The organism is Streptomyces sp. NPDC048434 (assembly GCF_043200375.1).
Classification (GTDB): Bacteria; Actinomycetota; Actinomycetes; order Streptomycetales; family Streptomycetaceae; genus Streptomyces.
On the sequence record NZ_JBICXQ010000012.1, the window covers coordinates 114,675 to 227,856 of the forward strand.

General features: G+C 71.0%; 102 protein-coding genes, 1 pseudogene and 1 riboswitch (2 of these 104 only partly in view). Of the genes and pseudogenes, 58 read left to right on the forward strand and 45 right to left on the reverse strand.

Translation table 11 applies throughout. The features are described 5' to 3' along the window. The 3 genes from ACGFWI_RS16375 to ACGFWI_RS16385 all read right to left on the reverse strand — a co-directional run. Positions 1-170 carry the 5' end (the start) of an MFS transporter gene (locus tag ACGFWI_RS16375; protein WP_393906618.1) on the reverse strand. Its footprint begins 1,102 nt before the window's first position, so 170 of the gene's 1,272 nt are visible here — the first part of the coding sequence; it begins with the start codon at positions 168-170; the stop codon falls past the left edge of the window. A 385-nt stretch (positions 171-555) separates the two neighbouring features. Further along, positions 556-1,107: a hypothetical protein gene (locus ACGFWI_RS16380; protein ID WP_393906619.1), complete on the reverse strand. Its 552-nt coding sequence runs from the start codon at positions 1,105-1,107 to the stop codon at positions 556-558. 259 nt (positions 1,108-1,366) lie between these two features. Continuing rightward, positions 1,367-1,621: a hypothetical protein gene (locus tag ACGFWI_RS16385; RefSeq protein WP_393906620.1), complete on the reverse strand. Its 255-nt coding sequence runs from the start codon at positions 1,619-1,621 to the stop codon at positions 1,367-1,369. A 260-nt stretch (positions 1,622-1,881) separates the two neighbouring features. Between ACGFWI_RS16385 and ACGFWI_RS16390 the strand changes: the two genes are divergently transcribed. Beyond that, a complete protein-coding gene (locus ACGFWI_RS16390) occupies positions 1,882-3,042 on the forward strand; it encodes a trypsin-like serine peptidase (protein WP_393906621.1) in 1,161 nt (386 codons plus the stop codon). Positions 3,043-3,296: 254 nt separating this feature from the next. Here ACGFWI_RS16390 and ACGFWI_RS16395 read toward each other — a convergent pair whose 3' ends face one another. Next, positions 3,297-3,740, reverse strand: coding sequence for a MarR family winged helix-turn-helix transcriptional regulator (locus ACGFWI_RS16395; RefSeq protein ID WP_393906622.1), 444 nt, complete (start codon positions 3,738-3,740; stop codon positions 3,297-3,299). A gap of 89 nt (positions 3,741-3,829) precedes the next feature. On the opposite strand from ACGFWI_RS16395, the gene ACGFWI_RS16400 reads away from it, so the two are divergent. Further along, positions 3,830-4,222, forward strand: coding sequence for a nuclear transport factor 2 family protein (locus tag ACGFWI_RS16400; RefSeq protein ID WP_393906623.1), 393 nt, complete (start codon positions 3,830-3,832; stop codon positions 4,220-4,222). A 164-nt stretch (positions 4,223-4,386) separates the two neighbouring features. Here ACGFWI_RS16400 and ACGFWI_RS16405 read toward each other — a convergent pair whose 3' ends face one another. After that, entirely contained in the window at positions 4,387-5,814 is a 1,428-nt protein-coding gene (locus ACGFWI_RS16405; RefSeq protein WP_393906624.1) for a PLP-dependent aminotransferase family protein, read from the reverse strand. Positions 5,815-5,860: 46 nt separating this feature from the next. On the opposite strand from ACGFWI_RS16405, the gene ACGFWI_RS16410 reads away from it, so the two are divergent. Beyond that, a complete protein-coding gene (locus tag ACGFWI_RS16410; RefSeq protein ID WP_393906625.1) occupies positions 5,861-6,427 on the forward strand; it encodes a carboxymuconolactone decarboxylase family protein in 567 nt (188 codons plus the stop codon). Between the two features lie 42 nt (positions 6,428-6,469). On the opposite strand, the gene ACGFWI_RS16415 is transcribed toward ACGFWI_RS16410, so the two are convergent. Further along, the gene (locus tag ACGFWI_RS16415; protein ID WP_393906717.1) at positions 6,470-7,201 is read right to left on the reverse strand and encodes an isocitrate lyase/phosphoenolpyruvate mutase family protein; all 732 of its coding nucleotides are present in this window, start codon (positions 7,199-7,201) and stop codon (positions 6,470-6,472) included. Positions 7,202-7,218: 17 nt separating this feature from the next. After that, positions 7,219-7,728: a carboxymuconolactone decarboxylase family protein gene (locus tag ACGFWI_RS16420; protein WP_393906626.1), complete on the reverse strand. Its 510-nt coding sequence runs from the start codon at positions 7,726-7,728 to the stop codon at positions 7,219-7,221. A gap of 47 nt (positions 7,729-7,775) precedes the next feature. Between ACGFWI_RS16420 and ACGFWI_RS16425 the strand changes: the two genes are divergently transcribed. From ACGFWI_RS16425 to ACGFWI_RS16440, 4 genes are all read left to right on the forward strand, one after another. Beyond that, positions 7,776-9,188: a PLP-dependent aminotransferase family protein gene (locus ACGFWI_RS16425; protein ID WP_393906627.1), complete on the forward strand. Its 1,413-nt coding sequence runs from the start codon at positions 7,776-7,778 to the stop codon at positions 9,186-9,188. Between the two features lie 644 nt (positions 9,189-9,832). Then, positions 9,833-16,714, forward strand: coding sequence for an Ig-like domain repeat protein (locus ACGFWI_RS16430; protein WP_393906628.1), 6,882 nt, complete (start codon positions 9,833-9,835; stop codon positions 16,712-16,714). A 191-nt stretch (positions 16,715-16,905) separates the two neighbouring features. After that, entirely contained in the window at positions 16,906-17,313 is a 408-nt protein-coding gene (locus ACGFWI_RS16435; RefSeq protein ID WP_393906629.1) for a hypothetical protein, read from the forward strand. Positions 17,314-17,330: 17 nt separating this feature from the next. Further along, a complete protein-coding gene (locus ACGFWI_RS16440) occupies positions 17,331-18,521 on the forward strand; it encodes a glutathionylspermidine synthase family protein (RefSeq protein WP_393906630.1) in 1,191 nt (396 codons plus the stop codon). Between the two features lie 109 nt (positions 18,522-18,630). On the opposite strand, the gene rocD is transcribed toward ACGFWI_RS16440, so the two are convergent. Next, a complete protein-coding gene (gene rocD, locus ACGFWI_RS16445; protein WP_393906631.1) occupies positions 18,631-19,866 on the reverse strand; it encodes an ornithine--oxo-acid transaminase in 1,236 nt (411 codons plus the stop codon). A 103-nt stretch (positions 19,867-19,969) separates the two neighbouring features. Next, a riboswitch (ZMP/ZTP riboswitch) is annotated at positions 19,970-20,061 on the forward strand. A 42-nt stretch (positions 20,062-20,103) separates the two neighbouring features. On the opposite strand from rocD, the gene glyA reads away from it, so the two are divergent. Continuing rightward, on the forward strand, positions 20,104-21,375 hold the full coding sequence (gene glyA, locus ACGFWI_RS16450) for a serine hydroxymethyltransferase (protein WP_393906632.1): 1,272 nt from the start codon (positions 20,104-20,106) through the stop codon (positions 21,373-21,375). A gap of 242 nt (positions 21,376-21,617) precedes the next feature. Here the strand turns inward: glyA and ACGFWI_RS16455 are convergent, their stop codons facing one another. Then, positions 21,618-22,895, reverse strand: coding sequence for a cytochrome P450 (locus ACGFWI_RS16455; RefSeq protein WP_393906633.1), 1,278 nt, complete (start codon positions 22,893-22,895; stop codon positions 21,618-21,620). A gap of 349 nt (positions 22,896-23,244) precedes the next feature. Here ACGFWI_RS16455 and trpS point away from each other — a divergent pair, with 349 nt between their 5' ends. The 3 genes from trpS to ACGFWI_RS16470 all read left to right on the forward strand — a co-directional run bounded on the left by trpS (position 23,245) and on the right by ACGFWI_RS16470 (position 26,306). Beyond that, on the forward strand, positions 23,245-24,255 hold the full coding sequence (gene trpS, locus ACGFWI_RS16460) for a tryptophan--tRNA ligase (protein ID WP_393906718.1): 1,011 nt from the start codon (positions 23,245-23,247) through the stop codon (positions 24,253-24,255). Positions 24,256-24,459: 204 nt separating this feature from the next. Beyond that, the gene (locus tag ACGFWI_RS16465; protein ID WP_393906634.1) at positions 24,460-25,044 is read left to right on the forward strand and encodes a 2'-5' RNA ligase family protein; all 585 of its coding nucleotides are present in this window, start codon (positions 24,460-24,462) and stop codon (positions 25,042-25,044) included. Positions 25,045-25,334: 290 nt separating this feature from the next. Further along, complete coding sequence (locus tag ACGFWI_RS16470; protein ID WP_393906635.1) at positions 25,335-26,306, forward strand: YihY/virulence factor BrkB family protein; 972 nt, start codon at positions 25,335-25,337, stop codon at positions 26,304-26,306. A gap of 245 nt (positions 26,307-26,551) precedes the next feature. Here the strand turns inward: ACGFWI_RS16470 and ACGFWI_RS16475 are convergent, their stop codons facing one another. Next, positions 26,552-27,976, reverse strand: a complete 1,425-nt coding sequence (locus ACGFWI_RS16475; RefSeq protein WP_393906719.1) for a D-alanyl-D-alanine carboxypeptidase family protein — start codon at positions 27,974-27,976, stop codon at positions 26,552-26,554. Positions 27,977-27,986: 10 nt separating this feature from the next. Here ACGFWI_RS16475 and ACGFWI_RS16480 point away from each other — a divergent pair, with 10 nt between their 5' ends. The 7 genes from ACGFWI_RS16480 to ACGFWI_RS16510 all read left to right on the forward strand — a co-directional run bounded on the left by ACGFWI_RS16480 (position 27,987) and on the right by ACGFWI_RS16510 (position 34,740). After that, positions 27,987-28,277 (forward strand): SCO4848 family membrane protein, encoded by a 291-nt coding sequence (locus ACGFWI_RS16480; protein ID WP_393906636.1) that lies wholly within the window; start codon positions 27,987-27,989, stop codon positions 28,275-28,277. Positions 28,278-28,299: 22 nt separating this feature from the next. Continuing rightward, positions 28,300-29,577, forward strand: a complete 1,278-nt coding sequence (locus ACGFWI_RS16485) for a metallophosphoesterase (RefSeq protein ID WP_393906637.1) — start codon at positions 28,300-28,302, stop codon at positions 29,575-29,577. 212 nt (positions 29,578-29,789) lie between these two features. Continuing rightward, positions 29,790-30,101, forward strand: a complete 312-nt coding sequence (locus tag ACGFWI_RS16490) for a hypothetical protein (protein ID WP_393906638.1) — start codon at positions 29,790-29,792, stop codon at positions 30,099-30,101. Between the two features lie 56 nt (positions 30,102-30,157). Continuing rightward, positions 30,158-31,573: a hypothetical protein gene (locus ACGFWI_RS16495; protein WP_393906639.1), complete on the forward strand. Its 1,416-nt coding sequence runs from the start codon at positions 30,158-30,160 to the stop codon at positions 31,571-31,573. 115 nt (positions 31,574-31,688) lie between these two features. Next, positions 31,689-32,882, forward strand: a complete 1,194-nt coding sequence (locus ACGFWI_RS16500) for a S8 family serine peptidase (RefSeq protein ID WP_393906640.1) — start codon at positions 31,689-31,691, stop codon at positions 32,880-32,882. Between the two features lie 78 nt (positions 32,883-32,960). Beyond that, positions 32,961-33,467 (forward strand): FBP domain-containing protein, encoded by a 507-nt coding sequence (locus ACGFWI_RS16505; RefSeq protein ID WP_393906641.1) that lies wholly within the window; start codon positions 32,961-32,963, stop codon positions 33,465-33,467. Positions 33,468-33,882: 415 nt separating this feature from the next. After that, positions 33,883-34,740, forward strand: a complete 858-nt coding sequence (locus tag ACGFWI_RS16510; protein ID WP_393906642.1) for a hypothetical protein — start codon at positions 33,883-33,885, stop codon at positions 34,738-34,740. On the opposite strand, the gene ACGFWI_RS16515 is transcribed toward ACGFWI_RS16510, so the two are convergent. The 5 genes from ACGFWI_RS16515 to ACGFWI_RS16535 form a co-directional block, all read right to left on the reverse strand. Further along, the gene (locus ACGFWI_RS16515; RefSeq protein ID WP_393906643.1) at positions 34,724-35,497 is read right to left on the reverse strand and encodes a succinate dehydrogenase iron-sulfur subunit; all 774 of its coding nucleotides are present in this window, start codon (positions 35,495-35,497) and stop codon (positions 34,724-34,726) included. The two genes, ACGFWI_RS16510 and ACGFWI_RS16515, sit on opposite strands and share 17 nt — an antisense overlap. Continuing rightward, on the reverse strand, positions 35,497-37,251 hold the full coding sequence (sdhA, locus tag ACGFWI_RS16520) for a succinate dehydrogenase flavoprotein subunit (protein ID WP_393906644.1): 1,755 nt from the start codon (positions 37,249-37,251) through the stop codon (positions 35,497-35,499). The genes ACGFWI_RS16515 and sdhA overlap by 1 nt, the downstream gene beginning before the upstream one ends. A gap of 20 nt (positions 37,252-37,271) precedes the next feature. Next, a complete protein-coding gene (locus tag ACGFWI_RS16525) occupies positions 37,272-37,760 on the reverse strand; it encodes a succinate dehydrogenase hydrophobic membrane anchor subunit (protein WP_393906645.1) in 489 nt (162 codons plus the stop codon). A 6-nt stretch (positions 37,761-37,766) separates the two neighbouring features. Continuing rightward, positions 37,767-38,147 (reverse strand): succinate dehydrogenase, cytochrome b556 subunit, encoded by a 381-nt coding sequence (gene sdhC / locus ACGFWI_RS16530; protein WP_393906646.1) that lies wholly within the window; start codon positions 38,145-38,147, stop codon positions 37,767-37,769. A 203-nt stretch (positions 38,148-38,350) separates the two neighbouring features. After that, positions 38,351-39,085 carry a 2-oxo-4-hydroxy-4-carboxy-5-ureidoimidazoline decarboxylase gene (locus tag ACGFWI_RS16535; protein WP_393906647.1) on the reverse strand — a complete coding sequence of 245 codons (735 nt, stop codon included), beginning with the start codon at positions 39,083-39,085 and terminating at the stop codon, positions 38,351-38,353. Positions 39,086-39,279: 194 nt separating this feature from the next. Between ACGFWI_RS16535 and ACGFWI_RS16540 the strand changes: the two genes are divergently transcribed. From ACGFWI_RS16540 to ACGFWI_RS16550, 3 genes are all read left to right on the forward strand, one after another. After that, positions 39,280-40,992, forward strand: a complete 1,713-nt coding sequence (locus tag ACGFWI_RS16540; RefSeq protein ID WP_393906648.1) for a glycoside hydrolase family 20 protein — start codon at positions 39,280-39,282, stop codon at positions 40,990-40,992. A gap of 610 nt (positions 40,993-41,602) precedes the next feature. Continuing rightward, a complete protein-coding gene (locus tag ACGFWI_RS16545) occupies positions 41,603-42,406 on the forward strand; it encodes an RNA polymerase sigma factor (RefSeq protein WP_393906649.1) in 804 nt (267 codons plus the stop codon). Further along, positions 42,406-43,449, forward strand: coding sequence for a hypothetical protein (locus tag ACGFWI_RS16550; RefSeq protein WP_393906650.1), 1,044 nt, complete (start codon positions 42,406-42,408; stop codon positions 43,447-43,449). The genes ACGFWI_RS16545 and ACGFWI_RS16550 overlap by 1 nt, the downstream gene beginning before the upstream one ends. A 358-nt stretch (positions 43,450-43,807) precedes the next feature. Here ACGFWI_RS16550 and ACGFWI_RS16555 read toward each other — a convergent pair whose 3' ends face one another. Then, positions 43,808-44,647 carry a L,D-transpeptidase family protein gene (locus tag ACGFWI_RS16555; RefSeq protein WP_393906651.1) on the reverse strand — a complete coding sequence of 280 codons (840 nt, stop codon included), beginning with the start codon at positions 44,645-44,647 and terminating at the stop codon, positions 43,808-43,810. 170 nt (positions 44,648-44,817) lie between these two features. On the opposite strand from ACGFWI_RS16555, the gene ACGFWI_RS16560 reads away from it, so the two are divergent. Genes ACGFWI_RS16560 through ACGFWI_RS16570 form a run of 3 tightly spaced genes read left to right on the forward strand, consistent with a single transcriptional unit; the run spans position 44,818 to position 47,119 of the window. Continuing rightward, positions 44,818-46,416, forward strand: coding sequence for a methylmalonyl-CoA mutase (locus ACGFWI_RS16560; protein WP_393906652.1), 1,599 nt, complete (start codon positions 44,818-44,820; stop codon positions 46,414-46,416). A gap of 59 nt (positions 46,417-46,475) precedes the next feature. Continuing rightward, the gene (locus tag ACGFWI_RS16565; RefSeq protein ID WP_393906653.1) at positions 46,476-46,892 is read left to right on the forward strand and encodes a hypothetical protein; all 417 of its coding nucleotides are present in this window, start codon (positions 46,476-46,478) and stop codon (positions 46,890-46,892) included. 14 nt (positions 46,893-46,906) lie between these two features. Further along, positions 46,907-47,119: a hypothetical protein gene (locus ACGFWI_RS16570; RefSeq protein WP_393906654.1), complete on the forward strand. Its 213-nt coding sequence runs from the start codon at positions 46,907-46,909 to the stop codon at positions 47,117-47,119. A gap of 51 nt (positions 47,120-47,170) precedes the next feature. Here the strand turns inward: ACGFWI_RS16570 and ACGFWI_RS16575 are convergent, their stop codons facing one another. Then, the gene (locus ACGFWI_RS16575) at positions 47,171-47,872 is read right to left on the reverse strand and encodes a FadR/GntR family transcriptional regulator (protein ID WP_393906655.1); all 702 of its coding nucleotides are present in this window, start codon (positions 47,870-47,872) and stop codon (positions 47,171-47,173) included. A gap of 131 nt (positions 47,873-48,003) precedes the next feature. Between ACGFWI_RS16575 and ACGFWI_RS16580 the strand changes: the two genes are divergently transcribed. Both ACGFWI_RS16580 and ACGFWI_RS16585 read left to right on the forward strand, forming a co-directional pair. Beyond that, positions 48,004-48,522 (forward strand): gluconokinase, encoded by a 519-nt coding sequence (locus ACGFWI_RS16580; protein ID WP_393906656.1) that lies wholly within the window; start codon positions 48,004-48,006, stop codon positions 48,520-48,522. A 63-nt stretch (positions 48,523-48,585) separates the two neighbouring features. Then, entirely contained in the window at positions 48,586-49,983 is a 1,398-nt protein-coding gene (locus ACGFWI_RS16585) for a gluconate:H+ symporter (RefSeq protein ID WP_393906657.1), read from the forward strand. Positions 49,984-50,032: 49 nt separating this feature from the next. Here the strand turns inward: ACGFWI_RS16585 and ACGFWI_RS16590 are convergent, their stop codons facing one another. Next, positions 50,033-51,019 carry a DMT family transporter gene (locus tag ACGFWI_RS16590; RefSeq protein WP_393906658.1) on the reverse strand — a complete coding sequence of 329 codons (987 nt, stop codon included), beginning with the start codon at positions 51,017-51,019 and terminating at the stop codon, positions 50,033-50,035. A 69-nt stretch (positions 51,020-51,088) separates the two neighbouring features. On the opposite strand from ACGFWI_RS16590, the gene ACGFWI_RS16595 reads away from it, so the two are divergent. Beyond that, a complete protein-coding gene (locus ACGFWI_RS16595) occupies positions 51,089-51,685 on the forward strand; it encodes a TetR/AcrR family transcriptional regulator (protein ID WP_393906659.1) in 597 nt (198 codons plus the stop codon). A gap of 49 nt (positions 51,686-51,734) precedes the next feature. Here the strand turns inward: ACGFWI_RS16595 and ACGFWI_RS16600 are convergent, their stop codons facing one another. Then, positions 51,735-53,306 (reverse strand): FAD-dependent monooxygenase, encoded by a 1,572-nt coding sequence (locus ACGFWI_RS16600; protein WP_393906660.1) that lies wholly within the window; start codon positions 53,304-53,306, stop codon positions 51,735-51,737. 38 nt (positions 53,307-53,344) lie between these two features. Here ACGFWI_RS16600 and ACGFWI_RS16605 point away from each other — a divergent pair, with 38 nt between their 5' ends. Further along, positions 53,345-54,022 carry a TetR/AcrR family transcriptional regulator C-terminal domain-containing protein gene (locus tag ACGFWI_RS16605; protein WP_393906661.1) on the forward strand — a complete coding sequence of 226 codons (678 nt, stop codon included), beginning with the start codon at positions 53,345-53,347 and terminating at the stop codon, positions 54,020-54,022. Here ACGFWI_RS16605 and ACGFWI_RS16610 read toward each other — a convergent pair whose 3' ends face one another. The 3 genes from ACGFWI_RS16610 to ACGFWI_RS16620 are packed head-to-tail and all read right to left on the reverse strand — an operon-like array spanning position 54,023 to position 57,506. Then, positions 54,023-55,177 carry an acyltransferase family protein gene (locus ACGFWI_RS16610; protein ID WP_393906662.1) on the reverse strand — a complete coding sequence of 385 codons (1,155 nt, stop codon included), beginning with the start codon at positions 55,175-55,177 and terminating at the stop codon, positions 54,023-54,025. It abuts the gene before it with no gap. Further along, the gene (locus tag ACGFWI_RS16615) at positions 55,174-56,529 is read right to left on the reverse strand and encodes an alpha-2,8-polysialyltransferase family protein (protein WP_393906663.1); all 1,356 of its coding nucleotides are present in this window, start codon (positions 56,527-56,529) and stop codon (positions 55,174-55,176) included. Before ACGFWI_RS16615 ends, ACGFWI_RS16610 begins: the two co-directional genes overlap by 4 nt. Continuing rightward, positions 56,529-57,506, reverse strand: a complete 978-nt coding sequence (locus ACGFWI_RS16620; protein WP_393906664.1) for a glycosyltransferase family 2 protein — start codon at positions 57,504-57,506, stop codon at positions 56,529-56,531. Before ACGFWI_RS16620 ends, ACGFWI_RS16615 begins: the two co-directional genes overlap by 1 nt. 187 nt (positions 57,507-57,693) lie before the next feature. On the opposite strand from ACGFWI_RS16620, the gene ACGFWI_RS16625 reads away from it, so the two are divergent. From ACGFWI_RS16625 to ACGFWI_RS16670, 10 genes are all read left to right on the forward strand, one after another. Continuing rightward, positions 57,694-59,028 (forward strand): DUF6716 putative glycosyltransferase, encoded by a 1,335-nt coding sequence (locus tag ACGFWI_RS16625; protein ID WP_393906665.1) that lies wholly within the window; start codon positions 57,694-57,696, stop codon positions 59,026-59,028. Between the two features lie 56 nt (positions 59,029-59,084). After that, on the forward strand, positions 59,085-60,377 hold the full coding sequence (locus tag ACGFWI_RS16630) for a cytidylyltransferase domain-containing protein (RefSeq protein ID WP_393906666.1): 1,293 nt from the start codon (positions 59,085-59,087) through the stop codon (positions 60,375-60,377). Positions 60,378-60,447: 70 nt separating this feature from the next. Further along, positions 60,448-61,377 carry an N-acetylneuraminate synthase family protein gene (locus ACGFWI_RS16635; protein ID WP_393906667.1) on the forward strand — a complete coding sequence of 310 codons (930 nt, stop codon included), beginning with the start codon at positions 60,448-60,450 and terminating at the stop codon, positions 61,375-61,377. A gap of 28 nt (positions 61,378-61,405) precedes the next feature. Next, entirely contained in the window at positions 61,406-62,620 is a 1,215-nt protein-coding gene (locus ACGFWI_RS16640; RefSeq protein WP_393906668.1) for a hypothetical protein, read from the forward strand. A gap of 139 nt (positions 62,621-62,759) precedes the next feature. Further along, positions 62,760-64,028 carry an amidohydrolase gene (locus ACGFWI_RS16645; protein ID WP_393906669.1) on the forward strand — a complete coding sequence of 423 codons (1,269 nt, stop codon included), beginning with the start codon at positions 62,760-62,762 and terminating at the stop codon, positions 64,026-64,028. Between the two features lie 141 nt (positions 64,029-64,169). Continuing rightward, on the forward strand, positions 64,170-65,207 hold the full coding sequence (locus ACGFWI_RS16650) for a BMP family protein (RefSeq protein WP_030981298.1): 1,038 nt from the start codon (positions 64,170-64,172) through the stop codon (positions 65,205-65,207). Positions 65,208-65,367: 160 nt separating this feature from the next. Next, positions 65,368-67,047 carry an ABC transporter ATP-binding protein gene (locus tag ACGFWI_RS16655; protein ID WP_393906670.1) on the forward strand — a complete coding sequence of 560 codons (1,680 nt, stop codon included), beginning with the start codon at positions 65,368-65,370 and terminating at the stop codon, positions 67,045-67,047. Further along, complete coding sequence (locus tag ACGFWI_RS16660; protein WP_355782582.1) at positions 67,044-68,159, forward strand: ABC transporter permease; 1,116 nt, start codon at positions 67,044-67,046, stop codon at positions 68,157-68,159. The genes ACGFWI_RS16655 and ACGFWI_RS16660 overlap by 4 nt, the downstream gene beginning before the upstream one ends. Continuing rightward, entirely contained in the window at positions 68,156-69,448 is a 1,293-nt protein-coding gene (locus ACGFWI_RS16665; RefSeq protein ID WP_030981301.1) for an ABC transporter permease, read from the forward strand. The genes ACGFWI_RS16660 and ACGFWI_RS16665 overlap by 4 nt, the downstream gene beginning before the upstream one ends. Beyond that, complete coding sequence (locus tag ACGFWI_RS16670; protein WP_393906671.1) at positions 69,445-69,840, forward strand: cytidine deaminase; 396 nt, start codon at positions 69,445-69,447, stop codon at positions 69,838-69,840. The genes ACGFWI_RS16665 and ACGFWI_RS16670 overlap by 4 nt, the downstream gene beginning before the upstream one ends. Before the next feature lie 34 nt (positions 69,841-69,874). Here ACGFWI_RS16670 and ACGFWI_RS16675 read toward each other — a convergent pair. Further along, positions 69,875-70,243, reverse strand: a pseudogene (locus ACGFWI_RS16675) (GNAT family N-acetyltransferase); the annotation flags it as partial. 108 nt (positions 70,244-70,351) lie between these two features. Between ACGFWI_RS16675 and cutA the strand changes: the two are divergent. Then, positions 70,352-70,675: a divalent-cation tolerance protein CutA gene (gene cutA / locus ACGFWI_RS16680; RefSeq protein WP_393906672.1), complete on the forward strand. Its 324-nt coding sequence runs from the start codon at positions 70,352-70,354 to the stop codon at positions 70,673-70,675. A gap of 118 nt (positions 70,676-70,793) precedes the next feature. Here cutA and ACGFWI_RS16685 read toward each other — a convergent pair whose 3' ends face one another. Together ACGFWI_RS16685 and ACGFWI_RS16690 are read right to left on the reverse strand one after the other, a co-directional pair. Continuing rightward, a complete protein-coding gene (locus tag ACGFWI_RS16685; RefSeq protein ID WP_393906673.1) occupies positions 70,794-71,348 on the reverse strand; it encodes a GNAT family N-acetyltransferase in 555 nt (184 codons plus the stop codon). Beyond that, on the reverse strand, positions 71,345-72,607 hold the full coding sequence (locus tag ACGFWI_RS16690; protein ID WP_393906674.1) for a hypothetical protein: 1,263 nt from the start codon (positions 72,605-72,607) through the stop codon (positions 71,345-71,347). Before ACGFWI_RS16690 ends, ACGFWI_RS16685 begins: the two co-directional genes overlap by 4 nt. 282 nt (positions 72,608-72,889) lie before the next feature. Here ACGFWI_RS16690 and ACGFWI_RS16695 point away from each other — a divergent pair, with 282 nt between their 5' ends. The 6 genes from ACGFWI_RS16695 to ACGFWI_RS16720 all read left to right on the forward strand — a co-directional run bounded on the left by ACGFWI_RS16695 (position 72,890) and on the right by ACGFWI_RS16720 (position 77,663). Then, positions 72,890-73,204 carry a hypothetical protein gene (locus tag ACGFWI_RS16695; RefSeq protein ID WP_393906675.1) on the forward strand — a complete coding sequence of 105 codons (315 nt, stop codon included), beginning with the start codon at positions 72,890-72,892 and terminating at the stop codon, positions 73,202-73,204. Then, entirely contained in the window at positions 73,204-73,581 is a 378-nt protein-coding gene (locus ACGFWI_RS16700) for a hypothetical protein (RefSeq protein ID WP_393906676.1), read from the forward strand. The genes ACGFWI_RS16695 and ACGFWI_RS16700 overlap by 1 nt, the downstream gene beginning before the upstream one ends. Before the next feature lie 197 nt (positions 73,582-73,778). Then, on the forward strand, positions 73,779-74,114 hold the full coding sequence (locus ACGFWI_RS16705) for a hypothetical protein (RefSeq protein WP_393906677.1): 336 nt from the start codon (positions 73,779-73,781) through the stop codon (positions 74,112-74,114). Next, positions 74,114-75,085: an ATP-grasp ribosomal peptide maturase gene (gene tgmB / locus ACGFWI_RS16710; RefSeq protein WP_393906678.1), complete on the forward strand. Its 972-nt coding sequence runs from the start codon at positions 74,114-74,116 to the stop codon at positions 75,083-75,085. Before ACGFWI_RS16705 ends, tgmB begins: the two co-directional genes overlap by 1 nt. Beyond that, complete coding sequence (locus ACGFWI_RS16715; RefSeq protein ID WP_393906679.1) at positions 75,082-76,257, forward strand: protein-L-isoaspartate(D-aspartate) O-methyltransferase; 1,176 nt, start codon at positions 75,082-75,084, stop codon at positions 76,255-76,257. The genes tgmB and ACGFWI_RS16715 overlap by 4 nt, the downstream gene beginning before the upstream one ends. 128 nt (positions 76,258-76,385) lie before the next feature. Continuing rightward, complete coding sequence (locus tag ACGFWI_RS16720; protein WP_393906680.1) at positions 76,386-77,663, forward strand: thymidine phosphorylase; 1,278 nt, start codon at positions 76,386-76,388, stop codon at positions 77,661-77,663. Between the two features lie 82 nt (positions 77,664-77,745). Here the strand turns inward: ACGFWI_RS16720 and ACGFWI_RS16725 are convergent, their stop codons facing one another. Continuing rightward, complete coding sequence (locus ACGFWI_RS16725) at positions 77,746-79,062, reverse strand: MFS transporter (RefSeq protein WP_393906681.1); 1,317 nt, start codon at positions 79,060-79,062, stop codon at positions 77,746-77,748. A 95-nt stretch (positions 79,063-79,157) separates the two neighbouring features. On the opposite strand from ACGFWI_RS16725, the gene ACGFWI_RS16730 reads away from it, so the two are divergent. After that, on the forward strand, positions 79,158-80,153 hold the full coding sequence (locus ACGFWI_RS16730) for a LysR substrate-binding domain-containing protein (RefSeq protein WP_393906682.1): 996 nt from the start codon (positions 79,158-79,160) through the stop codon (positions 80,151-80,153). Between the two features lie 70 nt (positions 80,154-80,223). Here ACGFWI_RS16730 and ACGFWI_RS16735 read toward each other — a convergent pair whose 3' ends face one another. Beyond that, positions 80,224-81,042, reverse strand: coding sequence for an alpha/beta hydrolase (locus ACGFWI_RS16735; protein WP_393906683.1), 819 nt, complete (start codon positions 81,040-81,042; stop codon positions 80,224-80,226). Positions 81,043-81,145: 103 nt separating this feature from the next. Here ACGFWI_RS16735 and ACGFWI_RS16740 point away from each other — a divergent pair, with 103 nt between their 5' ends. Then, complete coding sequence (locus tag ACGFWI_RS16740; protein WP_393906684.1) at positions 81,146-82,306, forward strand: adenosine deaminase; 1,161 nt, start codon at positions 81,146-81,148, stop codon at positions 82,304-82,306. Positions 82,307-82,448: 142 nt separating this feature from the next. Further along, the gene (locus tag ACGFWI_RS16745) at positions 82,449-82,718 is read left to right on the forward strand and encodes a hypothetical protein (protein ID WP_393906685.1); all 270 of its coding nucleotides are present in this window, start codon (positions 82,449-82,451) and stop codon (positions 82,716-82,718) included. Positions 82,719-82,888: 170 nt separating this feature from the next. Here ACGFWI_RS16745 and ACGFWI_RS16750 read toward each other — a convergent pair whose 3' ends face one another. From ACGFWI_RS16750 to afsQ1, 5 genes are all read right to left on the reverse strand, one after another. Continuing rightward, positions 82,889-83,098, reverse strand: coding sequence for a PspC domain-containing protein (locus tag ACGFWI_RS16750; RefSeq protein ID WP_393906686.1), 210 nt, complete (start codon positions 83,096-83,098; stop codon positions 82,889-82,891). A 45-nt stretch (positions 83,099-83,143) separates the two neighbouring features. Beyond that, positions 83,144-83,659: a VanZ family protein gene (locus ACGFWI_RS16755; protein WP_393906720.1), complete on the reverse strand. Its 516-nt coding sequence runs from the start codon at positions 83,657-83,659 to the stop codon at positions 83,144-83,146. 130 nt (positions 83,660-83,789) lie between these two features. Beyond that, positions 83,790-84,410, reverse strand: a complete 621-nt coding sequence (locus ACGFWI_RS16760) for a hypothetical protein (protein WP_393906687.1) — start codon at positions 84,408-84,410, stop codon at positions 83,790-83,792. Next, positions 84,407-86,185, reverse strand: a complete 1,779-nt coding sequence (locus tag ACGFWI_RS16765) for an ATP-binding protein (protein ID WP_393906688.1) — start codon at positions 86,183-86,185, stop codon at positions 84,407-84,409. Before ACGFWI_RS16765 ends, ACGFWI_RS16760 begins: the two co-directional genes overlap by 4 nt. Then, entirely contained in the window at positions 86,182-86,859 is a 678-nt protein-coding gene (gene afsQ1 / locus ACGFWI_RS16770) for a two-component system response regulator AfsQ1 (protein WP_026169550.1), read from the reverse strand. The genes ACGFWI_RS16765 and afsQ1 overlap by 4 nt, the downstream gene beginning before the upstream one ends. A 225-nt stretch (positions 86,860-87,084) precedes the next feature. Here afsQ1 and ACGFWI_RS16775 point away from each other — a divergent pair, with 225 nt between their 5' ends. Further along, entirely contained in the window at positions 87,085-87,873 is a 789-nt protein-coding gene (locus ACGFWI_RS16775) for a SigE family RNA polymerase sigma factor (protein WP_393906689.1), read from the forward strand. 208 nt (positions 87,874-88,081) lie between these two features. Here ACGFWI_RS16775 and ACGFWI_RS16780 read toward each other — a convergent pair whose 3' ends face one another. Next, positions 88,082-88,768, reverse strand: coding sequence for an ATP-binding protein (locus ACGFWI_RS16780; protein WP_393906690.1), 687 nt, complete (start codon positions 88,766-88,768; stop codon positions 88,082-88,084). 156 nt (positions 88,769-88,924) lie between these two features. Between ACGFWI_RS16780 and ACGFWI_RS16785 the strand changes: the two genes are divergently transcribed. Then, complete coding sequence (locus ACGFWI_RS16785; protein WP_393906691.1) at positions 88,925-89,326, forward strand: hypothetical protein; 402 nt, start codon at positions 88,925-88,927, stop codon at positions 89,324-89,326. Positions 89,327-89,401: 75 nt separating this feature from the next. Here ACGFWI_RS16785 and ACGFWI_RS16790 read toward each other — a convergent pair whose 3' ends face one another. From ACGFWI_RS16790 to deoC, 7 genes are all read right to left on the reverse strand, one after another. Beyond that, positions 89,402-90,097, reverse strand: coding sequence for a hypothetical protein (locus ACGFWI_RS16790; protein ID WP_393906692.1), 696 nt, complete (start codon positions 90,095-90,097; stop codon positions 89,402-89,404). A 4-nt stretch (positions 90,098-90,101) separates the two neighbouring features. Continuing rightward, a complete protein-coding gene (locus tag ACGFWI_RS16795) occupies positions 90,102-90,773 on the reverse strand; it encodes a hypothetical protein (RefSeq protein WP_393906693.1) in 672 nt (223 codons plus the stop codon). Positions 90,774-90,805: 32 nt separating this feature from the next. After that, positions 90,806-91,501, reverse strand: coding sequence for a WXG100 family type VII secretion target (locus ACGFWI_RS16800; protein ID WP_393906694.1), 696 nt, complete (start codon positions 91,499-91,501; stop codon positions 90,806-90,808). Positions 91,502-91,605: 104 nt separating this feature from the next. Further along, a complete protein-coding gene (locus ACGFWI_RS16805) occupies positions 91,606-91,827 on the reverse strand; it encodes a hypothetical protein (RefSeq protein ID WP_393906695.1) in 222 nt (73 codons plus the stop codon). Positions 91,828-91,970: 143 nt separating this feature from the next. After that, positions 91,971-92,837: an aldehyde dehydrogenase family protein gene (locus ACGFWI_RS16810; RefSeq protein WP_393906696.1), complete on the reverse strand. Its 867-nt coding sequence runs from the start codon at positions 92,835-92,837 to the stop codon at positions 91,971-91,973. After that, positions 92,837-94,288: an aldehyde dehydrogenase family protein gene (locus ACGFWI_RS16815; RefSeq protein WP_393906697.1), complete on the reverse strand. Its 1,452-nt coding sequence runs from the start codon at positions 94,286-94,288 to the stop codon at positions 92,837-92,839. Before ACGFWI_RS16815 ends, ACGFWI_RS16810 begins: the two co-directional genes overlap by 1 nt. Positions 94,289-94,295: 7 nt before the next feature. Next, positions 94,296-95,291, reverse strand: a complete 996-nt coding sequence (gene deoC / locus ACGFWI_RS16820; protein WP_393906721.1) for a deoxyribose-phosphate aldolase — start codon at positions 95,289-95,291, stop codon at positions 94,296-94,298. A 224-nt stretch (positions 95,292-95,515) separates the two neighbouring features. Between deoC and ACGFWI_RS16825 the strand changes: the two genes are divergently transcribed. Then, entirely contained in the window at positions 95,516-96,139 is a 624-nt protein-coding gene (locus ACGFWI_RS16825) for a PH domain-containing protein (RefSeq protein WP_393906698.1), read from the forward strand. Between the two features lie 141 nt (positions 96,140-96,280). Here the strand turns inward: ACGFWI_RS16825 and ACGFWI_RS16830 are convergent, their stop codons facing one another. From ACGFWI_RS16830 to ACGFWI_RS16840, 3 genes are all read right to left on the reverse strand, one after another. Further along, positions 96,281-97,972 carry a phospho-sugar mutase gene (locus ACGFWI_RS16830; protein WP_393906699.1) on the reverse strand — a complete coding sequence of 564 codons (1,692 nt, stop codon included), beginning with the start codon at positions 97,970-97,972 and terminating at the stop codon, positions 96,281-96,283. Between the two features lie 272 nt (positions 97,973-98,244). Next, complete coding sequence (locus tag ACGFWI_RS16835) at positions 98,245-99,066, reverse strand: purine-nucleoside phosphorylase (RefSeq protein ID WP_393906700.1); 822 nt, start codon at positions 99,064-99,066, stop codon at positions 98,245-98,247. 145 nt (positions 99,067-99,211) lie between these two features. Then, the gene (locus ACGFWI_RS16840; RefSeq protein ID WP_393906701.1) at positions 99,212-99,649 is read right to left on the reverse strand and encodes a gamma-glutamylcyclotransferase; all 438 of its coding nucleotides are present in this window, start codon (positions 99,647-99,649) and stop codon (positions 99,212-99,214) included. Between the two features lie 140 nt (positions 99,650-99,789). Here ACGFWI_RS16840 and ACGFWI_RS16845 point away from each other — a divergent pair, with 140 nt between their 5' ends. Continuing rightward, a complete protein-coding gene (locus ACGFWI_RS16845; protein WP_393906702.1) occupies positions 99,790-101,235 on the forward strand; it encodes an NAD(P)H-quinone dehydrogenase in 1,446 nt (481 codons plus the stop codon). Between the two features lie 339 nt (positions 101,236-101,574). Then, positions 101,575-102,525 (forward strand): DeoR/GlpR family DNA-binding transcription regulator, encoded by a 951-nt coding sequence (locus ACGFWI_RS16850; protein ID WP_393906722.1) that lies wholly within the window; start codon positions 101,575-101,577, stop codon positions 102,523-102,525. Positions 102,526-102,677: 152 nt separating this feature from the next. On the opposite strand, the gene ACGFWI_RS16855 is transcribed toward ACGFWI_RS16850, so the two are convergent. Continuing rightward, positions 102,678-103,319 carry a TetR/AcrR family transcriptional regulator gene (locus tag ACGFWI_RS16855; RefSeq protein ID WP_393906703.1) on the reverse strand — a complete coding sequence of 214 codons (642 nt, stop codon included), beginning with the start codon at positions 103,317-103,319 and terminating at the stop codon, positions 102,678-102,680. A gap of 351 nt (positions 103,320-103,670) precedes the next feature. Here ACGFWI_RS16855 and ACGFWI_RS16860 point away from each other — a divergent pair, with 351 nt between their 5' ends. Further along, positions 103,671-104,855 (forward strand): alpha/beta hydrolase, encoded by a 1,185-nt coding sequence (locus tag ACGFWI_RS16860; RefSeq protein WP_393906704.1) that lies wholly within the window; start codon positions 103,671-103,673, stop codon positions 104,853-104,855. A gap of 77 nt (positions 104,856-104,932) precedes the next feature. Here the strand turns inward: ACGFWI_RS16860 and ACGFWI_RS16865 are convergent, their stop codons facing one another. Next, positions 104,933-106,702, reverse strand: coding sequence for an acetyl/propionyl/methylcrotonyl-CoA carboxylase subunit alpha (locus ACGFWI_RS16865; RefSeq protein ID WP_393906705.1), 1,770 nt, complete (start codon positions 106,700-106,702; stop codon positions 104,933-104,935). A 512-nt stretch (positions 106,703-107,214) separates the two neighbouring features. Here ACGFWI_RS16865 and ACGFWI_RS16870 point away from each other — a divergent pair. The 4 genes from ACGFWI_RS16870 to ACGFWI_RS16885 all read left to right on the forward strand — a co-directional run. Then, the gene (locus tag ACGFWI_RS16870) at positions 107,215-107,688 is read left to right on the forward strand and encodes a hypothetical protein (RefSeq protein WP_393906706.1); all 474 of its coding nucleotides are present in this window, start codon (positions 107,215-107,217) and stop codon (positions 107,686-107,688) included. Between the two features lie 129 nt (positions 107,689-107,817). Continuing rightward, positions 107,818-108,801 (forward strand): serine/threonine protein kinase, encoded by a 984-nt coding sequence (locus ACGFWI_RS16875; RefSeq protein ID WP_393906707.1) that lies wholly within the window; start codon positions 107,818-107,820, stop codon positions 108,799-108,801. Positions 108,802-108,809: 8 nt separating this feature from the next. After that, positions 108,810-111,029, forward strand: coding sequence for a PQQ-binding-like beta-propeller repeat protein (locus ACGFWI_RS16880; protein WP_393906708.1), 2,220 nt, complete (start codon positions 108,810-108,812; stop codon positions 111,027-111,029). Between the two features lie 55 nt (positions 111,030-111,084). Then, a protein-coding gene (locus ACGFWI_RS16885) for a protein kinase (protein ID WP_393906709.1) crosses the window boundary here: on the forward strand, positions 111,085-113,182 show its 5' portion. Its footprint extends 17 nt past the window's final position; 2,098 of the gene's 2,115 nt are visible here — the first part of the coding sequence; the start codon lies at positions 111,085-111,087; its stop codon lies beyond the right edge, outside the window.

Genomic DNA, 113,182 nt, shown 5'->3' on the forward strand with positions numbered 1-113,182 from the left:
ACCGCCAGGCTCACGGCGGACAGGACGGACACCTGCGCCGTGCTGCTGTGCAGCACCATGACGGCGGTGAGCGGGAACGCATCGAACGCGAGCCAGGTCCCGGCCGCGCTGGCGGCGTAGGCCGCCCACAACCATCCGAACTCCCGGCCCAGCGCTTGCCTGTATCTCATTCCCTGGCTCCGGCCTGCTCGATGCGAACGCCCCTGGTTGACCGAGGAAATCTCACCACAGCCGAGAGGAAGGAAGGCGGCGGGAGAAGAGTTCTGCGGGAGGCGAGGTCCGGACGGGAGGACAGGAGCGGGCCATGCGCGAAGTGCGGTGTGGCGCCTCTACGGGCTGCCACACCGCCTCGCGGTTCTGAAGGGGGCTCGGGCGCCTGGTTTCCGGGGCTCGCGGCAATTCTCCCTGCGCCCTCAGGTCGAGCCGCCTGAGGGCGAGGCTGCGCGCGGTCCGGCCGGCTCTCCTCCGGGCGACCGCGGTGAGACGGGCGAGGTCAGCGTCGCCGCGGCATCCTGCGGCGGCAGCCGCCACCCTGTCCGCCTCCGGTGGGCACGCTCAGGAGACGGACACCATGTTCCACGTCAGTTCCATCTGGTGACCGTGGCGCCAGCCCCGGGTGTGAACGGGCTCGTTGGTCCTCGGGGCGTCGCTGCCCGACTCCTTGGCGTCGACGTTCTGCCCGCTGTCCAGGAACGACTGGAGGGCGTTCGCGCCCCACCCTTCCCGGCCGCCCAAGGAGAATGCCTGCTGGTTCGGCGTGGGGAACGTCAGGTTTTCCATGACGACCGGTCCCTCGTTGCCTCCCTCATACGCCATGACCTTGTTCTTCGCGGCGTTGTAGAGCATGAAGTGCCCGTTGTCCCCGATCTGGATCCACTGGCAGTACGGGTTGCCGTACGTGATTTTCTGGAGCCAGACGGAGTCGTCGTTGGGGCCGGCACAGAGAATGCGGTCGGACCACAGTCCATTGGCGATCAGGACCGCACCGGACGCATTCGCGGGTTTGGCGACAGCGGAGGTGCCGGGCAGGACGGTGAGGCAGGCGGCCGTCATACCGGCTACCGCCGCGATCTTCGCTGCCCGGGACATACGTCTGAAGCGTGCCATGGAGGAGCTCCTTCACTGTCGGGCCCGCCGGAGCCGGCAGGTCCGGTGATCCTGCTGGGCGGCGGGAGACCTGACCAGAACCCGAGGAAATTTCCGGACAACGCCCGCCCGGCGCCTGCATCCCCTCACCACCCGCCACCCGGGGTGCCTCACGGAAAATCTGCCTGACCATCGCCCTTGGAAGCGCCGATCCCCTCAGGTCTCGCGGCCCCACAACCCCGCCACCGCCCAAAAGAATTGACCGAAATTCACAGGACCCTCACGTATGTGAAGATCCCCAGGCCTTCCGGCGCAGCCGGTAGCCGAGTTCGGCTTCGTCGGCGCGTCCCGGGGCGGTCGGCCGGAGTGCGAACCAGCCGATGAACTCCCCGATGGCCGCCACTTCCGCCGCCCGGACGCCGAGCGCGGTGGCGGGGTCTCCGGGGCGGCGGCCGGGCTCCCTGAGGAATTCCGGCAGGGTCCGTTCCAGGGCCTCCGCCCGCGGCACCGGCCGTCCGGTGTCGATGAAGTGCATGACCTCGGGTCGCCGTGCAGCGTGACGAGCAACTCCGCGTCGTCCGGGGCGAAGTGGCGCAGTACGAGCCGCTCCGTCCGGACCAGGATCGACGAGGGTGGCATCGCGTACGTCCCGTCCTGCCGTCCGTCAGGATGCCGGGCCCTGGTTGCCCGGCGGTCTTGGCGTGACGGCATAGTAGAGCGCAGTCCGATGAGGGACATGACAATTACGGCGCGCCGCTCGCGCGGCGTCGCCACGTATCAGGGGGACTCCGCGCCATGCCATCCATCCGCCGCTCCACCGCCGCTGCCGCGGCACTGATCGCGCTGCTCGCGGGCACCGTCACCGCCTGCGGCCCCAGTGACGACAAGGCCGCCGCTTCGGGTGCCACCGACCAGAAGGGCCAGGACGGCGGGGGGCTCAAGATCCCCAAGGGCATGCCGACCAGCCTGGACGACCTGAAGAAGTGGAAGGACGGCGGCTGGCAGAACTGGGACAAGTGGGCCCGCAAGGCTTCGGATTTCGCCAACCCGGTCATCAAGGACCACTGGAAGACGGACCGGCTGGCCAAGACGAAGACCTCGCCGGAGATCGGGGTGAAGGCCACCGGCGCCGGAAGCGAGTTCGACGCCACGGACCCCGAGCCGCGGCCGATCAACGCCGAGCAGGTCGCCCGCCCGTACCACCAGCACATGGCGCCGGTCGGGAAGATCTTCTTCGACAGTCCGAAGGGCTCGATGGTCTGCTCCGGCACGATCGTCGAGGACCCCGCGCACCCGGGCAAGTCCAACCTGGTGTGGACCGCGGGCCACTGTGTGCACTCCGGCAAGCGGGGCGGCTGGATGCGCAACATCGTCTTCGTGCCGTCCTACAACGACAACGGCGTGCCGATGAACCAGGTCAGTGGCACGCCCTCCCAGCAGGTCACCCCGTACGGCCGGTTCTGGGCCGACTGGATCACCACGTCTGGTGAGTGGATCAACATGGGCAGCGAGGACACCGGAAACGGCGGCTCCGCTTATGACTTCGCGGTGCTGCACGTGAAGCCGGAGAACGGCAGCGGTAAGTCGCTTCAGGAGACCGTGGGCACCGCGGCCCGGGTCGCGTTCGACACCCCCTCCGCCGACCGCATCGCCTCGCTGGACGCCTTCGGCTATCCGGCGGCGGCGCCGTTCGACGGTGCGCGCATGATGAACTGCCCCGCCCGCCCCGGCCGCCTCGTCATGCAGCAGGGCACGCCCGCCATGAACCGCATCGGCTGCACCATGACCGGCGGCACCTCCGGTGGCGGCTGGTTCGTCAACCACGGCGGCAAGCTGACGCTGGTGTCCAACACCTCGATCAGCTCCAACGCCCACACCTGGCTGGCCGGCCCGCACCTGGGCCCGGAGGCTCAGCGGGTCTTCAACAACATCAGCCAGAAGTTCGCGAACCGGTAGGCAGGATCGCGGATCCCGGCCAAGGCACGGGCACGTACGCGAGGAAGTCGACCCACGCCCCCGGCTTGCAGGTGAGCCGGGGGCGTCGCGGTTCCTGGCTCGCACCGGCGGAAGCACCGCAGCTGCCGGGGCCGCCTTCTGGCTACAGCCCAGTTCGGCGGCGAGCACCGGCATCGGCACAGCGCCGGCATCGGCACAGCACCGGCACAGCGCCGCCGACCGTCATAGGACGTCCTGGGCTGGTCCTGCCTCCGCTAGGTGAACGGGCCCTCGACGATGAAGCGGCGCAGGTGGTGGGCGAACCGCTCTGCCTCACCCGGCGGCCACGAGGACATGCTCGCCATGATGTGGGCAGCCAGACGTGCCCGCAGCTCTTCCACCGCGGACTGGCCCTGTTCGGTGAGAACGAGCAGATGTGCGCGCCGGTCGGTGGGGTCCGCCTCACGACGGATGAGGCCGGCGTCCTCCAGCCGTGAGGCACGGCGGGTGACGCCGGAGCGATCGAGTCCGACGTCCGGAGCCAGGTCGGCCGCGCTGCGGGGTCCGGTCCGGGCCAGGGCGCTGAGCACCGGGTACGTCAGTTCGTCCAGCGCCTCCCCCATGCCCTCGGTGAGCCGCTTGTGCAGCCGCGTGCGAGTCGTGCGCCTGAGCAGGATGCCCAGCGCCTCTGCGATCTCATGTCCCACTTCGTTCTCCACACCTCAAGAATAGCGTGCGCTGCGCACGCGTTTGCTGCTACGGTAAGGGAGATGCGTGCGGCGCGCACGCACTGTCGAAGGGGAATCCCATGACTCGTACCGGTATAGAGGCCGCCCTGAACGACCTGCTCTTCAACCGCGACATCACGGTGCAGGAGGCCGCCGACCGTCACTTCACCCCGGAGTACCGCCAGCGCACGGACGGGCAGTGGGCCGACCGCGCCGGGTTCGTTGAGCACATCACCCACTTGCGCACCGTCGTCGCCGGCGGCCATGTCCAGGTGCACGAAGAGCTGTGCGCCGGCGGCAAGTACGCGGACCGGCACACCGCCCACATCACGAAGACGGACGACTCGACCGTGCGCACGGAGGTCTACGTGTTCGCCGACCTCGCGCCCGACGGCCGATTCAGCCGCATCGAGGAGACCACCCTGATGCTCCAGGGCACCGATGCCGACCGCAACATCGGCAGCGCCCGCTAAGATCCGGCCCGCCACAACTGGTCTGCGGGAGCCTGGAGTTCCAGCGGAAGTCGTCACGCGAGGAGCCGTCCGTCTCCCCGCACATGCACACATCCCGTGCGGACCCGAACTCCTGCCATGGCCTCGGGCGCGCACTCCCTCCCACAGCGACACTCGCCGGCCCCTCAAGCCCTCGGCGGCAGCGCCCGGCACAGCACCTCCAGGGCGCCGGGGTAGGCGCTGTCGGTGGGTGTCGCATAGCCGATGACCAGGCCGTGGCGCGGTGGCATGGTCGCGGCGGGGTGGCGGTAGTCGGAGAGGCCGTCGAGGGCCAGGCCCTGCCATCGGGCGGCGCGCAGGGCGGTGTGTTCGTCCGACTCGGTGGAGCCGTCGGGGAGTTGGAGGACGGCGTGCAGTCCGGCGGCGATGCCGGTGACGGTGAGGTGCGGGGCATGGGCGGTCACCGCGTCGATCAGCTGGTCGCGGCGTCGGCGGTAGCGCTGGCGCATACGGCGGATGTGCCGGTCGTAGGCGCCGTGGGTGAGGAACTCGGCGAGGGTGAGCTGGTCGGTGACGCTCGCCCAGGCCTCACGTTCGCCCTTGGCCTCCAGTACGGCGTCGACGAGACGGTCGGGGAGCGCCATCCAGCCCAGGCGCACCGCGGGGGACAGGCTCTTGCTGACCGAGCCGATGTGGAGGACGCGCTCCGGATCCAGGCCCTGGAGGGCGCCGACCGGCTTGCGGTCGTAGCGGAACTCGCCGTCGTAGTCGTCCTCCAGAAGGTAATTCCCGGTGGTTCTCGCCCAGTTGATGGCGGCCGCACGGCGGTCGGGGTGCAGCGGTACGCCGGTGGGGAACTGGTGGGCGGGGGTGAGGAGGGCCGCGCCCAGGTCATCGAGGTGGGCCAACTGCCCGGTGTCGGCGCCGTGTTCGTCGATGGCGAGGGGGTGGGTGGGGGTGCCGGCCGTGGTCAGGAGCCGGCGGTGGAAGGGGAGGCCGTACGACTCGACGGCGAGGGGGCCGGGGAGCACGGCGGGCAGGAGCAGCCGCAGGGCGTGGGCGAAGCCGGAGCAGATGACGATGCGTTCGGGGTCGGTGCGTACGCCGCGGGTGCGGGCCAGGTAGTCGGTGAGGGCGCGGCGCAGTTCGGGGCGGCCGCGGGGGTCGCCGGGGCCGAAGGCGTCGTTCGGGGCGGCGGTCAGTGCGCGGCGGGCGGCGGCGAGCCAGGCGGTGCGCGGGAAGGAGGCGGCGTCCGGCCGGCCCTGGAGGAGGTTGTGTGCGGGGCGGCTCGCCGGGGTGCGGTGGGCCGGGGCACGGGTGGGCGTCAGCGGCGTTGCGCGCTGGGCGACGCGAGTGCCGGAGCCCTGGCGGGCGCTGAGCCAGCCCTCGGCGACCAGTTCGGCGTAGGCGTCGGCGACGGTGTTACGGGCGATGCCGAGGTCGGCGGCGAGCGAGCGGTAGGGCGGCAGGCGGGTGCCGGGGGCCAGGCGGCCGGACCGTACGGCGTCGCGCAGTGCGCGGATGAGGACGGCGCGGCGGCTGCCGGGGCCGGTCAGCTCCAGATGCAGATCGGCGCCCAGGCTCTCGGCAAGATTGACCCATGATTCCGGCATGGGAATGCACCTTATAGCGGGTCGCCTGAGCTTCTAGATTCCACGTATGACGAATGAAACGCAGATGAGCGAAGCGGGCGCGGGGAACAAGGCGGCGGACCCGGTGACGGGAGCGAGCCCGGCGAACGAAGCGGTCAACGGGGCGGGGAACGAAGCGGTCGTGCGCAGCCCCCGGGTGAACTTCGCCCGGGCCGCCCCGAAGGCCTTCAAGGCTCTGATCGGATTCGATGCCGCTGCCCGCGAGGGGCTGGACCCGGCCCTGGTCGAGCTGGTCCAGATCCGCTCCTCGCAGCTCAACAAGTGCGCGTACTGCCTCCATATGCACACCTCCGATGCCCGTAAGGCGGGCGAGAGCGCGGAGCGGCTGCACATGGTGGCCGTCTGGGAGGAGGCGGCGCACTTCTTCACCGCGAAGGAGCGGGCGGCGCTGGCGCTCACCGAGGCCGTGACGCTGGTCGCCCGAGGCGGTGTGCCGGATGAGGTCTACGAGCGTGCCGCCCGCCACTTCGACGAGGCGGAGCTGGCCCGGCTGCTGGCGCTGATCTTCACGATCAATACGTGGAACCGGATCGCCATCAGCACGGGGAAGGTGCCGGGGACCGACGAGCGGTAGGGGCACGGCGGGCCCGGCACGCGCGCGCCGGGCCCCGGGCCGTCAGCCGCCCGCCGCCAGCTCCTCCCGCAGCCGCTCCGCCATCCCCGTCAGCGCCGCCATTGCCTGGTGCTGGAGGCCGGGGCCGAAGGTGATCCGGGCCGCGCCGAGGGCGCCGAGCTCGCGCGGGGCGGGTCCGTCCGGTGTCACCACGGCATTGAGGGGGAGGCCGATACCGGCGGCGAGGTCGGCGAGCAGTGGCGGTGGGGCGAGGATCGGATAGACGCAGTCGGCGCCCGCCGCCGCGTACAGCCGGCCCCGTCGGACCGTCTCCTGCGTGTCCTGGACGCCGTGGAGATAGGTATCGATCCGGGCGTTGATCACCAGTGCATCGCCCGCCTCGGCCCGTACCCGGGCCAGCCAGTCCGCCTGTTCCTGCGGGTCCCGCAGGGCGCCGGTGGCGTGATCGGTGTCCTCCAGGTTGCAGCCCACCGCACCGGCCTCCGCGAGGCGGCCCACCAACTCCTTTGCGGACAGCCCGTATCCGGCCTCCACGTCGGCCGAGACCGGGATGTCCACGGACCGCACGATGCGGGCGACGGCCGCGAACATCTCGTCGGCCGGCGTCTGTCCGTCCTCGTATCCGAGGGAGGCCGCGATGCCCGCGCTCGGGGTGGCGAGCGCCGGGAAACCGGCGTCCGCGAACACCCGGGCGCTGGCCGCGTCCCATGGACCGGGAAGAACCAGGGGCAGCTGGGGCCCGTGGTGCAGGGCGCGCAGGGCCGTGGCAGCCACGGGGCGGTCGGTGGCGGTCATGCCTGGCCCGGAGCCATGCGGGTGGACACGCCGAAGCGGTTCCAGGCGTTGATGGTGGTGATCAGCGCGATCAGCTGGGCCAGTTCGGCCTGGCCGAAGTGGGCGGCGGCGACGTCGTAGGCGGCGTCGGGAACGAAGCCCTCGGTGAGCAGGGTGACCGCTTCGGTGAGGGCGAGGGCGGCCTGCTCCCTGGGGGAGTAGAAGTCGGTGGCCTCCTCCCAGGCGTTGAGGAGGTAGATGCGCTGCTCGGTCTCGCCGGCCGCGCGGGCGTCCTTGATGTGCATATCGATGCAGAAGGCGCAGTGGTTGAGCTGCGAGGCACGGATCTTCACCAGCTCGACCAGCGTCGGGTCGAGGCCCTTCTTCGCCGCCACATCCAGCGCGATCATGGCCTTGTAGACGTCCGGCGCAAGCTTGGCCCACTGCAGACGGGGGCCGTGCCGGTGCGCCGGTGCCGCTGCCCCGGGCGCCGCCGTCTGTGTCGTGTGTGTCGTCTGTGTCGTCATGCCTACGACGCTACGGCGGCAATGGCGCAGCTGTATGGTCCACTTTCATGGAGAATTCCTGGGCCACTTTCGGCCGTGATCTGCACCTGGATCTCACCGGCCCCGGCGGGCCGCGCGCCGCGCTGCTGCGGGCGCTGCGGGACGCCGTACGGTCCGGGCGGCTGGCCCCCGGCACCCGTCTGCCCTCCTCCCGCTCGCTCGCCGTCGACCTCGGCATCGCCCGTAACACCGTCGCCGACGCCTACGCCGAACTGGTCGCCGAGGGCTGGCTCAGCGCCCGCCAGGGCTCCGGCACCCGCGTCGCCGAGAGGGCGCTGCCGCGTGCCACGCCCACCGCCCGGCGCGCCCCCGGCCCGGCCGGCCGCGCCGACCGGCCGCGCTTCGACCTCACCCCGGGCAGCCCCGATGTCTCCGCCTTCCCGCGCACCGCCTGGCTGGCCGCCGCCCGCCGCGCGCTGACCGCCGCCCCCAGTGAGGCCTTCGGCTACCACACCTCCCACGGGCGCCCCGAACTGCGCACCGTCCTCGCCGACTACCTCGCCCGCGCCCGTGGCGTACGCGCCGACCCCGACCGCATCGTCGTCTGCACCGGCTTCATGCAGGGTCTGGCCCTGCTCGGCCGCGCTCTGGGCGCCGGACGGCTGGCCGTCGAGTCGTACGGCCTGGACTTCCACCGCGCCGTCATCACCCGCGCGGGCCTGCGCACCGTGCCGCTCCTCGTCGATGAACGCGGCGCCCGCACCGAGGAGCTGACCGGCCTCGACGATGTACGCGCGGCCCTCCTCACCCCCGCCCACCAGTTCCCCACCGGCGTACCGCTGCACCCCGACCGCCGGGCCGCCGCCGTCAACTGGGCACGCGCCGGCGGGGGATTCATCCTGGAGGACGACTACGACGGCGAGTTCCGCTACGACCGCCAGCCGGTCGGCGCCCTCCAGGGGCTGGACCCCGACCACGTCGTCTACCTGGGCACCGCGAGCAAGAGCCTCGCCCCCGCGCTGCGGCTGGCCTGGATGGTGCTGCCGGACCGTCTGGTCGATCCGGTGCTGGCCCTCAAGAGCACCGGCGAATGGCAGTCCGGGGCGCTGGACCAGCTCACCCTCGCCGAGTTCCTGTCCTCGGGCGCCTACGACCGCCATCTGCGCGGGATGCGGCTGCGCTACCGACGCCGGCGCGATCAGTTGGTGGCCGCCCTGGCCGACCACGCACCCCACGTCCGGGTCTCCGGCATCGCCGCCGGCCTGCACGCCGTATTGGAACTCCCGCCCGGCACCGAACAGTCCATCCTCCAGGCCGCCCGCTGGCAGGGCCTCGCCCTGGAGGGACTGAGCCGCTTCCACGACCCGACCGCCCCGCCGGCCTCTCGCGACGCACTGGTAGTGGCCTACGGCACCCCGCCCGACCACTCCTTCGCCGGCGCGCTGGACGCCTTGCTCAGGGCGCTGCCGCCGGGGGAGTAGGCGGGGAAGGAGACGGAGGTGCGGGAATTCCGAGGGTGCGGGAATTCCGGATCACAACTCCCGCACGAACGACACCCGGTCGAGCCCCGGCCCGTCGGTCGGCGTAGACGGCGGACGGGAACGGGCGACGGCGGAAAATCCCCCCTCGGTACGCAGGCTCCCTTGCGATCCGCTCGGTATAAGTCCTCATCATTCCACTCTCGTCATCACTCTCCCTCGCACCCCCAACTCCCTTGAGAGGAAGGGCAATTGCGGGAAGTTGAGTTACCCGCCGCCGGCCCTCGGGCGCTCGAAGTGGATTGCAGTAGCAAACGAAGTCTCATGCCGTGGATTCTGCCACCGGAGCGCGCCTCGTCGTCAACTGCGCTGTTATGCAACGGCGTTGAGGGTGGTGCGAAGGAAGCTCACGGTGATGTCCCGTACTGACCGCACGTCACCAGTGCCGACGCTCGTCACGTCTGCGCCCCGCGGCGCGCGCCGCGAGGCGCCGTGCAAGCCGCTGCGCGCTGCGCCATTCAGGGTAAATGCGGGGAGCGACTATGGCGTGGCGGCCTGATCGGCGCGCCTACTGATGCTATCGACCGGCGGGTTGCCTACCTGGCGGGAGGACATCGGTATGCAGATGCGAATCTCCGTCGGCTTTCATGACCGATTTCCTTCCCCAGGTTGATGCCCACTTCCCGCAGAAGCTCAAGGTCCACGGGGAGCTGAACGGCCCGCCACCATCACCGCATCCGGAGGGCCATCACATGGCACCCACCTTTACTTTGGCGTCCGCGACGCCAAATCCGGCAGTCTTCGGACAGACGGTCACCTTGACCGCCACTGTCATCCCACTCGGGCTGGGAACACCCACCGGCACCGTCACCTTCGTCATCGCCGGCGGGCCCACCGTGACGGGCATCCTCGTAGGCGGCACCGCGACCGCCACCGTCAGCAATATCAACGTGGGCTTTCACACCATCACCGCGACCTACAACGGCAGCCCCCAGTTCTCGTCGTCCTCCGGCCTGGCCTCCGTGACGGTGAACAAGGCATCGACGACCACGGCGGTCACGTCATCGCCGGACCCGTCGACCTTCGGGCAGCTGGTCTCCATCACCGCCACCGTCGCGCCGGTCGCGCCGGGTGCGGGTACCCCGACCGGCACGGTCACCTTCGTCATCGCCGGCGGGCCCACCCTGACGGGCACGCTCTCGGGCGGTACGGCGACCGTCACCACGAGCACCCTCAGCGTCGGTACACATGCCATCACCGCGACCTACAACGGCAATACCAACTTCAATGCGTCCGTCGGCACCGACACCCAGACCGTGCAGCCGAGTCTGCTGCCGACGACCACCACGGTGACCTCGTCGCCCGACCCGTCGGTGTTCGGGCAGTCCGTCACCTTCACGGCCACCGTCGCCCCCGTCCCACCCGGCATGGGTACGCCGACCGGCACGGTGACCTTCGTCATCTCCGGCGGCCCCACGCTGACGGCGACGCTCTCGGGCGGAACGGCGAGCGTCAGCACCAGCGGCCTGAGCGTGGGCCCCCACACCGTCACGGCGACCTACAGCGGCAGTGGCAGCTTCGCGGCGTCGAGCGGCACGGACACCCAGACCGTCAACAAGGCGTCCACGACGACCACGGTGACCTCGTCTCCCGACCCGTCGGTGTTCGGGCAGTCGGTGACGTTCACGGCGACGGTGGCTCCGGTGTCGCCGGGTGCGGGTACGCCGACGGGCACGGTCACTTTCGTGATCAGTGGTGGTCCGACGCTGACCGGCACCCTTTCCGGGGGCACGGTGAGCGTGAGCACGAGCTCTCTTTCTCCCGGTTCGCACACGGTCACCGCGACCTACGGCGGTGACGGCAACTTCAACACCTCCAGCGGCACGGACACCCAGACCGTCAACAAGGCGTCCACGACGACCACGGTGACGTCGTCTCCCGACCCGTCGGTGTTCGGGCAGTCGGTGACGTTCACGGCGACGGTGGCTCCGGTGTCGCCGGGTGCGGGTACGCCGACGGGCACGGTCACTTTCGTGATCAGTGGTGGTCCGACGCTGACCGGCACCCTTTCCGGGGGCACGGTGAGCGTGAGCACGAGCTCTCTTTCTCCCGGTTCGCACACGGTCACCGCGACCTACAGCGGCGACGGCAACTTCAACACCTCCAGCGGCACGGACACCCAGACGGTGAACCAGGCGTCGACGACCACGGTGGTCAGTTCGTCGCCGGACCCGTCGGTCTTCGGGCAGTCGGTGACCTTTACGGCGACGGTGGCTCCCGTTTCGCCGGGTGCGGGTACGCCGACGGGCACGGTCACCTTCGTGATCAGCGGTGGTCCCACACTGACCGGCACCCTTTCCGGAGGTACGGCGAGCGTCAGCACCAGTGCGCTTTCCGCCGGTTCGCACACGGTCACGGCAACGTACGGCGGTGACGCGAACTTCACCGGCTCCAGCGGCACGGACACCCAGACCGTCAACCAGGCCTCCACGACCACCACGGTCACGTCCTTCCCCGACCCTTCCGTGACGGGGCAAACGGTCAACTTCACTGCCTTTGTGGGCCCGGTGTTCCCCGGCGGCGGCGTGCCGACCGGAACCGTCACCTTCGTCATCACCAACGGGGTCACGACCGTGACCCTCAGCGACACCCTCGACGGCGCCGGCGTCGCCACCGTCAGCACCAACGGGCTGGTCACGGCGGGCGTTTACACCGTCACCGCGACCTACGGCGGCGACGCGAACTTCACCGGCTCCAGTGACACCGACACCCAGACCGTGGGCCTGGCGGCGACCACCACCACGGTCACCTCGTCTCCTGACCCGTCCGTGACGGGGCAGCCCGTGACCTTCACCGCCACGGTGGCTGCGGTCCCACCGGGCGTGGGTACGCCGACCGGGACGGTCACCTTCGTGATCACCGGTGGCCCGACGCTGACCGGCACCCTCTCCGGAGGCACCGTAAGCGTGACCACCAGCGCACTGGGCGCCGGTACGCACGCGGTCACGGCGACCTACAGCGGTGACGGCAACTTCACCGGCTCGGTCGGTACGGACACCCAGACGGTGAATCAGGCGTCGACGACCACCGTGGTCTCGTCGTCGCCCGACCCGTCGGTCTTCGGTCAGCCGGTGACGTTCACGGCCACGGTGGCTCCGGTGCCGCCGGGTGCGGGGACGCCGACGGGCACGGTCACCTTTGTCATCACGGGCGGCCCCACGTTGACCGGCACCCTTTCCGGGGGTACGGCGAGTGTCACGACGAGCGTCTTGAGCGTCGGCACTCACCCGGTCACGGCGACGTACAGCGGTGACGCCAACTTCACCACCTCCAGCGGTACGGACACACAAACGGTGGCCCAGGCCGCGACGACCACCACGGTCTCCTCGTCTCCTGACCCGTCGGTGGTGGGGCAGCCGGTGACCTTCAGTGCGACGGTCGCACCGGTCTCACCGGGTGCGGGTACGCCGACCGGCACGGTCACGTTCTTGGTCACGAACGGGGTCACCACCGTGACTCTCACCGGCACGCTCAGTGGCGGCACGACCAGCGTGACCACGAGCGGGCTGGTGACCGCGGGCGCGTACACCGTCACGGCGACCTACAGCGGTGACGGCAGCTTCACCGGCTCGGTCGGTACGGACACCCAGACGGTGAATCCGGCGTCGACGACCACCACTGTCTCGTCGTCGCCCGACCCGTCGGTCTTCGGCCAGCCGGTGACGTTCACCGCCACGGTGGCTCCGGTGCCGCCGGGTGCGGGGACGCCGACGGGGTCGGTCACGTTCGTGATCACCGGTGGCCCCACGCTGACCGCGCCACTCTCGGGCGGTACGGCGAGCGTCACCACCAGCACATTGAGCGTCGGCAGCCACACGGTCACGGCGACCTACAGCGGTGACGCCAACTTCACCACCTCCAGCGGTACGGACACCCAGACGGTCAACCTGGCGTCGACGACCACGACGGTCTCCTCGTCGCCGGATCCGTCAGTGGTGGGGCAGCCGGTGACGTTCACGGCGACGGTCGCACCGGTTTCGCCGGGTGCGGGTACGCCGACCGGGACGGTCACGTTCGTGGCGACCAACGGGGTCACCACGGTGACGCTGACCGGCACGCTCGGCGGTGGCACGACCAGCGTGACCACCAGCGGGTTGGTGACCGCGGGCTCCTACACCGTCACGGCGACCTACAGCGGCGACGGCAGCTTCACGGGTTCCGTCGGTACGGACACGCAGACGGTGGCGCAGGCGTCGACGACCACTACGGTCTCGTCGTCTCCTGACCCGTCTGTGGTGGGGCAGCCGGTGACCTTCACGGCGACGGTGGCTCCGGTTTCGCCGGGTGCGGGTACGCCGACGGGCACGGTCGCGTTCCTGGCGACCGACGGCGTTACGACGGTGACTCTCATCGGGACGCTCAGCGGTGGCACCACGAGCGTGACCACGAGTGGGCTGGTGACCGCCGGCTCCTACACCGTCACGGCGACCTACAGCGGTGACGCCAACTTCACCACCTCCATCGGTACGGACACGCAGACGGTGGCTCAGGCCGCGACGACCACTACGGTCTCGTCGTCTCCCGACCCGTCGGTGGTCGGGCAGCCGGTGACCTTCACAGCCACCGTGGCTCCGGTTTCGCCGGGTGCGGGTACGCCGACCGGGACGGTCACGTTCCTGGCGACCGACGGCGTGACGACGGTGACTCTCACCGGGACGCTCAGCGGTGGCACCACCAGCGTGACCACGAGCGGGCTGGTGACCGCCGGCTCCTACACCGTCACCGCCACCTACAGCGGTGACGCCAACTTCACCAGTTCCACTGGGAATGACACCCAGACGGTGAATCAGGCGTCGACGACCACTACGGTCTCGTCGTCTCCCGACCCGTCCGTGGTGGGGCAGCCGGTGACCTTCACTGCGACGGTCGCGCCGGTCTCGCCAGGGGCAGGTACTCCCACGGGCACGGTCACCTTCCTGGCCACCAACGGCGTTACCACGGTGACTCTCACCGGGACGCTCAGCGGTGGCACCACCAGCGTGACCACCGGCGGGCTGGTCACCCCCGGGTCGTACACCGTTACCGCGACCTACAGCGGTGACCTCAACTTCATCACCTCCAGCGGTACGGACACCCAGACGGTGGCCCAGGCGGCAACGACCACTACGGTCTCCTCGTCGCCTGACCCGTCGGTGGTGGGGCAGCCGGTGACCTTCAGTGCGACGGTCGCACCGGTCTCACCGGGTGCGGGGACGCCGACCGGCACGGTCACGTTCTTGGTCACGAACGGGGTCACCACCGTGACTCTCACCGGCACGCTCAGTGGCGGCACGACCAGCGTGACCACGAGCGGGTTGGTGACCGCGGGCGTGTACACCGTCACGGCGACCTACAGCGGCGACGGCAGCTTCACCACCTCCATCGGTACGGACACGCAGACGGTGGCTCAGGCGTCGACGACCACTACGGTCTCCTCGTCTCCCGACCCGTCTGTGGTGGGGCAGCCGGTGACGTTCACGGCCACCGTGGCTCCGGTTTCGCCGGGTGCGGGTACGCCGACGGGTACGGTCGCGTTCTTGGCGACCGATGGGGTCACCACGGTGACGCTGACCGGCACGCTCAGCGGCGGCACCACCAGTGTGAGCACCAGTGGGCTGGCGACCGCCGGCCTCTACACCGTCACGGCGACCTACAGCGGTGACGCCAACTTCACCACCTCCAGCGGTACGGACACCCAGACGGTGGCCCAGGCCGCGACGACCACTACGGTCTCCTCGTCCCCCGACCCCTCGGTGGTCGGGCAGTCGGTGACCTTCACGGCCACGGTCGCTCCGGTTTCCCCGGGTGCGGGCACACCGACGGGCACGGTCGCGTTCCTGGCGACCGACGGCGTGACGACGGTGACGCTGACCGGCACGCTCAGCGGTGGCACTACCAGCGTGAGCACCAGTGGGCTGGCGACCGCGGGCCTCTACACCGTCACCGCGACCTACAGCGGTGACGCCAACTTCACCACCTCCAACGGGACCGACACTCAGACCGTCAACCAAGCGTCGACGACCACCGCGGTCTCGACATCTCCCGACCCGTCGGTGGTCGGGCAGCCGGTGTCCTTCACCGCCACCGTGGCTCCGGTTTCGCCGGGTGCGGGCACGCCGACGGGCACGGTCGCGTTCGTGGCCACCGATGGCGTCACCACGGTGACTCTCAGCGGGACGCTCAGCGGTGGTACGACCAGCGTGAGCACCAGTGGGTTGGTGACCGCCGGCCTTTACACCGTCACGGCGACGTACAGCGGTGACGCCAACTTCACCACCTCCAACGGGACCGACACTCAGACCGTCAACCAAGCGTCGACGACCACCGCGGTCTCGACAACTCCCGACCCGTCTGTGGTGGGGCAGTCGGTGACCTTCAGTGCGACGGTCGCGCCGGTCTCGCCAGGGGCAGGTACGCCGACGGGCACGGTCGCGTTCGTGGCCACCGATGGCGTCACCACGGTGACTCTCAGCGGGACGCTCAGCGGTGGTACGACCAGTGTGAGCACCAGTGGGCTGGCGACCGCCGGCCTCTACACCGTCACCGCGACCTACAGCGGTGACGCCAACTTCACCACCTCCAGCGGCTCCGACACCCAGACGGTGAATCCGGCGTCGACCACCACCACGGTCTCCTCGTCCCCCGACCCGTCCGTGGCAGGGCAGTTGGTGACCTTCACCGCCGTCGTCGCGCCGGTCTCGCCGGGGGCAGGTACCCCGACCGGAACGGTCACGTTCGTGATCACCGGTGGCCCAACGCTGACCGGCACCCTTTCCGGGGGGACGGCCACCGCGTCGACCACCGCGCTGGGCGCCGGAAGCTTCCCTGTCACGGCGACCTACAGCGGTGACGGGAACTTCGCCGCCTCCAGTGGAAGCGACACCCAGACTGTGGCCCAGGCGGCGACGACCACCACGGTCTCCTCGTCTCCCGACCCGACGGTGTTCGGGCAGACGGTGACTCTCACCGCCACGGTGACACCGGTCTCACCCGGCGCCGGCACGGTGACCGGCACGGTCGTCTTCGTCATCGACGGCGGTGGGGGCGGCACGCTGACCGGCACCGTCTCCGGGGGCGTCGCCACCGTCACCACCAGCACACTCGACGCAGGGACCCACAACATCACCGCGACCTACGGCGGTGACGCCAACTTCACCACCTCCAGCGGCACCGACACCCAGACCGTCAACCTGGCATCCACGACCACCACGGCCACCTCGTTCCCCGACCCGTCCGTCTCCGGCAACACCGTCGCGATCCTCGCGTTCGTGTCGGCCGTGGCTCCGGGCAGCGGCGTCCCGACCGGGACGGTCAACTTCACCATCACCGACGGGGTCACCACCATCAACCTCACCGGGACGCTCGACGGTTCCGGTGTCGCCGCGGTCAGCACGCCGCTGACCACCGGCAACTACCTCATCACGGCGATCTACGCCGGTGACACCAACTTCACCGGCTCCAGCGACACCGACACCCAGACCGTCGTGTAACCCGACGTCCCTTCTCCCGTACAGCGCAACGGCGTCGGGTCGCCCCCGTGAGGGCGGCCCGGCGTCGCGCTGTGTCCCGGTGCCCGTGCGGAGCGCGGCACGGGAAGCGGACGCCACCTCATTGCGCCGGGCCGGCGGGTGCCGTTTACGCTGGCTCCGCTCCAACAAATGTTCACGGGGGAAGGCAAGGCATGGCAGAGAAAGCACGCCGGCGGCTGCGGTCGAGCACGGTGATCCTGGGCGGTATGGGGGCGCTGGCCGCCGCGTTGACGTCCTGCGGCTCCGAGCCCGACAAGCGCTGTGTGGACCGCAACAGCTACGACACCCTCCAGGGCTACCGCATCGTCGACTCCAAGAACTGCTCCACAGGCGGCAGTTCGTCCTCCGGAAGCAGCAGCTCCGACTCCGGCGGATACGGCAAGACCGGCCGTGGTGGCGGGCTCGGCAAGAAGCCCGTCGACGGCCAGTGGTACTACGACCCGGACAACGCCGGCGGCAAGTACGCCGACGAGGGCACCTTCAGCAAGACCACGGCCGTCAACCGCGGTGGCTTCGGCTGCTCCGGATCGGGCGGCCGGCACGGCTCCTACGGCGGCTGAGCGGACCCGGAATCGGTATGGAACGCCACACCATCGAGCCCCGCCCCGGCTGGCAGCAGACCGTCGAGGCGCAGGGCCTGATCTATCCGCTGACCCGCTACCCGGACGATTCGCTGCGCCCGTACTGGGACGAGAGCGCGTACTACGCGTTCTCCCTCCCCGAGGTCGAGGCCCTGGAGGAGGTCGTCGAGGAGCTGCACGGCATGTGTCTGGCCGCGGCCGCGCACATCGTCGAGCACGGCCGCTTCGCCGACCTCGGCATCGAGGACCCGCGGCTGGCTCGCCTGGTCGCCGAGTCCTGGCGCCGGCGCGAGGAACTTCCCTCCCTCTACGGGCGGTTCGATCTGCACTACGACGGCAGCGGACCGGCCAAGATGCTGGAGTACAACGCCGATACGCCGACCTCGCTGGTCGAGGCGGCCAGTCCGCAGTGGTTCTGGATGGAGGAGCGCTTCCCCGGTGCCGACCAGTGGAACTCGCTGCACGAGCGGCTGGTGGCGGCCTGGAAGCGGCAGGCGCCGCTGCTGCCGCCGGGCGCGGCGGTGCACTTCGCGCACTCGGCGGGCGATGAGCTCGGCGAGGATCTGATGACCGTCGCCTACCTGGAGGAGACGGCGCAGCAGGCGGGCCTGGAGACGGTCGCCGTCTCGATGGAGGACATCGGCTGGGACCGGCTGTCGGGCCGCTTCGTCGACCAGCGGCTGCGCTTCCTGCGGGCCTGCTTCAAGCTCTACCCGTGGGAGTGGCTGGCCACCGACGACTTCGGCCCGTTCGTCCTGGACACCCTCGACAACGGCGGCGGTACGGGCTCGACCCTCTGGATCGAGCCCGCCTGGAAGATGCTGCTCTCCAACAAGGCGCTGCTGGCGGTCCTTTGGGAGCTGTATCCGGGGCATCCGAATCTGCTGCCCGCCTACCTCGACGGGCCGCGCGAGCTGGCGCACACCCGTGGCTATGTCGCCAAGCCGCTGCTCGGCCGGGAGGGGGCCGGTGTCACGCTGCACGAGCCGGGCGCCGAACCGGTGCTGCGAGGGCCCGAAGACCCGTGCTGCTACCAGGAGTTGGCCCCACTGCCGGACTTCGACGGCAATCGGGTCGTGCTCGGTGCCTGGGTCGTCGAGGACGAGTCGGCGGGGCTCGGCATCCGGGAGTCGGCGGGGCCGGTCACCGATGAGTACGCCCGCTTTCTGCCGCATGTGATCCGCTGAGCGGCGGGCGCCGCGTCCGCCGGGGCGGGGGCGCGGCGGGCGGCCGTCGGGGCTGCTCGCCCACCGGCCGCCCGCTGCCCGCCCGAGACCCCCGCGTCCCGCGCCCTTCCTATCCGCCCGCTCCCAGCACGCCCCGCAGCCGGCCGAGCCCCCAGTCCAGGTCCTCCTTGCTGATCACCAGCGGCGGCGCGAGCCGGATGGTGGCGCCGTGGGTGTCCTTGACCAGCACCCCGCGCGTCATCAGCCGCTCGGAGATCTCCCGGCCGGTGCCGCGTGACGGGTTGATGTCCACACCGGCCCACAGTCCACGGCCGCGCACCGCGTCCACCGCGCCGCTGGCCGCCAGCTGCGCCAGCTCGCTGTGCAGATGCTCACCGAGCTCCGTGGCCCGCTGCTGGAACTCACCGGTCCGCAGCATCGCCAGCACCTCCAGCGCCACCGCGCAGGCGAGCGGGTTCCCGCCGAAGGTCGAGCCGTGCTCGCCCGGCGCGTACACGCCGAGCACCTCACGGGAGGACACCACCGCCGACACCGGCACCACACCCCCGCCCAGCGCCTTGCCCAGCACATACATGTCGGGGACCACGTCCTCGTGCTCACAGGCGAAGGTCCGGCCGGTGCGGCCCAGCCCCGACTGGATCTCATCGGCGATGAACAGCACGTTCCGGCTGCGGGTCAGCTCCCGTACGCCTGCCAGATAGCCCGGCGGCGGTACCAGCACGCCCGCCTCGCCCTGGATCGGCTCCAGCAGCACCGCGACCGTGTGGTCGTCGACGGCCGCCGTCAGCGCGGCCAGATCGCCGTAGGGGACGATCTCGAAGCCGGGGGTGTACGGGCCGAAGTCTGCGCGTGCCTCGGGGTCGGTGGAGAAGGAGACGATGGTGGTCGTCCGGCCGTGGAAGTTGTGGTCCGCGACGATGATCTTCGCCTTGCCGTCCGGGACGCCCTTGACCCGGTAACCCCACTTGCGGGCCGTCTTCACCGCCGTCTCGACCGCCTCCGCGCCGGTGTTCATCGGCAGCACCAGCTCCATCCCGCACAGCTCGGCCAGCTGCGTACAGAAGTCGGCGAACCGGTCGTGGTGGAAGGCGCGCGAGGTGAGGGTGACCCGCTCCAGCTGGGCCTTGGCCGCGTCGAGCAGCCGGCGGTTGCCGTGCCCGAAGTTCAGCGCGGAGTACCCGGCGAGCATGTCCAGGTAGCGCCGGCCCTCCACATCCGTCACCCAGGCACCCTCGGCGGTGGCCACGACGACGGGCAGCGGGTGGTAGTTGTGCGCGCTGTGGGCTTCGGCGGCGGCGATGCTGCGTTCCGTGGACGTCACCGGTGACTCCGTTCGGTAGACCATTGGGGCGCGGGCGCTGCCGCGTCCCCCTCCATTGTTGCGCTCGCCCAGTGCCGTGGGCCTGCGAAGATCCGCCGCACAGGGAGCGGGTTGTCCTAGACTCTGCGGTGCGCACCGCGACTGGCGTACGGGGAAGCAACCTCGAGGAAGCGGTGTGCGGCAACCATCACGAGGTGCCGCCCCGCCTGGGCACCCCGGGACCACGACCGGCAACACCGATCGACCGCCCCGGAGGACGCCATGACACTTCCCCTTTCGCATCCCGCGCTGAGCGCCGCCGACCCCGAACTGGCCGCGATGGTCGGCGCCGAGGAGCAGCTCCAGGCCGACACGCTGCGACTGATCCCCAGCGAGAACTACGTCTCCGCCGCCGTCCTGGAAGCCACCGGCACCGTCCTGCAGAACAAGTACAGCGAGGGGTACGCGGGCCGTCGCTACTACGAAGGCCAGCAGAACATCGACCGTGTCGAGACGCTGGCCGTCGAGCGGGCCAAGGCCGTCTTCGGCGTGGAACACGCCAACGTCCAGCCGTACTCCGGCTCGCCGGCCAACCTCGCCGCCTACCTCGCCTTCGCCGAGCCCGGTGACACCGTGCTGGGCATGGCGCTGCCGATGGGCGGCCACCTCACGCACGGCTGGGGTGTCTCGGCGACCGGTACGTGGTTCCGCGGGGTGCAGTACGGCGTCCGTGCGGACAGCGCGCTGATCGACTTCGACGAGGTGCGCGACCTCGCCCGCAAGGAACGCCCGAAGATCATCTTCTGTGGTGGTACCGCCGTCCCGCGCACCATCGACTTCGCCGCGTTCGGTGAGATCGCCCGTGAGGTGGACGCCGTACTCGTCGCCGATATCGCCCATATCGCGGGCCTGATCGCGGGCGGCGCCCACCCGTCGCCGGTGCCGCATGCCGACGTCATCTCCACCACCACCCACAAGACCCTGCGCGGCCCGCGCGGCGCCATGCTGATGTCCCGGGCGAGCCACGCCAAGGCCGTCGACAAGGCAGTCTTCCCCGGTCTGCAGGGCGGTCCGCACAACCACACCACCGCCGCCATCGCGGTCGCCCTGCACGAGGCGGCCGCCCCGTCCTTCCGTGACTACGCGCACGCGGTCGTCGCCAACGCCAGGGCGCTCGCCGAGGCGCTGCTGGCCCGCGGCTACGACCTGGTCTCCGGCGGCACCGACAACCACCTGGTGCTGATCGACCTCACCTCGAAGGGCGTGCCGGGCAAGATCGCCGCGAAGGCGCTGGACCGGGCCGGCATCGTCGTCAACTACAACACCGTCCCCTTCGACCCGCGGAAGCCCTTCGACCCCTCCGGCATCCGCATCGGCACCCCGTCCCTCACCTCCCGCGGGCTGGGTACGGACCGGATGCCGCTGGTCGCCGAGTGGATCGACCGCAGCGTCCAGGCCGCGGCCAAGGGCGACGAGGAGGCGCTGGCGGTGATCCGCGGCGAGGTCGCGGAGCTGATGGCCGGCTACCCGGCGCCGGGGCTGCCGACGGACTGACGTCCGCGGCACCTCGGCTCCCGCTTTCCCGGGGGCCTGGCTCACCGTGTGGCGGGGACCTGTCCGACGGGACCGTGGCGGGCTCGCACCGTCGGACAGGCCTCGGCCCGTGGGGCAGGAACCGGCCCATGCGGCAGGTCCGGCCCGTGCGGCAGGCCCCGGCCAATGCGGCAGGCCCGGCCCGTGCGGCAGGCCCGGCCCGTGCGGCAGGCCCGGCCCATGGGGCAGGCCCCGGCCCATGATCAGCCGGTGAGCCGGACCGGCAGGACGTGGGTGCTGTTGCCGATGAAGCTCGGGTGCGGCGGCAGCTCCGCGTCCGGGACGGCGAGGTCCAGCGCCGGATAGCGGGTGAACAGTGCCTCCAGGGCGACGGTCGCCTCCAGCCGGGCCAGCGGCGCCCCCAGGCAGTAGTGCGGCCCGTGGCCGAAGGAGAGGTGCCGGGCGGCGGGCCGCCGGGTGACCTCGAACCGGTCCGCGTCGGGGCCGTAGGCGTCCGGGTCCTGGCCGGCCGCGGAGTAGGAGGCCAGCATCGGTGTGCCGCGGGGGACGACCGTGCCGCCGATCTCCAGGTCCCGCACCGGATAGCGGAACGGGAAGTGGGCGACCGGGCTGTCGTAGCGCAGCGTCTCCTCGACCACGTCGTCCCAGGTGGCCCGCCCGGTCAGCACCAGCTCCAGCTGCCCGCGGTCGGTGCACAGGGCCCGGACCGCGTTGGTGATCAGATTGAGCGTGGTCTCGTGCCCGGCGATGATCATCAGCAGCAGGGTGCCGACCAGCTCCCGGGCGCTGAGCCGGTCGCCGTCCTCCTCCTGGGCGGCGAGCAGCGCACTGGTCAGATCGTCGCCCGGGTCCGCCCGCCGGGCCTCGGCGACCTGGGTGAGGACGGCGATGATCTCGCGGTTGGCGGCCTGCGCCTCGTCCGCGGTGCCGGTCGTGCTCACGATCAGGTTCGACAGCTCGTGCAGCCGGTCGCGCAACGCGGCGTCCACACCCAGCAGTTCACAGATCACACTCATCGGCAGGGGATAGGCGAAGTGCCGGCGCAGATCCACCGTGCCATCGGCCGCGGCGGCCCGGGGCAGCCCGTCCAGCAGCCCGGCCGTCAGCTCCGCCACCCGGGGCCGCAGCTCCGCCACCCGCCGCGCGGTGAACGCCTTGGTCACCAGGCCGCGCAGCCGCCGGTGATCGGCCCCGTCCGCCGTGGTCATACCGTCGACGGTGGCGAACGTGGTCAGCGGCCAGCCAGGCGGCACGGTGCCGTCGCGCAGGGCGGCGAAGTGGCAGGCGTTCTTGGCGACTTCGGGGTGTGCGAGGACCTCGCGCAGCACCTCGTGCCGGGTGACGGCGACCGCGGGCACCTCCCCGGGCAGCAGGACGGGGACCACCGCCCCGGCCTCCCGCAGCAGCGCATCGGCCGCGGCCCGGCCGGCGCCGCCGGGGGCGAGCGGGTGCGGCGGCCCATCGGAGCGTGCGGGGCAGGCGGCGCCGGTCGGGGGCGCGGGACGGCGGGCGTCGGTCATCGGCGGTCCTCACAGATCGGGGGCGGAGATCCGGGGCGGTGCACGGGCCCATCAGCGCGGCCCACGGCTTCGGCCGCCCGCACGGTCGGGCCGCGGCCGGCACCCGACCACTGCCTGGTCATCACGGAGCCACTGGGGGCCACGATTCCAGCTCCCGGCCGCCCCGAACAGGCCGCCGTCCGGCCCCGCGGCGGCCGTTGGCGCGACCCGCCCGCGGGCGGAACGCCGCTGTCTCCACCGTCTGCTGCCACCATGCGCCGGGGGCGCTTGCGGACCTGAGACAATCGATGGCATGGCTCTCGATCGCCCGCCCGTCGCCCACCACCACCCTCAGGGGAATGGCTCCGCCATGCAGCGTCCTCCGCGTGTGCTCTCCGGCATTCAGCCCACCGCCGGCTCCTTCCACCTCGGCAATTACCTTGGTGCGGTGCGCCAGTGGGTGGCGCTCCAGGAGTCCCACGACGCCTTCTACATGGTGGTCGACCTGCATGCGATCACCGTCCCGCAGGACCCGGCGGAGCTGCGCCGCAACACCCGGATCGCGGCCGCCCAGCTGCTGGCCGCCGGCCTCGACCCGGAGCGCTGCACACTCTTCGTCCAGAGCCATGTGCCCGAGCACGCCCAGCTCGGCTGGGTGATGAACTGCCTCACCGGCTTCGGCGAGGCGTCGCGGATGACGCAGTTCAAGGACAAGGCCGCCAAGCAGGGCGCCGACCGCACCTCCGTCGGCCTGTTCACGTACCCGATCCTGCAGATCGCCGACATCCTGCTCTACCAGGCCCACCAGGTCCCGGTCGGCGAGGACCAGCGCCAGCACATCGAGCTGACCCGCGACCTCGCCGAGCGCTTCAACGGCCGCTACGGCGAGACGTTCACGATCCCGGCGCCGTACATCCTCAAGGAGACGGCCAAGATCTACGACCTCCAGGACCCGTCGGCCAAGATGAGCAAGTCGGCCGCCAGCGCCAAGGGCCTGATCAACCTCCTCGACGAGCCGAAGGTCTCCGCGAAGAAGGTCAAGAGCGCGGTCACGGACACCGACACCGTGATCCGCTACGACGCCGAGAACAAGCCCGGTGTCTCCAACCTCCTCACCATCTACTCCACCCTCACCGGCACCACGATCCCGGAGCTGGAGCAGAAGTACGAGGGCAAGATGTACGGCGCTCTCAAGACGGATCTCGCCGACGTGATGGTCGAATTCGTCACACCGTTCCGGGACCGTACACAGGAATATCTGGACGACCCCGAGACGCTGGACTCGATCCTGGCCAAGGGTGCGGAGAAGGCTCGTGCGGTGGCCGCCGAGACCCTCGCCACCACCTATGACCGGCTCGGATTGCTGCCGGCCAAGCACTGACGGGACCGTCGGCGCACGGCCGGGAGCGTCCGTACGGCGGGCCGCGCCCGGCCGCGCGGGCCGCACAGAGCCCGGGGCCCTCACCCGTGAGGGTTCATCTGCCCGCTCACAAGTCGACCGAGGACGCTCCCCGCGAAGGGCGCGCACCCGGCACACTAAGAGGGTGCGCGAGCGCGCCGCACACACATCAGGAGGGAGAACGCAGTGGGGACCGTAACGCTGGGCGTTTCGATCGCGGTCCCGGAGCCATACGGCAGCTTCCTCCAGAGGACGCGCGAGGGCTTCGGGGATCCCGCTGCATTCGGCATCCCCACGCACATCACCCTCCTCCCGCCGACGGAGGTCCACGCCGACGCGCTGCCCGGCATCGAACGCCACCTCGCCGAGGTCGCGGCCGGCTGCCGCCCCTTCCCGCTGCGCCTGGAAGGCACCGGGACCTTCCGGCCGCTCTCCCCGGTCGTCTACGTCAAGGTCACCGAGGGCGTGACGGGCTGCACCGCCCTCCAGGCCCGGATCCGCGCCGCCTCCGGCCCCTGCGCCCGCGAGCTGCAGTTCCCGTACCACCCGCATGTGACCGTCGCCCACGGCATCGACGAAGAGGCCATGGACCGCGCCCAGACCGGGCTCAGGGACTTCTGCGCGACCTGGACGATCGGCGGCTTCGCGCTCTACGAGCAGGGCCCGGACGCGGTGTGGCGGCTGGAGCGGGAGTACCCCTTCGGGCCGCAGACGGCCGGCGTTCCGCGCCAGGCCGCCGATCTCTCCAGGCCGCCGGCGCCGTCCTGCTGACCGCCGCGGCCCGCCCGCGGAGCGGCAGCCAGGGGCGCACCGCCCGTGGCACCCGCCGCGGCGCCGCCCCCCTCCGGCGCGGGGCGTCCCGGTACCCGGGCCGCCGGTAGCCCCACCGCGAGCGAGGCGTGTCCTTCGAGCGCCCGGGGGCCACGGCGCGATCCGGGCTGATCCGAAAGACACACCCCGGCGTTCCGGATCTTCCCGGACAGCGGCCTGACATCCTGCACGGACCGGCGGGCAAAAGGGCACGAGGGCAACGAACGCCTTCGACCGTACGAGGGGACGCCATGGACTGGTTGAGCAAACTGCCGGTGATCGGCCCGGCCGCCGGCCGGCTGATGACCACGCACCTCTGGCGTGCCTACGAGCGGATGCTCCGGGTGCACTGGACCAGGCTCGCCGCCGCGATCACCTTCACCAGCTTCGTCGCGCTCTTCCCGCTGCTCACCGTCGCCGCCGCGATCGGTGCCGCGCTGCTGAGCGACAGCCGGCTGCACACGCTGGAGGGCAAGATCGCCGAGCAGCTCCCCGGCCTCTCGGGACAGCTCGACATCGCCGCACTCGTCGACCACGCCGGCACCATCGGCCTGGTCGCCGGTGCCGCGCTGCTGCTCACCGGCATCGGCTGGGTCGAGTCGCTGCGCGACTGTCTGCGCGCCGTATGGGAGAAGGACAACGAGAAGACCAACTTCTTCCTCGGCAAGCTCCGGGACGGCGTCCTGCTGCTCGGGGTCGGCGGCGTCGCCGTGCTCTCCCTCGCCTGCTCGACCTTCGCGTCCGCCGCGGTCGGCAAGGTGGCCGATGCGATCGGCCTTCCGGAGGGCGGCATCGGCAGCATCCTGCTCTCGGCCGCCGGTTTCGTCATCGCCGTTCTGGCGGACTTCCTGCTGCTCGCCTACATACTGACCAGGCTCCCCGGCGTCCATCCGCCGCGCCGCGCCGTCGTGATCGCCGGCCTCCTCGGCGCGATCGGCTTCGAACTGCTGAAGCTGCTGCTCAGCGGCTATCTCCAGGGCGTCGCCTCGCGCAGCATGTACGGCGCCTTCGGCACCCCGGTCGCGCTGCTGCTGTGGATCAACTTCACCGCGAAGCTGCTGGTGTACTGCGCTTCCTGGACGGCCACGGAGGGGGAGGAGCGCGCGGAGGACGAGGAGCGCAAGGTGCCGGGCGGACCGGAGCGGCCGGAGGGGCGGGAGGCACCGGCCGGGCCGGAGGCACCGGGCGGGCCGGAGGAGCGGGAGCGGCCCCGGGCGGCCTGACGCCATCCGCCCTCGCGCCGCCCGCGGTCACCCGTCCTCTGCCCTCTGCCCTTCGCCCTCTGCCTGCCGCTCGCCGCTCACTGCACCCGCACCTGCGGCCCCGGCCCGGCGTCCGGCTCGGCACCGGCTCGGCACCGGCTCGGCACCGTCTCAGACGTGTGCCTCAACTCCGGCTCGGCCGGGCGCACTTCCGGGCCGGCTCCGGCTGCTTCGGGGCTGCCCTGCGGTCACTTCCGGCCCTGCAGTCACTTACGGGACTGACGGCCCCGCAGCAGCTCCGGCAGCGGCCGCCGCCGGTGCACGGCGAACGCCACGACGCCCAGCAGCGCCAGCACGCCGCCGCCGATGCCCACCGCGGTCCAGGCGCCGCCCGCGCCGCTGGAGCTGTTCAGCGCGGCCTGGGTGCTCTCGTGCGCGCCCTTGCCCTTGCCCTTGGCGCTCACGGCGCCGGTGCCGTCGTCCTCGCTCTTGGGGCCGACGAGCCGGCCGACCGGTTCCGCCTTGTCGGCCGCCGCGAAGCCCCAGTCGAGCAGCTTGGCGGCCTCCCGGTAGGCCTCGTTGTGCTCCTTTTTCTGCGGGTTCATGACCGTGACGAGGAGCTTGCGGTCGCCGCGCTGGGCGACGCCGGTGAAGGTCGACCCCGCGTTCGTGGTGGAGCCGTTCTTCACTCCCGCGATACCCGGGTACGGCTTCATGTCGTAATCGCCGCTGAGCAGCCGGTTGGTGTTCTGGATGCCGAACGTCGCCCGCTTGCCCCCCTTGCCCTTGTCGCCGGGGAACTGCGCACTGGCCGTCGAGCAGTACTCGCGGAAGTCGGCGTTCTGCAGTCCCGACCGGGCGAACAGGCTCAGGTCGTACGCGCTGGAGACCTGGCCCGGCGCGTCATAGCCGTCCGGGGTCACCACATGGGTGTCGTTGGCGTTCAGTTCCTTCGCATGCCGCTGCATCTGCGTGACGGTGGCCGCCGTCCCGCCGTTCATCGCCGAGAGGGTGTGCACCGCGTCGTTGCCGGACCGCAGGAAGACACCCAGCCACAGGTCATGGACCGTATAGCTCAGGTTCTCCTTTATCCCGACGAGGCTGCTGCCCGCGCCCATGCCCGCCAGGTCGGCGGGCTTGACCGTGTGCTTCTGGTCCTTGGGGAACTTCGGCAGCACGGTGTCGGCGAACAGCATCTTCAGGGTGCTGGCGGGCGCGAGCCGCCAGTGCGGGTTCTTGGCGGCCAGCACCTTGCCGGACCGGGCGTCGGACACGATCCACGAGCGGGCCGTCAGCGCGTCCGGGCCCGGCAGCTTCGGGGCCCCGGGCGTCTGGGCCACCTGGACGCCGGGCGTGCCCAGCCGGTCCCCGCCGATCTGCGACATCTTCGTCGGCGGCGCGGGAGCCTTGGGATCGGCGTGTGCGGTGCCGGCCAGCAGCGGGGCGGCCAGCAGTCCGGAGGCGGCCAGTGCGGCGACGGTGCGCAGGGGAAAGCCGTTGCGCGCCGCGCGGCCGGCGCTGCCGGTCGCGGCCGAGGCAGCCGATGCGGTCGAGGAGGTCGGATCGGTGGAAGCCGTGGAAGCACAGAAGGTCGTCGGCACGTCGGTGAACGTACCCGTCTTTGCCCCGGACGCCGACAGCACCCCACGGAAGAGTGCCCCTGCCGACCGCCGGATGGAGCCGCTGCCCATACTGGGACACATGAAGCTCTCTCGCCCCGTGTCCTGGTTCCTGCTCGCCTTCGGGGTGTGGAGCTGGTTCATCTGGATCACTTTCGTCAAAAACCTCTGCAAGGACGGGAGCGGTCTCGCCTTCGACGCTGCGGGTGACCCGACTGCCTACTTCTGGGTCCATCTGCTGCTCGCGGTGGCTTCCTTTCTCTTGGGGACGGCGATTGGCGTGATCGGGTTCCGCGGCGTGCGGGCCCTGCGCCGCGAGGCCCCTCAGGGCACGTCCGACCAGCCCACCGCCCCCTCCTCGTCCGCCTCCTGACCCACGGCCACGGGGACACGCCGTGATCTTCGCCCTGATCGTGGTCCCGGTCCTCGGACTGTTCTTCGGCGTGCACCGCTACCTGTGGTGCCGGCTCGTCCGCGACACCACGACACCGGGCAGCCGGCCGCGCCGTGCGGGCACCGCCGCCGCCTTCGTCCTCCCCCTGACGGCCCTCGCCGCCCCGCTGGCCGGCCGCGCCGGCGCCCCCTTCCCCCTCCAGCAGGCACTGGCCTGGCCCGGCTATCTCTGGCTGGCATTGGTGCTCTATCTCACACTGGCGCTGCTGGTGGGGGAGGTGGTCCGGGCGGTGGGGCTATGGGCACTCCGCGGCCGCGAGCCGGACGGAGCGACGCCGCCGGCCGCCGCCGTCCCGGCTCCCGCCCCGTCCCCCGACCCGCCCCGCGCCCCGTCCCCCTCCGCGGCGCCCACGCTCCTCCCGCCCCGCACCCCCGCCCTGCCGCCGCTCGCCGTTCCGCCCCGCCGCCTCTTCCTCGCCCGTGCGGTCGCCGCCGGTGCCTCCCTCGCCGCCACCGCCGCCGTCGGCTACGGCACCGCGACCACCCTCCGCGGACCGGTCGTGAAGCGCGTCACCATCCCCCTGGCCAAACTGCCGCGCGCCGCCCACGGCTTCCGGATCGCCGTCGTCAGCGATATCCACCTGGGCCCGATCCTGGGCCGCGCCCACACCAGGCGGATCGTCGAGACCATCAACCGCACCCAGCCCGACCTGGTGGCCATCGTCGGCGACCTGGTCGACGGCAGCGTCGCCGACCTGGCCCCGGCCACCGAACCGCTGCGCGGCCTGCGCTCCCGGCACGGCGCCTTCTTCGTCACCGGCAACCACGAGTACTACTCGGGCGCGGCCCCCTGGGTCGACCACGTACGGGAGTTGGGTATCCACCCGCTGGAGAACGCCCGCACCGAACTCCCCGGCTTCGACCTCGCCGGCGTCAACGACGTCACGGGCCAGACCGAACACGCGGGCCCGGACTACGACCTGGCCCTGGGCGGCCGGGACCCGTCCCGCGCCGTCGTCCTGATGGCCCACCAGCCGGTCACCATCCACGACACCGTGCGGTTCGGCGTGGACCTCCAGCTCTCCGGCCACACCCACGGCGGCCAGATGTGGCCCTTCACCTACGTCGTCGCCGCCACCAACCCCACCGTCGCCGGCCTGAAGCGCTACGGCGACACCCAGCTCTATGTCACCCGCGGCGCGGGCACCTGGGGACCGCCGGTACGGCTGGGGGCACCGCCGGACATCACGGTGGTCGAACTCGCTGCACTGCGTGCGTGATCGATATCCGGCGAGCCTGCGCCGCGAAGATAACAACCCCCCTACAAAGTGCGGAGCCATCCTGCGTTAAATCGGACAGATCATGACTTTCGATCTTGCAACAACAGGGCTCAACTCCCTAGTATTTATTGACTTTACGTTGCCCTTACCGTTCCGGCTTCACGGCGCGGCGCGAGGGCGAGCGGGGTGTACGGAAACGGGGAGAGCGGGACATGAGCGAGCGGTTCAAGGTCGATCTCGACGAACTGGACAGCGTCGTGCGTCAGCTCAGGCATCTTCGGGCCGATATGGATGAACCCAGCCAGAAGGTGAAATACAGCACGACGATTCCGAAATCGGCATTCGGGCAAAATTTTCTTGAGGCGACCGATCTGGCCGGAGCTCATGACGACATGCAGACGTACATGTCGGACGTCATCAACGCGCTCCAGGGCCTCATCCACAAGTTCGGTGAGAAGACGGAAGCCAGCCGGGGCGCGTACGAGGACCAGGAGCACCACACCAAGAACTCGATGAATGGCTGAGCAAGCCGCGGTGGTGTACATGCGAGTGAGGGCGATGGATATGAAGGGGGGCCTGCATGGCTGACGCCAAGCAGGAATACGACAGCGCCAAGACGATGGAGCGGCAGCAGCAGGCGGCGGAGCGGGACGAGCGACTCAAGTCGTTCAAGGGGCACCGCCCCGTCCCCACCTCTCCATCGGACTTCCATCACCACGGTCTCAACGACCTCCGGGCGATGATCGAGAACGCCCATCCCGAGGGGATCGAGACGTCCGGTCACCACTGGCGTGCCTCCGCCGACCGGCTCGCGGGCGAGGACGGCCACGGTGGCATCCGTAAGTCCTTCATGGACGCCGTGGACCACGCAACGGCGCACTGGGAGGGCTCGGCCGCCAGGGCATTCCGCAAGGAAGCCCTCAAGGTCCTGGAGAAGATCGACCGGACGTACGGCCATGCCCGGGTCGTCGAACGGGTCCTGATCGGCAGCCGTGCCCTGGGCCCGGAGGCTGGTGTCGCCCACAACCTTCGCGAGGCCAAGAAGGCCATGTCGAAGATCAAGAACCCGGGCGTCGTGGACCGGGCGACGGACGAGAGCGGCGACGACAGCCAGTTCAAACGGGACATGGCAAACCCCAAGATGGACGCCCGTATGGCGCTGGAGCTCAACCGCGACAGCCTCTCCCTGACCAAGGAGCGCCAGGTCGAGGCGGTCATTGTGATGGACGAGCTGGCGCACCACTACGACGGCCAGGCCAAGGTCCTCAAGGAGGGCGTCGACCCCGGTGGGCCCTCCGGTGACTGGCCCAAGCATCCCGCCACCAGTTCGTCGCCGCCCCCGGTCAACATGCCCGACGTCGGCGGCAGCCACCCGCACCTGTCGTCGACGCCGCACACGCCCAACGGCGCGGGCGGCCATGCCGTCCCGCCGGGCTTCGACGGCCCCAAGGTCGCCCGGCCCGACCTGCCGGTGACCACCGGGCTCGACAGCGTGCAGGGCGGCACCCTCGCCCCGCCGTCGGGTGGCGGTGCCATCAACGGCGGGATGACCGGCGGCAGTCACGGCGTGTCCGGCGGTTCCGGCGGCTTCCCCGGCGGGGCCATCCCGCCCGGTGTCATCGGTATGCCGGGCGGCATGGGCTCCGGCGGGGGACGCGGCGCGGGCGGTGCCGGCGGTATGCGCGGCGGCATGCCGGGCGCCGGCATGGGCGGCAAGGCGGGCGCCGCGGGCGCGGCCGGCCGCAGCGGTCCGCAGGCACGTACCCGCGGCGGGATGGCCGGTAAGCCGGGCGGCCCGGCGGGCGGCGCCAAGCAGGGCGGCTCGGGGCTGCACCGCAGCCGTGGCGGCAAGCAGGCAGGCATGGCGGGCGCCGCCGGAGCCAAGGGCAAGGGCAAGGAGAAGGAGCGCACCACCGGGCAGCGTCCCGACTACCTCGTCGAGGACGAGGAGACCTGGACCCCGCAACGTAATGTTGCCCCTCGCGTCATCGAGTGAGCTGGCGATAACGTCGCCTGCGGCCCCTTGAGGCATGGCCCCGCACCCGGGTGTGCGGGGCTTTTCCTCAGACGGAACAATGCCGCCCGGACAGCACAGCAAGAAGGAGCGAAGGATGAGGGTCACCCGAACACTGCGCGCGACGGTGGGTGCGGCGCTGACCGGAGCGCTGCTGCTGGCCGCGGGCGGGACCGCCTCCGCGGATCAAGTACGCAAGGATCTGTGGCCGTTGGAGGCATTCGGGGCCCAGCAGCTCTGGAAAGAGGCCACCGGTAAGGGCGTGACGGTCGCCGTACTCGACAGCGGATTCCGTAAGACTCATCAAGATCTGGCGGGACAGTTCGTCGGTGGCGCGAATTTCGCGAATACGGCGGCAGGTGACGGGTCCGACGATCTCGGCCCTCATGAGGATATCCGTGACCATGGCACCGCCATGGCCGGGATCATCGCCGGCCACGGGCACGGCCCCGGCAGCTCCGAGGGCGTCAAGGGGCTGGCACCCGGCGCCAAAATCATGCCGCTTCCGCAATACAAGAACGGTGCGGCAGCGACTCGTTACGCGGCGGATCACGGCGCCGACGTCATCAACATGTCGTACACCGAAACCACCCCGTCCGCCGACACCTGCCCCGCCATCCACTATGCGGTGGAAAAGGGCGTGGTCGTGGTGGCCGGCGTCGGTAACGACGGCCTCCCCAAGAAGAGCTACCCGGCCGCCTGCCCCGGCGTCATCGGCGTGGGGTCGGTGGACGAGTACGGCGAGGCGGACGACGACAACAACTCCAACTCCACCCTCGATCTGCTCGCCCCGGGTGTGAAGATCCCCGTCGCCATGGGCAAGAGCGACGCGGACTACCGCACGGCGGACGGCAGCTCGGCCGCCACCGCCTACGTCTCCGCTGCCGCCGCCCTCCTCAAGCAGAAGTTCCCGGACCTCACCCCGGGCCAGATCGCCAACCGTCTGGTGAAGACCGCCGGCCTGGCACAGCCCGAGAAGGACAAGCACCTCAAGCTCCCGCACACCCACTACGGCTACGGCTACATCCAGCCCGGCCCCGCCCTCCGCCGCACCATCGCGGCCGGCCCCGCCGAGGGGCCCCTGCCGATGCCCCAGGGCAAGGCACCCCAGAAGACGGTCCGCCCCGGCGCCGACAAGGGCTACGACCCCAACCCGCCCATGGGCGGCAAGCAAGCGGTCATGCTGTACGGCGGTATCGGACTCGGCGTGGTCGTCATCGCCGGCATCATCATCGCCGTCGTGGTCGCCGTCCGCCGCCGCAACAACCCCCGCAACCAGGCCTGGGGCTGAGCCGGGACCGCCGCTGCCCGCCCCGGCGGGGAGAAATTCGGAAGACGTGGCCCCGGGGCGCTGTTAGCTTCCCAAACCATGGACCCCGTAGGTGAAAAAGCAATACGTGCCTCCTTCGTCAATTGCTCGAAGGGCGAGGCGAGCAGACTCCATCTGCCCGTGGGGCTGGCCGAACTCCCTTGGGGCGAGCTGGACTTCTTGGGGTGGCGTGATCCGGGGGCGCCGGACCGGAGTTATCTGGTCGCGCCGCGGGGCGATGGGATCGTCGGGGTGACGTTGCGGGTGCCGCAGGGCGTGCGACGGAGCTTCACGAAGACGACGGTCTGCTCGGTCTGTGTGACCGGGCATCCGGGATCCGGCGTCAGCCTGCTCGCCGCGCGCCGCGCCGGGCCGCTGGGGCGGCAGGGGAACACCGTCGGGACGTATCTGTGTGCCGACCTCGCCTGCTCCCTCTACGTCCGCGGGCGCAAGCGGTCCCAGCTCGCCGGGCGGCACGAGGAGACGCTGCCGCTGGAGGAGCGGGTCGCACGCACCGTACGGAACCTGGATGTCTTTCTGGACAAGGTGCTTGAGGGCGAGCGGTAGCGGACCGGAGGGGAGCAGGAGGGGGAGCGGGGGCATCCGCTCCCCCTCCTTCCTTTGCGGCCGCGGGTTCTCCGGAAGGTCGTCGCCGGGGGGCGAATACCGACGGCCTCCGTGCCTTGGCGCCCTGGGGGCAGGGTGGACCCGGGCTGACGCCCTGTGCGCCCTCCTGTGGCTTCGTCGGGCGGCAGACGGCCCAACTTGAGGGCGTGGCAGTTGATTTGACGCGACGTCGAGCCGACTTGGGGGTATCCGCGCAGGTCATGCGGGAGCCGCCGGGCGGAGGGCGAGGCACTGGCGGCGAGGGCGCTGCGGCCAGCTGAAGGGGTGGGGGAAATCTCCGGGCAGAGAGCCGGATGCTACCCGCCGGTTCTGCTTGCCACCATCCACCCGTCGGACAGATCCTCGTGTCCACGCCGTGAGGGGAGCGGCGCAGAAGCAGGGGGTCGATGTGCTGCGAGTGCACTTCACCGCGCAGGATCTGGCGCGTACGCGAGTGGCCGACGGGGCCGACCCGCTCTGGGAGACGGTGCTGAGCCTGCACAGTCTGCGGGAGAACGGGACCGATCCGGCGCTGGCGGCCTGGCGGCAGCACGCCGTGCGGAACGGGCCGGGGCCGTTGCGGACGCTGTTCGCGCTGGTCCCGCTCTACGGGTACTTCCCGGACTTCCTCACGCCGTCCGCGTCCCAGTACGGGGTCGAGTCCGGTCTGGAGGCCGTGATGAGCACCCCGCGGCAGCGGCTGCGGACCGAGCTGACGCGGCTGTCGGGGCACCGGGCGCTGCCGGGATGGGCGCGCGGTATCGGCGAGGGCGAGCCGGCCGCACTGCGCCGGCTCGCGCGCAGCCTGCGGACGTATCACCATTTGGCGGTGGCGCCGGCCTGGCCGCGGATCGCCCAACGGGTCGGTGCGGACCGGGAGTTGCGCAAGCATGCGCTGGGGCAGTCCGGGATGGAGGCGATGCTGCGGACGTTCGGGGCGCCGATGCGCTGGCGGCCGCCGGTGCTGGAGGTCGGCTATCCGGTGGAGCGGGAGCTGCACCTGCAGGGACGCGGCCTGGTCTTCGTCCCCTCGTACTTCTGCTGTGACCACCCGCTGACGCTGGTGGACGAAGCGCTGCCGCCGGTGCTCGTGTACCCGGCGCGGGACACGGCGGGCGATGCCGAAGGGCCCCGCCTCCGTGGACATGGAGGCGAGGCCCTTCGGGACGTACCGGCTCTGCTCGGCGGCCGGGTCGGAACCCGGATCGCCGCCGGCCTCAGAAGCGCCGGGTGATCAGTGCCCGCTTGACTTCCTGGATGGCCTTGGTGACCTCGATACCGCGCGGGCAGGCGTCCGTGCAGTTGAAGGTCGTCCGGCAGCGCCAGACGCCGTCCTTGTCGTTGAGGATTTCGAGCCGCTGCTCGCCGCCCTCGTCGCGCGAGTCGAAGATGAAGCGGTGCGCATTGACGATCGCCGCCGGGCCGAAGTACTGGCCGTCGTTCCAGAACACCGGGCACGAGGACGTGCAGGCGGCGCACAGGATGCACTTGGTGGTGTCGTCGAAGCGCTCGCGGTCCTCGGCGGACTGGCGCCGCTCACGGGTCGGCTCGTTGCCGGTCGTGATGAGGAAGGGCATCACATCGCGGAACGCCTGGAAGAAGGGCTCCATGTCGACGACAAGGTCCTTCAGCACGGTCAGGCCCTTGATGGCCTCGACCGTGATCGGCTTCTCCGGGTTGATGTCCTTGATCAGCGTCTTGCAGGCGAGGCGGTTGCGGCCGTTGATGCGCATGGCGTCCGAGCCGCAAATGCCGTGGGCGCAGGAACGACGGAAGGTCAGCGTCCCGTCGAGCTCCCACTTGATCTTGTGGAGGGCGTCCAGGACGCGCTCCTTGGGGTCGATCTCCAGCTGGAAGTCCTCCCAGCTGGCGTCCTCCGAGACCTCCGGGTTGAACCGGCGGATCCGGAAGGTGACCGTGATCAGTTGCGAAGCGCCGTCCTCGGCCGCGTCCAGTGCCGCGGAGTGCTTGTCGAGAGTCGGGGTGCTCATCAGTACTTACGCTCCATCGGCTGGTAGCGGGTCTGCACGACCGGCTTGTAGTCGAGGCGGATCGACTCGGTGCCGTCTGCGCCCACCTCGCGGTACGCCATGGTGTGCCGCATGAAGTTGACGTCGTCGCGGTTGGGGAAGTCCTCGCGGTAGTGACCGCCGCGGGACTCCTTGCGGGCCAGCGCGGACACCGCCATGACCTCGGCCAGGTCGAGCAGGTTGCCCAGCTCGATGGCCTCCAGGAGGTCGGTGTTGAACCGCTTGCCCTTGTCCTGGACGGACACGTTCAGGTAGCGCTCGCGCAGCTCGCCGATCTTCTCGACCGCGGTCTTGATCGTCTGCTCGGTGCGGAACACCATCACATTGGCGTCCATGCACTCCTGCAGCTCCTTGCGGATCTCGGTGATCCGCTCGGTGCCGTTGGAGGTGCGCAGCCGCTCGACCTGGTCGATGACCTGCTGCGCCGGGTTCTCGGGGAGCTCGACGAAGTCGGCGCCCGCGGAGTACTCGGCGGCGGCGATGCCGGCCCGGCGCCCGAAGACATTGATGTCCAGGAGCGAGTTGGTGCCCAGGCGGTTGGCGCCGTGCACGGAGACACAGGCCACCTCACCGGCGGCGTACAGGCCCGGCACGACCGTGGTGTTGTCCGACAGGACCTCACCCTCGACGTTGGTCGGGATGCCGCCCATGGCGTAGTGCGCGGTCGGCTGGATCGGGATCGGGTCCGTGTAGGGCTCGATACCGAGGTAGGTCCGCGCGAACTCGGTGATGTCCGGGAGCTTGGCGTCCAGCTGCTCCGGCGGCAGGTGGGTGAGGTCCAGGTAGACGTGGTCGCCGTCCGGGCCGCAGCCGCGGCCCTCGCGGATCTCCGTGTAGATGGAGCGCGAGACGACATCACGCGAGGCCAGGTCCTTCATGACGGGCGCGTACTTCTCCATGAAGCGCTCGCCGTCCTTGTTGCGAAGGATGCCGCCCTCGCCGCGCGCACCCTCGGTGAGGAGGATGCCCATGCGCCAGATGCCCGTCGGGTGGAACTGGAAGAACTCCATGTCCTCCAGCGGCAGCCCGCGGCGGTAGGCCGCGGCCTGGCCGTCACCGGTCAGGGTGTGCGCGTTCGAGGTCACCTTGAAGAACTTGCCGGTGCCGCCGGACGCAAAGATGATCGACTTCGCCTGGAAGACGTGGATCTCGCCGGTGGCCAGCTCGTACGCGACGACGCCCGCGGACTTCTTGACGCCGTCGACGTCCTGGAGCAGCAGGTCGAGCACGTAGAACTCGTTGAAGAACTCCACGCCCTCCTTGACGCAGTTCTGGTACAGCGTCTGGAGGATCATGTGGCCGGTGCGGTCCGAGGCGTAGCAGGACCGGCGGACCGGGGCCTCACCGTGGTTACGGGAGTGACCGCCGAAGCGGCGCTGGTCGATCGTGCCGTCCGGCGTGCGGTTGAACGGCAGGCCCATCTTCTCAAGGTCGAGGACCGAGTCGATGGCCTCCTTCGCGAGGATCTCGGCGGCGTCCTGGTCGACCAGGTAGTCGCCACCCTTGATCGTGTCGAAGGTGTGCCACTCCCAGTTGTCTTCCTCGACGTTCGCGAGGGCGGCAGCCATACCGCCCTGGGCGGCGCCGGTGTGGGAGCGGGTCGGGTAGAGCTTCGTCAGGACCGCGGTGCGGCTGCGCTTGGTCGACTCGATGGCCGCACGCATGCCCGCGCCACCGGCGCCGACGATGACGGTGTCGTACTTGTGGATCTTCATGGTTCCAGTCAGCCCCGGCTTCAGGAGATGTTCGGGTCGAAGGTGAAGATCACCAGCGTGCCCAGAAGGACGGTGAACACCGTCGCGGTGTACAGCAGCATCTTCAGCCAGAAGCGGGTGTTGTCCCGCTGCGCGTAGTCGTTGATGACCGTGCGCAGGCCGTTGGCGCCGTGCAGCATGGCGAGCCAGAGCATCGCCAGGTCCCAGACCTGCCAGAACGGCGAGGCCCAGCGGCCGGCCACGAAAGCGAAGCCGATCTTGGAGACGCCGCCGTCGAGGACCAGCTGGATCAGCAGGTGACCCAGGACCAGGACGACCAGCACGATGCCGGACAGCCGCATGAACAGCCAGGCCTGCAGCTCGAAGTTGCCCCGGGACGCACGCCCGGTCTTCCTCGTGCGCTTGCGCGGCGGCTCGATGACCGGAGCCGGGTGGTCCACGTCGTAGAGCGGGACGTTGTCGGGCGCACCCGTCGCGGTGGCACCTGCGGAGGTGGTTTCAGCGGACATCTCGCGTCAGCTCCCGAACAGCGTGCGCAGGGTGTGCTGCAGCACGGGGTAGAAGGCACCGGCCATCAGCACGACCCAGACACCGACAACCGTCCACAGCATCTGCTTCTGGTACCTCGGGCCCTTCGACCAGAAGTCCACGGCGACGACCCGCAGGCCGTTGAGCGCGTGGAAGAGGATGGCGGCCACCAGGCCGTACTCCATCACGTTGACGATCGGCGTCTTGTATGTCGCAACGACGTTGTCGTAGGCCTCGGGGGAGACGCGTACGAGAGCGGTGTCGAGGACGTGTACGAACAGGAAGAAGAAGATGAGGACGCCGGTGACTCGATGAGCCACCCAGGACCACATGCCTTCCCGGCCGCGGTACAGCGTTCCAGCCGGCACGGAAAAACCCTCCGGGAGCGGGGATTGGGGCCAGCCGGCTTCTCTGTCGGTCGGGCCCGGCCGGGTACGGTCCACCGGCCCTGGCCATCGTAGCGACGTGTTGTCGGTTCGTTGCGCCGGGGTCCTTAGGTGTGATCAAACAGGCACCAACGGGCTATCACACAAGTACGAACCAGACTTTACCGGCCAAAGGCCCTGATCCGTTACTGTCCGGAGCTCACCAGCCGCGCCAGCCGTCCGCGGGCCAGCCGGCGCAGTTCGTCCGCGGCGACCGACCGCTCCTCGTCCGGTTCGTTGCCCAGCCGGGTGCGGATGCCGGACAGCACCTGGTCGAGCAGCTCGTCGTCGCGGTAGCCGTCCAGGCAGATCACGAAGACGTGGCGAAACCGCCGCTCGTACTCGGCGTGTGCCGCGCGCAGTGCGGTGTGGGCGGCGAGGGTGCCGGGCCCGCGGGCGCCGACCAGCGGCTGCGACGAGAGGGACTCCTCGGCGAGCGCCTCGTCCAGCTCGGCCGCGGTCAGGTCGTAACAGGCCTCGTCGGAGGCGGCGAGCAGGGACTCCGGATCCGGGTACGGACGGTGTGCGGCAACCCGCTCGGCCCAGCGTCGGCTGCCGCAGCAGCTCAGGAGCGCGGTCAGGGTGTCGTCCCGGGTGAGGGCGTTGAAACGGCCGAGCCCGATGTCCTCACGACGAGGGCGGGGCAGGGCGGTGCCGGGGGTCCGTGAAGGTATGCCGCACCACGGGGGCTGCGGATGACGCAGCGTCGTCGGCCGGGCGGCCGGGGTGTCACCGGACAGCGTGGGCTCCTCGGACGGATGCGAATGGATCGGTTCGACGGGTGCGGGACGGGCGACTGACGGAAGCTGGGGGAAGCGGACCGAAGCCGGGACGCAAAGGAAGCGGCGGCGGGTGTGACGGTGGTGCGTGTGACACGACACCCCGGCCGTGTCCGGTGGTTCCGGAGGGCCCTGTGAAGGGGTGCCGACCGGAAACGCCACGCTAACGACGCTTGTCGTTCGCTGTCCGATGGATGCACGAATTTCACCCGGATGGGAGAGCTTTCGTGCCTTCGGTGGACGACCGGCTCCGCGCACCTGGCAATGCCTTCGCCCCGAAAAGTGAGGATTGCACGATGTCGAATCCGATGCGGCCGCCCCGCGCCCCGCGGCCCTCGGCCTCCCTGCGCCCCCTGACGAGCCCGAGTACGCGGACCGCCCCGACGGCCCGGTACGCGCTGTCGGCCGCGGCCCTCACCGGTGCGTTGCTGCTCGCCGGCTGCTCCGGCGCCGCCGACACCGAGCCGCCCGGGAGTACCAGCGCCAAGATGAACCCCTCGTCCGACGCCACCCCGACGTGGGCGCCGGTGACGGGATCACCGCAGGTCATCCCCGCCGTCCGGGACTTCCGCCGGGCCGACGGGCGCGGCTGGCGCCCGTCCAAGGGGGCCCGTGTGGTGGTGCCGGCCGGCGAGAAGAGCAATGTCGCCGACGAGGCCCAGCTGATGGCCCGTGACCTCGGACTCACCGTCGTCTACGGCGACCAGAAAGTACGGCCCGGCGACATCGAGGTGAAGCTGACGGGCAAGAACAGCGACAACAACGTTCCCGTCCAGGGCGCCGCCGACGAGGCCTACACCCTCACCGCCGACGGCACCAAGCTCACTCTCACGGCTCCCACCGACGCCGGAATCTTCTACGGCACCCGCACCGTCAAGCAGGCCGTCCACGCCGCCGGCGGACTTCCCGAGGGCACCATCCAGGACCGGCCGGGCCGCCCGCAGCGCGGACTGTCGCTGGACAACGCCCGGAAGCCGTTCACCCAGGACTGGATCGAGGCCCGGCTGAGGGAGATCGCCGACCTCAAGCTCAACCAGTTCCAGCTGCACTTCTCCGACGACCAGGGCTTCCGCATCCAGAGCGACACCCACCCCGAGATCGTCTCCGCCGACCATCTCACCAAGGCCCAGGTCCGCCAGATCATCGCGCTCGCGCGCAGCCTGCACATCTCCGTCGTCCCGGAGCTGGACTCGCCCGGCCACCTGGGCGCCGTGCTCGACCACTATCCCGCTCTGCAGCTGCACAACGCCCAGGGCCGGGTGATCCATGGCGCGATCGACATCTCCAACCCCAAGTCGGCCCCGCTGGTCGACTCGCTGCTGCGGGAATTCAGCGAGCTGTTCACCAACCCCAAGGGCGCCCCGGCGTACTGGCACCTGGGCGGCGACGAGTACCAGGCGCTGATGTCGTCCTCCCCCGCCACCTCGTATCCGCAGCTGGCGTCTGCCGCGCGGCAGAAGTACGGCTCCCGCGGCACCATCGAGGACCTGACGACCGGCTGGCTCAACGACCGGCAGAAGACCGTGGCGGCCAAGGGCAAGAACCGCGTCGAGGCCTGGAACGACGGATTCTTCGCCGGCGGGGTCGTGGCCGCGGACAAGAACCGGATGGTCGACTACTGGACCGGCAAGGAGGCCGGCAAGCGGGACCCCGCGGAATTCCTGCGCGAGGGCCGCAACGTCATGAACTTCAACGACGAGTACCTCTACTACGTGCTCGGCGAGCCCAATCAGTTCACCTATCCGACCGGGCAGCGGATCTACCAGAGCTGGACCCCGCGGGTGATCCGCGGCACCCAGCCGGTGGCGGTGCCCGTGAGCATGACGGGCCCGGACCGCATCCCCGGGGCGCGCTTCGCGATCTGGTGCGACCGGTCCCAGGCGCAGACGCCGGCGCAGGTGGCGGCCGGAATCCAGCTGCCGCTGGCGGCGCTGGCGCAGAAGACCTGGGACCCGCGGACGCCCGCCCTGTCCTGGACGGACTTCAAGGCGCTGGCGAGCCGGGTGTGAGAGACGACCCGGTAAGAAACGGGTGAGAGAACGAGGACGGCCGGGGCCGCCACCCCCCACAGGAGAGGCCCCGGCCGTCGTTCGCGAAGGGCCTGTGACGGCCCCCTATCCGGTACAGCGCCAGACGGCGCGAAAGCGTCACACGGGGTACGGGCAGGCGTACGGCTAGTGGTCTGGACGCAGGCCGGGACAGGCCCGTAACGTGCGGATCCGCGCCGGTCGGCGCACTGTTCAGGCCGTCGGCCGCGGCGGGAGAAAAGCCCTCCTCCCCGGGAGTTCCAGATGGATCCGTGCGCGTACTCCGCCGGAGCGTCGGTCGCTCGGCGCCCCTCTTCCCTCGGCGCCGCCGCAGCGGGCGGCGCCCGCATCCCGGGTTCGGATCGTTTGCCCACACGGGATACGGTCTGCGGGAACATCCGGGTTACCAGCGGTTTCCGGCCGGTCGCGGCCGGCGGCGCGCGGTAGCCGGCCCGTCTCCGGCGCGTACGGAGGGCACTGCCCGCCCGAACGACACCGGGAACGGGGAGCCAAGGCCGGTGGCACGGCCGAGCGAAGCAGTAATGCAGCAAGGACCGGGCGGCGGACATTCCGCGTGCGACAGGATGGACCCGTGCGAGGGGACGACATTCAGCCGGACGACCGTCGGCTGACGGTGGCCGTGCAGGCGGCACAGGACGGTGACGAGGCGGCGTTCCGTATCGTCTACCGCGCCGTACATCCCCGACTGCTGGGATATGTACGGACCTTGGTGAGCGAACCGGATGTGGAGGATGTCACCTCCGAGGCCTGGCTCCAGATCACCCGGGACCTCGCCCGTTTCAGCGGCGACGCCGACCGCTTCCGCGGCTGGGCCGCCCGCATCGCCCGCAACCGCGCCCTCGACCACATCAGGATGCGCGGCCGCCGCCCGGCGACCGGCGGCGACGAAAGCGAACTGGCCGACACCCCCAGTGCCTCCGACACCGCGGGCGAGGCGCTCGAAGCCCTCGGCACCGGCCGCACCATGCGGCTGATAGCCCGGCTGCCGCAGGACCAGGCCGAGGCCGTGGTGCTCCGGGTGGTGGTCGGGCTCGATGCCAAGAGCGCCGCGCAGGTGCTCGGCAAGCGGCCCGGCGCGGTGCGCACCGCCGCACACCGCGGACTGCGGCGGCTCGCCGAGCTGATCGGCGAGGAGCCGGACGGCAGCCAGGACGGACGTCAGGACAGCACTCGGCAGCACGGCCCGGACGGCGGCGACGACGGCGCCGACCAGGGTGAAGGAGCTCCCTCCGGCCGGCCCGTACAGGGCCCGCACGGAGGTGGCGGAACGGTGAATGGAGTGCCCGTACAGGGCAGAAGACGCCGCGACGGCGTGGCGGAATCGTACGTACCGGGTGTGACGGAAACGGCCGCACGAACGCAGAAGGACATGTGATGGCCGACGACGGGTACAACTGGCTCGACAAGGACACCGCGGAGCAATTGCTGCGCGGTGAACCGGTCAGTGCCCGGCACGGCGACGGCGCACGTGAACTCGAACAGCTTCTGGAGGCCGCCGCCGCGGTCGCCGCAAGGACGCCCGAAACCGTCGAGCTGCCCGGCGAAGAGGCGGCCGTCGCCGCATTCCGCCAGGCTGCCCGCAGCGGCTCCGGCGCCCGCCACCGCGCCGCCGGCGAACCGTTCCCCGGCGCACGCACCGCCCACGCCGCGGACCTCGCCGAACGCACCCGGCTAGGCCGCCCCCTCCGGCGCGGCTTCGCCGTGGCCCTCGCCGCCTGCGCCATCGGCGGCGTCGCCGTCGCGGCCGGTACCGGCGTCCTGCCCAGCCCTTTCCGGGGCGGCGGCGACCCCGCACCCGCCGCCAGTGTCTCCGCCGCCGAAAGCCCCGGACCGTTCAACACCGGGGAGCCCGGCGCCCAGACCGACGGCACCACGGCGCAGACCCCCGACGCCACCCCCGGCGGACAGGACACCGCACCCACCGAGACCCCCAGACCCGGCAGTAGCCCCGGCGCCGGCACGAGACCCGGCGGCGGCGCTCCGAGCGGCGGCACGGGGCACGGCCACGGCAAGCCCGGTGACGGCGGAACCCTTCCCGGCCACGGGGACAAGAAGAACTTTCTGCTCGCCCTGTGCCGGGACTACGAGTCCGGCAAACGGGACGCCATGGACCGTGACGCGCTGCGGCGCCTCGAAAGCAAGGCCGGCGGGGCGGCGAAGGTGCACGTCTTCTGCCGCGCCTACCTGGCGCGGTACCAGAGCGGTGGCGGCTCGGACGGCAACGACGGCTTCGGCGGCGGCACCGGCGGATCCGGCCAGAGCAGCGGCGGGTCGGGCGGCGACGAGGACGACGACGGACACCCGCCCCAGTCGCCCGGCGCCGGCCCCAGCTCCGGCACCTCCACCCCGGCCCCCAGCCCCTCGGCAACCACCCCGGACTCCGGGAGTGCCACGCCGAGCGCATCCGCCACCGGCTAGACCGTGCCGGACGTCGCGAGCTCGCGCTGATCCGAAGGGCGCGGCCCAGGTGTGACGTTTTTTGAACCCGTGACGCAGTAATAAATGAAGCCGACTGGTCATCGGCTGCGCGACGAGCCGGGGTTCCCCCCGTACCTACGGCTCCGCGCATTTGGCGCGGGCGGGGCACGTTCCCCCGGCCCTGCCCGCGCCCTTCCTTCCCCCTCCTCCGCCTTGCGATGCAGCTCGGCATCCGTGCATCACATGAAGAGCCGAGACGGAGTGAGCGGTGGGGGTGCCCCCGCGCCCTTAAGGCGTGGGGGAGAACGCAGTGCATCTGACGCCGTGCGCCGATCCGCCAGGGATTGCGGGACAGCCCTCAGCGAGAGACCACCACCTTGGTCCCCTTCTTCACCGTGTCGAAGAGGGCGGCGATCTTGGTCTTGTCGCGGACGTTGACGCAGCCGTGTGAGGCGCCGCTGTAGCCGCGGGCGGCGAAGTCCGCGGAGTAGTGGACGGCCTGGCCGCCGCTGAAGAACATCGCGTACGGCATGGCCGTGTGGTAGAGCGTCGAGACGTGGTGGCGGCTCTTGAAGGTGAGGGCGAAGACGCCCTCGCGGGTGGGGGTGTACTGCGAGCCGAAGCGGACATCCATCGCCGAGACGATCCGGCCGTCCACCCTCCAGGTGAGGGTGTTGCTCCGCTTGCTGATGCAGATCACCTTCCCCTTCATACAGCGCGGGTCGGGGGTGCCGACCGGCCTCGTGGTGGGCGGGTGGAGCTCGGTGTGCGACGGCCGGCGGGTCTGGGACCGCAGGGCCCGCCAGGCCGTGGGCTGCACGGCGCCCGTACGGGGCAGGCCCTGCCGCCGCTGGAAAGTGCGGACCGAGGCGGTGGTCACGGATGCGTAGTAGCCCGTCGGGGAGCGGTCGAAGAGACCCAGCTGGCCCAGCCTCGCCTGGAGTTCGCGGACCTGCGCGCCGCGCGAGCCGGCCGCCATGACCGGCCGGGGGGCCGCGGGCGCGTGGTGGGTGGTGCGGTGGGGGCGCGGCGCGGTGGTGTGCTTGGCCGCGGCCGGTGGCGTGTGACGGCCGAGAGGCGGGGGAGCGGGGGTGGTGGGGGCGTAGCGGGTGCCCTTGCTGTCCGGCGAACCGGATCCGGTGACCTTCACGGGGTGGCAGCCCACCGCCAGCGCCGCCACCACCAGCACCGCGGCCACCGCAGGCGCCGTACGTCTTCCACTGCTCCGCTGCATGCGCAACCCCCGCATCTCGGCGGCCCGACCGGCCATCGGAGACTCTTCCCAGTGCTGCGGGGCGGCGAACCTGCGGGCATGCTGTGAGCAAGGCGTATCCCCGATGCCGGTCACTCAGTGGGAGGCGTACACCCATGGCGCACGAGTCGGGCAGTGAGCGGTACAACGAGAGCGGCCTGCCCATCGAGCCGGTGTACGGGCCGGAGGCGCTGGACGGCTGGGACCCGGAGCGCAGCCTCGGCGCGCCCGGCAGCTACCCCTTCACCCGTGGCGTCTACCCGTCGATGTACACCGGGCGGCCCTGGACGATGCGGCAGTACGCCGGCTTCGGCACCGCGCGCGAGTCCAACGCCCGCTACCGGCAGCTGATCGCCCACGGCACCACGGGGCTGTCGGTCGCCTTCGATCTGCCGACGCAGATGGGCCACGACTCGGACACCCCGATCGCCTCGGGCGAGGTCGGCAAGGTCGGGGTGGCCATCGACTCCGTCGAGGACATGCGGGTGCTGTTCGGCGGTATCCCGCTCGACAAGGTGTCGACGTCGATGACGATCAACGCGCCCGCCGGGCTGCTGCTGCTCCTCTACCAACTGGTGGGGGAGGAGGAAGGGGTGGCGGCCGGTCAGCTGAACGGAACGATTCAGAACGATGTGCTCAAGGAGTACATCGCGCGCGGGACCTACATCTTCCCGCCGCAGCCGTCGCTGCGGCTGACCGCGGACATCTTCCAGTACTGCCGGGCCGAGATCCCCCGGTGGAACACCATCTCCATCTCCGGCTACCACATGGCGGAGGCAGGCGCCTCGCCCGCACAGGAGATCGCCTTCACGCTCGCCAACGGCATCGCCTATGTGCGCACCGCCGTTGCCGCCGGGATGGATGTCGACGACTTCGCGCCGCGGCTCTCCTTCTTCTTCGTCGCCCGTACGACGCTGCTGGAAGAGGTCGCCAAGTTCCGGGCCGCGCGCAGGGTCTGGGCCCGGGTGATGCGGGAGGAGTTCGGGGCGAAGAACCCCAAGTCGCTGATGCTGCGGTTCCACACCCAGACCGCGGGGGTGCAGCTCACCGCCCAGCAGCCGGAGGTGAACCTGGCACGGGTCACCCTCCAGGGGCTCGCCGCCGTGCTCGGCGGCACCCAGTCGCTGCACACCAACTCCTTCGACGAGGCCATCGCCCTGCCCACCGACAAGTCGGCCCGCCTCGCGCTGCGTACCCAGCAGGTGCTCGCCTACGAGACCGATGTGACCGCCACCGTCGATCCGTTCGCCGGTTCCTACGCCGTCGAGTCGATGACGGACGAGGTCGAGGAGGCGGCCGCGGCGCTGATGCGGCGGGTCGAGGACATGGGCGGTGCGGTGGCCGCCATCGAGCGGGGTTTCCAGAAGGACGAGATCGAGCGCAACGCCTACCGCCTCGCGCAGGAGACGGACGCCGGCGAGCGGGTCGTGGTCGGCGTCAACCGCTTCCGGCTGGACGAGGAGGAGCCGTACGAGCCGCTGCGGGTCGACCCGGCGATCGAGGCCCAGCAGATCGAACGGCTCGCCGTGCTCCGGGACCGCCGTAATGCCCGTGCGGTATCGGCGGCCCTCGGCGATCTGCGCAAGGCCGCCGAGGGCACGGACAACGTCCTCCACCCCATGCGCGAGGCACTGCGGGCGAGGGCGACGGTGGGCGAGGTATGCGATGCGCTGCGGGAGGTGTGGGGGACGTATGTGCCCACGGATGCGTTCTGAGTGGGCAGTTGAAGGGGTGGGGGACGGGCCGTGCGGGGGCGGCTGTACGACCCGGGGATGTGGCGGGCCGCGCAGGCTTCGTGAGGGACGCGGTCGAGTCATCACTGCCCGCCTTCCCCGGCGCCCGCACCGATTTCCTATACGAGGCGGTGTCCTTCGGGCAGGGTCGGGACTTCGGCGAGGCGCTGCGCGCCCTCGCGTCCGCGCTGCGGTCGCAGTGTCCCGAGGGGCGGCTCGAACTCCGCGGTTCGCTGGCCGGTGACGCGTATGACCGCTACAGCGATATCGACCTGTTGTGGAACGTTCCCGGCGAACGGTTCGCGGCGGCCGTGGCGGGGGCCGTGAAGCCCGGTATGCCGGGGGCGGGATGCGGAGACCGTCCGGGGCTGGTGGAGCGTGGAGGTGCGCGGGTCGGGCTGAGGGCGCGGGCGCTGGCCGGGCGGGTACGGGAGCTTGTGACCGCCGAGCTGGACTGAGTCACACTGGTGTGATGTCGTCACCCCGCCGCGCGTGCCCCGTCTGTATCCGAGAGATCGCCGTTGTCGGCGGCCGCTTCGCCCGTCATGACCCGCCTGGCCGGCGAACGGTGCTGGAGCTGATCTCCTGCCCGGGGTCGCGCAGGATCGCGCCGATGATGGCGCCCGCGGAGAAGCTGTTCGACCCGGAGGAGCCGCCGATTCCGGGGCAGCAGCCGCTGTTCTGAGCCGGGGCGCCCGTCCTCCCACCCGTGACGGGTGCCCGACCGAACCGCCAACTACGGTGCCAGCACGTCCAGTTCGGCCATCGCACCGGCCGTGATCTCGCGGGTCAGGGACTCCGCGCGTGCCGCGTCGCCGGTGCGTACCGCCTCCGCGACCTGGACATGGAGGGTGACCGCGGCCGGGTCGGGGTCGGTGAACATCACATGGTGCTGGGTGCGGCCGGTCAGGACGGCGGCGACCACATCGCCGAGCCGGGCGAACATCTCATTGCCGGAGGCGGTCAGTACGACCCGGTGGAAGGCCATGTCGTGGACGAGGTAGGCGTCGAGCTGCTGGCCGCGTGAGGTGGCGACCATGCCCATGGCCTGTTCGGTGAGTTCGGCGCACTGCGCGGGGGTGGCGTACTGGGCGGCGAGGCCCGCGGCGGCCGGTTCGATCGCCGAGCGCAGCACGGTCAGCGAGCGCAGCTGGCGGGAGCGGTCCCGGCCGGCCAGCCGCCAGCCGATCACCCGCGGGTCGTAGACGTTCCACTCCTCGGTGGGGCGGACGGTCACCCCCACGCGGCGCCGGGAGGCGACCAGCTGCATGGATTCCAGTACCCGGATCGCCTCGCGGATGACCGTGCGTGAGACGTCGAAGCGCTGCTCCAGCTCGTCCGTGCGCAGGATCGTGCCCGGAGGGTAGTCGCCCGCGGTGATCGCGGGTCCGAGGGACTCCAGCACACGGGCGTGCAGTCCCTTCCCCTCGTTTTCCATGGGGCAAGCCTACGTTCCCGCACCCCGACCAATTAAGTATGACGTTTGCGTCACAGGCTCTTGAATACGTCGTACCTAATGAGTTTCATTGGGGACCGCACGGGTCAATGAAGACAGCGAGGTACTACGGGATGAGCACCCCCGACGTGATCGTCGTGATGGGCGTGGCCGGCACCGGCAAGACCACGATCGGCCCGCTGGTGGCCGGTGAACTGGGCGTCCCGTACGCCGAGGGTGACGACTTCCACCCGCCCGCCAACATCGCCAAGATGTCGGCGGGCACCCCGCTGGACGATGACGACCGCGGCCCGTGGCTGGACGCCATCGGCGCCTGGGCGCACGAGCGGGCCGGGCACGGCGGTGTGGTCAGCAGCTCCGCGCTCAAGCGCGCCTATCGCGACCGGCTGCGTGCCGCCGCCCCCGGAGTCGTCTTTCTGCACCTCACCGGGGGCCGCGCCCTGATCGAGGAGCGGATGGCCGAGCGCCAGGGCCACTTCATGCCGACCGCGCTGCTGGACTCCCAGTTCGCCACGCTCGAACCGCTCGGGCCCGACGAGTCCGGTGTCGCCGTGGATGTGTCCGGCACCCCGGAGGAGATCGCCGAGCGCGCGGTGGCCGCGCTGCGCGCGATGGTCCCGCCGGGCGAATAGCCCCGTACCCCACACCCGTACCGCAGAACCCCCTTCCCCCTCCGTCCAACCAAGGGAATCGCCGTGACACATCTCAGCGTCGAGATGCTCGCAGCGGACGCGGCCGAGCCGATAACTTCGGCCGGTCACGCACAGCTGGGCATCGCCGTCCTGGCCGGCATAGCCGTCATCGTCCTGCTCATCACCAAGTTCAAGCTGCACGCCTTTCTGTCGCTGATCATCGGTTCGCTGGTGCTCGGCGCGGTGGCCGGCGCACCGCTCGACAAGGCCATCACCAGCTTCTCGACGGGGCTGGGCACGACGGTCGCGGGCACGGGTGTGCTGATCGCGCTCGGTGCCGTCCTCGGCCGGCTGCTCGCCGACTCCGGCGGCGCGGACCAGATCGTCGACACGATCCTGGCGAGGGCGAGCCGGCCAGCGATGCCCTGGGCGATGGTGCTGATCGCCGGGATCGTGGGGCTGCCGATCTTCTTCGAGGTCGGCATCGTGCTGCTGATCCCCGTGGTGCTGCTGGTCGCCAAGCGCGGCAACTTCTCGCTGATGCGGATCGGCATCCCCGCGCTGGCCGGACTGTCCGTCATGCACGGGCTGATACCCCCGCACCCCGGTCCGCTGGTGGCGATCGACGCGGTCGGCGCGAACCTCGGCGTCACGCTGGCGCTCGGTGTGGTCGTCGCCATCCCGACCGCGATCATCGCCGGTCCGGTCTTCTCCCGTTACGCGGCCCGCTGGGTCGACATCCGCCCGCCCGAGAAGATGGTGCCCGAGCGCGCCTCCGACGACCTGGCGAAGCGGCCCGGGTTCGGGATCACCGTGGCCACCGTGTTGCTGCCGGTGGTGATGATGCTGGCCAAGGCGCTGGTGGACATCGTCATCGACGATCCGGAGGACACCGTCCAGCGGGTCTTCGACGTCGTCGGCTCCCCGCTGATCGCGCTGCTCACCGCCGTCCTCGTCGCGATGTTCACGCTGGGCCGGGCGGCCGGCTTCACCCGCGGCCGGATCGCCACCACCGTCGAGAAGTCGCTCGCCCCGATCGCCGGTGTGGTGCTGATCGTCGGCGCGGGCGGCGGCTTCAAGCAGACGCTGGTGGACGCCGGCGTCGGCCAGATGATCCTGGACATCTCCAAGGGCTGGAACATCTCCGCGCTGCTGCTGGCCTGGCTGATCGCGGTCACCATCCGGCTCGCGACCGGCTCCGCGACGGTGGCCACCATCTCCGCCGCCGGGCTGGTCGCCCCGCTCGCCGCGGACATGAGCACCACCCATGCCGCACTGCTGGTGCTGGCCATCGGATGTGGGTCGCTGTTCTTCAGCCATGTCAACGACGCCGGATTCTGGCTGGTCAAGGAGTACTTCGGGATGAACGTCGGCCAGACGCTGAAGACCTGGTCGGTGATGGAGACGCTGATCTCGGTCGTCGGGATCGGGTGCGTCCTGCTGCTCTCCCTGGTCCTTTAGGGCCGGTCCGTGGGCCCGGTCCGTCGGGCCGTTGATCTTTCCGGACGGGTTACCGTCCCGGGCGCCCCACCCCCCTCAGGCGCCTGTCCCCGGCGCGAGGCCGTACGAGCGGATTCCCGCTCGTACGGCCTCGTGCGCATGAGGGCGGGTCCCCGGTGTCCGCGGCCGGGGGCTTCGCACCGCGGCGGACGAGGACGACCGCCGCGAGGCCGACGGCCAGTCCGGCGGCGGTCTGCGGGCCGAACGGTTCGCCGAACATGGCGGCTCCCCACAGCGCCGTGACCGGTGCCATCAGGAACATCAGGGTGTTCACCGCGGTGATGCCGGAGCGCCTGAGGATCAGCCAGTACAGCCCGTACCCGCCGAAGGTGGACAGCGCCACCAGCCAGCAGACCGCGGCCCAGAACGAGGGCGAGGCGGGCGGCCGTACGGAGCCGGTGCCCGCGGCGAGCGCGGTGAAGAGGACGGCGCTGGTGGTGCAGTGGACGGTCATCGACACCGACGGTGCGACCCGGGTGCGCGAGCGGCCTTCCAGGAACGTGGCCGCGACCAGCGAGGCCATCCCGAGGAACGGGACGAGGTACGCCCACCGGCTCACACCCGCGCCGGCCGCGGCGTCGGCCGTGGTGACCAGGGCGACGCCACCCACGCCCAGGCACAGGCCGAGCCACTGCCGGCGGGAGACGTACTGGCGCAGCAACGGCCCGGCGAGCGCCCCGGCCACCAGGGGCTGGGTGCCGTCGATCAGGGCCGTGGTGCCGCTGGAGACCCCGAGCTGGATCGCGTAGTAGACGGTGAACAGATAGCCGCTCTGGGACAGTGCGCCGACGGCGGCCTGCCGGGCCACGTCCCGTGCCGTCAGGCCCCGCCATGCGGCACGGGCGGCGGTGGCCGCAACGAGGGCGAGGACGGCGGCGAGCGGCAGGAACCGCCACATCAGGAGCGTGACCGCGGGCGCGCTGCCGGCGCCGAGCTTGGCGCCGATGAAGCCGGAGCTCCAGCACAGCACAAAGGCGGCCGAGAGCAGGAGCTGCATGCCACTCTCCTTCGGTAGACCGATCTGTATACCTCTCCTTTCACTATACAGATCGGTATACTTTTGACCATGGGTACTTCGGAGAAGCCTCGACGGATCACCATGACGCCTGCCGCGCGACGCGCCCTGGCGGCCGCCGAGCGGCTGTTCTACGAGCGCGGCATCCATGCCGTCGGCGTCGATCTGATCGCGGCCGAGGCCGGGGTGACGAAGAAGACCCTCTACGACCGGTTCGGCTCCAAGGAGCAGATCGTCGTGGAGTACCTCGCGGACCGCGATGAACGCTGGCGGGCCTTTCTCGCGCCGTACCTCGACGCCGCGCGGCCGTCGCCGGCGGCGGGGGTCCTGGCGGTCTTCGACGCCTCGCGCGCCTGGTCGGCACGGCACAGCGCCAAGGGGTGCAGCATGGTCAACGCCCACGCCGAGATCAGCGATCCCGCCCACCCCGCGTACGCGATCATCGCCGCGCAAAAGCAGTGGATGCTGGCGCTGTTCACCGATCTCGTCAGGGCCGCCGCCCCCGATGCCGGCCGGCTGGGCCGGGCGCTGATGCTCCTTCACGAAGGGGCCCTGGTCGCCTATGGCCTGGGTATCTTCCCCGACCCGATCGGTCAGGCCCGCGACGAGGCGCAGACGCTGCTCACCGCCGCGGGGGTGGGGCCGTGACCGGTGGGGATGTGACCGCCGGCCGGTCCGCTGTGCCGGCCGGCGGTGTTCACCGGGCCGCCGCTGCCGTGCCCGCGCCGAGGTAGGTCCCGAGGGCCGCGGTGATCTGCGCCGTCGCGTCCTTCGCCGGTGCGGCGAGGGCGAGATAGCCGTCGGGGCGGATGAGGAGGACGGCGGGGCCGGGGCCGTAGGCGTCGCGGATATGGCCGTCGGTGTCGATCAGATCGGGGGCCGGGCCGCCGACGCGGACGAGGCGCAGCAGGGCCGGATCGGCGGGCAGCGCACTGTCGTCGATGCCGGTGCCGCCCAGGTCGAGCAGGGCGAAGTGCGGGCCCCGGAAGGCGTCGAAGAGCCGGGTGGGCTTGCCGTCGGCCGTACTGCACGGGGCGTCGGGGGCCCGGTCGCCCGCGACGGGTGTGCCCTCGGCGAGGTCCCCGCGCAGCTCCTGCGTCAGCGGGCTCTCGGGGTAGCCGATGTCGAGCTGGTGCAGATCGCGGCCGCGGCGCAGGTCACCGGAGCGGTGGAGCCGGGTGCTGGTGTCCAGGATGCGCGCGGCGATCGGGCGGCGCTCGGCCTCATAGGTGTCGAGCAGGGTGTCGGGGGCGCCGTGCCGCAGCACCTGGCCGAGCTTCCAGCCGAGGTTGTAGGCGTCCTGGACGCTGGTGTTCAGGCCCTGGCCGCCCGCCGGGGAGTGGATGTGCGCGGCATCGCCGGCCAGGAAGACCCGGCCGGTGCGGTAGGCGTCCACCATGCCCGCCTTGGGGCGGAAGAGGGAGGACCACAGGACCTCGCGGATCTGCTCGGCGCCGAGGTGGGTGTGGAGCGCGAGCAGGGCACGGACCGCCTCGGGAGAGGTGTCCGGGGAATCGCTGGGGGCCGCGACGAGGGCCTGGAAGTGGTCGGTGCCGGCCAGCGGAAGGAGGGCGGCGAACCCGCCCTGCGGCAGGAACCAGCGGTGCCAGTGGTCCCGGTCGAGTCCGTCCACCCGGACGTCGGCGAGCACCACGGCGACCGGCTCCAGCGACGGGCCGCTCATCTTGGTACCCAGCGCCCTGCGTACGGTGCTGCGCCCGCCGTCGGCGGCGACCAGATAGGCGCCGTGCACGGTGCGCTCCGCCCCGTCGGCGTGGCGCAGACGGGCCGTCACACCGGCGGAGTCCTGGTCGAATGCGGTGAGTTCGGTGCGGAAGAGCACCTCGCCGCCGAGCTCCAGCAGCCGCTCGTACAGCAGCTCCTGATTGCGGAACTGCGGCACCATCAGGGTGTTTGCATGCGGGATGGCGGGCGTCGGGTCGACCCGCTCGATCATCTCGCTGACCTCGGCGATCCGGCCGTTCTCCCAGCGGGCCATCTTCGGGTAGAGGCCGCCGGCCGCCCGCACGGCGTCCAGCACCCCGAGGTCGTCGTAGACCTCCTGGGTGCGCGGCTGCAGGCCGGTGCCGCGGGCGCCGGGGGAGAGGCGGTCCTGCCGCTCGACGATCAGGGTGCGCACACCACGGCGGGCGAGGTCGATGCCCAGAGCGAGGCCGGTCGGGCCCGCGCCGGCGATGAGTACGTCGACGGCCGCGCCGTCGTCGGGCAGGGGGGCGTCGAAAACGTCCTTAACGTTGTTAAGTTCCATGGTTCCGAGAATGGCCTTAACGGTGTTAAGTTGTCAACGTGGCATCGAAACTTGACCGGAACCTCGTGGTGGAAACCGCCCTGCGGCTACTGAACGAGGTGGGCCTCGACGGGCTCACCCTGCGGCGTATCGCCAAGGAGCTGAACGTCCAGGCCCCCGCGCTGTACTGGCACTTCAAGAACAAGCAGGAGCTGCTGGACGAGATGGCCACCGAGATGTTCCGGCGGATGTCCGGATCGCTGGTGACCGGGGGAGCCGGCCAGGGTCCGCTCGACGGCACCTGGCAGGAAACGCTCCTCGCCGCCTGCCGGGGAATGCGCCGCGAGCTGCTCGGCTACCGCGACGGCGGCAAGGTCTTCAGCGGCACGCGGATGACCGACGAGAGCTACGCCGGGCCGCTCAACGGCATGATGAGCCAGTTCACCGAGGCGGGCTTCACCCTGCGCGGCGCAGCGCGGGCCTGGTGGACGGCGTACAACTACACCGTGGGCCTGGTGATCGAGGAGCAGTCGGTCCACCCGGTGCCCGGACAGCCGGATACCCGCGACCCGGCCTACGACCTGGCCGACCGCGAGCGGCGCCTCGGCGCGGACTTTCCCCTCGCGGCGCTGGCCGGCCAGGAGCTGTTCGGCGACATCGAGCAGGGCTTCGAGGCCGGGCTGCGCATCATCGTGGCCGGGATCGCGGCCACCGTGGGCCCGGACGCGGCGGACTGATCAGCGCCGCGGGTCGATCGACCGCCTCAACGCGGGCGTCAGCGGACGCTCGACGAAGCGGTGCAGCACCCACGCGAGCAGCAGCATCAGCCCGACGGTCAGCGCCAGCGTCGCATACGAGGGCAGTCCGACGCCGTGGTGCAGCGCCCGCACCACGACCCAGCCCAGATGCTCGTGCACGAGGTAGAACGGGTAGGTCAGCGCGCCGGCCACGGTCAGCCAACGCCAGTTCGCCCACTGCAGCTTGCCCAGCGCGACCGCCGCGACCAGGGCGAAGCCGAGGGTGACGACGGCGATGATGGCGGCCGTCGAGCGGTAGGAGAACGCGGTGGCCGACGGCGCGTGCCACAGCCCGGCGACCGCGTAATGCTGGCCGATCAGCCAGCTGACCAGCACTATCGCCCAGGCGATCGGATCGCGGGCGCCATAGCGGTGCAGCAGATACAGGCCCACCCCGCCGATGAAGAACGGGGCGTACTCGGGCATCAGGACCGTGTCGAGGAAGGGCTGGTGCGCGGCCTGCGCGAGCGCGGCGGCCAGCGTCCAGCCCGCACAGAAGAGCACCACCCGGCCGCGGGTGGCGCCGGGCAGGACGACACAGAGCGCGAAGAGGGCGTAGAAGCGCATCTCCGCCCAGAGGGTCCAGCACACCCCGAGCACCCGGTGCACGCCCAACGGCTGCTGCAGCATGGTCAGATTGGTCAGCACCTCGCTGGGCGGCAGCGCCTTGTAGGCGACCCAGGGGAGCGCGAAGACCAGGGTGATCAGAAGGACCGCGGCCCAGTACGCCGGATAGAGGCGGGAGATCCGGGAGGCGATGAACGCGCGCAGCGTCCGGCCCCAGCCGCTCAGGCAGATCACAAAGCCGCTGATCACGAAGAAGATCTGCACGCCCAGACAGCCGTAGGCGAACAGGGGCGCGGCGGTGGGGAATTGATGGGCCGGCGAACCGCCCCAGGCCTGCGATATCTCGCCGTTGCGCCCGCCGTAGTGGTACGCGGCGACCATCAGCGCGGCGAGCAGCCGCAGCCCGTCCAGGGCGCGCAGCCGCGACGAACCGCCGCGGCTGCGCCCCCGTATTGCAGGCTTCGGGGCAGTGGCGACGAGATCCGGCGCGACGGGCGGTGCGTCGGTCGTCAGTTGGGGCGTGCTCATCCGAACGCGGCCCGCTTCTTCAGCCGCCGCTGCACCGCACGCGCACGCCGCGCGACCCGGCGGACGGTGGCATTGCGCGGAAGGAACGACAGCTGGGACGGAAGCGCGCCGGGCAGCGCCAGCGCGGTCAGCCGGCGGCGCTTGAAGTAGCGCCAGGTGACCTGGTCGAGGTGGGCCGCGAGATAGCGCTCGGCGGCCGGCCGCAGCTGCGGATAGATCTGGTGCTGCATCGCATAGCCGACCGCGGTGATCAGGCCCTCGATGCTCTCGGCGGTGGCGAAGGCGCGCGGACGCTCGCTGCGGTCCCCCAGGTCGGGCACCAGCGCGTCGACGATGGTGACCGGGATCCGGTTGCTGTTCTGGTACGGCGTGAGCCGCTCCAGCAGCAGACCGGTGCCGGCCCGCGCGGTCGGCAGACCGTAGAACGTGGCCGCCGTCAGCAGCGCGGTGGAGAAGCAGCCGACGACCAGCGCGGGCCGCATCCGCTGGTAGAGCACCTCGGCCAGCACCGGGCTGTCCAGCACGGTCAGCGTGATGTCCAGCTTCTCGGCCTCCCGCTCCAGCAGCCGCGACCAGCGGGCCGGCGCGGACGGGTGCGGTTTGAAGACGATCTCGCGGTGGCCGCGCTCGGCGGCGCCGCGCACCATCCGCACATGCAGCTCCTCTTCCTCCTCGGGGGTGAGGATGCCCAGCGCGGAGAGGTACTGGCCGAGCAGCAGCGCGGCGCCCTCCGGGACCGCCACCTCGCCACTGACGTCGGAGAGTTCGGCCAGCACCTTGGTGAAGGCATCGGTCGGCACGGTCTGCGGCCGGACGTCGAACTCGGTGAGCAGCAGCGGCATCAGGCCCGGCACCAGATCCAGATGCAGCAGCCGGTTGATACGGGTGCCGACCAGCGGGTCGAGCTTATTGCGGGTGGGCCCGTAGCTCATCAGCCCGTCGGCGTAGACGTCGATCGGCGCGTCCGGGAACAGCTGGGCGATCGCCAGCGCCGGGTTGACCTGGATGGACTCCACGACCAGCTCGATGTGGTCGTCGCCCAGGCCCCACAGCAGCCGCAGATGCCGCTCCCACAGCGGGACGTCGTCCGGGCGCGGCGACCAGCCGCCGGGGTGGAACGGGCTGATCGTCTCGTTCCACGACAGCACCCCGTCGAAGCGGCCGCGCAGCCGCTCGAAGCCGGGCATGGTGTCCAGCGACGCGGTGGTCTCCGGGGTCGTCGCGTTGTTGCTGAGCAGCAGCAGCCGGCGGTCGGCCGGTGCGAAGCAGTCGGCGTCCAGTGCGGCGGCGAGCGTCGCCGCACCGTAGAGCGTGGACGCCACGAAGATCTGGGTACGCGGTCGGGTGGACATCAGGCGGCGACCTCCGCCGGGACGGGGCGACGGCGCAGCCGCCGCAGCCGGGACGCGCGCTGCACATCCATCGAATCCAGGGCTTCCTTCAGTACGTCCTGCGGCATGCGTTTCATGGCCGCGGCGCTCATCGAGCGCAATTTACGGGCGACCTGCGGTTCGAAACGTTCGATCGAACCGAGATGGTGGGAAATGATCGCGCAATACGTGCGCACCGCCTTCGGCAGCAGAAGATCAGCATTGCGGTCCTGAGCCGTTTCCTCGATCACCTGATCGAAGGCGCGAATGAAGTCCAATTGCCGCACATCCCCGATCTGGGTCAGTGAGGACGCCACTCCGCGCCGGTAGAAAACCCCGAGCAGCCCGACCACCGCCATGGACTTCGCCTCGCGGTGCAGCCGCCAGATCCACGGGCGGTCCTCCGCGGTACGCAGCCCGTCCCGGAAATGCAGCACCCCCTCGTCCAGCAGCCGGCGGTGGTACATCCCGGCCCAGGCGAAGGCGTAGTCGACGGAGGTGGAGCGGTCGGCGGGCAGGATCACCTCGCGCGGGTCCATCACCACCCCGCGCCGGCCGTGCGGGACACGGTGGACGGTGCGCGTGCGGGCGGTGCACTGGACATGGTCGGTACGGACGAAGTCACATCCCAACTCCTCGATGTTGCGGAGGAGTTCCGGGTAGTAGCCGGGGGCGAGCCAGTCGTCGCCGTCCAGGAAGGTGACGTACTCGCCGCGGGCCTCGTCCAGGCCGGTGTTCCGGGCGGTGGCCAGGCCGCCGTTCTGTTCGTGCCGCAGGAGTCTGGCGCCCGGCAGCTCGCGCTCGGCGCGCGCGAGAATCTCCGGGGTCTCGTCGCGGGAACAGTCGTCGACGAGCAGGAATTCAAAGTCCTCGCGGGCGTTGGCCGCCAGGCTTTTCAGGGTGTCGGGCGCGTATGTCTGCACGTTGTAGAACGGCACGATGACGGAGAGCTTAACCACCTGGGTGACGTTAGGCGCGGAGGCGGCATTCGTCTTTACCGGGTGCGGACCTCAAGGTGAACGAAGAATGTCGGGATGGTTAACCAGGCCGACAATCGAGCCGGTTAGTCATTCGTCGACCCGCTGTTAACCCTTTGTTGCGTCCCAGTTGGCCCGCCAAACGGAATGGCTTCCTAGCGTCTTGGACGTGCCATCACGTACCAGCTCTTCGCCGCGGGTCGCCGTACTCGCCGACTCGGATACCCGATGGAAATGGGGCGCTTTGACAGCGTACCGAATCCAATCGGACATCCGCCTCGACGGCTACCTTCTCCGCGGCCGCGCCACTCCCACGGTCCGCCAGCTCGACGAGGTCGGCGCCCGCGCGGACTCGCTGCGCGAAATCAGGGGCGTCGACTTCGTGCGGTCCATCGACCGTACGCGCTACGACGTCGTCGTGCTGGCCTGTGTCGGTGGTGCGGTGCAGGCGATGCTGCACGGCCTCGCCCGCGCCTGGCAGCGTGCCGAACGCCGCCCCGTCGTCGTCACCGGCTATGTCGGCGTGGTCTACGAGAAGCTCGCTGACGGGCTGCTGCTGCGGCACGGCGCTGATGTCGTCCTCGCCAACTCCCGGCACGACGCGGACCGGTTCCGCGAGGTCTACCGCGGGGTCGGAGCCGACGGCGGCAGCGTCGTCGAGTGCGCCCTGCCGTTCCTCGGCGGCGCGCGCTACCGCGGCGAGAGCGCCACCGGCGCGCGTGACCCCTACACCGTGGTGTTCGCCGCCCAGCCCTCCGTCCCGGAGAGCCGCGCGGACCGGTCGTACCTGCTGCGCCGGGCCGTGGAGCACGCCCGCCGGCACCCGGACCGCGAGGTGCTGATCAAGCTCCGCAGCAAGCCGGGCGAGCACACCACCCATATCGAGGAACTGCCCTACCAGAAGCTCGCCGGCAAGGCCGCCGGCGGCCTGCCCGCCAACTGCCGCCTGGTGTACGGCAACATGGGCGAGGTCCTGGACCGCACGGACCTGATGGTGACGGTCAGTTCGACCGCCGCCCTGGAGTCGCTGCACCGCGGTATCCCCACCGCCGTCCTCACCGACCTCGGCATCCGCGAGGTCCTCGGCAATCACCACTTCCTCGGCTCCGGCTGCCTCGCCTCCTGGGACGAGCTGGACGCCGGGCACCGCCCGGAGCCCGACGCCCACTGGCTCGCCCGGCAGGGCGTCGCCGCCGACGGGGACTACGAGCGGGCCTTCGACGCCGCCCGCGCCCGGGTCACCGAGCTGCGCACCGCCGACCGGCTGCCGCCGATCACCCCGTACTACACACCCCGCACCGCCCCCGGCTACCTCCCCGGCCTCCTCGCCCGGCACGGCCTGGACCCGCACGGCGAGCCGGTCGCCGGCTACGCGGACGCCCCCGAGGAGACCGGCGGACTGCGCCGGGTCGCCCGCGAGACGGTCCGCGAGGCCGCCCGCGGCGCCTACCGCCACGGCGTCCAGCGCGTCGCCCCCGCCATCCGCCGCTGGGGGCAGCTGTGACCCTCCCGCCGCCCGCCAGCCCCCGGAGCCCGCACGGCCCCCGGAAGGAGCCCGAAATGCCGCCGACCCCACAGAGCAGCCCGCCGACCGTGGTTGCCGTGATCCCCGCCCGCGGCGGATCCAAGGGCGTGCCCGCCAAGAACCTCGCCGCCGTCGGGGGAGTGCCCCTGGTGGCCCGCGCGGTCCGCGAATGCCGCGCCGCCCGCCTGGTCACCGACGTCGTGGTGTCCACCGACGACGCCGGGATCGCGGCCGCGGCCCGCGGCGCCGGAGCGGTCGTCGTACGGCGCCCCGGCGACATCGCGGGCGACACCGCCACCAGCGAGGCCGCCGTGCTGCACGCCATGGACGCCTACGAGGGCGAGCACGGCACCCGGGTCGACGCGGTGCTGCTGGTCCAGTGCACCAGCCCGTTCATCGTCCGCGAGGACATCGACTCGGTGGCCGCCGCGGTCGTCGAGGGCGGCGCCGACAGCGCGCTGACCGTGGCACCGTTCCACGGCTTCGTCTGGCGCGATGCCGCCGATGACGCGGGGGTGAGCCCGGCTCCCGCCGAGCGGCCCGCGGGCGCCACGGTCCCCGCGCAGCCCGTCGTCACCGCCCCGGCCCCCGTCACCACCGCCGGCGGCTACGGCGTCAACCACGACAAGTCCTTCCGGCCGCGCCGCCAGGACCGCCCCCAGGACCTGCTGGAGACCGGCGCCGCCTACGCCATGGACGCGACCGGCTTCCGCGCCGCCGGCCACCGCTTCTTCGGCCGCACCGAGCTGGTCCGTACCGACCCCGCCCGGGTGCTGGAGATCGACGATCCGCACGACCTGGCCCGCGCCCGCGCGCTCGCGCCGCTGCTGGACGCCCCGCGGCCCGGCGCCCTCCCCACCCTCGACGACATCGACGCCGTCGTCCTCGACTTCGACGGCACCCAGACGGACGACCGGGTGCTGATCGACGCCGACGGACGGGAGATCGTCGCGGTGCACCGCGGCGACGGCCTCGGCATCGCCGCCCTGCGCAAGGCGGAGCTGAAGCTGCTGATCCTGTCCACGGAGACCAACCCGGTCGTCGCCGCACGGGCCCGCAAGCTGCGGGTGCCCGTCCTGCACGGCATCGACCGCAAGGACCTCGCCCTCAAGCAGTGGTGCGAGGAAGCGGGCATCGCGCCCGAGCGCGTGCTCTACGTCGGCAACGACGTCAACGACCTCCCGTGCTTCGACCTCGTCGGCTGGCCCGTCGCGGTCTCCGGGGCCCACGACGTGGTGCGCGGCGCGGCCCGCGCGGTCACCGCGACGCCCGGAGGCAGCGGCGCGATCCGAGAGATCGCCGCCTGGCTCCTGGGCCCGTCCCTGTAACCCACCCAGACCCCCCGCACAACCCTGATCAACCCGCACACCCCCTGATCGACACGAAGGAATCCTCCCCATGAGCAGCAACTCCCGCCTCCGCACCCTCGGTTCCCGCGAGGCCGGCCCCGGCCGCCCCGTCTACGTCACCGGCGAGATCGGCATCAACCACAACGGTGACCTGGAGAACGCGTTCGCGCTGATCGACGCCGCCGCCGACGCCGGCTGTGACGCGGTGAAGTTCCAGAAGCGGACCCCGGAGATCTGCACCCCGCGCGACCAGTGGGACATCGAGCGTGACACCCCCTGGGGCCGGATGACCTACATCGACTACCGCCACCGTGTGGAGTTCGACGAGGACGGCTACCGCGCCATCGACGAGTACTGCAAGAAGCGCGGCATCGCCTGGTTCGCCTCCCCGTGGGACGTCGAGTCCGTCGCCTTCCTGGAGAAGTTCGACGTGCCCTGCTACAAGGTCGCCTCCGCCTCGCTCACCGACGACGACCTGCTGCGTGCCATGCGCGCCACCGGCCGCACCGTCATCCTCTCGACGGGCATGTCCACCCCCAAGCAGATCCGGCACGCCGTCGAGGTCCTGGGCAGCGAGAACATCCTGCTCTGCCACGCCACCAGCACCTACCCGGCCAAGGCCGAGGAGCTCAACCTGCGGATGATCAACACCCTGCAGGACGAGTACCCCAACGTCCCGATCGGCTACAGCGGCCACGAGACCGGTCTGCAGACCACCCTCGCCGCGGTCGCCCTCGGCGCCACCTTCGTCGAGCGCCACATCACCCTCGACCGCGCGATGTGGGGCTCCGACCAGGCCGCCTCCGTCGAGCCCGGCGGCCTGACCCGCCTGGTCCGTGACATCCGCACCATCGAGGAGTCCCTCGGTGACGGCGTCAAGAAGGTCTACGAGAGCGAGCTCGGCCCGATGAAGAAGCTGCGCCGCGTCGCCGGCGTGGTGGCCGAGACCGAGGCCGGCGCCGAGCCGGCGGCGGTCTGACGGCCGGGCCGACGAACCGACGGGAACGATGGTGAGCTCACCTGAAGGGACCCGCGCCGGGTCCGTCACGCCCGGCGCCGGGGTCCCGCCCCAGGAGACGACGGGTACTCCCGCCCGTCGTCTCCTGGGGGTGCCGCGGCAGCGCAACCGGACCGCACGCGCCGGTGCCGGCCCGAACGCCGCCACTCCCCGGGGCACCACCCTCGCGTTCGTCGAGAGCCCGGTGCAGCTGCTGAACGTCCTGGAATGGGCGCACACGGCACAGGCCACCGAGCTCACCGTCGTCGTGCTCTCCCCGCAGGACCCGATGACCCGCGGCCAGCTGCGCCGGATGGCCGAACTCGCCCGCGACGAAGGCCATGCGGTGCGCTGGGAAGAGGCCCGCGGCGGCCCGGCCGCACCCATGCGCACCGTCGGCGGGCTCACCCCGCTGCTGCGCCGCGCCCGTCGCATCGTCATCGGCGACCCGTTCTCCCGCTACGTCCAGCTGCTGCTCACCCTCACCAAGGCGCGCGATCTGGTCGTGGTCGACGACGGCACCGCCACCATGGAGTTCATCTCCCAACTCGCCCGAGGTGAACGGCTGGTGCGCTGGCACCGCAACGGCAGCGGGCGCGGCCCGCGGGACCTGGTCTTCGCGCCGTTCTCGGCCACCGCCCGGCGCCGGCTCACCCCGGCACCCGAGGGCGGCCGGCGCACCGTCGGCCTGTTCAGCTCGATGCCCGTCGAGGCACCGCCGGGCGTCGAGGTCATCACCAACGAGTTCGCCTGGACCCGCGGCCGCTTCGGCCCGCCCCGGCTCACCCGCGCCGCGGACATCGTCGGCACCTCGCTGGTGGAGACCGGAGTCGTGGACGACGAACGCTATCTGGCGGCGGTCCGCACGCTGGCCCGTGCGCACGGCGCCACCCGCTACTTCGCCCACCGCAAGGAGAGCACCGACAAGCTGCGCCGGCTCGTCGCGGAGACCGGCCTGGAGATCGTCCGCCCCGATCTGCCACTCGAACTGATCGCCCGGCGCGGCCCCATCGGACGGCTGATCCTCAGCTTCCCCTCCACCGTCGTGCACACCCTGCCGCTCGCTCTGCTGGGCACCGAGGTCAAGGTCGCGGTCTGTGACATCGACCCGGAGTGGCTGACGGCCCACGCCTCACCGCGCGCCCAGGGTTTCCTCGACGGGGTCACCGGCACCGCCCGCGACGTGCAGCGACTGCCGTTCACCCAGCGGATGGCCACCGGGTGAACGAGCGCGGGAAGCCTTACTGCATACCCGTCGCATAAACCGTCCATGCGCCGAGCGGCCTAGATTTTCTTCCCCTAACGGGCTGAACTTTTGTTGATCGAAGGACAGTTGCCCCATCGAGGCCCGTAACCTTCCACGGGTGAACCACTCGATCTCCCGCGATGCCGGCGCCGCCCGTACTCCCGCCGGGGACCAGCTCCCCGGCTCCCTCCCCGAGGCGCTGCGCGCCGAACTCGGCCTCTTCCGACGCGACTTGCACAGGCACCCCGAGCTCGGCAACCAGGAGTTCCGGACCACCGCGGCGCTCAAGGAACGGCTGGAGCGAGCCGGTCTGCGGCCCCGGGTACTGGCCATCGGCACCGGCCTGATCTGTGACATCGGCACCCCGGACGCCACGGCCGACGGACGGGCGCTCGCCACGGCCCCCGACCGCCCCCTGCTGGCCCTGCGCGCGGACATCGACGCCCTGCCCATCCCGGACACCAAGACCGTCGACTACGCCTCGACGGTCCCCGGCCGCGCGCACGCCTGCGGCCACGACGTGCACACCTCCGTCGTCCTCGGTGCCGGTCTGGTCCTGGCCGAGCTGGCCCGCGCCGGCGCCCTGCCGCGCCCCGTGCGGCTGATCTTCCAGCCCGCTGAGGAGGTGCTGCCGGGCGGCGCCTCCGACGCGATCGAGTCCGGCGCCCTGGAGGGCGTCGGCCGGATCCTCGCCGTGCACTGCGACCCGCGTGTCGACGCCGGCCGGATCGGGCTCCGTGCGGGAGCGATCACCTCGGCCTGCGACCGTCTGGAGGTCGAGCTGGACGGCCCCGGCGGCCACACCGCCCGCCCGCACCTGACCACCGACATGGTCACCGCCGCGTCCCGGGTCGCCGTGGACGTACCGGCGCTGCTGTCCCGCCGGGTCGACGCCCGTGCCGGTCTCGCCGTCACCTGGGGCCGTCTGGCGTCGGGCCACGCCTGCAATGTGATCCCGCAGCACGCCGAACTCTCCGGCACGGTCCGCTGTCTCGATCTCGACGCCTGGCGCAAGGCCCCGGACCTGGTGCATGCCGCGATCGACGAGGTGGCCGCGCTGCACGGCGCGAAGTCGCAGATCACCTACGTCCGCGGGGTGCCGCCGGTGGTCAACGAGCCGGTCACCGTCCAGCTGCTGCACTCCGCAATGGCCGCCCGCCGTGGTGAGGGCGCCATCGAGGACACCGAGCAGTCCCTCGGCGGCGAGGACTTCTCCTGGTACCTCGAACATGTCCCGGGCGCGATGGCCCGCCTCGGCGTCCACCCGCCCGCCGAGGCCACGCGCCGGGATCTGCACCGTGGCGACTTCGATGTGGACGAGCAGGCGATCAAGGTAGGCGTCGAACTCTTCACCGCTGCGGCGCTGCTTGCTGCCGCCCCGTCGTAACCCCAGGTAGTGGTGGCCGTCAGCGTCCGTTCGCGACGATCCGATAACGGCTTCAGACGTCCCCTATTTCTGGCATCTACGCGCGTTACGATGCCGCGGAATCAGCGCCGACGGAGGCGCTACGAGTCGAAGGGGCCCCACGTGCGCCGGGTATCCAAGATCGTTGCCGCGGGCATCGCCACCGCGGCCCTCACTGTCTCGCTGAGCGCCTGCGGTGAGTCGTCCACCGAGTCCGGTGGCAAGAACAAGGGCGTCGGACTCGCCTTTGACGTCGGCGGCCGGGACGACCACTCGTTCAATGAGGCGGCGGCCCGTGGCGTGGACAAGGCCGAGAAGGACCTCGGCGTGAAGTCCAAGATGATGACCGCCAAGAACGGTGAGACCGAGGCGGACCGCGAGCAGCGGCTGTCCTCGCTGGCCGAGGCGGGCTTCAACCCCGTCATCGGCGTCGGCTTCAACTACGGCAAGTCAGTCAACAAGGTCGCCAAGGACTACCCGGACACCACCTTTGGTGTGGTCGACTCCCCCTCCCAGGCCAAGAACGTCTACGGCATGGTCTTCGCCGAGCACGAGGGCTCCTACCTCGCCGGTGTCGCCGCCGCGCTGAAGAGCAAGACCCACAAGGTCGGCTTCATCGGCGGCGTGAACAACGCGCTGATCCAGAAGTTCCAGGCCGGCTTCGAGCAGGGCGTCCGGGACACCGACAAGAAGGCCAAGATCACCTCCGAGTACCTCTACGCCAACGACGACAAGGGCTTCAACGACCCGGCCGCCGCGAAGGGCAAGGCCAAGGGCATGCTCGACGCCGGCATCGACGTCATCTACACCGCGGCCGGCCAGTCCGGCAACGGCTCGATCGAGACGGTCGCCGGCAAGAAGGGCACCTGGGCGATCGGCGTCGACTCCGACCAGTACCTGCAGCCGGGTCTGACCCAGTACAAGAGCTCGATCCTCACCTCGGTGATGAAGAACGTCGATGTGGCGGTCTACGACCTCGTCAAGAGCGTCAAGGACAAGAAGCCGCTGACCGGCAACAAGAGCTACACCCTCAAGGACAACGGCGTGCGGCTGTCCACCTCGGGCGGCTTCATCGACGACATCCAGGGCAAGATCGACGCGGCGAAGAAGAAGATCGCGTCGGGCCAGGTGAAGGTCAGCGACACCCCCACCAAGCAGTAGGGCTCGTCCGGGCCCGGGGGGGGGGGGCCCCCCCCCCCCCGGGGGGGGGGGGGGGCCCGGGGGGGCCCCCCCCCCCCCCCCCCCCCGGGCCCGTTCGCCGGGGCGACCCGGCAGCCCTGCCGGCTTTTTTCGGCGCCGACACTACGCGCGTAGCGCGGAGTTGGCGCGATATCGTCACCTCCCCGCTCCTCCTTCACTCCCTGTCCCCCGAGGAGAGTGCGCCATCAAAGCGTCCAGCAGCTCCCAGGCAGACAGCGCCCCCGCCGCAGCACCGGCGGTGGAACTCCGCGGGATCACCAAGCGGTTCCCGGGCGTTGTCGCCAATCACGACATCGACATCACCATCCGCCGCGGCACCGTGCATGCGCTCGTCGGCGAGAACGGCGCGGGCAAGTCCACGCTGATGAAGATCCTCTACGGCATGCAGAAGCCGGACGAGGGCACCATCCGCATCGACGGCGAACAGGTCAGCTTCCACAGCCCGGCCGACGCCATCGCCCGCGGCATCGGCATGGTGCACCAGCACTTCATGCTCGCCGACAACCTCACCGTCCTGGAGAACGTCGTTCTCGGCGGCGAGAAACTGCACGGCATCGGCGGCAAGGCCCGCGCCGAGATCCTCAAGATCTCCGACCGCTACGGCCTCGGTGTCCGCCCCGACGTCCTCGTCGAGGACCTCGGCGTCGCCGACCGCCAGCGCGTGGAGATCCTCAAGGTCCTCTACCGCGGCGCCCGCACCCTCATCCTCGACGAGCCGACGGCGGTCCTGGTCCCGCAGGAGGTCGACGCGCTCTTCGACAATCTGCGGGAGCTCAAGGCCGAGGGCCTGACCGTCATCTTCATCTCCCACAAGCTGGGCGAGGTGCTCTCGGTCGCCGACGACATCACCGTCATCCGGCGCGGCACCACCGTCGCCTCCGTCGTCCCCAGCGAGACCACGCCCAAGCAGCTCGCCGAGCTGATGGTCGGCAGCGAGCTGCCGTCGCCGCAGACCCGCGAGTCCACCGTCACCGACGTGGAGATGCTGAAGGTCCACGGGCTGGGCCTGGTCTCCACTGACGCTGAGGGGGTGGCGCGCTCCGTCCTGGACGAGGTGTCGCTGACCATCCACAAGGGCGAAGTGCTGGGCATCGCGGGCGTGGAGGGCAACGGCCAGGCCGAACTGGTCGAGGCCATCATGGGCATGCGCGACCCCGACGGCGGCACCATCGTGTTGAACGGTACGGACATCAGCCACACGCCCACCCGCACCCGGCGCGAGGACGGCATCGGCTACATCCCCGAGGACCGCCACCGCCACGCCCTGCTGCTGGAAGCCCCCCTGTGGGAGAACCGCATCCTGGGGCACGTCACCGAACGGCCCAACGCCAGGGGCCGGCTGCTGGATCTGAAGGCCGCCCGCGCCGACACCAAGCGGATCGTCGCCGAGTACGACGTCCGCACCCCCGGCATCGAGGTCACCGCGGCCTCGCTCTCCGGCGGCAACCAGCAGAAGCTGATCGTCGGCCGCGAGATGAGCCACCGCCCCAAGCTGCTGATCGCCGCGCACCCCACCCGGGGTGTGGACGTCGGTGCCCAGGCGCAGATCTGGGACCAGATCCGCGAGGCGCGCCGCGAAGGGCTGGCCGTGCTGCTGATCTCGGCCGACCTGGACGAGCTGATCGGGTTGTCCGACACCCTGCGGGTCATGTACCGCGGCCGCCTGGTCGCGGACGCGGACCCCGCCACCATCACCCCGGAGGAGTTGGGCTCGGCCATGACCGGCGCCGCTACCGGCCACCTGTCCGTGTCTGACGAGGGCTCCGCCGAGGGTCCCGCGGAGGAGGGTGAGTCCGAGTGAAGACCTTCGCCAGATTCGACAAGAAGAAGGTGATCCTCGGGATCGCCGCCCCCCTCCTCGCCATCGTGGCGGCCCTGGTCATCACCTCGGTGATCATCCTGTTCACCGGCAAGGACCCGCTCCACGCCTACGCCGTGATGGCCGACTTCGGTTCCAAGAGCGACAGCCAGGTCTGGATCATCAACAAGGCGGTCCCGTACTACCTGTCCGCCGTCGCCGTCGCCATCGGCTTCCGGATGAACCTCTTCAACATCGGTGTCGACGGCCAGTACCGCATCGCGGCCTTCTTCGCCGCGGTGGTCGGCGGTGCGCTGACGCTTCCCGGCTTCCTGCAGATCCCGCTGATCATCCTCGTCGCGATGCTGGTCGGCTCGGTCTGGGCGGGTATCGCGGGTCTGCTGAAGACCACCCGCGGCGTCAGCGAAGTGATCACCACGATCATGCTGAACGCCATCGCGGCCGCGGTCATCGGCTACTTCCTCCAGGAAGGCCGGCTCGCGAAGAAGGACGGCAACCTCTTCCACACGCCCAACCTGCCGGCCTCCAGCCACTTCTTCACCATCCCCACCAACCCCAAGCCCCTCGACGGTTTCCTCGTCATCGCCGCCGTCGTCGGCCTCGTGTACTGGTTCGTCCTCAACCGCACCCGCTTCGGCTTCGATCTGCGGACCGTCGGCCAGTCCGAGCCGGCGGCCGAGGCCAGCGGCGTCAGCGTCAAGCGCATGATCGTCACCTCCATGCTGCTGTCCGGCGCCGCGGCGGGCCTGATCGGCATGCCGACGCTGCTCGGTACCTCGTACAACTACGGCACCGACTTCCCCATCGGCATCGGCTTCACCGGCATCGCCATCGCGCTGCTCGGCCGCAACCACCCGGTCGGCATGGCGGCCGGCGCGCTGCTGTGGGGCTTCCTCGAACGCACCGGCACCCAGCTCGAATTCGAGGACTACGAGCAGGAGATCGTCGGCGTGATGCAGGGCGTCATCGTGCTCTGCGTCGTCATCGCCTACGAGCTCGTCCGCCGCTACGGCCTCAGACTCCAGCAGCGGCAGGTCGGCGAGAAGCTCGCCGCCCAGGCCCGCAAGACCGACAAGGCGGAGGTGACCTCGTGAGTTCGAACCTCACGGCCCCGGTCGCGGAGAGCACCGGCCACCAGCACAAGACCAAGCCCCCCAGGATGAAGCTCACCTACCCCAAGGTGCTGCTGATCATCGCCGGCAGCCTGATCCTGCTGTCCCTGCTGCGGATCATCACCGGGGCCAACAACCTGACCGAATCGGGCCAGTACACCGCGGCGCTCAACGCCGCCGTGCCGATCGGCCTGGCCGGTCTCGGCGGCCTGTGGGCCGAGCGCTCCGGCGTCATCAACATCGGCCTCGAAGGCATGATGATGCTCGGCGCCTTCTCCGCCGGCGCGGTCGGCTGGGAGCACGGGCCCTGGGCCGCGGCGCTGGCCGGCCTCCTCGGCGGCGCGCTCGGCGGACTGCTGCACGCCGTCGCCACCGTCACCTTCGGCGTCGACCACATCATCTCCGGCGTCGCCATCAACATCATGGCGCTCGGACTGACCCAGTTCCTCGCCAAGCTGTGGTTCGGCGCGGACGGCAGCGCGGCCGCGGAGGCCGGCGGCAACGACAAGCAGTCGCCACCCATGCCCGACATGCCGACGTTCACCGTCCCCGGCCTGTCCGACTGGCTCTACTCCGTCGAGCAGCACCACTGGTTCCTGGTCTCCGACGTGGCCGGCATCTGCGGCTCCCTGGTCACCAACGTCTCCTGGCTGACGCTGCTGACCGCCGCCCTCTTCGTGCTGACCTTCTTCGTCCTGTGGCGCTCCTCCTTCGGGCTGCGGCTGCGCTCCTGCGGCGAGGGCCCGATCGCGGCCGAATCGCTCGGCGTCAACGTCTACCGCTACAAGTACGCTGCGGTGCTCGCCTCCGGTGCACTGGCCGGGCTCGGCGGCGCTTTCCTCGCCATCTACGTGCACATCTACCAGGACGGCCAGACCGGCGGGCGCGGCTACATCGGCCTCGCCACCATGATCTTCGGCAACTGGCGGCCGGGCGGGGTCGCCATGGGCGCCGGCCTGTTCGGCTTCATGGACGCGCTCCAGCTGCGCGGCGGCGGCCCCACCGTCCACGCGCTGCTGCTCCTGCTCGCCGTCCTGCTGGTCGGCCTCGCGCTGTGGAAGCTGCGCACCGGCTACCGCACCCAGGCCGTGATCAGCCTGGTCTGCGCCGCGCTGCTCGCCCTCTGGTACGCCACCACCGACACGGTCGCGCTGGAGATCGTCAGCGTCGCCCCGTACATCACCACCCTGCTGGTGCTCGCGCTGGCCGCCCAGCGACTGCGGCCCCCGAAGGCCATCGGCAAGATCTACCGAAGGGGCCAGGGCAAGTGAGCACCGCTCCCGACTGGGAGGCACTACGGCGGCAGGCCCGGGACGCGATGTCCCGGGCCTACGCCCCGTACTCCCGCTACCCCGTCGGCGCCGCCGCCCTCGTGGACGACGGCCGCACCGTCACCGGCTGCAACGTCGAGAACGCCTCGTACGGCCTCGGTCTGTGTGCCGAATGCGGCCTGGTCTCCGCCCTGTTCGCGAGCGGCGGCGGCCGGCTGACCGCCTTCACCTGCGTGGACGGCGCGGGCGACCTGCTCGTCCCGTGCGGGCGCTGCCGCCAGCTGCTGTGGGAACACGGCGGGCCCGAGCTGCTGGTGGACACGGCGGCGGGCATCCGCCCGCTGTCGGAGCTTCTGCCGGATGCGTTCGGGGCGGGGCATCTGGCCGACTGACGCACGAGGGTGGCCGGATCCCGTCCGATCCGGCCCCGTGCTTCTGCGCGAACCACAGCCCGTCCTCGTTGGAGGACAGGACGACGGTCTCGATCACTTCGGCACCGAGCTCCCGCGCCCGGCTGAGCCCGCGCGCATAGAGTTCCTCCCCGAACCCCTGACCACGATGAGCTTCGAGCACTCGGGCGATCACCGTGACCGTCAGCGTGTCATCGGCAGGCGGGCGCACCGTGCTGCATCCGACGAGTTCGTCACCGGCATACGCGACCTCCAAGTGGTGGCGCTGTGCCCGTCCCCGTACCTCCTCCAGCGAAAGGAGGTGGGTAGGAATGATCACGTTGTGGACGTGCTGCCAGTCCTTGAGGGGGGCGTCGCCGTCCGGCTGAAAGCGAAGGTCAGACATCGCAGCAGAAGACCCGAGTCTTTTCCGCACGTCAACTCCGTTTTCCCGCCACCGACAGCGCCGCGCAGCGGTCACGCCGGTTTGCCCGTTCGCCGCTACAGTCGCCGCATGACTGACTTTCTTCAGGTGTCCACGGCAACGGAGACACGCGAAGCGGCTGTGAAGCTGGCACAGTCGGTCGTCTCTGCACGGCTCGCAGCCGGGGCGCAGATCGTCGGCCCCGTCGGGTCGGTGTTCTGGCACCAGGGCGAGTTCGGCTCAGGCGAGGAATGGCAGCTCGTCCTCAAAATCCGCGCCGACCGCTACGACGAGGTAGAGGCGCATCTGCTCCAGCACCACCCCTGGCAGAACCCGGAAGTTGCCGCAGTTCCGATCGTTGCCGGGGCGAATGCGTATCTGCGCTGGCTGGAGACGACCAAGGCATCGGACTGATCTCAGGCCCGGGCCAGTTCCAGTACCTTGGCCACTGCGGGCAGTTCGCGGTGTGAGCTGAGCGGGGGCAGGGGCGGGCTTCGGTGGTGGCTCCTCATATACAGCAGCGCGCGCACGCCTAACGGAGCTGGCGGACCAACACGTCATGGAGAGGCGCGCCCTCCCAGGGGTGAGCCTCACCCACCTTGCGGTATCCCCAGGATCGATAGGCCGCTTGAGCTGCCTCGGCTTCCGGTAGCGCATTGAGCAGCACGCGCTCTTCGTTGCCTTCCGCGAGTAGCGTCTCGTGCAGCCGTCTGCCAACCCCGAGCCGACGCCAGGGCGCCCGCACTGCGAACTCCATGAGACCGAAGGTGCGTTGGCCGTCTTCTCGTTTGAGATCGTCCAAGACGGGAGTGATCAGCTGGTCCCACCAACCGGTCTTGGAACTGAGCGGATAGCCGTACGCGATGCCCACTGGATCACCGTCGGCGGTGCGGGCGATGGCGGCGCGGAAAGTGGACTTGCGGACTTGGGAGCGAAATCGGCGAAAGGTCGCCTCCACCGATTCCGGACTTTCCTCGTACGGTTCCTCAGTGAAGACCTCGGCGTAGACGAGCCTGAATGCGGGCTCGGACCGCGCGGCGGCGGGGCCGTCCAACAGCTCAATGGTGATCGTTCCTGACATGGTCAAGTGAGGCCTCCTCGTAGGGCTTCTCGGATTTGTTCCGAGGCATCGCGGGCTGCGATGGTGTCGATACCATCAACGGTCTTCTGAAACTCCTGGATGCGACGGGTGAGGCGAGTGGAAGCGATCTCTCCACACGATTCGACAACGCCCGCCATCTCGGCACACCCTTCCTCTACCTCTCCCGCGTTGAGGAGGGTGGTGGCCAGCTTGGATCTGTACCACGCCGTATTGCGGGCATATCCGCCTCCGAGACCGGCCACAGCAGCGCGCAAAAATGGCACTGCCCGCTGGGGCATCCCAGCCCTCGCGTACATATCCGCCGTGGCGTAGTCGATTTCCATGGATCCAGCGAAGCGCGCCCAATGGGGAACTTCGGTGCTCGCTTCGTTGCGACTTTGGTAAGAGAGCGCACGGCTGAGCGCACGGCGGGCGGCGACCGTATCCCCGACATGCGTGCTGACGTTCACTTCGCGAAGCGCAATCACGAGATGAACGGCAGGCCCCGCCCCGGCCCTGCGGGCCAGGCCATAAGCGGTCTCGACTGCCGATGCGGCTTCCCAGCTCCGGTCTGCCTTGACGTCGATCAGTACGAGCGTCTCCAGCGCCGAGATTTGCAAGAGCTTGTCGCCGATGAGCTGGGCAGCCGTCAGGGCTTCCAGGGAAGCTGCGCGTGCCTGACTGACCGGGCCACCGTCGTAGCCGTACCAAGCTTGGTTGCTGTGTAACTCAGACAGCATCGCCTGAAGATCACGGCCGATCTTGGCTGTATACACAGAGCCTTTCAGTGTCTGTGTGAGGTGCCCTTCGAGTTGCTTCGCGCGAGCCTTGGCAGGGACCCCGCCGGAGCAGTGATCGACTGCATACAGCTCGGCCAGGCGGCCGCGGAGCACCGCTACGTCACTTGTACCGATACGCGGGCCGTGCTGGTCAGGGAGAATGGCTGCTGCCGCGACCGCACCTGTACCCGCGACGAATGCTCGGCGTTTCACGTCGCCATCGTCACCGATCCGCTGCACAGTTGCTCGTCTGTGTGCGGGTACATCGAACCCCATATCGGCGAGTGGAAGACCGAACATTGCTTCCAGCACAGCCTGTTGGCCCGGATGTGGTAACGGTGGTGGTGACTCCCCTTCCCAGCGCCGAAGCTGGCGGACACTCACCGATGCGCTGATCCCTAGACGGGCAGCCTCGCGGGCGAACGCGGTGGCGAAGGTCTCTTGTGTGTACCCGGTTTCCTTGCGCAGTCGACCAAGCCGGCTCACGCCTCTACCGCCATGCATGTCCCCTTGTGTGCCCGAAATCTCTTCTCACCGTAGCGACTTGACCCATACCTCGAGGCGAAAGCGTTCGACTGAACGCGAAAGCGTCCGCCTAAACGTCCGGTCGCCGGGCACCCACATTTGTTCCGGAGGCGGTGCACTGGTGGGGCACCACGCCATTACGGCAAATGATCAAAAGACCAATACGCCAACGCGTGCAAAGGACCCCCGCGACCGCGCGAACGGCCCGGGGGCGTGGCCATCAACCCCTGGGAGGTTGACGACATGGCGAAGACTATCGCCAAGATCTTCGAATCGCTGCTGCGGCTATTACTGCCCGCACGAGGGCGTCATCGGTCCTTCGGCTGTCTGCCCACCGTGAGGCGTGAGGACGTGCCGACGCTCGTGCTTGCCCGTGTGTCCGGCGGAAGGGAGGGGCTGTTGCGGGGTGAGGACGCGGCCCTGATCCGGCCGTACGCCCTCACGCCGGAGGAGCGGCAGAAACGGCGGTTGGAGTACGGGCGGCGGGTGCCGTTGTTTGCGACGTACGGAGCCGACGCCGGCCCGTGCTGGCTGCACGGCCTGGAGACGGCAGGCTGATGGGGCCAACCGACACCGCGCGCCTCCTGCCCTGGTCGAGCCCCGACGGGAAGCCCTGCTTCCTCGTAGGCAACGGGACTGGCTACGTATCCCGGCTCGCCGACGAGATGGAGGAGGCGCAGCTCGACTCCGCAGCCGAACTCGGGGAGGAGGCGCACCGCATCCTGGCGGGCCGGGCGTGGACACCCGGCGAAATTCACCTGCTTGCCCTGGAATTGGCCACAAGCCTCACCAACGTACGTCGGGTCGCGGAAAGCAGGGGCGCGCGCCTGCCCGTGCCCAACGATGACGGTCCCGAGGCCGATGAAGGCCCAAGTGACCAGGACATCAACGACGAGGGCAGCGTGCCACGGCTTCCGGCGGAGGCGTTTGGATGAGCCGGGCACGGTGTGCGGGCATGCGGTCACGGCTGCGCACTGAGCGGGCGGTACGTGAGTCGGCGGGAGCCGTACCGGCTGCTTGATGTACGCGGACTCCCCATCCACCGAGGTTCATCCACTGCACCGAACCCAACCACTCGACCACCCACCCACCGAAATCCACCCACCCAGAGAAATCGAGAGAAGGGAAAGCAATGCCCACCACAGTTGACGAGCGCCTGCCCACCAGGCCGTTACTCGACGCGCCGGAATTACGGCTCCCGTTGAGCACCGACGGGGCCGCGGTCATGCCGGAGCTGTCGGACCGCGAGGGGCCGGCTCCCTTCGCGTTCCGGTTCCTCACGTCCGGTCCGGCCACAGGCGGCATTCTGCCGAGTGATGTCGAGTACGACGAGGAGTCCCAGACCGGCGTCTACGAGGACCTGCCGCCGGGCGTCTACATGACCAAGAACCCGCCGAAGACCTACGGGCCGACGGCACCCACGGGCCAGATGGACGCGCCCGACGACCCCGGACCGAGCGACGACTGATGACGGGCGCCGGACACGTTCTCATCCTGGCGGGTCGCTTCGACCCGACCTGCGATCTGGTGGTTGAGGAGTTGAACCGGCGCGCCGTGCCTGTCTTCCGGGCAGATATGGCTGAGTTCCCGCTGAGGCTCACGCTTGCCGCGAGCCTCAGCGGGAGCCGCTGGCACGGCACGCTGGCCAACGACCGCCGCACGCTCGACCTCGCCTCGGTACGCTCCGTCTACTACCGTCGCCCGACCCGCCCGAAGTTTCCTGAGCAGATGTCCGCCGAAGCCCGCAAGGTCGCTGAGACGGAAGCCCGGTGGGGCTTCGGAGGACTGCTGACGGCGTTGCCGGGCCGGTGGCTTTCCCCGCCAGGCAGGGCGGCGGATGCCGAGTACAAGCCGCGGCAACTGCGCGTCGCGGCCGAGGTGGGACTGAGCGTTCCCCGCACCCTGATCACCAATGACCCGCACGCGGCAAAGGACTTCGCTGATTCTCTCGGCGGCGGCCCCGTTATCTACAAGCCGTTCTTCCCCGTGCGTGGCACCGTGCACGGGCAAACTGCTGCCGTGTACGCGAGCATCGTCGACCCTGACGACCTGCCGCACGCGGACATCGCCAGCACCGCCCATATGTTCCAGGAGTGGGTCCCCAAGGCGTACGAGGTGCGGCTGACTGCCTTGGACGGTCAGATCTTCGCGGCCGAGATCTACGCCGACTCGGACGCCGGCCACGTCGACTGGCGCAGCGACTACGACAGCCATACCTACCGGGTCTGCGACCCGTCGTCGGAGGTGGCCACTGGGGTTCTGCGGATGTTGGACCGGCTCGGCCTGCCGTACGGCGCGTTCGACTTCGTGGTGACGCCGGACGGGCGATGGCGCTTTCTGGAAGTCAACCCGAGCGGACAGTACGGATTCATCGAGCAGGCGACCGGACTGCCGATCACGTCCGCGATCTGTGACTACCTTGAAGGGACCGGCCAGTGACGAACATCCTCGACGACGAGCAGCACCTGATCCGGGCACGCGTCTCGCTCACCCAGCAGATCGACCGTGGAAGCGTGGTGCTGGCGTCACTGCTGGCGGGAGCGTTTCTCAACGTCCCCCGGCATCCGTTCGTCCCCGTCTTCTACCGGCGCGAGGGCGAACGGTTCATTCCCTGGCGGGGCACCGACGGCGACGCGGAGGCATGGCTCGACGCCGTGTACACGGACGACTCCCTCATCACCGAAGTGGACGGCGTACACGCTGAGCAAGCCGACTCCGGCGGGGTGACCGGTGTGCCCACGTCCTCTTCGACCGCGCCGAGCCTCATGGCGGACATGCTCGATGCCCTCGACGTGAACGATGGAGACGAGGTGTACGAGGCGGGCGCCGGCAGCGGTTACAACGCCGCGATGCTCTGCCACCTCGCCGGTCACAAGCACGTCACCACCGTGGAACGCTCCGACACCCTCACGGCCCTGGCCCGCGAACGGCTCAACGGAATCGGCTTCGACCCGCTCGTGATCCACGGAGATGGTGCCCGGGGTGTACCGCCCGACGCGATCTACGATCGCATCATCGCCACGGCCTCGGTGCGGCGGGTCCCGCCACTGTGGCTGGAGCGATGCCGTATCGGCGGCATCATGGTCGTCCCCCTCAAGGGCACGCTCGCCGGCGGAATGATCGCCCGGCTCACGAAGCTGCCGGACGGGACGGCGGTTGGCCGGATTCTGCATACACCCGCCGCCTTCATGCCGCTCAAGACCGGCCCCGAAGTGGAGGCGCCGGTACCCGGGGTCCCCGACAGCCCAACTCGTCAAGCCGCGCTCTCCGGGCGGGTGCTGGATGACTGGACGTTCTCGTTCTTCGCCCAGCTGCATCTGCCGCGCGGTCTCGTCCGTACCTACGGCTTGAGCGACATCGGCCTGCACGTCACGACGCTGTACGACCCGGCGGACGGCTCGGCCACGCGCATCGAGGACATGCCCGAGGCGACGCCGCTGGTGACCTCCACCGGACCGCGCGACCTGTGGGCACCGATGGAAGAAGCCCACCGGCTGTGGCGGCGACTCAACCGGCCACGACGCGAATGGTTCAGCATCGAGGCCACCCCAGCCGAGCAGACCGTGACCTACACGGCACCGGACGGCCAGCTCCACCGCTGGACGCTGTAGCCGACACCGGCGACCGGAGGCGGCACGCCGCCCCTGGGGCCGCCCCCCAGGCGCGGCCCCCCGCCGCCCCTGGTCACCCCAGCGTCTATGCGTGTAGAACGGACCTACCCGTTCGAAAGGAACCCTCCATGGACGTCATCTCCGTCATCCGCGCCAAGCGCGACCGCGGTGAGCTGACCCCCGATCAGATCGACTGGGTCATCGACGCCTACACCCGCGGCGAGGTCGCTCACGAGCAGATGTCGTCCCTCGCGATGGCCATCTTCCTCAACGGCATGAACCGCACGGAGATCGCCCGCTGGACCGCGGCGATGATCGCCTCCGGCGAGCGCATGGACTTCTCGTCGCTGCCCCGCCCCACCGCCGACAAGCACTCCACCGGCGGCGTCGGCGACAAGATCACCCTCCCGCTCGCCCCGCTCGTCGCCGCCTGCGGCGCGGCAGTCCCGCAGCTCTCCGGCCGCGGCCTCGGCCACACCGGCGGCACCCTCGACAAGCTCGAAGCGATCCCCGGCTGGCGCGCGACGCTCTCCAACGCCGAGATGCTCGACGTCCTGCGCGACGTCGGCTCCGTGATCTGTGCCGCCGGCGACGGCCTGGCCCCGGCCGACAAGAAGCTCTATGCGCTCCGCGATGTCACCGGCACCGTCGAGTCCATCCCGCTGATCGCCTCCTCCATCATGTCCAAGAAGATCGCCGAGGGCACCGGCTCCCTCGTCCTGGACGTCAAGGTCGGCTCCGGCGCCTTCATGAAGGACCTCGACAACGCCCGCGAACTGGCCGCCACGATGGTCGAGTTGGGCACCGACCACGGCGTGCGGACGGTCGCCCTGCTCACCGGCATGGCCACCCCGCTGGGCCTGACCGCCGGCAACGCCCTCGAAGTCCGCGAATCCGTCGAGGTACTGGCCGGCGGCGGCCCGCAGGACGTCGTCGAGCTGACCCTCGCCCTCGCCCGCGAAATGCTCGACGCGGCCGGCCTCAAGGACGCCGACCCGGCCAAGGCGCTCGCCGACGGCTCCGCCATGGACCACTGGCGCCGCATGGTCGCCGCCCAGGGCGGCGACCCCGACGCCGCCCTCCCGGTGGCCCGCGAACAGCATGTCGTCACCGCCTCCTCCTCCGGCACCCTCACCACCCTCGACGCCTACGCCGTCGGCCTCGCCGCCTGGCGCCTGGGCGCCGGCCGCGCCCGCAGGGAGGACCCGGTCCAGGCGGGCGCCGGCGTCGAACTGCACGCCAAGCCGGGCGACACGGTCACCGCCGGCCAGCCCCTGCTGACCCTGCACACCGACACCCCGGAAAAGTTCGCCTGCGCCCTGGAGGCCCTCGACGGCGGCGTCCTCGTCGGCCCCGAGGACACGGCCTTCGCCGCCACGCCTGTGGTGCTGGAACGTATTGCCTGACCTGCTACGTCTTCCGGTCGGCCGGCCGACCGGCCGACCGGCCGACGGGGCGACGTACGAGGGCCCTTCGGGCTGAGGGGTGTTACGCGGCCTTCTCCAGGTGGAGGAGGCGGCGTTCGGCCACGGCCTTGCGGGTGGCGTAGAGGGTGACCGAGGCGGCGCCGACCATCGCGGCGAGGCCCAGGAGGACGGTGCCCTCCCAGCCGACGGCGTGGAAGGCGGCGGCGCCGAGTGCACCGCCCAGGCTGCTGCCGACGTAGTACGCGCACTGGTACAGCGCCGATGCCTGGGCGCGCGCCGTCTTGGCGGTGCGGCTGACCGAGGACGAGGCGACCGCATGGCCCGCGAAGAAGCCGGCGGTGATCAGGATGAGGCCCGCCAGCACCGCGGCGACGGAGTCGGCGAGGGAGAGCAGCAGACCCGTGGAGGTGGTTCCGACGGCCAGGTAGAGGGCGCCGCGGCGGCCCGTCCGGGCGACCAGCTTGCCGGCCGCGGCCGAGGAGACCGTACCGACCAGGTAGACCACGAAGATCGAACCGACGATGCCCTGCGGGAGGTTGAACGGCTCGGACACCAGGCGGTAGCCGATGACCGTGTAGACCGCGCCGAAGACCGTCATGAACAGCCCGCCGATGGCGTAGAGACGACGCAGCAGCGGGTCGGCGAGGTGGCCGCCGAGCGTACGGGCCAGCGCCCGCGGGCCCACCGAACGGGGAGCGAAATGCCGGGCCTTGGGGACCAGCAGCCGGAACGTCACCGCACACACCACAGCCAGCACACCCACCGCGGCCAGCGCGGCCCGCCAGCCCCACGCCTGGGCGACCCAGCCGGTCACGATCCGGCCGGACATCCCGCCGATGCTGTTGCCCGCCACGAACAGTCCGATGGCCGCCACCAGCGCCTTGGCGCGTACCTCCTCGGCCAGGAAGGCCATCGCCGACGCCGGCAGTCCGGCCAGCGCGACACCCTGGATCCCGCGCAGCGCGATCAGCACCCCGAGCGACGGGGCGAACGGCACCAGCATCGCGATCAGCGCGGCCACCGAGAGGGACACCGTCATCAGCGTGCGCCGCCCGAAGCGCTCGGACACCGCGCTCAGCGGGATCACCCCGAGCGCCAGGCCGAAGGTGGCCGCGGACACGGTCCAGCTCGCCTGGTCCGGGCTGACCCCGAGGTCGGTGGAGATCGCGGGCAGCAGCGCCTGCGTGGAGTAGAGGAGGGCGAAGGTCGCCACTCCGGCGGCGAAGAGGGCAAAGCTCATCCGGCGGTAGCCGGGGCCGCCCGGCCGCAGCTTGCCCGACTCGGGGTCGAGAGCGGCGGAGGAAGAAGAGTCAGTGGACGACTGGGGAGAGGCGGCCGCACGGTCGGTGACGGACGCCCCGGTATCAGCGGGAGGCATGCTTCGAAGGTAGGCCGCCAGGTTTCATGCGTCCAATGCATAGAAACGGCATAATCGATGCTGTGACACATGATCCCAGGTCGCAAGGGCCGCTGTTGCAAGGTCGCAACAGAAAAGAAGGTGCCGGGGCGAGGCCGCGGGCCGGCGCGGAGGCGGGGGAGGCGGGGGAGGCGGCCGAGCTCGGCGTCGACTCGTGGGCGGTGACCCTCGCTCCGCGGCTCGCCCAGTTCACCGCCGTCGCCCGGCACGAACACGTCACCCGCGCCGCGCTGGAGCTCGGCATGCCGCAGCCGACGCTCAGCCGTGCCCTCGTCCGCCTGGAGGACGACCTCGGCGTCGCCCTCTTCGCCCGGCACGGCCGTACCCTCTCCCTCACCCCGGCCGGCCGCGCCTTTCTCGCCGCCACCGAGCGGGCGTTGACGGACCTGGAGCGGGCCACGGAGTCCGTACGGGCCGATGTCGACCCGGCCGCCGGGAAGGTGGCGTTCGGCTTTCTGCACACCCTCGGCTCGGAGACCGTGCCCGGCCTGATCCGCAGCTTCCGTGCCGACCACCCGCGCGTCCGCTTCCAGCTCGTCCAGAACTACGGCGAGGCCATGATCGAGCGGCTGCGCGCCGGTGACCTCGATCTGTGCCTGACCTCGCCGGTCCCGGACTACCCGGACCTGGTCGCCCGCCGGCTCGACGAGCAGAAGCTGCGCCTGGTCGTCCCGGACGATCATCCGCTGGCCGGCCGTAAGCGGGTCCGGCTCGCGGAGGCCGCCGGCGAGCTGTTCGTCACCCTCGAACCCGGCTACGGGCTGCGCCGGATCACCGACGCACTGTGCGCCGAGGCGGGCTTCACCCCGCGGATCGCCTTCGAGGGCGAGGAGGCCGAGACACTGCGCGGCCTGGTCGCGGCCGGCCTGGGCGTGGCACTCCTCCCGCCACCCGCCGTGCCACGCCCCGGAGTCGCCGAACTGACGGTGACGGCCCCCCGCGCGGTCCGCGAGATCGGCGTCGCCTGGCTCGACGGCCATCCGGACACCCCACCGGTCGCCGAATTCAAGAAGTTCCTGCTGAGCCGGCGGGGGCGGTTGCTGCCCCGGTGACGGGTGGGGCTGCGGGAGTGTCACGGCGGTCAGTGCCGCACTGCGCTCAGTACCTCAGTACCTCAGTACCTCAGTGCCGCAGCGACGCCCCGAACCCCGCGGCCAGTGGCATGCGCAGGCCCAGTGGTGGTGGTGCGGCCAGGGCGTCCTTCACGGGTCTGGCGTAGTCCCGGGCGAACAGGGAGCCGAGCATGAAGTCGGCGGCGAGGGCGAGGACTTCGGCGCGGTGCTGGTGCAGTGAGTGGCCGTCGGAGTGCACCTCGAAGCGGCAGGTGTCGCGGTTGACCTTCTTGGCGCGTTCGGCGTAGCGGTAGGACAGATCGGGGTCGGTGCGTTCGTCGTTGGTGCCGTGGACCAGCAGGACCTGCCGGCCGATGAGCTGTTTCACCGGGTCGGGCCGCTCGCTGTCCTGGCCGGGGCCCGGCAGCCAAGGGGCCAGCGCCATGACGGAGTTGACGGCGGGGTGGCCCGCGGCGTGCAGGGCGGCGCGGGCGCCCATGCCCGTGCCGACGAGGCAGACCGGGACATCGCCGTAGCGGCGGACCACCTCGTCCAGGGCCCAGGCCGCATCCCGTGCCGGATGGGCGTCGGGCCCGTTCCAGCCGCTGCAGCGGTAGCGCACGACATGGGCCGTCAGGCCCTCAGGGCGTCCCGCCTTCGCCAGCCGGACCGCCAGCGGACGCACCGCCAGTGCCGCCACCGGCGACGGCCGCCGTACCCCGGTCGGCCCGCCCCCGGGCAGTAAAAGGGCGACCCCGCTCACCTCCCGGCCGGTGCTTCGACCGCCGCCACCCCGCCACCGGAGCGCTTCGCGCGCCCCTTCCTTGCCGGCCGTTCCCAGCGGTTTTCCCAGCCGGGCCTCGCGCACCGGCAGTGCTTGCTGAGCCATGACCAGAACGATGGCAGAAGGTGGGGTGCCCGCCACCCCGTGGACGGGTCACTGTTACGTATCGTTCGATGAGATCTACGCGCGTAGGGGCTAGAGTGCCGAGATGACGAGCGAGACCACCACACTCCCGACCAGTGAACAGATCCGCCGTGCCCCCAAGGTGCTGCTCCACGACCACCTCGACGGCGGCCTGCGCCCCGCCACCGTCGTCGAGCTGGCCCGCGAGAACGGCTACGAGGGACTGCCCGAAACCGACCCGGAAAAGCTCGGGATCTGGTTCCGTGAGGCCGCTGACTCCGGCTCGCTCGAGCGCTATCTGGAGACCTTCGCGCACACCTGCGCCGTCATGCAGACCCGCGACGCACTGGCCCGGGTGGCCGCCGAGTGCGCCGAGGACCTGGCCGCGGACGGTGTGGTCTATGCCGAGGTCCGGTACGCGCCCGAGCAGCACCTCGAACAGGGTCTGACCCTCGAAGAGGTCGTCGAGGCGGTCAACGAGGGGTTCCGCGAGGGCGAGCGGCGGGCCCGGGAGAACGGCCGGCGTATCCGCGTCGGCGCCCTGCTGACCGCGATGCGGCACGCCGCCCGCGCCCTGGAGATCGCCGAACTCGCCAACCGCTACCGGGACACCGGCGTCGTCGGCTTCGACATCGCGGGCGCGGAGGCCGGTTACCCGCCCACCCGCCACCTCGACGCGTTCGAGTACCTCAAGCGGGAGAACAACCACTTCACCATCCACGCCGGTGAGGCCTTCGGGTTGCCGTCCATCTGGCAGGCCCTGCAGTGGTGCGGCGCCGACCGTCTCGGCCACGGTGTCCGGATCATCGACGACATCGAGGTCGCCGACGACGGCTCGGTCAAGCTCGGCCGGCTCGCCTCGTACGTACGGGACAAGCGCATCCCGCTGGAGATGTGCCCGACCTCCAACCTCCAGACCGGCGCTGCCCCCTCCTACGCCGAGCACCCCATCGGCCTGCTGCGCCGACTGCAGTTCCGGCTCACGGTCAACACCGACAACCGGCTGATGAGTGGCACGAACATGTCCCGGGAATTCGAGCACCTGGTCAAGACATTCCGATACACGCTCGATGACATGCAGTGGTTTACAGTCAATGCGATGAAATCAGCGTTCATTCCTTTCGATGAACGTCTGGCCATGATCAATGACGTCATCAAGCCCGGTTTCGCGGAACTGCGGGCCGAATGGCTGTTCCGTCCGCAGAGCGCAACTGCCCCTGTGAACAGCGCTTCTGACCCCGCGTGAGCACATAACGCGAGCCTATAGCGCAACGGCCGGTGGAATGTCCACCGGCCGTTTTTTCCTTCGTCGTGGCTGTTTGCGGCGCCGGTTGCCGCATCACTAGGTTGATTGGCCGGTCAAGCCCCCATCACGAGGACGTAATTCGATGAAGCAGGGAACCATCAAGACTCTCGGTACCGTCGCGCTCGGTGCCGCTTTCGCCGTCACCGCCGCCGGCGTCGCCAGCGCGGCACCGGCGGTCGGCGCCTCCGACACCACCGGGGTGCTGAAGAGCCTGCCGGTGAAGGATGCCGCCAAGACCGTCTCCGGGCTCACCAAGTCGAAGTCGGCCGGCAACAAGGTCAAGACCAAGCTCAACTCCCAGGGCAACAAGCTGCTGGGCGGCCTGCAGCCTGGCAGCCTCCTCGGCGGCTGACGCCGGACGCGGCTCGTCCATAGGGGGCGGGCCCTGCGTCACGCCCCGGCCGTACGCCCTTGCGCGTACGGCCGGGGCATCGTCCTGTGCGGCCGGACAGCCGGACAGCCGGGCGGCGGGCGGAGCGTCGGATCAGCGGCGCGCGCCGGGCAGCCGGTCGGCGCTGCGGGTCACCAGGCGGTGGCGCCGGTGGCCTTCCCCTCTGAGGGGAGGAGTATCCACAGCGCCAGATACAGCAGGAACTGCGGGCCGGGGAGCAGACACGACACTACGAAGAGCACGCGCATCGTCGTCGGGGTCGTACCGAAGCGACGGGCCAGGCCCGCGCACACTCCGGCGATCATTCGGTTGTTGCGGGGGCGGACCAGTGCGGCGGCCATGAGGGAGACTCCTTTTCGACTCTCTGGGGCGTTTGCCCCGATGTCTCAAAGGTAGGTCCGGCTGCCGGAGAGAGCATCAGCCTGTGGGGCCAGTTCGACCCTGGGGATTGTCGGGGTCGCGTCCCCGAGATGCCCGTACCGGCGACGCAGCCGGCAGCGCGCCCCGGGGACGACCGCCAGATGCACCACGGCCACCCCGAGGGTGCCGAGCAGCACCGAGTCGATGTCCGGGACACGGCCCGGTACCCCTGACTGCAACAGCTCGATGGCCAGCGCGATCATCGCTCCGGCGAAGACGGTACGGGTCAGGGACACCAGAGGCGAAACGTTCAGTCGGCCCGCCGAGAGGGGCAGCAGCACCCCCAGAGGCGCCAGCAGCAGCACCGAGCCGCCCAGGTGCTGTACGACCTCCCACGACGGGCCGTGGGCCAGCTCGGCCCGGATCGTCGCCAGCGGTTCGAGGTTCGCGGCGGGCACCCACGGCACCGTACGGGGACGCAGCGTCAGCCAGCCGACGGTCAGCAGATGCGCCACGAGGAGGAGAAGTCCGGTGACGCGCATACGGGGGGCGGCGGTGGTGCCGGGGCCATGAGGCTGCACACAGGCCAGGACGCCGGGAGCGGCGGCTGCGGTTCCGCCCAATTGCGCCCGTCTTGGTCCGCCCCGTACGCCCCCGTCGTGGCGTCCCGTCTCACCCCTCTTCCGACAACGGGTCACCCCACCCGGCGTTCTCCGCGATGTCCGGATTGGCCAGCACATCCGCCGAACAGTCGTAACGGTGCGCCGTATCGTCGCCCGGTCCGCCCAGCACCGCCGCATGCGTACGGCCCAGCGCCGTGCTCGCGCCGTACGTGCAGACCAGCTGCGCCAGCGCGAACGACGGCAGATCGTCCGGCCGGATGCTCAGCCGCAGCGCATCCACGGGGTCGCCCGTGCGGTGCCCCGTGATCTTCAGGTCCTGGGGCACCGCGCTGCTGAAGCCGGCCTTCTCCTCGTCGGCGGAGGGCTTGCGCTGCAGCTCGTGCAGCAGCGCACGGGCGGTCGGCAGCCGAGGGTCGGCGGCCTTGGACGGGGGCACCGTCCGCTCGACCTGTGCCAGCGCCGAGCCGCACACCAGATACACGCTTGCCTGCGGGCCCGCACCGGACGGGCCCGCAGATGACGCGCTCGCCGGGGCCTTGCAGCTCACCCGTGAGGGCGCGCCGCCCGCGTCGACCGGTACGGACGTGCCCCGGATCCCGCAGCCCGCGGCGGCGAGCGCGAGCACCGCCACGGCGGCGGTGCGCCGTCCTGTCCGCCTGCCCGACGTCATCGCCCGCCCTCCGTGCCCTCGTCGCCCGTGTCGCCGTTCCTCCGGTCGTCGTCCGCCAGAGGGGCGGCGTCCATCGGCAGCCACAGGGTGAAGACCGCGCCGCCCTCGGGGAGATTGGCCGCGGTGATCTCCCCGCCGTGGATGTGCGCGTTCTCCAGCGCGATCGACAGGCCCAGACCGCTGCCCTCCGACCGTGGCCGGGAGGCGCTCGCCTTGTAGAAGCGGTCGAAGACGTGCGGGAGGACTTCCTCCGGGATGCCGGGGCCGTGATCCCGTACGCGGATCACCAGCTTCCCGCCCCCGGGCCGCCCCTCGTCCGGCGCCTGCCCGGACCGCTCCGGTCCGCCGTCCCCGGCATCGGCGGCCGCATCGGCCTCGACCGCACCGCCCGTACCGCCACCGGCGGAGAGGGCCGTGCTGCCCGTCCTGCCGCCCTCGCCGTCGCCCGCCATGCCTTCCATGCATACCGAGACCCGTACCGGCGAGCCACCGTGCTTGAGGGCGTTGCCGATCAGATTCGCCAGGATCACATCGAGCCGTCGTGGGTCCAGCCGGGCCACGATGCCGCGGTCCGCGTCCAGCTCGACCGCGTCCAGCCAGGCCCGTGCGTCGATACAGGCGGTCACCTGGTCGGCGACATCGACGTCGTCCAGCACCAGACGGGCCGTGCCCGCGTCGAAGCGGGTGACCTCCATCAGGTTCTCCACGAGGTCGTTCAGCCGCCGGGTCTCGCTGACCACCAGCTGCACGGCCGGCGCGATCATCGGGTCGAGGGAGTCGGCCTCCTCCTCCAGCACCTCCGAGACCGCGGTGATCGCGGTCAGCGGCGTCCGCAGCTCGTGCGACATGTCGGCGACGAACCGCCGGGACGCCGCCTCGCGCCCGCTCAGCTCCTCGACCCGGTGCTCCAGACGCTCCGCCGTACGGTTGAAGGTCCGGGAAAGATCGGCGAGTTCATCCGTGCCGGTCACCCTCAGCCGGGTGTCCAGGCGCCCCTCGCCGAGCTGCCGCGCGGCATGCCCCAGCCGCTGTACGGGCCGCAGCACCGTCGTCGCCGCGGCCTGCGCCAGCAGGGCCGAACCGACCAGGGCGAGCGCCGTCGCGATGCCCAGCGACCAGGCCAGCGAGTTGAGGTCCTGCCGCTCGGTGGCCAGCGACTTCATCATGTAGCCGGTGGGCCCGCCGCCGATCACCTTCGCCCCGGCGACGAGGTAGGGGGTGTCCTCGACCTGCTTGCGCTGCCAGTACAGATGGTGTGAGTAGCGGTTGGACTCGTCGACCGGACGCACCTCGTTGACCGCGGTGCGCAGCGGCACCGGCACGTTCTTGAGCGTCAGCAGGTCCTTGCTCGTGGTGGCCGCGCAGTCCTTGCCCTCGCGGTCCACGCCGATCAGCAGCACCGCGTAGTTCTGCGGCCCGCCCGCCATCTGCCGTGCGGCATCCTGGAGTTCGGCGCACCGCGGATGCAGCGGCAGCGAGCGCGTACTGTCCTCCAGCGACTTACGGAAGTCATTGAGGACGGCGTTTTGCGTGCGGTCCAGAACGGTGTTGCGGTTGAGCCAGTACGCGATGCCCGACGCGGAGACCGCGGCGGTCAGCGCCACCAGCGCAAAGACCACGACCAGCCGCAGCCGCAGACTGGTCCAGCGCAGCAGCCCCGACGGACGGCCCAGTATCCGCAGCATCCCCCGGCCGGCCTCGGGCGCGTTGGCACCCCCGGCCCCGCCGCCCGCACCGTCATCCGTCGCCGTGCCGCTCGTGGAACGCTCCCTCACTGCGGTGAGTCCAGCCGGTAGCCGACGCCACGGACCGTACGGATCAGGGTCGGTGAGGACGGTACGTCCTCCACCTTGGCGCGCAGCCGCTGCACACACGCGTCCACCAGGCGCGAGTCGCCGAGGTAGTCGTGCTCCCACACCAGCCGCAGCAACTGCTGCCGGGACAGCGCCTGGCCGGGCCGGCGGCTCAGCTCCAGCAGCAACCGCAGCTCGGTCGGTGTCAGTTGCAGATCCTCGCCGTTCTTGGTGACGGTCATCGCCGACCGGTCGATCACCAGCGAGCCGAACGTCGCCGAGTCACTGGACTCGCGCTCGCCACGGCGCAGCACGGCCCGGATCCGGGCGTCGAGCACCCGGCCCTGGACCGGTTTGACGACATAGTCGTCGGCGCCGGACTCCAGTCCCACCACGACGTCGATGTCATCGTTGCGCGCGGTGAGCAGGATGATGGGCAACTGGTCCGTACGCCTGATCCGCCGGCACACCTCGAAACCGTCGATGCCCGGCAGCATCACATCCAGCACGATCAGGTCCGGGCGCTGCTCGCGCAGCAGCTTCAGGCCGTCCTCGCCCGTCGCCGCGGTCACCACACGGTGACCCTGGCGGGACAGGGAGAGTTCGAGAGCCGTGCGGATGGCGTCGTCGTCCTCGATCAGCAACAGGAAGGGCACGTCAGCCATTCTGGCCCATGGGACGCCGGGAGATCGACCAGTGGCGCTCTCGTACACAAGGCCCGCACGCGCGCGGCCCCCGCGACGCGCCGTACCTGCCCCTGTGACAGGCCTGTGACAGTCGGCGGACAACGCGATGAAACTGGCTTGGCAGTCTTTGGGGCATCGGGAGAGATCAACACCCGGACACACCGAACGAGCTGGCTCTACGACGGGGGGCGCGAGATGAACACACTGCACGGCACCACTAACAGCGCAGTTATCACGCGGCTCCACGACGTCAGGACCAATGAGAAGTCCGGTTCCGGAGGGGGCACCTCCCACGGGGGAGGCCGGGGGTGCGCTCGCGGCATCGGGCGTCAGCGGCCGCCGTACATGGTGGCCATCGACGCCACGACGGTCACGGTCAACGGGGCCGACGGGGGAAACAACGGGGGAGCGCAGTACGGGGAGGGCACGGGGGAACGGCGTTCCGCGTCGGAGGCGTCCGAGGCCGAAGCGGCCTTCACCGCCTACGTCCAGGAGCGCCGCGCCTCCCTGTACGCCACCGCCTACCACCTGACCGGTGACCGCTTCGAGGCCGAGGACCTGCTGCAGAGCGCGCTGTTCTCGACCTTCCGGGCGTGGGACCGGATCAGTGACAAGGCGGCGCTCGGCGGCTATCTGCGCCGCACCATGACCAATCTGCACATCAGCGCCTGGCGCCGGCGCAAGCTCAACGAGTACCCGACCGAGGAGCTGCCGGAGACGGCGGGCGACGTGGACGCGATGCGCGGCACCGAGCTGCGCGCCGTGCTGTGGCAGGCGCTGGTCCGGCTGCCCGAGACGCAGCGCACGATGCTGGTGCTGCGCTACTACGAGGGCCGTACGGACCCGGAGATCGCGGACATTCTCAACATCAGTGTCGGCACGGTGAAGTCGAGCATCTGGCGCGCCCTGCGCCGGCTGCGCGAGGACGAGGTCCTCAGCTTCGGCCGTGACGAGGAAGAGTCCTTCGGCGAGCTGGTGGCCTGAGGATCGGGGGAGCCCGAGGGGGAACCGGGGGGAACGCCCGAGGGGTGAAGGGGATACGGGGGAACCGGCGGAAACGGAGAAGTCCGCGCAAGCCGGACGTATCGGGGGATACGGGGGAAGAGGAAGCGGGTTCGGGCGGCCGGGGGGTCTGTCCGAGCCCGCTTCTTCGTGTGCGCCGGAAACGGGGGGCGGTGCGGGAGCCGGCCCGTCAGGAACGTACGGCCGCGCCGGCCACATCCGCCGCCCGCGCCGCCGCTATCCGGGCCAGCGCCTCAGGCTTGGCGCAGGGGTGCGCGCCCAGCGCGGTGTGCCGGGCGACGATGGACCGCTCGTTGCGCAGCAGGCGCAGTCCCCGGCGGACGAGATACGGGGCCGATTTGCGGCCCTCGCGCAGATCCCGCGCCAGCCGGCGGCGGAAGGTGGTGGTGGGGCGGCCGCGCAGGCACAGCGCGTCGGCCAGCAGCCCCGCCGCACGGCAGTCCGCGATGACATCGGCGGCGAAGACGCCCTCCGCGATGAACAGCGGGGCGCCGCCGAGGTCGAGCCCCGACGCCCCGACCCGGGCGCTGGACGCGATGTCATAGACCGGAACATCCGTGCGCCCCGTACGGCACAGCGCCTCAATGGCCGCGACCGCGGCGGAGGCATCCCAGGACAGCGGTGCGTCCCAGTCGGTGCCGCCGCCGTCGGGCAGTTGCGGCAGCGTCGGGTCCGTCCCCTCCTTGTAGAAGTCGTCGAGACGGAGGATGGGCAGTCCGCTGCGCGCGGCCAGGGAGGTCTTGCCGGAGCCCGAGGGGCCGGTCAGCAGAATGACCCGGGTGGGGGCACCTCGCTGCTCTCGAAGCGGAGTCGAGAGCGTGGGGGAGGGCGGCTGGGTGCGGGAGTGGGAGCTCACGGGCACCCATTGTCGCGTATAGGGCCGTGTGGGGTACCCCTGGCGCGCGAGGTGGATCGGCCCTCCCGCCCTCAACTACGCTACGCAGTCAATCGATTACCCGACTGCTCCCGCTCGCACAGCGCTTCGACCCCTTCGATCCCCAGGCAGGTGCCCATGCCCTCCCATGCACGTCCCAAGCCCAGCCGCGTTCCGCGCACTTTGCTGCGGGCGGGGCTGGTGATCTCCGCGGCCGGTGCCGCGATCGCGGCGGGCGGTGCGGCAACGGCGTCCGCCGCCCCCGCGTCCGCGGAACGCAGCACCGACACCGGCGCCACGGCCTCGGCGCTGACCGGCGCAGTGCTGAACTCCGCGGCCGGCGGCCTCGGCCCGGTCAAGAACCTCCAGGTGGACCCGCTGGCCAACACGCCAGTCGACCCGCTGGCCAACGCGGTCAGCACCCAGATCGCCGACTTCAAGCCGGTGGGCACGACGCTGCTGACCGGCGCCCTCTCGAACGGCGGCGCGCTCCAGGACCTGCCGCTGGTGGGGACGGTGACGAGGGTGCTGCCGGGGTGAGGCCGGCGCGGCGGGCGCTGCCCCGGCGGCCCTCGGCCGCCGGGACCGGTCGCGCCCGCCGCCATGCCGTCCGGGTCAGCGCCCCTGGAAGGCCGTGACCATCGCCTGCATGTCCTCCTGGAACGAACAACACAGCGCCAGCCACGAGCCGTCGACGAAGACCAGGTCGAAGCGGCCGCGGGGGAACGTCATGCGCGGCCTGGGCCGCAGCTCCGCGATGTTCGAGAGCTGTATCTGCACGGCGACCTCCAGCTCGGGCTCGCGCTCCCGCCACCCCGTGGCCTGGTCGGTCAGCACGAACAGCCGGCGGTCGGTGATCGCTTGGTGCCGGGGCGAGCCGCCCGCGTTGGTGACCTGGACGAGGAACCGGCCGGCCATGCTGGTCCAGCTGCCCTCCATGGTCGTGCCGAACAGCGCGCGGTTCGCGGCGTCGTCAACGGCGTCCTCGATGTTCTCCGGGGCCTCGTTCAGGGTTTCCGCGACGTTTCCGGCCACGCGCGTCAGCCGGTTGTCGACCAGCCCGTTGTCGAGCAGCCGGCCACCGGACGGCCGACTCTCGGCCCTCCCGACCGACGGCTGCGACGCCTTGTCCAGGACATCGCTCAGCTTCCCCAAGAGACCCTTCGCGCGCGGCGACCGCTTCCGTGGCGCCCTGAGGTGGGCGGGCACGAGCGGGAGGTCGGGGTACTCGGAGTAGTCCCGGGCCTCCCACAGCTCCTCGCCGGGTTGGAGGAACCGGCGGCAGGGCGCGACATGGTCGGTCTTCGGCATATGGTCATTCTCCTCGGTTCCAGGCGGCGACGAACCCCTCCATGCGCTCGCGCGACAGGCTGCCCAGGGCGATCCACGAGCCGTCGACGAAGGCGACATCGAACCGCCCCCGGCTGATGACCTTCGGATGTGCCGCGACCCGGGCGATGTTCGTACGGGGCACCGCCACACCGAAATCCCACTGCGGGGCGGGGTTCCGCCAGCTCGTGTTGCGGTTCACGAGCAGGATCAGCCGGCGGTCGGTCAGCGCCTGACGCTCGGGCTCGCCGCCCGCGTTGGTCAGATCGGCCAGGAAGCGCCCGGCCATGCTGTGCCAGCCGCCGTCCATGACGGTGCCCCAGATCGCCCGCTCGGTCGCCCGGTCGGCGACGTGCTCCAGGTCGATCGCGGCATTCTCGACCCGGTCGCTGACGCGGTCGGCGGCCCGGGTCAACGGGTTGTTGGTCAGCCGGCTGTTGCCCAGGGCCTCAAGCGGACGGCCCACCTTGCCCAGAACGCTCCCCAGCGCGCCCCGTACCCGCCGTTCGAGCGCTGACGGTGGGGGCGGGGTACGAGGGGTGCGCAGTGGGGCGGGGACGGAGGGCAGCGCCGTGTTTTCGCAGTAGTCCGAGGCGACGATCAGCCTTTCCCCTGGCTGGAGAAAGGGCTGGAAACAGTCGCGATAGTCCGGCCTCATCCGGCACCGCCCCCTTCGTCGTACATCCGCCCTCAGTCGAACGGATTGTCGGGATCGCGCGGCTGCTGGGCGGCGGCCGGGCGGGTGACCAGACGGGGATCCTGCTCGACCGCGGGTTCGCGGTAGCGGCTGAGCGGGTCCTGGGCCACCGGCGTCGGGTTGGTGGGGAACCCGGTCACCGGCGGATCGTGCGCGGTGGGCGGCCCGGCGAAGTCCGACGCGGGCGGCAGGTGGGCATCGCCGTGCCCGGAAGAGGACGGACCACCGCCGTCGGACGAGGACTTGTCGCCGGTCAGCACCTCGTCGATCTTCTCGGCCGCGGCGTCGACGTCGTCGCCGATGGCGACCCCCGCCGCGGCGCCCACCGGATTGCCGGTGAAGCGGACCCTGGCCGTCTCGTCCATGTCATGGGCTTCCGCCTCCATGGCGGTTTCCAGCTCGGCGAGATTGTGCTGGAAGGCCTCGGCGGACTCGCCGGTCCACTCGTGCGCAAGATCCGCCCGGTCGCGCCGCTGATCGGCCACGACGTCCCGGAGCTCGTCCGCCTTGTCACGCCACAGCTTGACCGCTGCCTTGAGCGTCTCGGGGTCCCCGGTCACGAACTCCAGCTGGTCTGCGAGCGGTTCGACGAGCGGACGCATGATCTCGTCCACGAGACCGCTCATCCCGCTCATCCAGTCGTTGACCTTGTTGTAGGCGCCGACTGCTGTCGATGCGGGCCCGCTCATCGGCCGCCACCCCCGTGGTGCACGCTGTTCAATGCCTGGACGGTCTCGTCATCGCTGTCCTGGTAGGACTGCGCGGTAGTCGTGACGCCCTCGCTGATCTTCTCCTACAAGGTGGCGATGTCCTCGAGGGTTTCCAGGGTGTCCTCTTGGCGTTCCTCGTAGTCCTTGCTGATCTCCTCCGATTCCGGAAGCTTGCCGAAGGCTTCGCGGTGCACGGAGTGCGAGGCGAGACTGCTGCGGATCGCCCGCACCTTCTCGGCCCGCTGGTCGGCACTCCTGGCGAATGCGTGCAAGGCTTCCTGAGCAGCGCTGAATTGCTCCGGCACAGATCTCCCCCGAAATGTTGTCGTGATGCCGTTGAAGATCAATCGTAGTTAAAGGTTCGGACAACTGTGTGGGGCCCCGCCTTGTCAGGCGGGGCCCCACACGGGCATGGGTGACGGCGCATCATCAGACCGTCAGGGCAGTCCTAAACGCCCGTCGGATGCCACACCGTCTTCGTCTCCAGGAAGCTCAGCAGACGGCCGGTGCCGGGGTCGGCGGTCCAGTTCGCCGCCGCCGGGCGGAGCACCCGCTTGAGGTTGTCGGCCGCGGCCGTCTCCAGCTCCTTCGCCAACCCCTCGTCGGCGCCCGCGAGATCGAGGGCGTTGACGTCCTGGTGGGCGGCGAGCGGAGCGCCCAGCTCCGCGGTACGGCCCGAGAGGATGTTGACCACACCGCCCGGCAGGTCGGACGTGGCGAGCACCTCGGCCAGGGACAGGGCGGGCAGCGGGGCCCCCTCGGCGGCCACCACGACCACCGTGTTGCCGGTGACGATCGCGGGGGCGATCACCGAGACCAGACCGAGGAACGACGACTCCTGCGGGGCCAGCACCGCGGCCACACCGGTCGGCTCGGGGGAGGAGAGGTTGAAGTACGGCCCGGCCACCGGGTTGGCGCCGCCGGCGATCTGGGCGACCTTGTCGGACCAGCCCGCGTACCAGACCCAGCGGTCGATCGCCGCGTCCACCTGGGCCGCGGCCTTCGCCTTCGACAGGCCCTCGGCGGCGGCGACCTCGGCGGTGAACTGGTCCCGACGGCCCTCCAGCATCTCGGCGACGCGGTAGAGGATCTGCCCGCGGTTGTAGGCCGTGGCGCCCGACCAGCCGCCGAACGCCTTACGGGCGGCGACCACCGCGTCCCGGGCGTCCTTACGGGAGGCCAGCGGCGCGTTGGCGAGCCATGTGCCCTTGGAGTCGGTCACCTCGTACACCCGCCCGCTCTCGGACCGGGGGAACTTTCCCCCGACGTACAGCTTGTAGGTCTTGAGCACACTCAAGCGGTCAACAGTGTTCATCAGCGCTCGCCCTTCGGGCTCGACGGGGCGAGGTACGCCTCCAGACCGTGCCGGCCGCCCTCGCGGCCGTAGCCCGACTCCTTGTAGCCGCCGAAGGGCGAGGCCGGGTCGAACTTGTTGAACGTGTTGGACCAGATGACGCCCGCGCGCAGCTTGTTCGCCATCCACAGCATCCGCGAGCCCTTCTCCGTCCAGATGCCGGCGGAGAGCCCGTACGGGGTGTTGTTGGCCTTCTCCACGGCCTCCGCGGGGGTGCGGAAGGTCAGCACGGACAGCACCGGGCCGAAGATCTCCTCGCGGGCGATGCGGTGCGCCTGGGTGACGCCGGTGAACAGCGTCGGGGCGAACCAGTAGCCGGAGGCGGGCAGTTCGCAGGACGGCGACCAGCGCTCGGCGCCCTCGGCCTCGCCCGCGTCGGCCAGCGCGGTGATCCGGGCCAGCTGTTCGGCGGAGTTGATGGCGCCGATGTCGGTGTTCTTGTCGAGCGGGTCGCCCACGCGCAGGGTCTGCATCCGGCGCTTGAGCGCGTCCAGCAGCTCGTCCTGGACCGACTCCTGGACCAGGAGGCGCGAGCCCGCGCAGCAGACGTGCCCCTGGTTGAAGAAGATCCCGTTGACGATGCCCTCGACGGCCTGGTCGAGCGGCGCGTCGTCGAAGACGATGTTCGCCGCCTTGCCGCCCAGTTCGAGGGTGACCTTCTTGTCCGTGCCGGCGACCGTACGGGCGATGGCCTTGCCGACCTCGGTGGAGCCGGTGAAGGCCACCTTGTTGATGTCGGGGTGCGCGACCAGCGCGGACCCCGGGGAGCCGTCGCCGGTGAGGATGTTGACGACGCCCTTCGGCAGGCCCGCCTGACGGCAGATGTCCGCGAAGAACAGGGCGGACAGCGGGGTCGTCTCGGCGGGCTTGAGGACCACCGTGTTGCCGGTCGCCAGCGCCGGGGCGATCTTCCACGCGAGCATCAGCAGCGGGAAGTTCCAGGGGATGATCTGGCCGGCGACGCCCAGCGGGCGGGGGTCGGCGCCGTAGCCCGCGTGGTCGAGCTTGTCGGCCCAGCCCGCGTAGTAGAAGAAGTGCGCGGCGACCAGCGGCAGGTCGGCGTCCCGGGACTCACGGATCGGCTTGCCGTTGTCGAGCGACTCCAGCACGGCCAGTTCGCGCGAGCGCTCCTGGATGATCCGGGCGATCCGGAAGAGGTACTTGGCGCGCTCGGCGCCGGGCAGCGCGGACCACTTCTCGAAGGCCTTACGGGCGGCCTTCACGGCGCGGTCGACGTCCTCGGCGCTCGCCTGGGCGACCTCGGAGAGGACCTCCTCGGTCGACGGGGAGACGGTCTTGAAGACCTTGCCGTCGGAGGCCGGGGCGAACTCGCCGTCGATGAACAGGCCGTAGGACGGCGCGATGTCGACGACCGCGCGGGACTCGGGTGCGGGTGCGTAATCGAAGGTCATGGGAGCCTCAGTCCACCGTGACGTAGTCGGGGCCGGAGTAGCGGCCGGTGCTGAGCTTCTGGCGCTGCATCAGCAGGTCGTTCAGGAGGCTGGAGGCGCCGAAGCGGAACCAGTCGGCGGTCAGCCAGGGCTCGCCGAGCGTCTCGTTGACCATGACCAGGTACTTGACCGCGTCCTTGGTCGTACGGATACCGCCGGCCGGCTTCACCCCGACCTGGACGCCGGTCGTGGCGTGGAAGTCACGGACCGCCTCCAGCATGAGGAGGGTGACCGGCGGGGTGGCGTTGACGGCGACCTTGCCGGTCGAGGTCTTGATGAAGTCGGCGCCCGCGAGCATCGCGAGCCAGGAGACCCGGCGGACGTTGTCGTACGTCTGGAGCTCGCCGGTCTCGAAGATGACCTTGAGGTGGGCGGCCGTTCCGTCGGGGCGGGCGCACGCCTCCTTGACGGCCTTGATCTCCTCGAAGACGGCCATGTAGCGGCCGGAGAGGAAGGCGCCCCGGTCGATCACCATGTCGATCTCGTCGGCACCGGCCGCGACCGCGTCACGGGTGTCGGCGAGCTTGACCGGCAGCGCGACCCGGCCCGCGGGGAACGCGGTGGCGACGGACGCGACATGAATACCGGAGTCGCCGAGCGCCGCCTTGGCCGTGGCGACCATGTCCGGGTAGACGCAGATCGCCGCGACCTTGGGCGCGGTGCGGTCCGTGGGATCCGGGTGGACGCCCTTGGCGCACAGCGCCCGGACCTTGCCCGGGGTGTCCGCGCCTTCGAGGGTCGTCAGGTCGATCATCGAGATGGCGAGATCGATGGCGTACGCCTTCGCCGTCGTCTTGATCGAGCGGGTGCCGAGGGTGGCGGCGCGGGCCTCGAGGCCGACCGCGTCGACGCCGGGGAGGCCGTGGAGGAAGCGGCGCAGCGCACCGTCGTCGGCGGTCACGTCCGCCATTGACGCCAGACGCCCCGCGGCTTCCTTGCCGTATGCGGGAACAGTGATGGGCATGGTCACGAGGGGAGCATATCTACGCGCGTAGCGCCATGTCATCCCCTCCGGCGGTCCGAATCCGGCTGAGCGGGGCCGGGTGAGAGGGGGGCCGACGGGCCAATACGGCCGGTACAAGGCGCCGGACGCGACCGTACCCGGGTCCGGAGGTGCTCCGCTCCGCGCGCCCGAATGATGCCGTAACGCAATGTCCGGCATCCGGACGGTCAGGCAGAATCGGCGGCATGACGAGCCAGGACCGGTCCACCCCGCCCCAGCAGCAGTACGCGGAGCGCAGCTACCGCTCGCCCGCGGCCCTCGCGGGCGGCGTACTCCTCCTCCTGCTCGGAGGCTGGCTCGGCGGCGACGCGCTGCTGCGGGGCGCCTCGCACACCAAGCTCATGGCTGTCTTCGCGCTGCTCCTCGGTGTGCCGCTGGTGGTCGCCTACACCCTGCGGCCGCTGGTCAGGGCGGGCGAGGACCGGCTGACGGTGCGCAATCCGTTCCGTACGGTCACGCTGCCGTGGGGTGCGGTGGAGACGCTGCGGGCGGCGTTCTCCACCGAGGTGGTCACCAGCGCCGGCACGTACCAGCTGTGGGCCATCCCGGTCTCGCTGCGGCAGCGCAAGAAGGCCGGTCGGCAGGCGGGGCGCGGCGCCACGTCCGCGGCCCGCTTCGGACCGCACGCGGACGCCGGCCCGGTGCCGCGCGCCGTGGCCGACCAGACCCTCGAAGAACTCCGCGAGCTCAAGGAGCGCGCCGCGGCCCGCGAAAGTGCCCAGGGCGAGCCGGTGGTGCGCTGGGCGTACGCGATCATCGCGCCGGCCTTGGTGGGTGCGGTCGGGCTGGCCGTGACGGTGGCGCTCTAGGCGCTCGTGGCCGTGGGAACCCGGTGGGGCGGGGCAGGGGCACGGCCCGGGGCGCGCGGTGCGCCCCAGCCGGCCCGTGCCGAGCGGCCCGTCGGCTGAAGCGCCGGCCGGCGCCCCGTCAGCGCCCCGTCACCCCGCCGCTCAGATCCCGGCCGCCGCCGACACGTCCCGCTTGAGGGACGCCAGCGTCGCGGCGGCCTTCGTCCGGGCCTCGGGCAGTGCCCCGGCAGCGGCCACCGGGACCACCACCTCCAGGTAGCACTTGAGCTTGGGCTCGGTGCCGCTGGGCCGGACCACCACACGGGCGGACTCGATGCCGGCCGCCGGCGAACCGGAGAGGTAGTAGCGCAGACCGTCGGTCGGCGGCAGCGTCTCCGTGCCGCGGTTCAGGTCGTCGGCCCGGGTCACGGACAGGCCCGCCAGTACGGTCGGCGGCTGCTCGCGCAGCGTGCGCATGGCGTCGGCGATCAGCGACAGATCCTCGACGCGGACCGAGAGCTGGTCGGTGGCGTGCAGCCCGAATTCCCGTGCGAGGTCGTCGAGCAGGTCGGTGAGGGTGCGCCCGGCCTGCTTGAGCTCCGCGGCCAGCTCGGTGATCAGCAGCGCCGCGGTGATGCCGTCCTTGTCGCGCACGCCCTCCGGGTCGACGCAGTAGCCGAGCGCCTCCTCGAAGGCGTACCGCAGGCCGTCCACCCGCGCCAGCCACTTGAAGCCGGTCAGCGTCTCCTCGTACGGCAGCGCGGAGGCGGCCGCGATACGGGACATCAGCTGCGAGGAGACGATGGTCGTCGCGAAGGTGCCGGATGCGTGCTTGCTCACCAGATGGGCGGCGAGCAGCGCACCGACCTCGTCGCCGCGCAGCATCCGCCAGCCGTCCGGCGTACCGGGGTCGGGGACGGCGACGGCGCAGCGGTCCGCGTCGGGGTCGTTGGCGATCACGATGTCGGCGTCCGCGGCCTGGGCACGGGCGGTGGCGAACGCGAGATCCATCGCGCCCGGCTCCTCCGGGTTGGGGAAGGCGACCGTCGGGAAGTCCGGGTCCGGCTCGGCCTGTTCGGCGACGACCGTCGGGGCCGGGAACCCGGCCCGTGCGAAGGCGGCGACGAGGGTGTCCCGGCCGACGCCGTGCAGCGGCGTGTAGACGACCTTCGTGTCCCGGGGGGAGCCGGGGGTCAGTACCGCGTCCGTACGCGCCAGATAGGCGTTCAGGACCGCCTCGTCGAGGATGTCCCAGCCGGCCTCGGGGCGCGGTACGCCGGCCAGCGGGCCGACCGCGGCGATCCGGGCGGCGATCTCGCCGTCGGCGGGCGGCACGATCTGTGAACCGTCGCCCAGGTAGACCTTGTAGCCGTTGTCGCGCGGCGGGTTGTGGCTGGCGGTGACCTCGACGCCGGCCACCGCGCCCAGATGCCTTATCGCAAAGGCCAGGACCGGGGTCGGCAGCGGGTGCGGCAGCACCGCGGCGCGCAGGCCCGCGCCGACCATCACGGCCGCCGTGTCGCGGGCGAAGTCGGTGCTCTTGTGGCGGGCGTCGTAGCCGATGACGACCAGTCCCGCGCCGTCGCCCTGCGCCTTGAGGTACGCGGCGAGACCGGCCGCCGCCCGGATGACCACGGAGCGGTTCATCCGCATCGGGCCCGCGCCCAGCTCCCCGCGCAGCCCGGCGGTGCCGAACTGGAGGGTGCCGGCGAACCGGGCGGCCAGCTCCGCGGCGATCTCGCCGTCGTCGGCGGCTTCGATGAGCTTGGACAGCTCCTCCCGGGTCTCCGGGTCGGGGTCCTCGGCCAGCCATGCCTGGGCCCGGTTGATCAGCTCCGCGGGATCGGTAGCCACGTGATGCTCCTGACGGTGAATGCGGATGGGGGCACGCTGGGGGCAGCTGCCGGGGGAGGACCCTCTCGGCTCGTCACGCCTACCCATTACGCGCGTGGGGGGAGCCGCAGAACCGGCCAATGCCACTGGATGGCAGCGCACGGGGGGCGGCGCCGCGCGGCGGACCGGCCGGCGGCGGGGCCGGTGCGGTGGTGACGGCGGCGGGCGGCCCGGCGGGTGTCGCGCACCCGCCGTGGCCGTCGTCCGTCATCGCCCTGGGGCGCCGGGACGCCTCAGAGCTTGCCGAGCACCTGGGCGAGCAGGCTGCCCATCCGGGTCGCGGAGTCGCGGCCGGCCTGCAGCACCTCTTCGTGGTTGAGCGGCTCGCCCGTCATGCCGGCCGCGAGGTTCGTCACCAGGGACAGCCCGAGCACCTCGGCGCCGGCCTCACGGGCCGCGATGGCCTCCAGGACCGTGGACATACCGACCAGGTCGGCGCCCAGCGTCCGGATCATCTTGATCTCGGCCGGGGTCTCGTAGTGCGGGCCGGGGAACTGGGCGTAGACGCCCTCCTCCAGGCTCGGGTCGACCTCCTTGCACAGCGCGCGCAGCCGCGGCGAGTACAGGTCCGTCAGATCGACGAAGTTCGCGCCGACGATCGGGGAGGTGGCGGTCAGGTTGAGGTGGTCGCTGATGAGGACCGGCTGGCCGGGGCGCATGCCCTCGCGCAGACCGCCGCACCCGTTGGTGAGCACGATGGTCTTGCAGCCGGCCGCCACGGCGGTACGGACGCCGTGCGCGACCGCGGCGACACCACGGCCCTCGTAGTAGTGCGTACGGCCCAGGAAGACCAGCGCCCGCTTTTCGCCGACCCGGTACGAGCGGATCGCGCCGCCGTGTCCTGCGACGGCCGGCGGCGGGAAGCCGGGCAGTTCGGTGACGGGGAATTCGTGCTCGGGCGCGCCCAGGGCCTCGGCGGCCGGCGCCCAGCCGGAGCCCATTACAAGGGCCACGTCATGGGTTTCGGCGCCGGTCAGCTCGCGCAGACGGGCGGCGGCGTCGGCGGCGGCACCCTGCGGGTCGCGCGCGATGTCCGGGGTAACAGATGCGTTCACGCGGACGAGGGTAGCCGGTAATCCCCTACGCGCGTAGATGTCTCTGCTCACGGTACTGAGATCGTTGTCTTGTGGCTTTCGCCAAACGTGTCGCCCCGGGCGCGTCGCGGCACCCGTACGGCGGTGCGTCCGCCGGGGCCGCCCGTCAGCAGGGCCGCTTGCGCAGCTCCATCACATAGTCGTGCGGTGCGCCCGCCGACTCAGCGGCGTCGGCGATCTCACCCAGGTAGCGGGCCGACGGCAGCCCGCCCTCGTAGCCGTTGAGGACATAGATCCACGCGGTCTCGTCGCCGTCGAGGGTGTGTGCCCGCACCCGCATCCGGCGGTAGATCTCCAGACCCACGCCCTCCCAGCGGTCCATGGACTCCTCGTCCATGGGCGCGATGTCGTAGAGCGCGACGAAGAGCTGGGAGACCGGGTCCTCGACGACCGTCGCCAGAGCGCCTTCCCAGCCCATCTGCTCGCCGCCGAAGGTGAGCCGCCAGCCGTCCAGCCAGCCGGTGCCGCGCAGCGGCGAGTGCGGTGCGCGGCGGGACATCAGCCGCGCGTCGAGGTTGCCGGCGTACGCGGCGTAGAGCGACATGGTTCCGAGGGTACGGGAGGTTGCCCGTCGGGCTCGTGGTACCGGAGGTTCACACAAGAGGCCTGGCAGAGCGCACGCCGGTTGCCCGTATGGGACACAGCCCGCCCCCGGGGGAGAGCGACGTACGGGCGTGCGGGACAATGGAGTACGTGACTCGGATCGTGATCATCGGTGGCGGACCCGGCGGATACGAAGCGGCCCTGGTGGCCGCCTCTCTCGGCGCGGAGGTGACCGTCGTCGACTGCGACGGTCTGGGCGGGGCGTCGGTGCTGACCGACTGCGTGCCGTCGAAGACTCTTATCGCCACGGCCGAGGTGATGACCACCTTCGATTCGTCGTACGAAGAGCTCGGCATCATCGTCGAGGACGACACCCCTTACAAGGACCGGCCCGCCCGGGTGGTGGGCGTCGACCTGGGCAAGGTCAACCGACGGGTCAAGCGCCTCGCGCTCGCCCAGTCGCACGACATCACCGCGTCGGTGACCCGGGCCGGCGGCCGGGTCATGCGCGGCCGCGGCCGGCTGGAGCCGGGCCAGGCGCCGGACGGCTCCCGCAAGGTGACCGTCACCGCCGCCGACGGCACGACCGAGGGCCTGATCGCGGACGCGGTGCTGATCGCCACCGGCGCGCACCCCCGCGAGATCCCGGACGCGCTCCCCGACGGCGAGCGGATCCTGAACTGGACGCAGGTCTACGACCTCGACGAGCTGCCCGAAGAGCTGATCGTGGTCGGTTCCGGTGTCACCGGCGCCGAGTTCGCCGGCGCCTACCAGGCGCTCGGCTCCCGCGTCACCCTCGTCTCCTCCCGTGACCGCGTGCTGCCGGGCGAGGACCCGGACGCCGCCGCCGTCCTGGAGGACGTCTTCCGCCGCCGCGGCATGAACGTCATGGCGCGCTCCCGAGCCCAGTCCGCCAAACGGGTCGGCGACCGCGTTGAGGTCACCCTGGCCGACGGCCGCACGATCTCCGGTACGCACTGCCTGATGGCGGTCGGCTCCATCCCCAACACCGAGGACATCGGTCTGGAGGCGGCCGGCGTCAAGCTCAAGGAATCCGGTCACGTCTGGACCGACAAGGTCTCCCGTACCACCGCCCCGGGCGTGTACGCGGCCGGTGACTGCACCGGCGTCTTCGCGCTGGCGTCCGTCGCCGCGATGCAGGGCCGGATCGCGATGTACCACTTCCTCGGCGACGCGGTCACGCCGCTGAACCTCAAGACCGTCTCCGCGAACGTCTTCACCGACCCGGAGATCGCCACCATCGGCTACTCCCAGGCCGACGTCGACAGCGGCAGGATCGATGCCCGGGTCGTGAAGCTCCCGCTGCTGCGCAACCCGCGCGCCAAGATGCAGGGCATCCGCGACGGCTTCGTGAAGCTGTTCTGCCGCCCCGGCACCGGCATCGTCGTCGGCGGCGTGGTCGTCTCCCCGCGCGCCAGCGAGCTGATCCACCCCATCTCGATCGCGGTCGACAACAATCTGACCGTCGAGCAGATCGCCAACACCTTCACGGTCTACCCGTCGCTGTCCGGCTCGATCGCCGAGGTCGCCCGCCAGCTGCACATCCGCAAGACGGCCGGCGAGTAGCCGGCAATGAGGCGATAAACGGACGACAGCGGTCGGGGCGATTGAAATCTTTGTGCCACCGGTGAGCACTTGGGATGAAACGCGCCCGCATCGGCCGGGGCCCGGCCCGGTCCGCCGGACCGCCGTCGTACGGGCCGTGCAGGGCGGCTGACCAGGCGGCAAGCCGGTCGCGCCGCCCGGCAGTTCGACATCCGCGCGACATATGCACACCGCATACCACGTCACGCTCCGCGCTGTGAACAACTTCCGTTAATTGGTGCAACCTGCTGAAAACAGACGGTCGTTGGCGTTACTGTCAGTTTCGTGTTCGCTGCAGAACGTCGCCAATTGATCCTTGAAATGGTGCGCGCCAATGGAGCCGTATCGCTCCGGGAGCTCGCCCGCGTCGTCCAGACCTCCGAAGTAACCGTACGACGGGACGTGCGGGCGCTGGAGGCAGAGGGACTGCTCGACCGCCGGCACGGCGGTGCGGTCCTGCCGGGAGGCTTTACTCGCGAATCCGGATTCCCACAGAAATCCCATCTAGCGACCGCGGAGAAAACGGCCATTGCCGATCTCGCGGCCGGCTTCGTCGAAGAGGGCGAAGCCATTGTCGTCGGTGCGGGAACGACCACCCAGGAGCTGGCCCGCCGGCTCGCCCGGGTCCCCGGACTGACCGTCGTCACCAACTCCCTGCTGGTCGCCCAGGCGTTGGCCCATGCCAACCGCGTCGAGGTCGTCATGACCGGCGGCACCCTGCGCGGCTCCAACTATGCGCTGGTCGGCAGCGGTGCCGAACAGTCCCTCCAGGGCCTGCGGGTCTCCCGCGCCTTCCTGTCGGGCAGCGGTCTGACCGCCGAGCGCGGGCTGTCCACCTCCAACATGCTCTCCGCCAGCGTCGACCGGGCGCTGGTGCAGGCGGCGGGGGAGGTGGTGGTGCTCGCCGACCACACCAAGCTCGGTTCCGACACGATGTTCCAGACCGTGCCGACGGATGTGATCACGCGGCTCGTCACCGACGAGCCGCCGGGCCACGACGACCGCGCCGCCACGGAACTGCAGGCGCTGGCCGATCAGGGCGTGCAGATCGCCGTCGCCAGCGGCTCGGGAGCGGGCCGCGGACCGGCGCAGCCGGGGATGGACGGCGGCCCGGGGGACCGCAGAGGCCCCCGGCGGGACGTCCCGCTGCCGGGCCAGCGGCGCAGCCATGCGCCGGGCGGCGGGGGCGGCGGACCACAGCTCCGCTCGGCCGCGCCACTGTCCGATGCCTCGGGCGGCCGGGTCGCCGACCTGGCCCCGCGACGGCGCTGAGCGCAGGAGCCGGAGGCGCGCCGAGCGGGCGCGCCGCCCCGGCAACCCGGCCGGGGTGGTCCGGCGGCGCTCCGCGGCGTCAGGGAGGCCGCCGGGCACGCCCCTGGGGGCGTGCCATGCCCTAGCGGTTCCGCTCCGGGGTCGTCACACCTCTAGCGGTTCCGCTCGCCCTTCAGTCCGCTCAGGGTGAGCGTCAGCAGCCGGTCGGCGAGCCGGGGGTCGTCCGGGGACTCCTCGGCGGCCAGTGCGATGCCGTTGGTCAGCTGCATCAGATCGCTGATGCTCACATCGGGTCGTACCGCCCCGGTCTGCTGGGCGCGGGTCAGCAGCGCGGCGCCGGCCTCCCGCATCGGCACGCTGCACCGCGCCATCCCCGAGCTGTCGTCCGCCGATGCCGTCATCAGCGCGCGCGACAGCCCGCGGTAGGTGCTGGCGTGGGTGATGATCGCGCGCAGCCATTCGACCAGGGCGGCGCACGGCTGCGGCGCGTCGGCGAGCTCTCTGGCGTGCGCCAGCAGGGCGTCCACCTCTCCCTGGAAGACCGCGCCCATCAGGGCGGTCCGGTTGGGGAAGTGCCGGTAGAGGGTGCCGATGCCGACGCCGGCGCGGCGCGCGATGTCCTCCAGCGAGGTGTCCGTGCCGTGCTCGGTGAAGGCCGTACGGGCCTCGGTCAGCAGCCGCTCGTAGTTGCGCCGCGCATCGGCCCGCATGGGGCGCACGTCAGGTGTCCGCGGCGGTGCGGTCGCCACCGGACCCTGCGCCGTCTGCCGCTGCCCTGCCGTCTCGGTCGCCATCGCCGTCCTCCCTCGACCGGGCCGGTTGCGGCCCGGTGGCTCCAGGATGCCATTGCGCCGTCGGGAGGTGCCTCGGTGCCGTGTGCACGAGATCCGGTGGAGCGGCGCCCCGACCGCCCCCGGGGCCGTCCTCCCGCCCGCTCGGTGGCCGTCCGGCGGACCGGGCGTGAAGTCCCGGCGTACGGCGGTGGTCGCGCGGCCGAACACCTCGGCAGCGCGGTGACGCCGGGCCGTGAAGAGACATCAAACCAGGCGCAATGAGGTCTTCCGGGGTTTTCCGGAGGCTCTGGAATACGCCGTGACGGACCGCCGGGGAAGCGGATCACGGCGCGGAACACCTGGGGAAGAGTCATGGGACTGACCAGCCGATCGCTGTTCTACGCCGTGGCCGCGGTCGCCGTGGTCTGCGTAGGGCTCACGCTCTGGCTGTGGCCGCGGTTCGCCGGGCGCGGGCCGCGGGCGCTGCTGGGGCGGCTCGGTTCGGTCGCCGCGACCCAGCTGACCATCGTGGCGGCCCTCGGTCTCGCGGTGAACGCCAACTTCCAGTTCTACGCCTCCTGGCACGAGCTGCTCGGCCTGTACGACGACGCCCCGGCCGCCGTCGGCAAATGGGGCGACGCGGGAACGGCCGGGCCCGCAGGCGACCCGTCGAAGGGCCTGGTGCAGCCCTCGGGGGCGGACGGCCTGGACAAGGTGCACGGACTGCCGAAGGGCGAGCCGTCACTGGCGGGCAAGGTCGAGTCCGTACGGATCGTCGGCAAGCGGACCCGGGCCGTGGACCCGGCGTACGTCTATCTGCCGCCGCAGTACTTCCAGCCGCAGTACGCCCGCCAGCGGTTCCCCGTCGTCGTCGCGCTCAGCGGCTACCCGGGCGGCACCTTCCTGCTCGGCCAGCATCTGCGGCTGCCGCAGACCGCCGCCCGGCTGATCCGGGCGGGCCGGATGCAGCCGACCGTCCTCGTGATGCTGCGGCCCACCATCGCGCCGCCGCGCGACACCCAGTGCGTCGATGTGCCGGGCGGCCCGCAGGCCGAGACCTTCTTCGCCCGCGATGTGCCGGACGCGCTCAGGTCCCGCTACCGCGTCGGCCACGACCCCGGCGGCTGGGGCATCCTGGGCTACTCCTCGGGCGGCAGCTGCGCCCTCCAGCTCGCCATGCGGCACGACCGCACGTACACCTCGGCGGCCGCCCTCTCGCCCGACTACAAGGTCGGCAACGACCCCACGACCGGCAACCTCTTCGGCGACGGCCGGGACCGGGTCCGCCGCCGCCAGGAGCACGACCTGATGTGGCGGCTGCGGCAGCTGCCCGCTCCGCAGGTGAACGTCCTGGTGGGCACGAGCCGTACCGGCGAGAAGAACTACCCGGCGGCACAGGCCTTCCTCGCCGCCGTCAAGCCGCCGATGAAGGCCGACTCGATCGTCCTCGACCACGGCAGCCACAACTTCGCCACCTGGCGGCGGGAACTGCCCGCCGCGCTCCAGTGGATGAGCCGGTCGCTGAGCTTCCCGGAGGACGTGGTGGGCAACTCGTAGCCGCGGGGGAACGGACGCGAAGGGCCCCCGGCAGCCGCTGCCGGGGGCCCTTCGTGTGCATACGGGATGCCGTCGCGTCAGTCCTTGATCTCGCAGATCACGGCGCCGGACGTGAGGGCGGCGCCGACCTCGGCGGTCAGGCCCTTGATGGTGCCGGAGCGGTGCGCGTTGAGCGGCTGCTCCATCTTCATGGCCTCCAGGACGACGACCAGCTCGCCCTCGGTGACCTGCTGGCCCTCCTCGACGGCCACCTTGACGATGGTGCCCTGCATCGGGGAGGCGAGTGCGTCGCCGGAGGCGGCGCTGCCGGACTTCTTGGTGGCCTTGCGCTTCGGCTTGGCACCACCGGCGACCGCGGCGCGGGCCAGCGGCATGCCCAGCGAGGACGGCAGCGAGACCTCCAGGCGCTTGCCGCCGACCTCGACGACGACCGTCTCGCGGGAGTCGGCCTCGGCCTCGTCCGCGCCCGGTGCGGCGAACGGGGTGATCTCGTTGACGAACTCGGTCTCGATCCAGCGGGTGTGGACCGTGAACGGGCCCTCGGAACCGGTGAGTTCGGGGGCGAACGCCGGGTCCGTGACGACCGCGCGGTGGAAGGGAATGGCGGTGGCCATGCCCTCGACCGTGAACTCCGCCAGCGCACGGGCGGCGCGCTGCAGGGCCTGCTCACGGGTGGCGCCGGTGACGATCAGCTTGGCCAGCAGGGAGTCCCAGGCCGGACCGATGACCGAACCGGACTCCACGCCCGCGTCCAGGCGCACGCCCGGACCGGACGGGGCGGCGAAGGTGGTGACGGTGCCGGGGGCCGGGAGGAAGTTGCGGCCCGGGTCCTCGCCGTTGATGCGGAACTCGAAGGAGTGGCCGCGCACGGCCGGGTCGCCGTAGCCGAGCTCCTCGCCGTCGGCGATCCGGAACATCTCGCGGACCAGGTCGAGGCCGGTGACCTCTTCGGTGACCGGGTGCTCGACCTGGAGGCGGGTGTTGACCTCCAGGAAGGAGATGGTGCCGTCCTGGCCGACGAGGAATTCACAGGTGCCGGCGCCTTCGTAGCCGGCCTCCTTGAGGATGGCCTTGGACGCGCGGTACAGCTCGGTGTTCTGCTTCTTCGTCAGGAACGGGGCCGGGGCCTCCTCCACCAGCTTCTGGTGGCGGCGCTGCAGCGAGCAGTCACGGGTCGAGACCACGACCACGTTGCCGTGCTTGTCGGCCAGGCACTGGGTCTCGACGTGCCGGGGGCGGTCCAGGTAACGCTCGACGAAGCACTCGCCGCGGCCGAACGCGGCCACCGCCTCGCGCACCGCGGAGTCATACAGCTCCGGGACCTCTTCGAGCGTACGGGCGACCTTCAGACCGCGGCCGCCGCCACCGAAGGCCGCCTTGATCGCGATCGGCAGACCGTGCTCCTTGGCGAACGCCACGACCTCGTCCGAACCGGAGACCGGGTCGGGCGTGCCGGCGACCAGCGGCGCACCGGCCCGCTGGGCGATGTGCCTCGCTGCGACCTTGTCGCCGAGGTCACGGATGGCCTGCGGGGGCGGCCCGATCCACGTCAGCCCCGCATCCAGGACGGCCTGCGCGAACTCTGCGTTCTCCGACAGGAAGCCGTATCCCGGGTGGATGGCGTCCGCACCCGAATCGGCGGCGGCAGCCAGGACCTTGGCGATGTCCAGGTAACTGGTGGCAGGAGTGTCACCGCCCAAGGCGTATGCCTCGTCTGCCGCGCGTACGTGCAGTGCGTCCCGGTCGGGGTCGGCGTAGACGGCTACGCTTCCGATCCCCGCGTCCCGGCATGCACGGGCGACGCGAACAGCGATTTCGCCACGGTTGGCGATGAGCACCTTGCGCACGAGTGGGTCCTTCCTTGGCGCTTCGCCGTAACAAATGGATGCGGCGATTTTAGGGACTGGCGACACCGCGTGCCGACCCGTTCCCTGGGGTGAGCTTGCCCACACGGAGTGTGCTCGGGGCGCCAGTGAGGAACCTAAGTCCCCTGGTATCCCAGGGTAGGCCCGGATTCCTGGGCTCCGACTCGAGCCCCGGTGTGGCTTAGGTCTCGCACTTTGGACGTCCAGCGGATCGTCAATTCTTTGTGGAGTCCCTACGAATGGGCGAAGGAATCTTTGCGGGCGGCTCCGTCCGTCGGCGTGCCGCCGCCCTCCCGTTCCCCGTCGTCCGCACCCACCCGCGCACAACCCTTGCCCAGCTTTTACCTTCCGCACAGCTCTTCCCGAGGAGGGGGGACCCCCATGTAGCGTGCGCGATGTCCTGTACCCCGCGGTAACACGGGTAACAGCGGCATCAGGCGTCCGCAGGGCGCATCGGGCTCGGCAAACGGCGGAAGTGGGTGGACGGGGTGGTGGTGGCACGACGGCCGGTGGCCTTGGCCGCGGCGGTGGTACTGATCCTGGAAGCATTCGGGATCGTGCTGCTCAACTGGATTCTGAGCATCGTCGTGGACAGGCAGCAGATGTCCCTGGCCGGGCTGCAGCCGCGCGCGATGTCCACCGGCTCGTGGATCGGCGGCATCCTCTTCGGGCTCTATCTGCTGTTCTGCGCCGGCGTCCTGCTCCGTACCGCGCTGCGGGACCGCGCCCCCGGCGGCTTCACTCGTATCGCCCTCATCAGCTGCGCGGTGGTGCACGGCATGCTGGGCGCCTTCGCCGTCGGTCTGGTCGGCTGGGTGGCCTTCCTCGCGATGACGGTCGTGCTGGCGCTGCTGGTGCTGACGCTGGTGGCGTACGGGGAGGGCCGTCCGGGCGAGGAGTCCGCGCCCCTGGGGAACACCCCGAGCGGCCCGAACGGAGCACCGCCGGCGGCTCCCACATCCGCCTGACCACCTCGGATCCCACCGGGCGGCCCAGCCCGAACTCCCGCCGCCGCGGGCCGGATCGAGGCCGCCCGGGGCCGCGCGACACACCCGGGTAGGCTCTCGCGCGGTGTCGTCGGACGGGGGATGGTGCGCATGTCTGCGCCGGTTACGGGTGCGCCGGGCGGGGCGCGAAAGGGCGCGATCGGGCCGTACGCGCTGCTCTGCGGGCTGGACGGCGAGGTCTCCGGCATACCCGTGCCGGAGCGGCGGTTCATCGGGCGGAGCGCGGACGGGGACCGTACGGTGCTCATCGGCGTGCCGCTGCCGGGGAGCGATCCCGGGCGGTTCCTGGCCGAGGCGGAGACCTCGCGCTATCTGCTCGGGCCCTGGTCGTCGCCGGCCGCCGAGGTCGTCGCCGGGCCCGGTGACATCCCCTGGCACGCCCGCCCGTATGTGCCCGCCGTCCCGCTGCCCACGGCGCTCGCCGTGTACGGCGGGCCGCTGCCCGAGCGCACCGTACGGGCCCTCGGCGCGGCCCTCGTGGAGACCTTGATCATCGGGCACGGGCAGAACCTGACGCATGCCGGTGTGTCGCCCGCCGCCGTGCTGCTGGCGGCCGACGGGCCCCGGCTGATGTGCTTCGGGGCGGTACGGGCCGCGGCCGGGGACGGGACGCCGCGCTCCGGGCTGCCGGGCCTGGAGTCGGGGAGCCTGCCACCGGAACAGGCGGCCGGCGGGCGGCCGCATCCGACGGGCGACGTCTACGCACTGGGCGCGACGCTCGCCTATGCCGCGACCGGCCACACCGTGCCGGAGCGCGAAGAGCTTCCGGCCGGCCTGCGGACCGTCATCACGGGCTGTCTGTCCCGGGACCCGGCGAACCGCCCGCGCCCCGCCGAACTGCTCGACGCGCTCAGCCCGCTCGCCGGATCCCCCGCACCGGGCGCCGCACCTCCGGGAGCCCCCGCGACCGTCGCCGGGCCGCCGCCTCCCGCCACCGGAAACCCCGCCGGCCGCGCCGCCGCCCTGCTCGGCCCCGGCTGGCTGCCGGGCCGGATCATCGCGGCCCTCGCCCGCCAGTCGGCCGAGCTGCTCGCCGCCACCCTCCCGGTTCCGACCGCCGCACGCCAGGACTGACCGCTGCCATGCCCTTCCCGCTCACCCATGACGACCCGTCCGGCTTCGGCCCCTACCGCCTCCTCGCCCGGCTGGGCAGCGGCGGTATGGGCACCGTCTACCTGGCCCGCTCCCCGGGCGGCCGGACCCTGGCGCTCAAGACGATGCACACCCGGATCGCCACCGAGACCCAGTTCCGTACCCGGTTCCGGCTGGAGTCGGATGCCGCCCGGGTCATCGGCGGCCAGTACGGCGCACAGGTCGTCGAGGCCGATCCGCTCGCCGAAACACCCTGGATGGCCACCGAGTACGTCCTCGGCCCGCCCCTCGACGAGGCGGTGGAGCTGGCCGGTCCGCTGCCCGAGGCCTCGGTGCGCGCCCTGGGGGCGGCGCTGTGCGCGGCGCTCGGCCAGCTGCATCGCTCGGACGTCGTGCACCGTGACCTCAAGCCGTCGAACATCATGGTCACGGCGCACGGGCCCAAGGTCATCGACTTCGGTATCGCCCGCGCCCTCGGCGATGACCGGCTGACCCACACGGGCTCCGCTGTCGGTACCCCGGCGTTCATGTCGCCGGAGCAGGCGACCGGGCAGGAGCACTCCCCGGCCGGGGACGTCTTCGCGCTCGCCGGGGTCCTGGTCTTCGCCGCCACCGGCCGCGGGCCGTTCGGCAACGGGCAGCCCGCCGACCTCCTCTACCGGGTGCGCTACAGCGAGCCGGACCTCACCGGCACCCCCGCGGCCCTCGTCCCGGTCCTGTCCCGCGCGCTGGCCAAGGACCCCGCCGAGCGTCCGGCCACCGCCGAGCTGGCGGACCGACTCCACGACGGCAGCGGTGAGTTCGCCGACCATCTGCCGGACGGGGTGCTGGCGGAGATCGGGCGGCGGGCGAGCGAGGTCTGGCAGTTCACGCCCCAGCGGCTGCCGGCCCCCGCCGACCAGCCGCCGACCGTGCCGTCCGCGCCGCCGGCGGCGACCGGTCTCTCCCGCCGCGGCCTGCTGCTCGCCGGGGCCGGCTCGGCGCTCGGCGTGGCCGGGGCCGGGGCGGGCGTGTGGGCCTGGCTCGGACGGGGCGAGTCGGCGCCGGGGCATGCGTCCCCGTACAAGAATCCGACGCCCGGCCCGAGCGTCAGCGCGCTGAAGAAGAAAAAGCTCGACTCGGCGTGGCAGCTCCAGACCGGCGGTCCCGATGAGGAGGAGACGCCCGAAGTTCCCCTGACGGTCGGCGGCCTGGTCGTTCAGGTGGCCGGTGCGACCGTGAACGCCCTCGACGCGAAGTCCGGTGCGGTCAGGTGGAACTTCTCGGTCGACAGTGCCTGGCAGCTCGCCTCGGACGGCGAGCGCTTCTACCGGATCGTGAGGGTCGCGAAATACGACGGCCGGAGCTCGCTGCCCAGGACCGTCTCGCGGTTCCTCACCCGCGTCGACCTCGCCACGGGAAAACCCGGCAAGCACCTCGCCGAGGTGACGGACTCCCACTACGGCGGCATCGACAGCCAATTGCTGGCTGTTGTCGGTGACACCGCCTACCTGGCGATCTCGCAGGGGAAGGTGAAGATGTATCAGCGGCAGATTCCTTGGGCCGTGACGGCCGTGGACCTCACCACGGGGCGCCGGCTCTGGACCGAGCAGCTGCCGTTCCGGTCGCAGAAGTCGGACCAAAATCACTTCCTCGCCGCCAAGGCCGTCGGCAACCGTCTGGTGCTCCTCCGGGAGACGAACGACGGCAAGGTCCGGGTCGTCGCCCGTGACACCCGTACCGGGAAGGTCGCCTGGGACAAGCCGTGGGACGTCAGGCCGGCCGTCGCGCACCAGGTGCTGACGGCCGACGACAAGCACCTCTATCTGGGCTCCGGACGGCTGCGGGCGCTGCGGCTGAGTGACGGCGGGCAGGCGTGGGAGTCGGCCGCGGGGAAGAGCTACGGGCCGCCGATCGTGAAGAACGGCGTGGTGTACGCGGTGGAGAAGGGCCTCGGCCTCGTCGGGGCCGACGCCGGCAGCGGGAAGCCGCGATGGGCGGAGAAGGGCGGCGACGGCGCGAAGGCGTCGCTCACCTCCCGCCCCGTCATCGGCTCCCGGTACGCGTACAGCTACAGCGAGAGCGAGGGGGCGCTCCGGGCGATCGGTCTCGCCTCGCGCACCACCGCCCGCTTCTACAAGGCCAACGGAAACCGCTTCGCCGCACAGGAGCACAGCAAGATGATCATCGCGTCGGGTGCGCACTTCCTCGCCGGCTTCCCCCTCCAATGACCCCACGGACAGGCCCACCGACGCCCCCACCGACCTCCACAGAAGGCCACCACCCATGAACCCCCTCGGCACCGGCGATCCGCTCCGCCTCGGCCCGTACCGTCTCCTCGGTGTGCTCGGCGAGGGCGGTATGGGCAAGGTCTACGTCGGCCAGGACGCCGCGGGCACCGTCGCCGCGGTCAAGGTGCTCCGGCCCGAGCTCGCCGACGAACCGAACCTCGCCCAGCGCTTCGTCCGCGAGGCACAGGCGGCGCAGGCCGTGACGAGCAAGGGCGTGGCCGGTGTCCTGGGGGCGCAGACCGAGGGCGGCCGCCCGTGGATCGCCACCGAGTTCCTGGCCGGACCGACCCTCGACCAAGCCGTCGAGGCCTACGGTCCCTTCGACGAACCAGGAGTGCGCGCCCTCGCCGCCTCCCTCGCGCACACCCTCGCCGACATCCACACCGCGGGCCTGATCCACCGCGACCTCAAACCCCCGAACATCGTCCTGACGTCGCGCGGTCCGCGCGTCATCGACTTCGGCATCGCCCGCCCCGAGCACGGACTGACCCTCACCACCACCGGACAGGTCCCGGTCACCCCGGGCTACGGCGCCCCCGAACAGGTCCTCGGCCGGCGCGTGGCATCCCCCGCCGATGTCTTCTCCCTGGGCGCGGTCCTGGTATACGTGGCCAGCGGTCATCGCGCCTACGACGCCTCCCACATCGCCGCCCTTCAGTACAAGGTCGTCCACGACGAGCCCGACCTGGGGGGCGTCCCCGAGGCGCTCCGCCACCTCATCGCCCCCCTCCTCGCCAAGGACCCGGCCGCCCGCCCCGCCCCCGACCGGATAGCCGCGGCCTTCGCACCGCCCAAGGGCGCCGAACGGGTCTGGCGGCGCGGCAGCGTGGCCGAGGAGATCAAACAGCGGGAGAGCGGCATCCACGAGCTGACCGCGCCGACCCTGCCCGGCGGCGGCTCGGGCCGTCCGGTGACCCGGCGCCGGCTGCTCACGGGCCTGGCGGCGGGCGGTGTGGTCCTGGCCGCGGGCGGTGGTGCGGCGGCCGCCTGGTGGCCGCGTCCGCCGGAGCAGACCAAGGCCGATCTCTTCGCCTTCCCGGCCGCCGTCAAGACCCCGGTGGCGCATGTGCTGAACACGGACGACGGTGGCTTGATCGTGGGCGGGTCGCCGAAGGAGCTCTGGGGCCCGGTCGAGGTCCTCGCCGACGACACACCCGCGCCGCTGCCCGTACGGGACGTCATCGTCGTCGGCGCGCGCGGCGGCGGGATCGCCGCCCTCAACGTCGTGGACGGCAAACGCCGTTGGGCCGTCCACGACATCAAGGCGACCGGCCGCTACCTCTCCCTCTCGGACCGCCTGATCGCTGCCGTCGACGCGAAGGGGACGCTGCGCACCTTCGTCCCCTCCACCGGGGAACCCCGGTGGACCGCCGATGCCGAGGCGGACTCCCTGCTGGCCGCCGACGACACCGCCGTCTACGTCCTGACCAAGGACCACCGGCTGCGCGCCGTCGGCCGCTCCGACGCGAAGATCCGCTGGACCGCGCCCCTCGGCGCCCCCTTCCGCACCAAGGTCAACCCGCCCGGCGTCCTCGCCCACGGCCGCCTCGTCCTGGGCACGCTGAACGGCAACGTCCTCGCCGTCGACACCGCCGACGGCCACCGCGTATGGGACCTGCGCGGCCAGTCCGACTCCTTCGTCCGCCCGGCCTGTTACGGCAGCACCGTCTACCTCAACGGGAAGACGATGACGGCCCGCAGGATCACCGACGGCAAGGAGCTGTGGACGGTCAGGAAGCGCAGCCTGCTGAACGAGACCGGCATCGAGTGGGGTCCGGTGACCGCCACCGCTGACGGCTTGTACGCCACGCACCAGGCGTACCTCGACTCGGATTCCACCTACCCCGACAAGTGGAAACCCGGCGACGGCGGCCACGCCTTCCAGATCCGTGGGTCGTCCAACATCGGCACACCTGTGGTCCCCCAGGGCAGTGGGCTCTGGACGGTCGAGGGCGACGCCTGGTACCAGGTCAACGCGCTGAGCGCGAAGGACGGCCTCCCCGTCTGCACCTACAAACTGCCCAAGTCCGAGCGTCAGTGGATCGTGGCCGACGGCAATCGCGTCTTCGTGATGAACGACGCCGCGCTGTACG

Bases quoted from the DNA above. Each gene is read 5' to 3' on its own strand.
- ACGFWI_RS16380 (WP_393906619.1), bottom strand. From the start codon at position 1,107: ATGGCACGCTTCAGACGTATGTCCCGGGCAGCGAAGATCGCGGCGGTA.
- ACGFWI_RS16385 (WP_393906620.1), bottom strand. From the start codon at position 1,621: ATGCACTTCATCGACACCGGACGGCCGGTGCCGCGGGCGGAGGCCCTG.
- ACGFWI_RS16390 (WP_393906621.1), top strand. From the start codon at position 1,882: ATGCCATCCATCCGCCGCTCCACCGCCGCTGCCGCGGCACTGATCGCG.
- ACGFWI_RS16400 (WP_393906623.1), top strand. From the start codon at position 3,830: ATGACTCGTACCGGTATAGAGGCCGCCCTGAACGACCTGCTCTTCAAC.
- ACGFWI_RS16405 (WP_393906624.1), bottom strand. From the start codon at position 5,814: ATGCCGGAATCATGGGTCAATCTTGCCGAGAGCCTGGGCGCCGATCTG.
- ACGFWI_RS16410 (WP_393906625.1), top strand. From the start codon at position 5,861: ATGACGAATGAAACGCAGATGAGCGAAGCGGGCGCGGGGAACAAGGCG.
- ACGFWI_RS16420 (WP_393906626.1), bottom strand. From the start codon at position 7,728: ATGACGACACAGACGACACACACGACACAGACGGCGGCGCCCGGGGCA.
- ACGFWI_RS16425 (WP_393906627.1), top strand. From the start codon at position 7,776: ATGGAGAATTCCTGGGCCACTTTCGGCCGTGATCTGCACCTGGATCTC.
- ACGFWI_RS16430 (WP_393906628.1), top strand. From the start codon at position 9,833: ATGACCGATTTCCTTCCCCAGGTTGATGCCCACTTCCCGCAGAAGCTC.
- ACGFWI_RS16435 (WP_393906629.1), top strand. From the start codon at position 16,906: ATGGCAGAGAAAGCACGCCGGCGGCTGCGGTCGAGCACGGTGATCCTG.
- ACGFWI_RS16440 (WP_393906630.1), top strand. From the start codon at position 17,331: ATGGAACGCCACACCATCGAGCCCCGCCCCGGCTGGCAGCAGACCGTC.
- rocD (WP_393906631.1), bottom strand. From the start codon at position 19,866: ATGGTCTACCGAACGGAGTCACCGGTGACGTCCACGGAACGCAGCATC.
- glyA (WP_393906632.1), top strand. From the start codon at position 20,104: ATGACACTTCCCCTTTCGCATCCCGCGCTGAGCGCCGCCGACCCCGAA.
- ACGFWI_RS16455 (WP_393906633.1), bottom strand. From the start codon at position 22,895: ATGACCGACGCCCGCCGTCCCGCGCCCCCGACCGGCGCCGCCTGCCCC.
- trpS (WP_393906718.1), top strand. From the start codon at position 23,245: ATGCAGCGTCCTCCGCGTGTGCTCTCCGGCATTCAGCCCACCGCCGGC.
- ACGFWI_RS16470 (WP_393906635.1), top strand. From the start codon at position 25,335: ATGGACTGGTTGAGCAAACTGCCGGTGATCGGCCCGGCCGCCGGCCGG.
- ACGFWI_RS16475 (WP_393906719.1), bottom strand. From the start codon at position 27,976: ATGGGCAGCGGCTCCATCCGGCGGTCGGCAGGGGCACTCTTCCGTGGG.
- ACGFWI_RS16480 (WP_393906636.1), top strand. From the start codon at position 27,987: ATGAAGCTCTCTCGCCCCGTGTCCTGGTTCCTGCTCGCCTTCGGGGTG.
- ACGFWI_RS16490 (WP_393906638.1), top strand. From the start codon at position 29,790: ATGAGCGAGCGGTTCAAGGTCGATCTCGACGAACTGGACAGCGTCGTG.
- ACGFWI_RS16495 (WP_393906639.1), top strand. From the start codon at position 30,158: ATGGCTGACGCCAAGCAGGAATACGACAGCGCCAAGACGATGGAGCGG.
- ACGFWI_RS16500 (WP_393906640.1), top strand. From the start codon at position 31,689: ATGAGGGTCACCCGAACACTGCGCGCGACGGTGGGTGCGGCGCTGACC.
- ACGFWI_RS16505 (WP_393906641.1), top strand. From the start codon at position 32,961: ATGGACCCCGTAGGTGAAAAAGCAATACGTGCCTCCTTCGTCAATTGC.
- ACGFWI_RS16515 (WP_393906643.1), bottom strand. From the start codon at position 35,497: ATGAGCACCCCGACTCTCGACAAGCACTCCGCGGCACTGGACGCGGCC.
- sdhA (WP_393906644.1), bottom strand. From the start codon at position 37,251: ATGAAGATCCACAAGTACGACACCGTCATCGTCGGCGCCGGTGGCGCG.
- ACGFWI_RS16525 (WP_393906645.1), bottom strand. From the start codon at position 37,760: ATGTCCGCTGAAACCACCTCCGCAGGTGCCACCGCGACGGGTGCGCCC.
- ACGFWI_RS16540 (WP_393906648.1), top strand. From the start codon at position 39,280: ATGTCGAATCCGATGCGGCCGCCCCGCGCCCCGCGGCCCTCGGCCTCC.
- ACGFWI_RS16550 (WP_393906650.1), top strand. From the start codon at position 42,406: ATGGCCGACGACGGGTACAACTGGCTCGACAAGGACACCGCGGAGCAA.
- ACGFWI_RS16560 (WP_393906652.1), top strand. From the start codon at position 44,818: ATGGCGCACGAGTCGGGCAGTGAGCGGTACAACGAGAGCGGCCTGCCC.
- ACGFWI_RS16570 (WP_393906654.1), top strand. From the start codon at position 46,907: ATGTCGTCACCCCGCCGCGCGTGCCCCGTCTGTATCCGAGAGATCGCC.
- ACGFWI_RS16575 (WP_393906655.1), bottom strand. From the start codon at position 47,872: ATGGAAAACGAGGGGAAGGGACTGCACGCCCGTGTGCTGGAGTCCCTC.
- ACGFWI_RS16580 (WP_393906656.1), top strand. From the start codon at position 48,004: ATGAGCACCCCCGACGTGATCGTCGTGATGGGCGTGGCCGGCACCGGC.
- ACGFWI_RS16590 (WP_393906658.1), bottom strand. From the start codon at position 51,019: ATGCAGCTCCTGCTCTCGGCCGCCTTTGTGCTGTGCTGGAGCTCCGGC.
- ACGFWI_RS16595 (WP_393906659.1), top strand. From the start codon at position 51,089: ATGGGTACTTCGGAGAAGCCTCGACGGATCACCATGACGCCTGCCGCG.
- ACGFWI_RS16600 (WP_393906660.1), bottom strand. From the start codon at position 53,306: ATGGAACTTAACAACGTTAAGGACGTTTTCGACGCCCCCCTGCCCGAC.
- ACGFWI_RS16610 (WP_393906662.1), bottom strand. From the start codon at position 55,177: ATGAGCACGCCCCAACTGACGACCGACGCACCGCCCGTCGCGCCGGAT.
- ACGFWI_RS16615 (WP_393906663.1), bottom strand. From the start codon at position 56,529: ATGTCCACCCGACCGCGTACCCAGATCTTCGTGGCGTCCACGCTCTAC.
- ACGFWI_RS16630 (WP_393906666.1), top strand. From the start codon at position 59,085: ATGCCGCCGACCCCACAGAGCAGCCCGCCGACCGTGGTTGCCGTGATC.
- ACGFWI_RS16635 (WP_393906667.1), top strand. From the start codon at position 60,448: ATGAGCAGCAACTCCCGCCTCCGCACCCTCGGTTCCCGCGAGGCCGGC.
- ACGFWI_RS16640 (WP_393906668.1), top strand. From the start codon at position 61,406: ATGGTGAGCTCACCTGAAGGGACCCGCGCCGGGTCCGTCACGCCCGGC.
- cutA (WP_393906672.1), top strand. From the start codon at position 70,352: ATGACTGACTTTCTTCAGGTGTCCACGGCAACGGAGACACGCGAAGCG.
- ACGFWI_RS16695 (WP_393906675.1), top strand. From the start codon at position 72,890: ATGGCGAAGACTATCGCCAAGATCTTCGAATCGCTGCTGCGGCTATTA.
- ACGFWI_RS16700 (WP_393906676.1), top strand. From the start codon at position 73,204: ATGGGGCCAACCGACACCGCGCGCCTCCTGCCCTGGTCGAGCCCCGAC.
- ACGFWI_RS16705 (WP_393906677.1), top strand. From the start codon at position 73,779: ATGCCCACCACAGTTGACGAGCGCCTGCCCACCAGGCCGTTACTCGAC.
- tgmB (WP_393906678.1), top strand. From the start codon at position 74,114: ATGACGGGCGCCGGACACGTTCTCATCCTGGCGGGTCGCTTCGACCCG.
- ACGFWI_RS16720 (WP_393906680.1), top strand. From the start codon at position 76,386: ATGGACGTCATCTCCGTCATCCGCGCCAAGCGCGACCGCGGTGAGCTG.
- ACGFWI_RS16725 (WP_393906681.1), bottom strand. From the start codon at position 79,062: ATGCCTCCCGCTGATACCGGGGCGTCCGTCACCGACCGTGCGGCCGCC.
- ACGFWI_RS16735 (WP_393906683.1), bottom strand. From the start codon at position 81,042: ATGGCTCAGCAAGCACTGCCGGTGCGCGAGGCCCGGCTGGGAAAACCG.
- ACGFWI_RS16740 (WP_393906684.1), top strand. From the start codon at position 81,146: ATGACGAGCGAGACCACCACACTCCCGACCAGTGAACAGATCCGCCGT.
- ACGFWI_RS16745 (WP_393906685.1), top strand. From the start codon at position 82,449: ATGAAGCAGGGAACCATCAAGACTCTCGGTACCGTCGCGCTCGGTGCC.
- ACGFWI_RS16750 (WP_393906686.1), bottom strand. From the start codon at position 83,098: ATGGCCGCCGCACTGGTCCGCCCCCGCAACAACCGAATGATCGCCGGA.
- ACGFWI_RS16755 (WP_393906720.1), bottom strand. From the start codon at position 83,659: ATGCGCGTCACCGGACTTCTCCTCCTCGTGGCGCATCTGCTGACCGTC.
- ACGFWI_RS16760 (WP_393906687.1), bottom strand. From the start codon at position 84,410: ATGACGTCGGGCAGGCGGACAGGACGGCGCACCGCCGCCGTGGCGGTG.
- ACGFWI_RS16775 (WP_393906689.1), top strand. From the start codon at position 87,085: ATGAACACACTGCACGGCACCACTAACAGCGCAGTTATCACGCGGCTC.
- ACGFWI_RS16785 (WP_393906691.1), top strand. From the start codon at position 88,925: ATGCCCTCCCATGCACGTCCCAAGCCCAGCCGCGTTCCGCGCACTTTG.
- ACGFWI_RS16790 (WP_393906692.1), bottom strand. From the start codon at position 90,097: ATGCCGAAGACCGACCATGTCGCGCCCTGCCGCCGGTTCCTCCAACCC.
- ACGFWI_RS16795 (WP_393906693.1), bottom strand. From the start codon at position 90,773: ATGAGGCCGGACTATCGCGACTGTTTCCAGCCCTTTCTCCAGCCAGGG.
- ACGFWI_RS16800 (WP_393906694.1), bottom strand. From the start codon at position 91,501: ATGAGCGGGCCCGCATCGACAGCAGTCGGCGCCTACAACAAGGTCAAC.
- ACGFWI_RS16810 (WP_393906696.1), bottom strand. From the start codon at position 92,837: ATGAACACTGTTGACCGCTTGAGTGTGCTCAAGACCTACAAGCTGTAC.
- ACGFWI_RS16815 (WP_393906697.1), bottom strand. From the start codon at position 94,288: ATGACCTTCGATTACGCACCCGCACCCGAGTCCCGCGCGGTCGTCGAC.
- deoC (WP_393906721.1), bottom strand. From the start codon at position 95,291: ATGCCCATCACTGTTCCCGCATACGGCAAGGAAGCCGCGGGGCGTCTG.
- ACGFWI_RS16825 (WP_393906698.1), top strand. From the start codon at position 95,516: ATGACGAGCCAGGACCGGTCCACCCCGCCCCAGCAGCAGTACGCGGAG.
- ACGFWI_RS16840 (WP_393906701.1), bottom strand. From the start codon at position 99,649: ATGTCGCTCTACGCCGCGTACGCCGGCAACCTCGACGCGCGGCTGATG.
- ACGFWI_RS16845 (WP_393906702.1), top strand. From the start codon at position 99,790: ATGGAGTACGTGACTCGGATCGTGATCATCGGTGGCGGACCCGGCGGA.
- ACGFWI_RS16850 (WP_393906722.1), top strand. From the start codon at position 101,575: ATGGTGCGCGCCAATGGAGCCGTATCGCTCCGGGAGCTCGCCCGCGTC.
- ACGFWI_RS16855 (WP_393906703.1), bottom strand. From the start codon at position 103,319: ATGGCGACCGAGACGGCAGGGCAGCGGCAGACGGCGCAGGGTCCGGTG.
- ACGFWI_RS16860 (WP_393906704.1), top strand. From the start codon at position 103,671: ATGGGACTGACCAGCCGATCGCTGTTCTACGCCGTGGCCGCGGTCGCC.
- ACGFWI_RS16875 (WP_393906707.1), top strand. From the start codon at position 107,818: ATGTCTGCGCCGGTTACGGGTGCGCCGGGCGGGGCGCGAAAGGGCGCG.
- ACGFWI_RS16880 (WP_393906708.1), top strand. From the start codon at position 108,810: ATGCCCTTCCCGCTCACCCATGACGACCCGTCCGGCTTCGGCCCCTAC.